Origin of the sequence: Pseudomonas sp. Z8(2022) (assembly GCF_025837155.1) — a bacterium.
In the GTDB taxonomy this organism is placed as follows: Bacteria; Pseudomonadota; Gammaproteobacteria; order Pseudomonadales; family Pseudomonadaceae; genus Aquipseudomonas.
On record NZ_CP107549.1, the window covers coordinates 4,293,856 to 4,407,150 of the forward strand.

The following is a 113,295-nucleotide window of genomic DNA, read 5'->3' on the forward strand; positions in this document are numbered from 1 at the left end:
AGGCTGCGAATCTGCCGCTCGTCGCGGGCGACCATCTCCCGCAGCTTGTCGGCGGTGAAGGCGTCCATGCGCCCCTGTTCCAGGCGCAGCCGGCGCAGTTGCACATCGAGGATCAGGCCGTTGAGCGGCGTACGCAGCTCGTGCGAGGCGATGGACATGAACACGTCGCGCATCTCCACCGCCTTCTGCAGCTCGGCCTGTGTCTCACGCAACTCGGCAAGCAACGCCTCCTGCTCGCGGCGCGCGGCCTCGACCACCTCCAGCTGCATGCTCAGCGCCTTGCGGTGGCGGTAGAGGTCGACGAACATCGCCACCTTGCTGCGCACCTCGAAGGGCGACAGCGGCTTGTGCAGGAAGTCCACCGCGCCGCTCTCGTAACCACGAAAGGCGTAGTCCATATCGCGCCCGACGGCGCTGACGAAGATGATCGGAATGTGCTTGGTCTTCTCCGTTCCGCGCATCAGCTCGGCCAGCTCGAAGCCGTTCATGCCCGGCATCTTCACGTCGAGAATGGCCAGGGCGAACTCATGCTCGAGCAGCAGCGACAGCGCCTCATCGGCACCGCTGGCCTCGAACACGGTGCGGTCCTCACTCTGGATCAGTGAGCGCAGTGCCAGCAGATTTTCCGGCAGATCGTCGACGATCAGTACCTTGGCTTCAATCTTCCTTAACATGGCGGAGCATCCAGTTCGGCCAGCAACAGGCGCATGGCATTGATAGACAGGAGAAAGTCCGGTTTGAACAGCGCCAGCGCGGCATTCGGCATGGTGGGCACCTGCGCGTCGGCCGGCTCCTGCACCAGCGTAAGACCACCGGCCTTGTGAATGGCCAGCAGGCCGGCGGCGCCATCCTCGTTGGCGCCGGTGAGCAGCGCAGCCGCCAGCTGATCACCGTAGGCATCGGCCGCGGACTCGAAAAGAATGTCGATGGACGGCCGCGAGAAATGTCGCGGCTCCTCACGGCTGAGGGAGAAGCAGCGCTCGGTTTCGATGGACAGGTGGTAACCCGCCGGCGCCACGTAGACCATGCCGGGGCGCAGGTATTCCTTGTCCTCGGCCTCCTTGGCCGGCAATTTCAGGCGCCGCGCCAGCAGATCGGCGAGCAGACTGTCGCTGCGATCCGGCTGATGCAGCAGGCACACCACCGGCAGTCGGTAGTCCGGCGGCAGGTCTTCGAGCAGCCCCAGCAGCGCTTCCACCCCGCCGGCCGAGGCGCCAATCAGCAGTGCCCGCAGCGGTGCACGAACCTGGCCGCGCAGCTTGATTCGTTGGCCGTTCATCGTTTGCGGAAAATCCGCTCGGGCCGCGATACCGCCTCGAACTGCTGGGCATAGGCGGAGAAGTCCAGGCTTTCCTTGCTGCCCAGGCCGAGAAAGCCACGGTGACAGAGGGACTCGTGGAACAGGCCGAGCGCGCGGTCCTGCAGGTCGCGGTTGAAATAGATCAGCACGTTGCGGCACGAGACCAGATGGGTTTCGGCGAACACGCTGTCGGTGGCCAGGCTGTGGTCGGCGAAGGTCACGTTGGCCCGCAGCGACTTGTCGAACAGCACGCGGTCATAGGCTTCCGAGTAGTAGTCGGAGAACGCCCGCTTGCCGCCGGAGAGTTGGTAGTTCTGGGTGTAGGTGCGCAGATTGTCGAGGGCAAAGATGCCCTGTTCGGCCTTTTCCAGCGAATGTGGATTGATGTCGGTGGCGTAGATCATGGTGCGCTCCAGCAGGCCTTCCTCATGCAGCAGGATGGCCAGGGAGTACACCTCCTCGCCGGTGCTGCAGCCGGCCACCCAGACCTTCAGTGAGGGGTAGGTGTGCAGCAGCGGCACCACCTGCTGGCGCAGGGCGAGAAAGTAGCCGGGGTCGCGGAACATCTCGCTGACCGGGATGGTGAGGTACTGCAACAGCTGCATGAAGGCCTGCGGCTCGTGCAGGATGCGTTCCTGCAACGCCGAGATGGTCGGGCAGTCGAGCTGCACCTGTGCCTGGCGCACGCGGCGCTTGAGCGAGGCTTTCGAGTAATCGCGAAAGTCGTAGCTGTATCGCAGGTAGATCGCCTCGATCAGCAGGCGCAGCTCTATTTCATCAGGCATCACAGACGCTCCAGCTTGGGCATCCACACGCGGATCAGAGAGAACAGGCGATCCAGGTCGATGGGTTTGGCCAGGTAATCGTTGGCGCCGGCCTCACGGCAGCGCTCCTGATCATCCTTCATCGCCTTGGCCGTCACCGCAATGATCGGCAGGTTCTTCCAGCGCTCTTCCTGACGAATCTGCCGGGTGGCCTCGTAGCCGTCCATCTCCGGCATCATTACGTCCATCAGCACCAGGTCGATGTCGTCGCGCTCGCGCAGCTTGGCCAGTGCCTCATGACCGTTGCGCGCCACCTCGACCGCGGCACCCTTCTGCTCCAGCGCACTGGAAAGGGCGAAGATGTTGCGCACATCGTCGTCCACCAGTAGCAGGCGCCGTCCCTCGAACAGCTTGTCGCGGCTGCGTGCGGTCTTGAGCATGCGCTGACGCTCGCTGGACAGCTCGGCCTCGACCTTGTGCAGAAACAGGGTGACCTCGTCGAGCAGGCGCTCCGGCGAACGCGCGCCCTTGATGATGATCGAGCGCGAATACTTGAGCAGCTCGGCTTCCTCGTCGCGGGTCAGGTTGCGCCCGGTGTAGACGATCACCGGCGGGAAGGAGCAGATGTCCTCCTCGGCCATGCGCCGCAACAGCTCGTTGCCGAGCATGTCGGGCAACTTGAGGTCGATGATCATGCAGTCGAACACGGTCTCGCGCAGCTTCTCCAAGGCTTCGCCAGCCAGGGCGACGGCGGTGATCTCGATGTCTTCGTCGCCGATCAGGCGGGCAACGCTGTCGCGTTGCAGCGGGTCGTCCTCCACCAGCAACACACGTTTGACCTGCTGGTTGAGCTTGGCCTCCAGCTTGCCGAACACCTCCTTGAGCTGCTCACGGCTGGTGGGCTTGAGCGCGTAGCCGACAGCGCCCAGGTGCAGGGCCGCCTCGGTCTGGTCCTCGACCGAAACCACGTGAACCGGAATATGGCGGGTCTGCGCGTCGTCCTTCAGGCGCTGCAGCACGCTGAGGCCGGAGCCATCGGGCAGGCGCATATCGAGCAGGATCGCGTCGGGGCGGTACTGCTGCGCCAGCTCCAGGCCCTCATCCGCGCTGGTAGCGACCAGACAGGCATAGCCCAGTTCGTGAGCCAGGTCGAAGAGGATGCGGGCGAAGCGCACTTCATCCTCCACCACCAGCACGCGGCGACCGCCACGCTCTTCGAGCTGCTCACGGTCATCGGCGAAAGGCGCCGGTGTACGCGGCATCGCCGAAGCTGAAGCGGGGATCTCGGGAGTGGCCGGCACAGGTTGCGGTGCCATCACCTGAAGCGTCTCCATCGGTTTGCTTTGGGCCACGCCTTCGACCATCCGCTCGGGCAGCAGCAGGGTGAAGGTACTGCCCTCACCGGGCGCGCTGCTGACGGAGATGGAGCCGCCCAGCAGCCCAGCCAGGTCACGCGAGATGGACAGACCCAGACCGGTGCCGCCATAACGCCGGTTGGTGGTGCCGTCGGCCTGGCGGAACGCCTCGAAGATCGCCTGTTGCTGGTCCGCCGCGATGCCGATGCCGGTATCGCGTACGGCGAAGGCCAGGTAATGATCGTCCTGGCGCGACACGCTGAGGGTCACGCCGCCACGGTCGGTGAACTTGAAGGCATTGGACAGCAGGTTGCGCAGAATCTGCTCGGCGCGCTGGCGATCGGTGAACAGCACCTGTGGCAGCTCGCCCTGCTGCTCGATGCGGAAATCCAGACCACGTTCGCCGGCCATCGGTACGAACACGTCGCGCAGGCTTTCCAGCATGCTCGCCAGCTGGGTGCGCTCCGGGCGCACTTCGAGCTTGCCGGCCTCGACCTTGGCGATGTCGAGGATGTCGTTGATCAGATTGAGCAGATCGTTGCCGGCCGAATAGATCGATTCGGCGAATTTGACCTGTTCGTCGTCGAGGTTGCCGTTGCCGTTTTCCGCCAGCAGCTTGGCCAGGATCAGCGAGCTGTTGAGCGGCGTGCGTAGCTCATGGCTCATGTTGGCGAGGAACTCGGACTTGTAGCGGCTGGCGCGCTGCAGTTCCTCGGCGCGCTCTTCGAGCTGGGCCTGGATGCGGCCCAGCGTGGTATTGCGCTGGTCCAGCTCGTCGCGCTGGTCGGCCAGCACCTGAGCCTGCTCGGAGAGCTTCTCGTTGGTCTGTTCCAGCTCGGCCTGCTGGGTTTCCAGGTGCGCCTGGGACTCCTTGAGCACCCGCGCCTGCTGCTCCAGCTCCTCGTTGGCGGCGCGCAGTTCTTCCTGCTGAGTCTGCAGCTCCTCGTTGAGTTGCTGGGTCTGATCGAGCACCTCCTGCAGGCGCTGGCGATAACGCGCGGCCTCCAGGGTCGTGCCAACGCTGCCGGAAATGGCTTCGAGGAACTCGCGCTCACGCAGATCGAGCTTGCGCATGAAAGCCAGCTCGATCACGCCGTTGACGCGATCTTCGGACTGCAGCGGCACCAGAACAACGCTGACCGGCTGCCCTTCGCCGAGGCTCGAAGCGACCTTGATGTAGTCGACCGGCAATTCGTCCAGACAGATCAGACGACGCCGGCGGGCAGCCTGCCCGACCAGCCCCTCGCCCTTGTAGAAATGCTCCTTGAGGCTGGCGTCTTCGCTGAAGCCGTAGCCGGAAACACGCGTCAGATCGCCGCTGTGCTCATTGCGCAAATACAGCGCCGCGACCACGCAGTTGAGATATTCGGCCAGAAATTCGAGAGAACGGTCGGCAAGCTCCTGCACCTGTGGCTGGCCGAGCAGGCGCTCCGCCAACAGCGTCTGGCCACCGCCCAGCCAGGCGCGGCGTCTCTGCTCCTCGGCATAGTCAGCCTGCTTGGCCAGGGTCTTGGAGTAGGTCTGCGAGAGGTTCATCAGTTCACGACGGCCGAACAGGGCCAGCATGGCGCTGAACAGAATGCTGACCACTAGGTAGATGCCGGCGCCCCAGAGCGTGGTGCTGCTGACATCGGCATTGCGCTGCCGGCGCAACTCGCGCTCGCTGTTGATGAAGGTATCGAGCTCGCGGCGCATGCCGTCAGTGAGGTTCTTGCCGCGCCCCCGGGCAATTTCCTGCAGGTAGTTGCCACCATCGCGACGCCTGTCTATGACGTCCCGGGCGAACTGGTCCCACTGCTCCTGCAATGCCAGCAGGCGCTCGAGCCGCTGCACCTGCGCCGGGTTGTCCCCGACCATGTCGATGACCTGTTCGGTCAGCGGACGAAACTTGCCACGCGCCTGTTCGTAAGGCGCGAGGTAGTCATCGTCGCCACTGAGCAGAAAGCCGCGCATACCGGTTTCCAGATCCAGGGTCAGCTTGTATACCTCGCTGGCCCGGTTGAGCACCTGGTCGGTGTGTTCGACCCAACGGATCACGTTGAGCAGGTAACCGATCAATACCGCAAAGAACAGGGCACCAATCAGGCCCAGGCCGAGCGGTAGCCCGACGTTACGATTGAGAATTCGGCGAAAACCTTTCTCGTCCATTGCGGACTCATTCGACATTGGGACGTCCATTCGATGATTGTCTCGCTTCTTCTTATCTGTCGGGGGGAGGCGTGTGGCACACTGACCGCGCGCGGCCCCCGAAGTTTGCCAAACATTTGCACATTCTGCGCGCCGAAACAGGGAGCTTCATGAGCGAAACCGATTACGTCACTGCCAAGACCGTTCTGCTGGTCGAAGATGACGATGTAGTACGCGAACTCACCACTGAGGTACTCGGTGAGCTCGGTTATCGCGTGCATGCCCTGAGCGATGGCCCCAGTGCCCTGAATCTGCTGCGCAGCGACCAGCAGGTCGATCTGCTGATGAGCGATATCGGCATGCCCGGCATGGACGGGCGCGAACTGGTGAAAGCCGCGCGCCAGCTGCGGCCGACCCTGCCGGTGCTGTTCGCCAGTGGCTACGATGAGCGCGAACTGCTCGAAGAAGTGCGCGCCCGCGACAGCGCGGCCGCCACCAACAGCATCGTCAAACCCTACGACCTGGGACTGCTGGCACAACGGCTGGACGACCTGGCGGGCGCCTGACACGGTCGACATCCCACGCTGTCCAGATGATCGCCTATCAGGCAGATCGATAGCACTTGCCGTACTCGGCTGCAGACGGGACGCTCGGCAAAACGTCCAGCCGAGGAAAGTGCATGCCCAGCATCAACCCTAGCCAAGCGGATCTACTGGCGTTCGCCGAGCGCATGCCCGGCGACACACCGATCCTGATGCTCAACCTGCTTCGTTTCAACGAGCAGGCCGCGTATGGTGCAGACAACCCCCATGCGCCATGCAGCGGGCGCGAAGCCTACGCGCGCTACAGCCGTACCGCGCTGAGCAAGGTCCGTGCGGTAGGTGGCGAAGTGCAGGTGATGGCTGACGTTCACCTGTCGCCGATCGCACCGAAGGACGAGCAGTGGGACCTGCTTCTGCTGGTGCGCTATCCCTCGGCAGCGGCCTTTCTGAGCATGCTCTCTGACCCGGAGTACAAGGCCGCCACCGTTCACCGTAGCGCCGCGCTGAGCGACTCCCGGCTGATCGGCACGACCCCTGCCTGAGCCCTATCCCGCCGCCTGCAGGTTGAGCACCAGCAGGCGCGCTGCGGTTTCCGCATCCGGCTCACCGTCATAGTTGACCGGCCGGTACTTCATCTGGAAGGCGGCGATGACGTTGCGCGTCGCCTCGTCCAGCTCGCCATGCTGCGGCACCGTGTACCCCTGCTGCGCCAGCTGCTCCTGGAACCACTGCACACTGGGCAGGCTGGTGCTGAACAGCGCCTGCTGGCGCGCCACCTCATCCTCGTTCGGCCAGGGCACCAGGCCTTCGTCGGCCAGGCGCTTCCAGGGAAACAGCGGCCCCGGATCGACCTTGCGCTGAGGCGCCACGTCGCCGTGCGCGATGATCGAGCCCAACGGCAGCTGGTGACGATTGACGATGTCCTTGAGCAGCACGATCAGGGTATCGATCTGCTGCGGCGCGAAAGGCTGCCAGTAGCGACCGCTCGGAGTCTGGTAATAGCCCTGGTTGACCAGCTCGATGCCGATGGTGGTGCTGTTGAGCCAGGTACGCCCCTTCCACTCGCTGACGCCGACGTGCCAGGCGCGGCGATTCTCGTCCACCAGGCGGTAGACGGTCGGCGGCGCGTCACCGATCAGGTAGTGGCTGCTCACCTCCGTCTGCGTCAGCAAATCGAGCGAGCGCTGCAGGTCGGCGGAGGTGTAGTGCAGCACGACGTACTGCACGCGGCTGTTCTGGCCAGTGGCGGTATGACTGTCGTCGATCCGCAGACCGCCGCTACAGCCAGCTAGCAGAACAAGCGCGAGAGCAAGACAAAGAGACTTCATGCGTGACCGAATACGCTCTGCAGGTTGTCCAGCAGCATGTCGACGCTGAGCATGATCAGCAGCATGCCCATCAGACGTTCCACTGCCATCAACCCGCGATTACCAAGGAACCGCTGCAGGAACGACGCCTGCAACAGGATGAATGCCGTCACCGCCCAGGCCAGGATCAGGGCCAGATAAAGCTCCCAGAGCGGCCCGGTGTGTGTGTTGCGCAGGGTCATCAGCACCGCCAGGGCCGAAGGTCCGGCCACCGCAGGTGTCGCCAACGGCACCAGCATCGGTTCGCCGTCCGGCACATCGCCGAGCAGCCCCTGCGGGCTGGGGAAAATCAGGCGCATGGCGATGACGAACAGGATGATACCGCCGGCAATGGCGGTTGCCTCGCGCGACAACCCGAGGCTGGTGAGGAATTTGTCACCAAAGGTGAGGAACAGCAGCAGCAGGCCGAGGGCGAACAGCAGTTCGCGCGCGGCGATCCACAGGCGCCGGCGCGGCTCGACGTTCTTCAGGGCAGCGATGTAGATGGCAATGTTGCCGAAAGGGTCTGTGACCAAAAAGATCAGCACGGCGATGCTGAAAATGTCCATGGGTATCTCCGCTGACAGGTGCGCATAGTCTAGGGCCTGCCCGGGCCACCCCGCGAGCCCGCGTGTGGGTCGGATATGCAATTTTTTCGGCAGGTGCGGATTTTTCATGACCGGAAACGCGGCAACGTTCGCGGCAACGACCGCTCGTAAGAATGTATACAAAGCAGTAGCCAAGATGGCTACAAAATGTCTAAATTGACCGCACAAGAACAACAGCGAGAAGTTTTCCAATGACCTCCACCGCTCAGCGCCCCGAGGACGAGAACCTCGGCCTTGGCTCCAACCTGCTCTACGGTCTGCAGCACGTGCTGACCATGTATGGCGGCATCGTCGCCGTGCCGCTGATAGTTGGCCAGGCCGCGGGCCTGTCGCCTGCCGATATAGGCCTGCTGATTGCCGCCTCGCTGTTCGTCGGTGGCGCCGCTACCCTGCTGCAGACCATTGGCATACCCTTCTTCGGCTGCCAGCTGCCACTGGTACAGGGTGTGTCTTTCGCAAGCGTCGCCACCATCGTGGCGATAGTGGGTACCAGCAATGGCGAAGGCGGGTTGCCGGTAGTGTTCGGTGCGGTGATAGGCGCAGCGGTGATCGGCCTGCTGATCACCCCCATCTTCTCCAAGATCACCAAGTTCTTCCCGCCTCTCGTCACCGGCATCGTCATCACCACCATCGGCCTTACCCTGATGCCGGTAGCCGCCCGCTGGGCCATGGGCGGCAACAGCGAGGCCGCCGACTTCGGCAGCATGGCCAATATCGGCCTGGCCGCCTTTACCCTGGCCACCGTGCTTCTGTTGAGCAAGGTGGGTAGCGCCACCATCTAGCGACTGTCGATTCTGCTGGCCATGGTGATCGGCACGCTGGTCGCCCTGGCGTTCGGCATGGCCGACTTTTCCAGGGTCAGCGAAGGTCCGGTGCTGGCGCTTCCGGCGCCATTGCACTTCGGCATGCCGGTATTCGAGGTAGCGGCGATCATCTCGATGCTTATCGTGGTGATGGTGATCCTGGTGGAAACCTCGGCCGACATCCTCGCCGTGGGCGACATCATCGATACCAGGATCGACTCCAAACGCCTCGGTAACGGTCTGCGCGCCGACATGATCGCCAGCATCATCGCGCCGCTGTTCGGCTCCTTCACCCAGAGCGCATTCGCCCAGAACGTCGGCCTGGTGGCCGTCACCGGCGTGAAGAGCCGCTATGTCGTGGCCACCGGCGGCCTGATTCTCGTCACGCTCGGCCTGCTGCCGATCATCGGCCGGGTCATCGCCGCAGTACCGACCTCGGTACTCGGCGGCGCCGGCATCGTGCTGTTCGGCACGGTCGCGGCCAGCGGCATCCGCACCCTGGCCAAGGTGGACTACCGCAACAACATGAATCTGGTGATCGTCGCCACGTCCATCGGCTTCGGCATGATCCCCATCGCCATGCCCAGCTTCTATCATCACTTCCCGGCCTGGTTCGAAACCATCTTCCATTCGGGCATCAGTTCGGCGGCGATCATGGCGATCCTGCTCAATCTGCTGTTCAACCACTTCACCACGGGCAACTCGGACCAGCAGTCGGTGTTCGTCGCCGGCACCGAACGCAGCCTGCGCTATCAGGACATCGCCGCACTGCACGAGGGCGATCATTTCATCGGTGGCAAGCTGTACGACGCACAGGGCAATGAAGTACCGCTACAGGATGACGATGACCATGCTCCGCGGGCCCGCACCGCCACCGCGACCGGCAAGGAGCGCGAAGAGCTTACGCACTGAAGGGGCAGGCCAATGGCGATGCCGAGCAGGGCTTGTCGGAGCCGGGTCTATACCGGCTCAGGCCTGTTCGACGCGGTTTCGGCCAGAACCCTTGGCGCGGTATAGCGCCTGATCCGCACGCTCGAAGGTGGCCTCGGTGGCCTCGTCATTGCGGAATTCGGCAATACCGCCGGAAAGAGTGATGGTCACCGGCTCACCCCTGAAGTGAAACGGGCAGGCTTCCACAGCGGCCCGCAGGGTTTCCAGCAATTGCACGCCCCCTTCGAGGGGCGTACCCGGAATAAGCAGAACGAACTCCTCACCACCAAAGCGGGCAATGAAATCGGTCTTGCGCAGACGCTTTTGCAGCTCTCCGGCAATGATCTTCAGAACCCGGTCGCCTGCCAGATGGCCGTAACCATCGTTGATCCGCTTGAAGTGGTCGATATCCAGCACCGCCATCAGCAACTGACCGCCATAGCGCTGATGCCGGGCAATCTCCAGGTCGAGGCGCTCGCTCCAGGCCGCCCGGTTGGGCAGGCCGGTCAGGGGATCGGTCAGCGATTTCTGTCGCTGCTCCTCGATATGCTGGCGAAACTGCTGCGCTTCCAGTTCCATTTCAGCAACGCGCCGAACCAGGCCCTGCAGCCGCTCGGCCACCGCATCCTCGCCGCTGTCGCGCTGGCGCTGATGATTGCTGACGCTTTGCAGCAGGCCCTCCAGGCGTTGCTCCAGTGCCAGCTTGAGCGCGTCCAGATCGGCCGCTTCCTGCACGCTGTTCTGCAAGTCGCTGACCTGATCGCGCAACTGCTGGTTGAAGTTGCGCGTGCTTTCCACCGAGGCGGTATAGCCTTCGTGCGCTTCACTGAGGGTGCCGATAAAGGCAGCCAGACGCTCATTGAGTTGCTTGAGATAGCCGGCAAACTCACGCTGGCCGCTGTCGGTGACGGCCAGTACCAGCACAGCCAGGTCATCCAGTACCGGCACCAGCTCGTACCAGTTGAGATTGCCTTCCAGACGCCGGCGCAATGCCTCGCCTTGCGGCAGGTGGCGTGCCGGTAACTCCAGCTCATCGAGCAGGTGGCGCAGGCTGCTGGCGATATGCGGGGCTACCGTGCTGTATCCCGGCTCACTGCCGGGCAGAGAGAATCGGCTGTCGCTGATATCTTGCTGCGGCACCAGGCCAGGCGGCAGCGGCAGGCTGTCCAGCATCGGCGCCGCCGCACTGACCTGAGGATGGGCCGGCTGCGCGGGAACGGCAGGCGATGACTCGCGTGCGGGCGCAGCCTCAGCCGGAGTCGAATCTTCGGACTCAGGGACAAGGGCAGGAGTAGTACTGTTCGCGGCCTCGTCGCCACTCTCACTGCGAGAGCCGAACAGACGCTGCAGCAATCCCGGCTGCTCCTGGATCGGGGCTTGCAGAACGGTCAGCGCCTGCCCCTGCAGATTGCTCAACTGACTGAGCAGCGCGGGGAGCAGGTAATGGTGGCTGGTGGCGTCCTGCAACTGCTTGCCGAGTGACTTGAGCGCCTTGCGCACCTCACGCGGTGGCTGCAGGCGTTGCAGCTGCTCGATCAGGGCTGCCAGGGCCGCGGCGGCCTGCTCGGCACGCTGCTGGCGGCGCTGCTCGGAATCCAGCACGGCCTTTTCCAGGCGAGGAAGCAGACCATCCAGCGCCGCGTCGATATCATCGCGGCGGAGAATCTCGCGCATCTCCTGCATGCATTGATCGACCGCCTTGTCCGTACCCTCGGCAGCCAGACTGCTGCGCACCAGACCACGACGCAACAGGTCGAGACGCGACTCCCAGCGACGCTCTAGCCTTTCCTGCTGTTCCAGGCTGCCGAGGTACTTGTCTTTCCAGCGTTGCGCGTCATCGCTCATACGGCTTACTCGGAAGATGGCGTCTTCAGCATAGGCATTTGCGGGCCACTTCGTGCATCCGGCAAGCGGATTTCCACGGCGACGGGAAGGTGATCCGAGATCGGCTGACTGAGTACGTCCACTCGCCCCAACTCCAGCTCGGAGCTGAGCAGGATATGGTCGAGACAGCGCTGTGGACGCCAACTGGGAAAGGTCGCCTCGACCTGCGGGGCGAGCAGGCCGAGATCACGCAAGGGAGAGTTTTCCAGCAGGTCGACGGCGTGGGTGTTCATATCCCCCATCAGCACCAGATGGCGAAACTCGCTGACCCGCTCGCGGATATAAGCCAGTTGCCGGGTACGGGTACGGGCGCCCAGGGCCAGATGCATCATCACCACGCACAGAGCGCCCTCACCTTCGCCAATGCGCATGAAGATCGCACCCCGTCCGGGCGGTCCGGGCAACGGATGATCCTCCAGCAGGGTAGGTCGCAGGCGACTGAGCACGCCGTTGCTGTGCTGGGCGAAACGCCCGAGATTGCGGTTGAGCTGCTGATACCAGTAGGGAAACGCGCCCTGCTGGGCCAGGTATTCGACCTGATTGACGTAGCCCGAGCGCAGGCTGCCGCCATCGACTTCCTGCAATGCCACGAGATCGAAGTCGGCAAGCAGATCACCAATGCGCTGCAGGTTGCCGGCACGCCCGGCATGGGGCAGCAGATGCTGCCAACTGCGCGTCAGGTAGTGGTGATAACGCTCGGTGTTGATGCCGACCTGGACATTGAAACTGAGCAGACGCAAAAGTCCGTCGGCTGGCCAGTCAGTCTCGGCCGGGCAATGCGGGTTGATCTGCGGGTCGCACAGACCAACCGCACGTGTCTTTCGCCAGCGGCGCAGCATGCCTTGCTGTGCGCAGCCGCTTAGAGAGCGGCGCGTTCCTTGGCGATCAGGTGGTCAGCCACTTCCAGGGTCTGCTGCGGACCACCGGCCGAACCCAGGTCGAAACGATACTTGCCGCCGACGATCATCACCGGTACGCCAGTGATCTGATAGGCCATGGCCAGTTTCTTGGCCTTTTCCATCTGGCCTTTGACGGCGAAGGAGTTGAAGGTCTTGAGGAAGGCATCGCGATCCACGCCCTGAGTGGCGACGAAATCGGCGAACTCTTCAGCCGAGGCCAGCTTCTGCTTCTCCTGATGGATGGCGTTGAACACCGCGTCATGAACCTTGTGCTCGACCTTCATCATTTCCAGGGTGATGAACGCCTGACCATGCACGTTCCAGATGCCACCGAACAATGCCGGCACGCGAACGAAGTTGACGTCTTCCGGCAGTTGCTCGACCCAGGGGTTGAGCGTCGCCTCGAACTGATAGCAGTGCGGGCAGCCGTACCAGAACAGCTCAACGACCTCGACCTTGCCGGGCTTGGACACCGGCACCGGGCTTTTCAGCTCGACATACTGCTGGCCGGCGACCGGTTCGGCATGAGCAGTAAGGCCGAACAGGCTGCTGATCGCCAGAGCGGCGCCGAGAATCAGGTTACGCATGAGGGTACTCCTTGGCTGGACAAGCTCGCCCTGATGGCGATTCGAGACTATGACTCGCTACCGCTGGGCTGGTTCCGCCCATTGTAGCCATGGCGCATATGAAAAAGGGTGGCCGAAGCCACCCTTTGTCTTGCCAAAAGCAACAGTGGTCTATCAGTGCAGACCCTGGATGAAGCTGGATACGGCTTCGATATCCTTGTTGCTCAGCTTGGCGGCGATGGCGCGCATGATCATCGCGTCGCCGTCGTTGGTGCGGTTGCCTTCACGGAAATCGGTCAGCTGCTTGGCTACGTACTGAGCGTGCTGGCCACCCAGTTTCGGGAAGCTGGCAGCTGCCAGGCCAGCGCCGTCAGGCGAATGGCAACCGGTGCAGGCCGGCATGCCTTCTTCCAGCTTGCCGCCGCGGAACAGCGCTTCACCACGCTCGACCAGCTTGGGATCGGCAGCACCGACACTCATCTTCTGGCTGGAGAAGTAGGCGGCGATATCGGCCAGATCCTGATCGCTGAGGTTGTCCAGCATGCCGGTCATTTCAACAACCTGGCGATTGCCGGACTTGATGTCGTGCAGCTGCTTGAGCAAGTAGCGCTCGCCCTGACCGGCCAGCTTGGGGAAGTTTGGCGCGGGGCTGTTGCCATCGGCGCCATGGCAGGCACCACAGACAGCGACCTTGCCCTGACCGGCTTCGGCATCGCCAGCAGCCTGAGCCACTCCGGTGAGGCCCAGGGTCAACAGCAGACTCACGAGTACTTTGTTCATCAGCTAATCCAATTACGGCTAAGAGAGAAAGGGTTATCGGTCAGGCTTACTCATTCGGTCATCAGCTTGATGACCGCCTGGTAATCCTCGGCCGTACAGTCCATGCACAGGCCGCGCGGCGGCATGGCATTCAAACCATTGGTGACGCTCTGCACCAGTGTATCCATGCCCTTGGTCAGGCGTGGTTCCCATGCAGCCTTGTCGCCCTTCTGGGGCGCCGTGGGGATCTGGCCGTTGTGGCATACACCACAGGCGCGGTCATACACAGCTTGCGGATCCTGAGCAGCATAGCCGTTGAACGACAGCGTCATGACGGCAGCTGCAAGCAGCATTTTCTTCATCAGATCAACCTCATCAGGGTGGGAAGCGTCCTGCTTTCTATCGAGCAGAGATGTAATCGCTCCCGGCAATCGGGTTCCTGCGGGTGGGACAAAGCGCACACAAAATCTGCGGCATTATATACTGGCAACGCTGAAACGGAAACGACGCCGCTTGCCACGCCCCCTGGCGTGCAGCAGGTGCGCGGAAATGTCGCAAGCCCTCGATTCGCCAGAGGGTATCTACAAAGCAGCGAGCGAAGGTCAGGCAAGGCGGAGGCAGCCGAGAAAGCGGAATGTACGAGTAGTACATGAGCATTTTGAGGCTGGCTCCAACGCAGCATGGTCGAGCGCAGCAATTTGTAGGCACCCTCTCATGGAATCGAGGCAACCACCGGATACCCCTCCATGCTCCCGAAGAATCCCATCATCGGTCTGTGCCAGCAGGCCAGCTTCCTCATCAGTGCCGCCAAGGTCGACCAGTGCCCCGAGGACAGCGGCCTGGAAGTCGCCTTCGCCGGCCGTTCCAACGCGGGCAAGTCGAGCGCACTGAACACCCTGACCCACGCCAGCCTGGCACGCACCTCGAAGACGCCGGGGCGCACGCAGCTGCTCAACTTCTTCCGCCTGGATGACGAACGCCGCCTGGTGGACCTGCCCGGCTACGGCTACGCCAAGGTGCCGATCCCGCTCAAGCAGCACTGGCAGAAGCACCTGGAGGCCTATCTGGGCAGCCGTGAGAGCCTGTGCGGACTGGTGCTGATGATGGACATCCGTCACCCGCTGACCGAATTCGACTGCATGATGCTGGACTGGTCGGTGGCCAGCGGCATGCCGCTGCACATCCTGCTGACCAAGGCCGACAAGCTGGCCTTCGGCGCAGCGAAGAACGCCCTGCTCAAGGTACGCCAGGACATTCGCAAGCAATGGGGTGAGGGCATCACCATCCAGCTGTTCTCGGCGCCCAAGCGCATGGGCGTGGAAGAGGCACAGATGGTACTGGCCGGCTGGCTGGATCTGTTGCCGGAAGAGGATGGTGAGAACGCCGAGCAGGCGTAAGGCGCAACCCGACTCTACGGCCTACCACCTCTCTCCTGAATGGGGGAGGGAGGGTCATCAGAATGCTGCAGGCAGCACTTTTCTCCGGGCAAAAAAAACCCCGAGCTTCGTATGGGGAGGGAGAAGTTCGGGGTTTAAGGTCTGAACCGCTAGGGCGGGGTTCAGATGTCTGCCAACACTTAACACAACAAAGGAGCATTGAAGGGCTTAACGGCCATTCATGAACTCTGACCGGGCGGGTTTGCGGAAAGTTCATCGCCCTTTTAAAAACCATTTGCCATAAGCAAATGACTTTTGATTCCGCAGAACCCCAAAGCTGGAGCGGCCGCGGCTTTGCGCCGCGGCAAGGGGTGATCAGTGGGCTTCATCCCAATTGGCCCCGACGCCCACCTCGACCAGTAGCGGCACGTCCAGATCGGCGGCACCGCTCATCAGGCTCTTGAGTTTGGCACTGACCTCCTCGACCAGTTCCTCACGCACCTCCAGCACCAGTTCGTCGTGCACCTGCAGGATGATGCGCGCATCGATGCCGCTGTCCTGCAGCCAGGCATCCACGGCGATCATGGCGCGCTTGATGATGTCCGCAGCGGTGCCCTGCATCGGCGCGTTGATCGCGGCGCGTTCGGCGCCCTTGCGCATGGCCTGGTTCTGCGCGTGGATCTCAGGCAGATACAGGCGACGGCCATAGACCGTTTCCACGTAACCCTGCTCGGCGGCCTGGGCACGGGTACGCTCCATGTATGCGAGCACGCCGGGATAACGGGCGAAGTAGCGCTCGATATAGGCCTGCGCTTCCCTGCGTTCGACGTCGATCTGCTTGGCCAGGCCGAAGGCGCTCATGCCGTAGATCAGGCCGAAGTTGATCGCCTTGGCCTTGCGCCGCTGATCACTGCTGACCTCTTCCAGCGGCACACCGAACACCTCGGCCGCCGTGGCCTTGTGCACGTCCAGGTCATGACGGAAGGCATCCAGCAGACCTTCATCCTTGGCCAGATGCGCCATGATGCGCAGCTCGATCTGCGAGTAGTCGGCCGCCATCATCCGGTAACCCTTGGGCGCGACGAAGGCCTGACGGATGCGTCGTCCTTCGGCGGTGCGGATCGGGATGTTCTGCAGGTTCGGGTCGCTCGACGACAGCCGGCCGGTGGCGGCCACGGCCTGGTGATAACTGGTGTGAATCCGCCCGGTACGCGGGTTGATCTGCTCCGGCAGCTTGTCGGTGTAGGTGCTCTTGAGTTTGCTCAGGCTGCGGTACTGCATCAGCACCTTGGGCAGCTCGAAGTCCTGTTCGGCCAGTTCGGCGAGCACCGCCTCGGCGGTGGAAGGCTGACCTTTGGCGGTCTTGCTGATCACCGGATAGCCAAGCTTCTCGTAGAGGATCACACCAAGCTGCTTGGGCGATGCCAGGTTGAATTCCTCGCCGGCGATCTCGAACGCCTTGCGCTCCAGCTCCACCAGCTTTTCGCCCAGTTCGACGCTCTGCTCGCCGAGCAGCCTGGCGTCGACCAGTGCACCGTTGCGCTCGATGCGCGCCAGCACCGGCACCAGCGGGATCTCGATTTCACGCAGCACCCTGGCCAGCGATGGCACGGCCTGGAGACGGCCCCACAACTCCTGATGCAGGCGCAGGGTCACGTCGGCGTCTTCGGCTGCGTAGGGGCCGGCCTGCTCCAGAGCGATCTGGTCGAAGGTCAGCTGCTTGGCACCCTTGCCGGCAATGTCCTCGAAACGGATGGTGCTGTGGTTCAGATACTTCAGCGCCAGACTGTCCATGTCGTGACGGGTGGCGGTGGAATCCAGCACGTAGGATTCGAGCATGGTATCGAAGGCCACCCCTTGCACCATGATCGGCGTACTGGCATTGGCCAGGACATTGATGTCGTACTTGGCGTTCTGGCCGACCTTGGCCTTGGCCGGGTCTTCGAGGATCGGCTTGAGCGCCTTTAGCACCGTGTCGCGATCGAGCTGATGCGGCACGCCCATGTAGCTGTGCGCCAGCGGCACGTATGCGGCCTCGCCGGCCTTGACAGCGAAGGACAGACCGACCAATTGCGCCTGCTGGGCATCGATGCTGGTGGTCTCGCTGTCGAAGGCGATCAGCTCGGCCTCCTCCAGCTTCTTCAGCCAGGCATCGAACTGCGCCTGCTCCAGCACCAGCTGGTAGTCGCCGGCGCTGTCCGACGCCGGCTCGGCGGCCTCCTCAACGACCTCTCCAGTCGGCTCGGCGAACAGATCACCGGCCGGCGCAGCAGCCCTGGCCACCAGCGCCTTGTTCTGACGCAGCAGCTCGTCCAGCCAGTTCTTGAACTCCAGCTGGCCGTACAGCTCGACCAGAGCAGCCTGATCCGGCTCGCCCGGATGCAGCGAGTCGATCTCGATATTCAGTGGCACATCGGTCTTGATGGTCGCCAGCTGATAGGACAGGTAGGCCATCTCGCGATGTTCCACGAGCTTCGCGGGCAGCCCCTTGGCGCCACGAATCGGCAGGCCCGGCACCTTGTCGAGGTTGGCGTAGATCACATCGAGACCGCCACCGACACCGACCAGCAGGCCGAGCGCGGTCTTTTCCCCCACGCCGGGCACACCCGGAATGTTGTCGACCTTGTCACCCATCAGCGCCAGGTAGTCGATGATCAGCTCAGGGCCGACACCGAACTTCTCCTTTACGCCACCTTCGTCGTAGACACTTCCGGTCATGGTGTTGACCAGCGTAACGTGCGGGCAGACCAGTTGCGCCATGTCCTTGTCGCCGGTGGAGATCACCACGTCGCGCTTTTCTCCGGCTGCCTGGCGCGCCAGGGTGCCGATGACGTCGTCGGCCTCGACGCCTTCGACGCACAGCAGCGGCAGACCGAGGGCACGCACGCTGGCATGCAACGGCTCGACCTGCACGCGCAACTCGTCCGGCATGGACGGGCGGTTGGCCTTGTACTCGGCGAACAGCTCGTCGCGGAAGGTGCCGCCCTTGGCATCGAAGACCACGGCGAAGGGGCTGTCCGGGTACTGCTTGCGCAGGCTCTTGAGCATGTTCAGCACGCCCTTAACCGCTCCGGTGGGCATGCCCCTGGAAGTCGTCAGCGGCGGCAGGGCATGGAAGGCGCGGTACAGGTACGAGGAACCGTCGACCAGAACGAGGGGAGCTTGGCTCATGCGCGGGATCAACCTTTTCGGCGGGTGCAGCGGTAGAATGGCTGCATCGGTGAAAAACAAAGGAGCAAGATTATCATGGGTACGCTGAATCGCCTGTTGCTGGTCGGCCTGATGACCTGCCTTCCGCTTGCCGCGCATGCCGAGGATCCGGTTTCGGGCGATCCGGACGTGACCATCCGCCAGGACGGCGACCGCACCATTCAGGAATACCGGGTCAATGGCTTCCTCTATGCCATCAAGGTGATTCCGAAGAACGGTAAACCCTACTTTCTCGTTCGCGCCGATGGCAGCGACGGCAATTTCGTACGTTCGGACGATCCGGACATGCTGATCCCCTCCTGGGAAATCTTTAGCTGGTAAGCGATTAAGGTCTGATATGTCGGTATTCACCCCTCTGGAGCGTCATGAGCTCGAAGTCTTCCTGGCGCCCTACGGGCTTGGTCGGTTGCGTGACTTCCAGGGTATTGCTGCAGGCAGCGAAAACAGCAACTTCTTCGTCAGTCTGGAGCAGGGCGAATACGTTCTGACCCTGGTCGAACGCGGCCCGGTGGCCGATCTGCCGTTCTTCATCGAATTGCTCGACGTACTCCATGAGGCCGGCCTACCGGTGCCCTATGCCCTGCGCACGCAGGATGGCGAAGCACTGCGCACCCTGGCGGAAAAGCCGGCGCTGCTGCAGCCCCGGCTTTCCGGCAAGCACGTGCACGAGGCCAACGCCCATCACTGCCAGGAAGTGGGGAGCCTGCTGGCGCGCATTCACCTGGCCACCCGCGACGCACCCATCGAGCGCCGCAGTGACCGCGGGCTGGACTGGATGCTCGCCGAAGGGCCGAGCCAGGCGCTGAAACTCGACGAGCAGGCCTTGCCGCTGCTGCGCGATGCGCTGGCCGAGATCGCAAACCTGAAGTCGCGCATCCTCGCCCTGCCGCGTGCCAATCTGCATGCCGACCTGTTCCGCGACAACGTGCTGTTCGACGGCAACCACCTCACCGGGGTGATCGACTTCTACAACGCCTGTTCCGGGCCGATGCTCTACGATCTGGCGATCACGTTGAACGACTGGTGTTCACACGAAGACGGTAGCCTCGATGGGGCCCGCGCCCGTGCGCTGCTGGGCGCCTATGCGGCGTTGCGCCCATTCAGCGCTGCCGAAGCGGAGCTGTGGCCGGCCATGCTGCGTGTGGCCTGCGTGCGCTTCTGGCTGTCGCGGCTGATCGCCGCCGAATCGTTCGCCGGGCAGGAGGTGCTGATTCATGATCCGGCTGAATTCCAGCGACGCCTGGCGCAACGGCAACAGGTCGATCTGCCGCTGCCATTCGCGCTGTAGACCCGCCAGGGTGCGCGTTGCGCACCAATGACCTTAACTAGACGGCGCGCCTTACGAGCCCGAAACCAGTCGCGGCAACTGCTCGGCCAGCTTGGCATTGTTGATCGGCGCGCGAATGAAGCCGCGCTGGGTGCCATCCGGGCCGATGATCACCAGATTGCCGCTGTGATCGACGGTGTAGTTTTCCTTGCTGGTATCGGCCGGGATGTAGGGGATGCTCACCGCATTGGCGAACTTCTGCAGGGTTTCCTCTTCGCCGGTCAGCCCCCTGAAGCCTGCATTGAAGAAGCCCAGGTACTTGCTCAACTGCTCCGGTGTGTCGCGGTGCGGGTCGACGCTGACCATCACCACCTCGAGCCGCGCGCGGGTTTCTTCGGGTAGTTGCCCCTGCAGCTGGCGCAGCTGGGCCAGGGTGGCCGGGCAGATATCCGGGCAGAAGGTGTAGCCGAAGAACAGCAGCTTCCAGTTGCCCTTGAGCTGATCCACCACGACTTCCCTGCCGTCCTGATCGACCAGGCTCAGCGCCGGCAGGCTGCGGTTCTGCGGCAGCAGGACGATACCAGCATCGAGCAATGCCGCCGGGTCGCCCTGACTCCTGCTGCTGAGCACCTTGTTGACGGTAAGCCCCAGCACCAGGGCCACGATTGCAACAAGAACGAAAACCGTTGTGTGGGTACGCGTCATGAAAGGCCTTAGATGTTCAGCAGCAGGTAGTGGTCCGCAAGCAGCGCGATAAACAGCAGGAACAGGTACCAGATACTGTACTTGAAGGTGCTGATCGCGGCGTGCGGTTTGCTGTCACGGTACAGCACCCAGGCCCAGTGCAGGAAACGGCCGCCCAGCAGCACGGCGCAGGCCAGGTACAGCAGCCCGCTCATGTGGATGGCGTAAGGCAGTAGCGTCACCGCGAACATCACCAGGGTATAGAGCAGGATATGCACCTTGGTGTAGTGCTCGCCGTGGGTCACCGGCAGCATGGGGATGTCGGCCTTGGCGTATTCCTCCTTGCGATGGATGGCCAGGGCCCAGAAGTGCGGCGGTGTCCAGGCGAAGATGATCAGCACCAGCAGCAGCGGTTCGGCACTGAGGTGGCCGGTTACTGCGACCCAGCCCAGCAGCGGCGGCGCGGCGCCAGCCAGGCCGCCGATAACGATGTTCTGCGGCGTGGCGCGCTTGAGAAAGCCGGTGTAGATCACTGCATAACCGAGCAACGATGCCAGGGTCAGCCAGGCGGCCAGCTCGTTGGTGAACACCATCAGCAGGCTCATGCCGGCGATCGCCAGAAGCAGCGCGAAGGTCAGCGCGGCCACCGGCGTGACGCGGCCGGCAGTGACAGGTCGCTTGTGCGTACGCGCCATGATCGAGTCGATGCGCCGGTCCACCACGTGATTGACCGCAGCCGCCGCGCCGGCGCACAGGCCGATACCGAGGTTGCCGAACAGCAGCACTGTCCAGGGCACACCCGCCCGCGTGGCGAGGAACATGCCGACCAGCGAGGTGATCAGCATCAGCATCACCACCCGCGGCTTGGTCAACTCCAGATAATCGCGCCAGGTGGCGCGTTCGGAGTGAGTGCGCAGCATTGTCGCCATGGCATTTCTCCTTGATTCGTTATTTATCGGCCTTGAACCAGACCGCTGGAAACCGGCGTGGTGCAATTGCCCACCAGATCGGATGTTGTACGCGGCGCCGCAGAAGCAGCTCTCAGGCGATAGTTGATCAGCACCATGGTCAGCAGCAGGGCGGCGCCGCCGGCGTTGTGCGCCACCGCCACCAGCAGTGGCAGGTGAAAAACCACGTTGCTGATACCCAGACTGACCTGCACGGCCAGCGCCAGCACCAGCAGGCCAGCCAGGCGCGACAGCCGGGCCGCGTACAGTCGCCAGGCCAGTACCAGCAACGCCAGTGTCACCAGCGCCGCGCCAATACGATGGCTCATGTGAATGGCGGTACGCGCATCGCTGTCGAGCTGCCCGCCCAGGTAGTTGGGACCGATATGCTGGGTCAGATGAAAGCCCTTGCCGAAGTCCATCGCCGGCCACCATTCGCCATGGCAGGTGGGCAGGTCGACGCAGGCGACCGCGGCGTAGTTGGAACTGACCCAGCCGCCCAGGGCGATCTGCCCGATCACCAGCAGCAGGCAGGCAGCCGCCAGCGCACGCAGGCGGCCTGGCAGCTGCAACGGAGCGAAACGTCCGGACAGACGCAAGGTGAGCAGGGTCAGCAGACTGAGGGTGGCGAAGCCGCCGAGCAGATGGGCGGTGACCACCTGCGGCCATAGCTGCAGAGTGACCGTCCACATGCCGAACGCGCCCTGCAGAATCACCAGCGCGAGAATTGCCAGCGGCAGCTTCACCGGCTGCATCGGTTCCTCGCGTCGGCGTACGGCCTGGGTGGCGATGAACAGAATCACCAGCCCGAGCGAGCCTGCGAAATAGCGGTGGATCATCTCGTACCAGCCCTTGGCGACCTCCACTGGCGCTTCGGGAAAACGTGCCTCGGCGATGGCCTGCTTGTGCTCGCTCATCGGCACGCCGAGAAAACCGTAGCACCCCGGCCAGTCCGGACAGCCCAGGCCGGCATGGGTCAGACGGGTGTAGGCACCCAGCAGCACCACCACCACGGCCAGGAAAGTAGCGAACAGTGCCAGACGGTAACCGGGCTTGTGCATGTCGACTCCTTGGACAGGGGGCTTGGCGCTCTGTCGATATGGACAGAGCGCAGCGTCAACCGATCAGGGAAATTTTCAGCAGATAACGCAGATCATCGAGAATCGCCTTGCCGTTGCTGCCGGCCGGATAGCGCAACACCAGATTGCCGTGCGGATCGACCAGCCAAAGCTGCGCCCCCGGCACGGCCTCGGCGGCCTTTTCATAGGCCTGCAGATCGAGCTGATAGCGGCCGAGCTGTGGATACTCGCGCTTGAGGGTGGCGTCATAGTCGGCTGGCAGCGGCTCGGCCAGAGCCAGGCCATGACTGGCGCGCGAGGTCTCACGGTTGAGACCGATCTGGATCTGCCGGGCCAGGTAAACCAGTTGCTGGCAGTCGGCCTCGCACGCCCCCGGCGCCGTCACCAGGATCTGCCAGCGCGGCTCGACCGCCGCCTGCACGCCCAGGTCGGCCAGGGTGCGGCCGTCACCGATCAGCACACCGTGATAGCTGCGCGTCTCCGGCACCCAGAAACGCCACTGATACATGGCACTGGCGAGAAACATCGGGCCGACGACGATGGCCAGGATCAGCAGCAACTGCAGGCGGCCACGGCCTTTGCGTGGCGCCTCAGGCATGGCGATGGCTGGGTTCATGACGACTCTCCCGTGCGTTGTGTATTCCGAGATAGATGAACAGACCGATCAGCGCGGCGGCCAGGGCGAACCATTGCACTGCGTAGCCAAGATGCTTGCCCGGGCTCATGGCAACGACCGGCCAGTCGACGCGGTAGCTGGCCGGCCCCGCCTCCAGGCGCGCCTCGAAGGGCAGGCCGCCACGCCCGAGCTGCTGCCACAGGCTTTCGGCCTCGACCTGAGTGACCAGTCGCGGCCAGCCTTCGGTCGCCGCGCCGGATCGCAGATTCAGCCCTCCGGAAGGCGCCACGTAGATCCACGCCGTAAGCTGCAGCACGCCCTCAGGGGTATCGAACCGCGGCGGCGTGCGCCGGTCCGGCCAGGGCAGCCAGCCGCGGTTGAGCAATACCCAGAGGCCGCTGGACTGGTCGTAGAAGGGTTGCAGCAACTCGACACCGGCATGGCCATCGCGAATGCGGCTATCGAGCAGGAGACTGTGTTTACCGTCGAAGTGTCCGCGTAGCTGGACGCGACGGTAGGCGGGATCACGCATGGGCTCGAGCTGCTCGAGGCTGACCGGTGCGGCCTGACGGCGGGTCTCGAAACTGGCCAGCAGCTCGCGCTTCTCATCGCCGCGCTGAAGCTGCCAGCAACCCAGCCAGAGCAGGCCCGGCAGCAGCAGGGCGACCAGCAGGCTGGGCAGCCAGCCAGGACGGAAGGAGCTCATTGGCCCCTGCCATTGCGGTCGAGGTTGCTGGCTATACTGCATTGCATCACTCGAATCCCCCGGAGTCCCGCATGCTCAAGGCCGCGATCATCCTCATGCTGCTGGCCACTCTCGCCAGTCTGTTCAGCGGCCTGTTCTTCCTGGTCAAGGACGAAGGCCATGGTTCCCGCGTGGTAGGCGCTCTGACTATCCGTGTCGGCCTGACCGCCATAACCGTTGCCCTGATCGCCTGGGGCTTCTATTCAGGGCAGCTGGTTTCTCAAGTTACCTGGTGAGGCTCGCTACAAGACGTAGACGAAGATGAACAGGCCGAGCCAGACCACGTCGACGAAGTGCCAGTACCAGGACGCGGCCTCGAAGCCGAAGTGTTTCTCGGAGTCGAAGTGTCCGCGCATGATGCGCACCAGCATCACCGTCAGGATCAGCGCCCCCATGGTCACGTGCGCCCCGTGAAAGCCGGTGAGCATGAAGAAGGTGGCGCCGTAGATGCCTGAGCCCAGGGTCAGGCCCAGTTCGGTATAGGCCTCGATGTATTCCTCGACCTGGAAGAACAGGAACGCCGCCCCCAGCAGGATGGTGGCCGTCAGCCAGGCCTTGAGCGGGCCGCGCTTGTTCTTCTTCAGAGCGTGGTGGGCAAAGGTGATGGTGAAGCTGGAGGACACCAGCAAGATGGTGTTGACCAGTGGCAGGTGCCAGGGGTCGATCACACCGCTGGGCGGCGGAAACAGCTTGGAATCGGGGTTCTGCAGCATAGGCCAGCTGTATTCGAAACCTTCCCAGAGCATATTGGCCACGCCCTTGTCACCCTCACCACCGAGCCAGGGGCCGGCCCACATGCGGATGTAGAAAAGGGCGCCGAAGAAAGCGGCGAAGAACATTACCTCGGAGAAGATGAACCAGCTCATGCCCCAGCGGAACGAGCGATCCATCTGCGCACTGTACAAACCACTGCGGCTCTCCCTGATGACGTTGCCGAACCAGCCGAACAGCATGTAGGCGAGGATCAGGCCGCCGACGAAGAAGATCATCGGGCCATTGGAGTCCGCGCGATTGGCCGACAGATCGTTGAACCAGGTACCGACCCCGAAGACGCTGGTCAGCAGGCCCAGGGTGGCAATGATCGGCCATTTGCTTTGCGCCGGTACGTAATAGTTTTCGTGACTCGACATTGTTGTTCTCCTTATGGAGTCGCCCGAGCAAGAGTCGCCTGTGCCACTGGCGGTTTGCGTTCGGTGATATCGAACAGGGTGTAGCCCAGTGTCAGGTGTTTAACGTCCTGTGGCAGGTCGCGGTCGACGATGAAGCGCACCGGCATCTCGATGCGTTCGCCCGGTTGCAGCACCTGCTGGGTAAAGCAGAAGCACTCGGTCTTGTGAAAGAAAGCTGCCGCCTGCGAAGGCGAAACGCTGGGAATCGCCTGCGCACTCATCGCGTGATCGCTGGGGTTGTAGGCGACGAACAGCATGTCCCGCGTCTCCCCCGGATGGACCAGGATCTCGTCGGCCTGCGGGCCGAATTCCCAGACCATGCCGGCGGCGTTGGTGGCGAGAAACTGCACGCGCACCTGGCGCTGCTCGTCCACCAACCGCTCCCCCTGATAGGCCCCGGCCGTCTTGCCGTTGATGCCGAACACCCGGCACATGGCATCGTAGAACGGCGGCAGGACGAAAATGCCGAAGCAGAACATCACCACCACCACGACCAGCAGGCGGCTGACCAGGCGACGAGTCGCGATCACCTCGCTCACGGCCGACCTCCTATTTCACTTCCGGTGGCGTACTGAAGGTGTGGTAGGGCGCCGGTGACGGTACCGTCCACTCCAGGCCGTCGGCACCGTCCCAAGGTTTGGCCGGGGCCGGTTTGCCGCCGCGGATGCACTTGATGACGATGAACAGGAACAGCAACTGAGTCGCCCCGAACATGAAGGCGCCGATGCTGGAGACCATGTTGAAGTTGGCGAACATCATGTTGTAGTCGGGAATGCGCCGCGGCATGCCGGCCAGGCCAACGAAGTGCATCGGGAAGAACGCCAGGTTCATGCCGATGAAGCTCATCCAGAAATGCAGCTTGGCCAGGGTTTCGTCATACATGTAGCCGGTCCACTTCGGCAGCCAGTAATAGGCCGAGGCGAAGATGCCGAAGATCGCCCCCGGTACCAGCACGTAGTGGAAGTGCGCCACCACGAAATAGGTGTCGTGGTACTGGAAGTCCGAAGGTGCGATGGCCAACATCAACCCGGAAAAGCCACCGATGGTGAAGAGGATGACGAAGGCCACCGAGAACAGCATCGGCGCCTCGAAGGTCATCGAGCCCTGCCACATGGTGCTGGCCCAGTTGAACACCTTCACCCCGGTAGGCACGGCAATCAGCATGGTGGCGTACATGAAGAACAGCTCGCCGGTCAGCGGGATGCCGACGGTAAACATGTGGTGCGCCCAGACGACGAACGAGAGGAAGGCGATCGCTCCGGTGGCGTAAACCATGGAGGTGTAGCCGAACAACGGCTTGCGCGCGAAAGCCGGGATGATCGAACTGACCGCGCCGAAGGCCGGCAGGATCATGATGTACACCTCGGGGTGACCGAAGAACCAGAACACATGCTGGAACAGCACCGGATCACCGCCACCGGCCGCATTGAAGAAGCTGGTACCGAAGTGAATGTCCATCAGCATCATGGTCACGCAGCCGGCCAGCACCGGCATCACCGCGATCAGCAGGAAGGCGGTGATCAGCCAGGTCCAGACGAACAGCGGCATCTTCATCAGGGTCATGCCCGGGGCACGCAGGTTGAGGATGGTGGCGACCACGTTGATCGCCCCCATGATCGAACTGATGCCCATCAGGTGGATGGCGAAGATGAAGAAGGTCGTGCTCTCCGGCCCGTAGGTGGTTGACAGTGGCGCGTAGAAGGTCCAACCGAAGTTCGGCCCGCCGCCCTCCATGAACAAGGTGCTGACCAGCAGGCCGAAGGCCGCCGGCAGCAGCCAGAAGCTGAAGTTGTTCATCCGTGGCAGGGCCATGTCCGGCGCGCCGATCATCAGCGGGATCATCCAGTTGGCGAGGCCGACGAAAGCCGGCATCACCGCACCGAAGACCATGATCAGGCCGTGCATGGTGGTCATCTGATTGAAGAATTCAGGCTGCACGATCTGCAGGCCCGGCTGGAACAGCTCGGCGCGAATGACCATCGCCATCGAGCCGCCCAGCAGGAACATGCAGAAACTGAACCACAGGTACATCGTGCCGATGTCCTTGTGATTGGTGGTGAGCACCCAGCGCATCAGGCCCTTGGCAGGGCCATGGTGGTGGTCAGTATGACCGTGGTCGATCACTGCACTCATGTCCTTACTCCTGAGCCTTGGAGAAATCGAGAATGTCCTTGGGCGTGACCATGTCACCGACATTGTTGCCCCAGGCATTGCGCTCGTAGGTGATGATGGCGGCGAGGTCGACCGGCGACAGTTGCTTGCCGAAGGCCGCCATCGAGGTGCCCGGCTTGCCGTTGTAGACGATGTCGATATGGCCCTCGGTGGGGCCCTTGACGATAGGCCCGCCCTTGAGCGCCGGGAACATCGGCGGCAGGCCTTCACCCGTGGGTTGGTGGCAGGCGGCGCAGGTGGTGTTGTAGGCCTTCTCGCCGCGCGCCATCAGCTCTTCCATGGTCCATTCCTTGCTGGTCAACTCGCGCTCGGCGGCAGCGGCCTCCTTGCGCTCGGCCAGCCAGGCGGCGAAGTCTTCCTTGGATTTGGCCTCGACCACCACCGGCATGAAGCCGTGATCCTTGCCGCACAGCTCGGTGCATTGCCCGCGGTAGATGCCCGGTTCCTCGATACGGGTCCAGGATTCGTTGATGAAACCGGGGATGGCGTCCTTCTTCACCGCCAGCGCCGGCACCCACCAGGAATGGATGACATCGGCAGCAGTGATCAGGAAGCGCACCTTGGTACCAACCGGCACCACCAGCGGCTCGTCGACTTCCAGCAGGTAGTGTTCGCCCTTGGCTTCGCGATTGTTGATCTGCGAGCGTGGCGTGGTCAGGTTGCTGAAGAACTCGACGTCCTGACCCAGATATTTGTAGTGCCACTTCCACTGGTAGCCGGTGATCTGGATGTCCAGTTCGGATTCGGAGGAGTCGTAGATCTCGATCAGCGTCCTGGTCGCCGGAATCGCCATTACCACCAGAATCGCCAGTGGCACGACGGTCCAGAGAATCTCGACGGTGGTGCTTTCGTGAAAGTGCGCGGGCTCCTGACCGGTGGAGCGGCGGTGCATGATCATCGACCAGAACATGGCGCCGAATACCAGTATGCCGATCACCACACAGATCCAGAAAATGGTCATGTGCAGGTCGAACACGGAGCGGCTGACGTCGGTGACACCGGGCGTCATGTTGACCGTCCACTGGGCGTGCGCCGAGCCTAATGCCAGCCACAGCAGGAGGCCCATCCAGACTCGTGGATGTCGCATCATTGCGGGTTCCCCTTGATTGTTCTTGTTATCCCGCCGGCTGAGCCTGCGGCTAAGGGATCGACTGCCGTATTGAAGTGGACTGCCGGCGCACGCTGCCGACGCGACCACTCCTGACTGCTGGCGACTACTGTCGAACCTTTCCGTGCCAAAAGCTCGTCCGGTTCCATCAGGTACTGCCTTTCGAAATCGAGTATAGACGGCGACTTTCACCTCGCAACGTGAGCCGGGCAAAGGCCGAAGCCACGCAGCCCTCACCCTAAACGTCGCGGCTGACGCGGGCTGTAGCCATTCTGATACAGGTGGATATAGCGCACTCGCATAAGCACGAGAAAGTTATGACAATCGCGTCTTAGCCGACCATCCGAGCCGACCAAGGTTCACGTCCATGTCCTGAAATGTAGGAGCAGTCATGAACACCGCCGCCCTTCGCCAATTGATCGCCCAGGCCCGTGAGCAGGAAAGCGATAGCCAGGCACTCGCGCACTACCTGCAGGCTCAACTGGAGAGTCTGCACCCGTCCATTCGCCTGCCCGAGGACGATGCACGGGGCGCGTTGACTACCTTCGTCATCGCCTATATCGAGGAAGTGCCGGACGTACTGGAGGCCGCAGCCGAGGTGGCGCGCGAAGCCGGAATCGAGGCCGCGGTGAAACCCGTGCTGAAGATCGCCGAGCATTTCTTTCTGCAGCCTCCGGCGCTGATGGAAGGCCATGAAGGCCTGGAAGGCCTGCTCGACGAGGCCTATCTGGCCCACCGCCTGGTAGAGGAGGTCAATGACCGTTATATCACCCACCTCGGCCAGCCACTTATCCCGCTGGACACAACGCGCGCCAACCTGGTCGCTCACCAGCTGATCGGCGAGCCGTTCGCCAATCAGCTCGATGAGGCCGTACATCACGCTCTGAGCGGCATGCTCGATGAGGCCAGCTTCGATCAGCCCTCGGTGCAGGCCTACCGCGAACGCCTGGCGGCGCCGGACATCGTATCGGCCTGGCGGCGCTGGCCGTGCCTGTCTCAACAGCTGGGCGTGGAGCTGCAGCTCAAGAACTGATCGCCAGCAGGATCAGCGACAGGGTCAGCAGCGAGCCCAGGGTGGAAAACAGGATCGCCCGCGACACCAGCGCTGCCTGGCGCTGGTAGTACTCGGCGAGCATGAATGGCCCGGTACCGGTGGGTAGCGCGCTGAGTAGCAACGCGGCGTGCGCCCAGAACGGCGGCAGATCGAGCAGCACGAAGGCGATGAACCAGGTCACCAGTGGCTGCAGAACCAGCTTCAATGCCACCAGCGACCACGCACCTCCACTCGGCCCACTCTGCCGCTGGGCCAGGAACAACCCCAGCGAAACCAGCGCGCAGGGTACGGTAGCGGCGCCAAGCAGACGCAGGAACTCGTCCAGCGCCGCAGGCATCTGCACACCGCCCAAGGCCCAGGCCGCTCCGAGCAGGGGCGCCACCACCAATGGATTTTTCAGGAGCGCGGTGACCACCTGAACGATGGCGCCGCCCAGGCCCTTGTCAGTCTGCAGGCCCACTTCGATACACACCACTGCCAGGCCGAACAACACGCAGACCACCAGCAGCGAGGCGATCAACGCCGGCGCCATGCCATCCTCGCCCAGCACCAGCACGCACAGCGGAATGCCGATGTAGCCGGTATTGGCATAACCGGCGCTGAGCCCGTCGATGCTGGCGTCGACCAGGCTGCCGGTGGTTTTCCAGCGATACACCAGGGTGACCAGGAAAACCGCGAGCATGCCGCCGGTGAAGGCGAGGAGGAAGCCGGGCTGCCAGATGTGCGCCCAGTCGGCCTTGGCGGTGAGGCTGAACAGCAACGCCGGCAGCCCCAGCCAGACCACGAAGCGGTTCATTTCCGACGCGGCGGTTGGCCCCAGGCGATTGGTTCGCTGACAGACGAATCCGACCAGGATCAGGCCGAAGATCGGCAGCAGCACATTGAGAACGGTGGACATCGGGCTACGTCTTCAACGAGGGAGGGCCGAGACTAGGCGGCCGCGTCGCTCAGGGCAAGCGTCTGCCTGTGATTCCGCAGCGTCCGCAGGCGTCTAGCACTGACCTGCCGGGACGTTCCCCGGCCTACTTGCGAGCCCGAACATGCAAGCGCTGTTGAACGAAATTCTCGATGAAGTCCGCCCACTGATCGGCCAGGGCAAGGTGGCCGACTACATCCCCGCGCTGGCCAGCGTGGTGCCCGATCAACTGGGCATCGCCGTCTATGGCAACGATGGCCAGCTGCATGTCGCAGGCGATGCGCACATGCCCTTTTCCATCCAGAGCATTTCCAAGGTGTTCAGCCTGGTACAGGCCATCGGCCACAGTGGCGAGGCGATCTGGCAGCGCCTGGGCCACGAGCCGTCCGGCCAGCCGTTCAACTCGCTGGTGCAGCTCGAGTTCGAGCGCGGCAAGCCGCGCAATCCGTTCATCAATGCCGGCGCCCTGGTGATCTGCGACATCAACCAGTCGCGCTATGCCGCGCCGGCGCTGTCGATGCGCGACTTCGTCCGGCGCCTGTCGGGCAATCCGGACGTGACAGTGGACAACCACGTCGCCGAATCGGAATACCAGCACCGCGCGCGCAATGCCGCAGCGGCCTACCTGATGCAGTCGTTCGGTAATTTTCATAACGAAGTCGAGGCGGTATTGCGCAGCTATTTCAGTTGCTGCGCGCTGCGCATGAGCTGCGTCGACCTGGCGCGCGCCTTTGGCTTTCTGGCCAACCAGGGGTTCTGCCAGCACAGCGGCGAGCAGGTGCTGTCGCCGCGGCAGAGCAAGCAGATCAACGCCATCATGGCCACCAGCGGGTTGTATGACGAAGCGGGTAACTTCGCCTACCGTGTTGGCCTGCCGGGCAAGAGCGGTGTGGGCGGCGGCATCGTCGCGGTCGTCCCCGGGCAGTTCAGTGTGTGCGTATGGTCACCGGAGTTGAACTCCGCGGGTAATTCCCTGGCCGGGATCAAGGCGCTGGAGCTGCTCAGCGAGCGCATCGGCTGGTCGGTGTTTTGAGCCGCGCATGAGTGCTGCTGCGCATGGCGCGCCCTGTCGGGCGGCCAGCGCGGCCAATCGCCGCCCGCACGTGATGCGAGGCCTTACAACAGCTTGCGGTATTGCACGAAGCCCGAGCGCTCACCGATGCGCTCGTACAAGAGCTTGGCCTGGCTGTTGCTCTCGTGTGTCAGCCAGTGCACCCGCGAGCAGCCGGCGGCGCGGGCATGGTCGTAGACGTGCTGGATCAGCTTACGGCCGATACCGCCACTGCGCTCACCCTTGGCGACGAACAGGTCCTGCAGGTAGCAGTAGTCGCCGCTGGTCCAGGTCGAGCGGTGGATGACCCAGTGCACCAGGCCGACGGCCTGGCCATCACGCCAGGCCAGTGCAGCGCCCATAGGCTCGGCGGGGTCGAGAAAGCGCTGCCAGGTGAGGGCGCCGGTCTCGGCCGGTATTTCGGTCATGTAGAAGCGCTGGTAACCCTGCCACAAGGGCAACCAGGCTTCATGATCGGCAGCGACTACAGGGCGAATTTCGATGCTCATCGTCCTTCCTCTGTTCGGGCAGGTGGATCAGTCGCTCATCTCACCACAGAGATCGCGCGCCAGCCAGTGCTCGACCTCGGCCTGTGTCAATCCGGCGCCGAGCAGGGCGAACAGCTTGCCCAATGCGGCCTCGCGGGTCATGCCACCGCAGGAGACCAGACCCACCTCGGCCAGACGGCTGCCGGCAGCGTACACGCCGAACTGCACATGACCCTGCGGGCATTGGCTGATCGCCGCCAACACCACACCGCGCGCATGCGCATCGCGCAGCACCGCCATCAGCTCGGCATCACCGGCCGGGCCGGTGCCGCTGCCGTAGCACTCCAGCAGCACACCCTTCACGCCGCTGTCGATCAATGAGCTGAGATGGCTCGCCTGCAGCGCCGGATGCAGCGGCAGCACGGCCAGGTTCACCCGCTCTCGCGCCTGACGGTAGTCGATGAGGGCACTGATCCCGACGTGCTCGGCCTGACGCTGACGCGGCAGCACCTGGAAGGCATCGAAGGCATCGCTGCGCAGCTTCGAACAGCGCGCGCCATGCAGCAGTTGGCCGTTGAAGTACAGGTGCACGCCTGGCGCCACACCGCGATGCAGCGCGCGCATGGCGCCGAACAGGTTGGGCCAGGCATCGCCACCGGCCACGCCGGCCGGCTGCATGGCGCCGGTCAGCACCACCGGCACGTCGAGGCCGAGGAGCAAAAAGCTCAGCGCCGCGGCGCTGTAGGCCAGGGTGTCGGTGCCGTGCAGCACCAGCACGGCATCGTGGCCGTGGCGCTGCACGGCACTGACGATTTCGTCGCGCAGCGTCAGCCAGTGGCCGGTGTTCATGTTGGCGCTGTCGATCAGCGGCAGCAGCTCGCGAAAGCTCCACTGCGGCAGCTCGCTGGCGTTCTCGCTGGCTTGCTGAGTGCGCATGCGCGCCTCGAAACCCGAGGCGGGTGCCAGGCCATCTGCGCTCATTTGCATGCCGATGGTGCCGCCGGTGTACAGCACCAGGAGTTTTTCTGGGGTCGCCATGGGCTCTCCTCGGGAAATGCGGGCGATAAAAAAGGGGGCGGCGCCCCCTTCTTCGAGCAGGGGCTATCAGCGCTGGTAAACGCGATCACCCAGTTCGGCGTGGGTTACCGGAGCATCTGCCGGAGCCTGCCAGGCCTTGGGATCGAGATCCAGTTCGGCGAACTTCTGCGGATCAAACACCGGCGACTCGACCCCGGCCTTGATCTGAGCATCGTAGTCGCGCATCAGGCGCAGGCCCACCTTGAACAGCAGTGCCAGGGCAATCAGGTTGCAGATCGCCAGCAGGCCCATGGTCACGTCGGCGAAGGCGAACACGGTGCCCAGATCCTGCACCGAGCCCCACAGCACCAGAGCCACCACCAGCACGCGGTAGATCACCACCGGGCCACGCTTCTGGCTGAAGAAGCCCAGGGCGTTTTCACCCAGGTAGTAGTTGTAGATCAGGGTGGTGAAGACGAACAGCAGCAGGGCGATGCTGACGAACACCCGGCCCCACTCACCGACTTCGGCGGCCAGGGCAGTCTGGGTCAGGACGACACCGGCCATTTCGCTGCCCGGCTGGTAAACGCCAGAGAGCAGGATGATCAGCGCGGTGCTGGTGCACACCAGCAGGGTGTCGATAAACACGCTCAGCGACTGCACGATGCCCTGCGCCGCCGGGTGCTTGACCTCGGCCACCGCCGCCACGTTCGGCGCGCTGCCCAGACCGGCTTCGTTGGAGAATAGGCCGCGCTTGACGCCCATCATGATGGCTGCGCCGATGCCGCCGGCAAAGGCCGGCTCCAGGCCGAAGGCCGCTTTGAAGATCATGGCGAAGGTGGCCGGCACCTCACTGAGGTTCATGCCGATCACCACCAGCGCCATACCGATGTAGGAGAACGCCATGATCGGCACCAGCACGTCGGCCATGCTGGCGATGCGCTTGATGCCGCCGAAGATGATCACGCCGATCACCCCGGTCAGGATCAGGCCGCTGACGATGGTCGGCAGGCCGAAGGTGTCATGCAGCGAGCTGGCCACGGTGAAGGACTGCACGGCGTTGAAGCCGAAGCCGAAGGTCACCAGCAGCAGGATCGACACGACGATACCCAGCCAGCGCTGGCCGAGGCCGTGCTGGATGTAGAAGGCCGGGCCGCCACGGTAGGTGCCATCGGGCTCACGACGCTTGTACAGCTGCGCCAGCGAGCACTCGAAGTAGCTGGTGGCCATGCCGACCAGGGCCACGACCCACATCCAGAAGATGGCACCCGGGCCACCGAGCATGATCGCCACGGATACACCGGCGATGTTGCCGGCGCCGACGCGGCCTGCCACCGACAGCATCAGTGCCTGGAACGAGCTGAGCTGACCCGGCTGGCGTTTGAACGCCTCACCGAAGATGCGGAACATGCTGCTGAAGTAGCGAAACTGGACGAAACGCGAGGCGACGGTGAAGTACAGACCAAGGCCGATCAGCATCACGATCAGCAGCTTGCTCCAGATGAAGTCATTGAGAAGATCGAGCATGGAGGCTTTCTCTCTTGTTGTTCTGAATGGGAATACGCCGCTGTGGGCGGATTGCGGAATGGTTCGTGATAGAGGCCTCGCCGGGCAATTTCGCAGGTCGCGGCAAGCTGATGCGAGTTGATGCTAGAATCGCGTCATTCGCATCATCCGGAGCGGTCATATGTCCGATTCCCTCGGCAGCAACCTGAAACTGCTCTGCAGCCACTACCGCTCGATTGCCGAGGTGTGTCGCAAGCTGTCGATCAACCGTGCGCAGTTCAACCGCTACCTGGCCGGGCAGAGTCGGCCGACCACGCACAACCTCAAGCGCATCTGCGATTTCTTCGGCGTCGAGCCCTTCGAGCTGGCCATGCCGGCCGAGCAGTTCACCCGCCTGATCGGTGCACGCAGCGGCGCCGCGCAACCGCACGGCGGCAGCGACCCGTTGCTGGAGCTGTTCGCCCCGTTGCGCCGTCAGGCCAGCCCGATGGAGCGCTATTGCGGCTACTACTTCGAGTACTCCAACTGCATGTCGGTACCGGGGCATGTGTTGCTGTCACTGGTGCACCTGCGCGAAGAGCGCGGCAACTACCTGTTCGAGCGCCAGGAACGCCAGGAGCGCCAGGAACCCACGCGTGGCGGCAGTGAGGACTGGGTGCGTTGTCGCTATCTGGGCACGGCTTTCTTCCTGCAGGATCGCCTGTTTCTGGTGGACTACGAGTCGCTCACCGGCAACGAGATGAGCCAGACCATCCTCATCCCCAGCTTCAAGAGCCGCATCATCCGCCTCAACGGCATCAAGACCGGCGTCTCCAGCGGCGACCGGCGCACGCCGGCCTGCACCCGCGTGGTCTGGCAGTACCTGGGCAACGAGATCAACCGGGTCAACGCCTATCGCCAGCTGATGCTCTACGCGCCGGACGACGCACGCATCGACGACGACATCCGCCAGCGCCTTGGCGGTGCGCAGTTGCGTGACGGGCTGTTCGAGATGGAGTGAAGGCGGCTCGTCGAGCAGACAGCAAATGATCCCCCGGAAAGCCCCGGACCGAGCCAGCAGGTGTCCGTCTCCCCGACTCACGCAGCGCTGACCGCAACCACGCCGAGTCCAGACCCGAAATAAAAAAGGGATGGCCGAGGCCATCCCTGAAGGTTGAGGCTGGTGAAGGCCTCCTATGAAAGGGGTTCAGCTGCGTTTGCGCGCTGGCGCCTGGCTCGCGCCGCTGTAGAAACCAGCCAGGCCCGGCCAGAAGCGGCGCGGCGGATGCAGGGTACGGAACAGGAACTTGACGGTCGGGGTCGATGACGGCTGCATGGTCGTTCTCCGTTACTGCTGCAGGGGGACGAGGCGTGGGGCGATCATGTTTTCAGGGCGCAGGATGTCGGCCAGGGTGACCTCGTCCAGCAACTGCTCCTCGCGCACCAGCTCCAGCACGCCGCGTCCGCTTTCCAGCGCGACCTTGGCGATGCGCGTGGCATTCTCGTAGCCGATGTAGGGGTTGAGCGCGGTGATCAGGCCGATGGAGCTTTCCATCAGCTCGCGGCAGCGCGCCTCGTTGGCGGTGATGCCGTCGATGCACAGCTCGCGCAGCATGTCCATGGCACGGGTCAGCAGACGGATCGAGTCGAAGATCTTGTAGGCGATCAGCGGCTCCATCACGTTCAACTGCAGCTGGCCACCCTCGGCAGCCAGGGTCAGTGCCAGATCGTTGCCGATCACTTCGAAGGCCACCTGGTTGACCGCTTCCGGAATCACCGGATTGACCTTGCCCGGCATGATCGAGCTGCCCGGCTGACGCGGCGGCAGGTTGATCTCGTTGATGCCGGTGCGCGGGCCGCTGGAAAGCAGGCGCAGGTCGTTGCAGATCTTCGACAGCTTGACCGCGGTGCGCTTGAGCATGCCGGAGAACAGCACGAAGGCGCCCATGTCACTGGTGGCTTCGATCAGGTCGGCAGCCGGCTTGACCGGATGGCCGCTGATGACGCCCAGGCGCTTGACCGCCAGGGCCTGGTATTTGGGGTCGGCGTTGATGCCGGTACCGATGGCTGTACCGCCGAGGTTGACCTCGGTGAGCAGCGCCGGGGCAAGCATCTTCAGGTGTTGCAGGTCTTCGCCGAGGGTGGTGGCGAAGGCGTGAAATTCCTGGCCGAGGGTCATCGGCACGGCGTCCTGCAGCTGGGTGCGGCCCATCTTCAGCACGTGGCCGAACTCCAGGCCCTTGGCGGCGAAGGACTGAATCAGCTTCTCCAGCGCGTTGAGCAGGCTGTCGTGGCCGAGCAGCAGGCCGAGGCGAATGGCGGTCGGGTAGGCGTCGTTGGTCGACTGCGCCATGTTCACATCGTTGTTCGGGTGCAGGTACTGGTACTCGCCCTTCTCGTGACCCATGGCCTCAAGCGCAATATTCGCGATGACTTCATTCGCGTTCATATTGGTCGAGGTGCCGGCGCCGCCCTGGATCATATCGACCACGAACTGATCGTGAAACTCGCCCTGGATGATGCGCGCGCAGGCGGTGCTGATCGCCGTGTGTTTGGCGGCAGACAGATGACCCAGCTCGCGGTTGGCGTCAGCCGAGGCCTGCTTGACCATCGCAAGGCCGATCACCAGCTTCGGGTAGTGCGACAGCGGCACGCCGGACAGGCGGAAGTTCTGCACGGCGCGCAGGGTCTGGATGCCGTAATAGGCATCGGCGGGGACTTCGAGGGTGCCGAGCAGGTCTTTTTCGACGCGAACAGATGCAGCAGGGGACATGATCGAGATGACTCTTGGGGAATACGGCGAGCGCCGCGATACCTATAGATTAAGGGCTTCGCTTATCTGCAGGCCAATGCTGTTACTTGCTGTCCTATGCACAATCGGCATAATGCAGATGTGACCGCAATGATGCACCAAACGTGTGCATGAGCCGATATTGAGCGAAGGACGCACTCGTGAACCTGGAAACCAAATGGCTGGAAGACTTCGTCACCCTCGCCGCTACCCGCAGCTTCTCCCAGGCGGCGCAGAAACGCTTCGTTACCCAGCCAGCGTTCAGTCGACGTATCCGTAGCCTCGAGTCGGCGCTGGGGCTGACGCTGGTCAACCGCTCGCGCACGCCGGTGGAGCTGACCGAGTCCGGCCAGCTGTTCCTGCTCACTGCGCGCAGCATGGTCGAGCAACTGGGCGAGGTGGTGCGCCACCTGCACCACCTCGAAGGTCAGCAGGGTGAAGCCCTGCAGATCGCGGCAGCGCACTCGCTGGTGTTCAGTTTCTTTCCGGAATGGATCGCGCGCCTGCGCCGGGACGGCCTGCCCCTGAGCACGCGACTGGTCGCCACAAACGTCGGCGAGGCGGTGCATTCATTGCGCGAGGGTACCTGCGACCTGATCCTCGCCTATCACGACCAGGACGCCGCAGTGCAGCTGGCACCGGACATGTTCCCGTCCCTGCATCTGGGATACAGCGAGATGCTGCCGGTATGCGCGGCGGATGAAACCGGTGCGCCGCTGTTCGACCTCGACTCGGGGCAGAGCGTGCCGCTACTGGCTTACAGCGCCGGCACCTTTCTCGGTCGCTCGGTGAACCTGCTGCTACGCCAGCGCGCGCTGCGCTCGACTACCGTGCATGAAACCGCCATGGCCGACAGCCTCAAGGCCATGGCCCTGCAAGGCCTCGGCGTGGCCTGGGTGCCGCGGCTGTCGATGGCAGCCGAGCTGGCACGTGGCGAACTGATGATATGCGGCAAGGAGCACTGGTACATCCCGCTGGAGATCCGCCTGTATCGCTGGAGCATGTCGCGCAAGGCGGCCGTGCGCCTGCTGTGGCGCAAACTGGAAACAGGGGCGGTGGGCGGCTGAGTGAACCGGGTAGGGTGCGCTATGCGCGCCGGCATTCACGCGGTGCACGCGGCATAGGCTACGGGTTAGCGCATTCGCGGCTGAAGCCGCTCCTACAGAGAATCACATACCCCGCAGGAGCGGCTTCAGCCGCGAGATTTTATGGTCGAGCCAAGCGGCTGAGCCTTACTTGCCCGACTTGATCGACGTCCACGCCCGCGTACGTATGCGCTCGATCTTCTGCGGCAGCGGCTGCACCACGTACAGCGACTGCTGCAATTCCGGGGTCGGCGTCAGGTCCTGGTCGCCGGCGATTTCCTTGCCCACCAGCTGCATGCCCGGCACGTTGGGGTTGGGGTAGCCGAGGAAGTCGCTGATCGGCGCGATGACCTTGGGTTCGAGCAGATGGTTGATGAAAGCGTGGGCTTCGTCGACGTTCTGCGCGCTCTTGGGGATGGCCCAGGTGTCGAACCAGATCGGCGCGCCTTCCTTGGGCAGACGCCAGTTGATCGTCACCCCGTTGCCGGCTTCCTTGGCGCGGTTGGCGAACTGGTAGAAGCTGCCCGAATAACCGACGGCCACGCAGATGTCACCGTTGGCGATGTCGGTCATGTACTTGGCAGAGTGGAAGTAGGTCACGTACGGACGCACCTTGAGCAGCAGCTCGGTGACCTCGTCGTAGTCGGCCGGGTTGGTGCTGTTGGGATCAAGGCCCAGGTAGTGCAGGGCGATGGGGATGATCTCGGTAGGCGAGTCGAGCATGGCCACGCCGCAGGACTTCAGTTTTTCCATGTACTCGGGCTTGAACACCAGATCCCAGCTGTTGACCGGAGCATCGTCGCCGAGTGCCGCCTTGGCCTTGTCCGGGTTGTAGCCGATCAGTACGGTGCCGTACATGTAGGGCACGCCGTACTGGTTGCCCGGGTCGTTCTTCTCCAGCAGGCCAAGCAGCACGGGATCGAGGTTCTTCCAGTTTGGTATTTTTGACTTGTCCAGAGGGGCAAACACGCCGGCCTTGATCTGGGTTTCGAGGAACTGGTTGGAAGGGATCACCAGGTCATAGCCGGAGTTGCCGGTGAGCAGCTTGGCCTCCAGCGCCTCGTTGGTCTCGAAGGTGTCCCAGGTGATCTGGATGCCGGACTCCTTCTGAAACTCCTTGGGCACGGACGGCAGGATGTAGTCCGCCCAGTTGTATACACGCAGCTCCTTGGCCTGCACCGCGCCGCTGAGCAGGGTAGCGCCGCACAGGGCGGCGCCAAGCATCTGTTTGATGGCTTTCATCGTTCTAGCACCCCTGAAATGTTGCTCTTGTTTGGCAGATTTCTGATTGCTGACGAGGCGCCGTTCAGGCGCCCTCGAACCCTTCCAGTACGTTGACCGCGTTGACCCCGATGGCCTCCACCGCGTAGCCGCCTTCCATGATGAACAGCGTCGGCAGGCCCAGCGCGGCAATACGCCGGCCCATGGCCAGGTAGTCCGGGCTGTCGAGCTTGAACTGCGAAATCGGGTCTTCCATGTAGGTGTCCACGCCCAGCGACACCACCAGCACCTCGGCGCCGTACTCGGCGATGCGCTGGCAGGCCTGCTCCAGCGCCGCGCTCCAGGTTTCCCAGGAGCTGCCCATCGGCAACGGGTAATTGAAGTTGTAGCCCTCGCCGGCGCCCTCGCCCAGTTCGTCGGCGTAACCGAGGAAGAACGGAAATTCCTCGGCCGGGTCGCCGTGGATGGAAGCGAACAGCACGTCGCTGCGCTGGTAGAAGATGTCCTGAGTGCCGTTGCCGTGGTGGTAGTCGACATCGAGGATGGCCACCTTCTTGCGGCCCTGATCGAGGAAGGCCTGGGCGGCGATGGCGGCGTTGTTCAGATAGCAGTAACCGCCCATCACATCGCCGGCAGCATGGTGGCCTGGCGGACGGCACAGGGCGAAGGCGCTGTGGGCGCCGTTGGCGATCTCCTGCTGGGCGCTGAGCGCCACCTGTGCGGCGCTGTAAGCGGCCTGCCAGGTACCGGCAGTGATCGGTGCACCGCCATCGAAGCTGTAGTAGCCGAGCTGGCCGTGCAGGTCATTGGGGATCATCCGCCGCAGGGTGCGCGCAGGCCAGGTGAACGGCAGCAGGTCGCCCTTGCCGCCCTGCTCCTGCCAGCGCGCCCAGGCACCCTGAAAGAACTCCAGGTAGGCCTTACTGTGGATGCGCTCGATGGGCCCCAGACCGAAGTCCTTGGGCGCACGAATCTCGCCGAGCTGGCGATTCTTCACGCGGGCGAGGATGTGATCGGCACGCTGCGGCTTCTCGAAACAGGGCATCAGTTGCCCGTCGATCAGCTCGCATTTGCCATGGTGCAGGTGATGGTCGTCGCTGTAGTAGGTGAGCATGCATGGCGCTCCAGATTCCTTGTTGTGCCTGCATTGTTCGCTCACCGCACATTGCGGGAAAACGCTGACAATGGCCAAAAGGGGATCGAAATGGCCAAATTCCACGACCGCTGACCCCACCCACTATTCGGCACATAGTCACGCTTGAAAGCCAAACCGTGACGGACTTTCACCTGAGTCGATAGAGACGGCTCACTGAGGAGGCAGCAGTCAGGCGCGGAAACGACTCGGCGGCACGCCGCTCCAGCGCTGAAAGGCGTGACGAAAGCTGGCGGTCTCGCTGAAGCCAAGTACCTCAGCGATGCGGTACACCGGCCATTGCTCCTCATTGAGCAGTGCCTTGGCACGCTCGAAACGCAATTCGTCGAGCAGGCTCTGGTAGCTCGTGCCCAGCTCCTGCAGGTGGCGACGCAGCGTGCGCGGCGAGCAATGCATCTGCTGCGCCAGATTCTCCAACCCGGGCGGCTCGGCCAGTTGCGCGGCGAGCAACTGACGCACTCGCTCCAGCCAGGCCTGGCGGCTGCTGAACTCGGCATTCAGGCGACGACAGCGCTCCACCATATCGCCATGGGTAACGCTGTCAGCCAGTGGCAGGCGGCGCTCCAGCAGGGCAGCGGGAAAAGCGAAGGCATTGCGTTGTGCGGAAAAACGCAATGGACAGGGGAACCTATGCACATAGCGTTTCACGTAGCGCGGCCGGGCATGAGTGAACTCGGCACCTGCCAACGGCAACGGCTGGCGCAGCAGTTCATCGCCGATCAGCTTCAGCGAAGCCAGGCACATCTCGACGTTGAACACTTCGAGCGCGGCGGCGTGGCGGTAACCGCTGGCGCTGATCCAGGCCAGCTCACCTTCTACCTGCATATCGAGGCGAAAATAAGTGCCAAGCAGAGCCGGGTACTGCAGCAGCAAGCGCCAGGCGTCACCAAAGGTGGCAGCCGACAGGGCGGCGTAACCGACCAGTCCATAGGAGGAAACATGCAGGCTGCCCCCCCAACTCCAGCCCCAGGTCGGCACGCAAGGCTAGCGCATTGGCGCATACCCGCAGTTCCTGCACCCGGGTGATGCGCGCATCGGCATTGTCCAGATCGGCCGCACCAATCCCGCTCCCGGCCAACAACTGCGGGCGCAGCTCGGGCTGATCGGCGAAGAGTTGCAGAATCAGGGAAACCACATGCAGAGTCGTCAGAGAGGCGTGGAGCATGATGCGTTCCGTCGATGCAGATGGACAAAAGAACGCAAAAAGCATGCCTTGCAGTTAGTCACTACTGCGATGTACTCACGTACTCGCGTACGGCCGAACGCGGGTTGCGCGTGCTGGAGTCCGCTACCGTTTCAAGGATGAATCTAATGCGATCCGGAGCTGCAAAAGGCCGTGGACGAACGACAGCTAGAGGTGCTCATCGACAACGACGACCATCTGACAAGCCCCATCAAGAAACTGGTGTTCGAAATCGGCAGCCTGGGTAGTGGGATCGATCGACTGAGGTCATTCGAACTGCTCGACAACGAAGGCTGATACCCGCCCGAAGACGGGGATCGCTGTCAGCGGTTACGCAGGACGGCGTTGATGAAGTCGCCCTGATTGGCCTCATCCGGGTGGGTGGTGAACTGCAGCTGACCGTCCTTCTCGTGCAGTTTCAGCGTCTCGCCGAAGCGGCAGTCGACGCCCTTGAAGGTCTTGGCTTCGGCCTTGTAGCGATCATCTTTGCCGCACAGGTAAGCCATCTGGTTGACCACCTCGCCACAGAAACTCGGCACGCTGAGGGCGATCAGTTGCTCGTCGCTGATTGCGCTCCAGTCGACCCTGGTCGTAAGCGACGTGCCGCAGGCCTTGGAGGCTTCGCCATCCATTTCCTGCAGGCGGGCGATGTAGTCGGCCAGGCGCTGCTTGCGGTCGAAGGCCGCCAGGCGCGCCTGAACACCGTCCTTCTCCTGCTTTTCATAGAGCGCCAGGAGGTCCGTCAGCTTGAGCGCCTCGGTCTTGTCCTCGCTATAGCTGAGTTCGAAGCCCTGAGTATTCGGCAGGTTGAGCAGAAAGCTTTCACCGCTCCAGGCGCGGCGCTTGTTCAACAGGTTGTAGTCGCGGCCGTCGAGACGGATGGCGTAGTCGCGCTGCTCGTTACCCAGCTCGCGAATGTCGGTAAGAAATACCACTTCATCGAGCGGATGGTTGATGCCGCGTACCTGCACCAGCGCCTGCCTGCCATCGGCAGAGGGCGCCAGCGCCAGGCTAACGCCCTGACCGGCATCGAACACCTGAGGATGCCTGGCCAGCTCGATGGCCGACGCCTGCAGGGAGAACAGGGGAAGCGCGAATAACGCAAGACAGGGTTTCATTGAGCACGTCCTTGTACAGATGAAAGGCGCTCAGTATAGCCAGCCACCTGGCGGCAATCTGTGCGCCCTTCCGCGTCCGCTCTGTAGGCAAATCGCCCCTCCCTGACAACCTGGCGGCTCCGAACTTGAGCACTACCGCCGTTGATTGAACAGCCGGTGTCCTACTGAGTATCGCAGAGGGTTTCCCAGCCGCTCTTGCAGTGCGCACAGCCTGCACCGGCATTGCTTCAGAGCGAGATTCGGGCGGTTTTGCCATATGGTCATGGCCGGCATGACAAACGGTCGTGGCCACTGCCCGCCAGCCACGGCTTTGCGTTATACTGCGCGGCCTTCGGCCGGCAGCACCCGGCCAACGAATCATGACAAGCCACGCTGGCCCGCCCGCGTGGCTTGTTGGTTTTTGACGCGCCGCGAGGCGCACGAGAGAAGAGGCACGACGATGAGCGCACTGGTTGGCGTGATCATGGGCTCCAAGTCCGATTGGTCCACCCTTAGCCACACCGCCGAGATGCTGGACAAGCTGGGCATTCCCCACGAGGTCAAGGTGGTCTCTGCCCACCGCACCCCGGATCTGCTGTTCCAGTACGCCGATGAGGCCGAGGCCCGCGGCATCCAGGTGATCATCGCCGGTGCCGGTGGCGCCGCGCACCTGCCGGGCATGTGCGCGGCCAAGACCCACCTGCCGGTGCTCGGTGTACCGGTGCAGTCGTCCATGCTCTCGGGCGTCGACTCGCTGCTGTCGATCGTGCAGATGCCGGCCGGCGTTCCGGTAGCCACCCTGGCCATCGGCAAGGCCGGCGCAGTCAATGCGGCGCTGCTGGCGGCCAGCATCCTCGGTCACCAGCACCCGCAGTTCCACGCGGCGCTCAAGCAGTTCCGTGAGGAACAGACCGAAACCGTGCTGAACAACCCCGACCCGCGCGAGGCCTGATGCAATGAAGATCGGTGTGATCGGTGGCGGCCAGCTGGGCCGCATGATGGCGCTGGCGGGTACTCCGCTGGGCATGCAGTTCGCCTTCCTCGACCCTGCTCCGGACGCCTGCGCCCAGGCGCTCGGCGAGCATATCCGCGCCGATTACGGCGATCAGGATCACCTGCGCCAGCTGGCCGACGAGGTCGATCTGGTGACCTTCGAGTTCGAGAGCGTGCCAGCCGAAACCGTGGCCTTCCTCTCCCAGTTCGTCCCGGTCTACCCGAGTGCCGAGGCGCTGCGCATCGCCCGTGACCGCTGGTTCGAGAAATCCATGTTCCGCGAGCTGGGCATTCCCACTCCCGAGTTCGCCGACATCCAGTCGCAGGCCGACCTCGAAGCTGCTGTGGCCAGCATCGGCCTGCCGGCGGTGATGAAGACCCGCACCCTGGGCTACGACGGCAAGGGCCAGAAGGTCCTGCGCAAGGCGGAAGATGTGGCCGGCGCCTTCGCCGAGCTGGGCAGCGTGCCGTGCATTCTCGAAGGCTTCGTGCCGTTCAGCGGCGAGGTATCGCTGATCGCCGTGCGTGCCCGCGATGGTGAAACCCGTTTCTACCCGCTGGTGCACAACACCCACGACAGCGGCATCCTGGCGCTGTCCGTGGCCAGCACCGATCACCCGCTGCAGGCGCTGGCCGAAGACTACGTCGGTCGCGTGCTGGACAGGCTCAATTACGTCGGTGTGCTGGCCTTCGAGTTCTTCGAGGTGGATGGCGGCCTCAAGGCCAACGAGATCGCCCCGCGCGTGCACAACTCCGGCCACTGGACCATCGAAGGCGCCGAGTGCAGCCAGTTCGAGAACCACCTGCGCGCCGTCGCCGGCCTGCCGCTGGGCTCCACTGCCAAGCTGGGCGAGAGCGCGATGCTCAACTTCATCGGCGAAGTACCGCCGGTGGACGAGGTGATCGCCATCGCCGACTGCCATCTGCATCACTACGGCAAGGCCTTCAAGACCGGGCGCAAGGTCGGTCACGCCACCCTGCGCTGCGCTGATCGTACCGGCCTCGAGGCCGGCATCACCGCCGTCCAGGCTCTGATCGCCAAAGGCTGACTCGCTGATTCGCAGCTAAACTCTTGGACGACGGCCGTCGTCCAAGAGCCCCCATGAAACACCTCTTTACCTTACTGCCCCTGCTTTTTGTCCTGACCTACGCCAGCGCAGACGACGTGCTGCGCGTCGATTTTCGCGAGCGCCCCCCGGAAATGGGCGCAGTTGACGGACGTCCCAGCGGCCCGCTGGTGAGCGTGCTGAAAACCGCCGCACAACGTGCTGGGGTGCGTCTGCAGTGGCGTCAAGCCCCCTTCCTGCGCAGCCTGGAAGACCTTCGCGCCGGACGAGTCGATCTGGTACCGCGCGTGCTGCTCACCGAGCAACGCCTCGACTACATCCATTTCCTGCCCAGTATCGGCAACCAGCAACTGAACGTCCGCTTCGTCGTCCATCCCGGCCAAGAGCAGGCCTTGCAGCAATATGGCGATCTTTATGGTCTGTCCGTCGGTGTCAAACGTGGCACGATCTATTTCGAGCCATTCGACAGCGACCCCCGGCTGCAACGCGTATATGCCAGCGACGACGCCCAGCTGGCCGCCATGTTCCGCGCCGGGCGTCTCGACAGCATTGCCGTCATCGACCTGATACCGCTGCAAGCTCAATTCGCCGCCCTGGGCTTCCAGGGCTACAGTTTCAGCGATTACGTACACCAGCAGGCACTGGGCAATCACTTCGGCGCTTCGCTCAAGCGCTATAACAGCGACCGACGCGCCCTCTATGACCGCCTGGGCAACGAACTCGAGCAGATGCGCATCCGCGGAGAGATCGGCCGGATTTACCGACGCCACGGCGTCGCGCCGCCAGACGAAGCGAACTGACAGCGCCCGGGCCTGTCCCATACATGGCCCGCCGCCCCTGCGGCACTTATCAAGGAGATACGCCAATGAGCATTATCGGAACCATTTTGATCGGCCTGATCGTCGGCCTCATCGCGCGCTTTCTCAAACCGGGTGATGACAGCATGGGCTGGATCATGACCATCCTGCTCGGCATCGGCGGCTCGCTTGCAGCCACCTACGGCGGTCAGGCGCTGGGCATCTACGATGCCGGCGAAGCAGCCGGTTTCATTGGCGCGGTGATCGGCGCCATCGTTCTGCTGATAATCTATGGGCTGATCAAGAAGAACTGATCCTTCCTCTATCGGAACGGCCTTGCCGGCGACCCGAGCGCAAGCGACGGTCGCCGGTGTTGCACTCGCCGTTCGCACTCCTCGAACGAGCTGCTGCCCCCATGCGCCATCTGTTGCTTACCCTGCTGTTGTTGTGCGGCCTGGCCCAGGCCGAATTACCAGAAACCGACTGGCTCGACCTGATGCCCCCCGAGGACCGCCAGGCTCTCGAGGATATGCCCGACATCAGCCACGACAGCCCCGAGGGTGACAGCACCTTCTACAGCGAAGGCGGCCTGCGCCAGCAGGATCGTGACCTGCCCGCAGTGATGTACTCGACCAGGACCGTGCCCGCACTGAACGGCAAGGCCATCCGCCTGGGCGGCTATCCGGTACCACTGGAAAGCGACGCGAAAGGCAACAGCACCCTGTTCTTCCTAGTCCCCTACCCCGGCGCCTGCATCCATGTGCCGCCACCGCCGCCCAACCAGCTGGTGCTTGTGCGCTATCCAAAGGGCATCCCGCTCGAGGACATCTACTCACCGCTGTGGGTCAGCGGCACGCTCAAGGTGGAAAGCATCAGCAACGAACTGGCCGATGCGGCCTACGCCATGGACGCCGGCGAAGTACGCTTGGTGACTGACGAAGACCTCTGAGCACCTGCTGTCCCCTGTCAAAGAGTTACACAGCATGAAAGCTGCCGCCCTGATGTGCTCTGCCTGCCGTCCGCCGCTGCAGCGGCTGTCTGCAATAAGGACGGCGCCAAGCTGGTCAAGCTCCGAGTAGCTCCAGGCGGTCTTTCTTGCCGATATCAGCCGTATACCGGGCGTCATCGCTACCTCGAGATGTCCAGCCAGAACAGCATGTAGGCCCAAAGCGCGCAGACGCGATTTCAAAGGCACGGACCAAGGGAGGGCATCATGGCCTCGAGGCTGCCTTTATCTGGGCGGCAATACCCGGAAGTGGGCGGAAGCTCTTGAGTATTTCCTTGAACTCGGCTTCGGCCTGCTCGAAACGCGGGATGCCCTCGGCTTGTTGGGAGTCAAGGTTCAGCGATAACGAAGGCAGGTGTTCGGTAGCTGAAACATCGGCAACCATCCGGTAGGTTTCCGGGGGCTGCCAGTCTGGGTTGCCAGGATCACGGGCTTGATAGCGCGCTCCGATCAGACTGCCTTCGCGCCCTGCGAATGGCACTGTAGTGGTCAACAATTCCCGGACACAGAATTGAGTTTTTCTTCCGCAACCGCCGGCGGTACGAAGCCGTTGTGCTGATGCGGCCTTATCCAGTTGTACCGCTGCATGAGGTAGCGGCCGATGTCCTGCTCGGCCAACGCTGTCGTCATGTAACCCACTGTCGGCACCCACTCCGTTTTCAGGCTACGAAACAGCCGCTCCATGGGCGAATTGTCGTAACAATTTCCCCTTCGGCTCATGCTCTGAATCATCCGATAGCGCCAGAGCCGTTGGCGGAAACCCCGGCTGCCATATTGGCTGCCCTGGTCGCTGTGAAACAGCACGCCTTGTGGTCTGCCACGCATCTCGTAAGCCCTGTCGAGCGCTTTGACGACCAGTTCCGCATCAGGCTTGGCGGACATCGCCCAACCCACCACTCTGCGGCTGTACAAGTCCAAGACCGCCGCCAGATAGCTCCATCGACCCTCTGCCCAGATATACGTGATGTCGCCACACCAGACCTTGTTTGGCGCAGCCACGGTGAACTTGCGATCAAGCACATTGGGAATGTCGGGGCGCTCGACCGTGGCCTTCTTGTACGCATGAGAACCGGGCTGTTTGCTGATCAGTCCTTGTTCCTTCATCAATCTTCTGACTCTGAAACGCCCGACGTTAACGCCTTCATCCCGCAGCATGGCAACCAGACTGCGACTGCCCGCTGAGCCACGACTTTGGTTGAACAGCTCGTTGACACGACTGCGTAGGTTCACTCGGCGGACATCGATATGACGCCGCCGGGCCAAGTGGGCGTAATAACAAGACCGGGGTAGCTCGAAGACTGAACACAACAGTTGAACAGGGTAGTGCTTTACCAACTGCCGAATCGACTTCAACGTCTGCGCCCGTGTTCCTCGGCCATCAAGAGCGCAGTGGCCTCCTTTAATATTTTCTTCTCAAGCTCCAGCCGGTTGATACGGGCCTGAAGCTCCTGAATGGTCTGCTGCTCCGGTGTGAGCGCCTTGGCAGTGGGCGTAACGCCCCCGCGCTCCAGCTGCAACTGGGTAACCCAGCGGCGCAATAAGCTCTCACCTACATCGAGAGATCTGGCGGCCTCGGGACAGCTGTAGCCTTGGTCGAGCACCAGGCTGGCAGCCTCTCGCTTGAAAGTCGGGGTGAAGGTACGTCGTTGTCTGCTCATCGAACACCTCTGTATGGCGAGCATTCTCGCCCTAAATGGGTGTCTGGGGTTAGTAGACCACTACAGTTTGCGCAGCGCGGTCAGTGGTGTGCCGCGACAGTAGCGAGCCAGCCGAATTTCCAGGGTGGCGAGCAGGAGAAGAGAGAGGATCAATCGGTTATTCATGAAACATCCTTGTTGAATCAGTTGTCCGTTTAGCCTAGGCAGGCCCGTCAGGACGTATCTCAAAGCGCTATACGAACATATCTCACGCAAGGCATGCGGCCCAAACTCAGGTCACGACTATGCGAATCTCGTCATATCAGAGCTCAAGCGGGGCCCTGACCGAATGCATGCAGACTAGTGCTACGCTTGTTGAACCATCTTGCGGCCATGCGGAATCAACAACATCAAAACCAGCATCCCCAACACTCCCGCCCCAACGAACAACCCCTCATACCCCAACGCCTTGGCCAGCACCCCGCTGCTGGCCCCAACGAAACCGGACAGCAGCAACTGCGCCGAGGCCTGCAGGGTGAAGTCAGCGCCTTCATGTTCCGGGCGGCACATGCGCATCATGGCGGCGAACAGGGCGACAGTGGACATGCCATCGGCCACCTGTTCGAACAGGGTCACGGCATAGACCAGGCCGGTGTTGGCGCCCTGCTCCACCAGCAAGGCAAGGGCCGCGATGCCGATTGCCTGCAGGGCGCCGAACAGGATCAAGGCACGCAGCACGCCGATACGTGCGTAGAGCAGGCCACCGAGCAAGGCGCCGCCGATGCCGGCCAGGCTGCTGATCAGGGTCAGTTGGCCTAGCGCTGCGGTACTCCAACCCTGATCCACCAGCATCGGTTTGATCATCGGTGAGCCCAACGAGTCGCCCAGCTTGAAGGTCAGGACCACCGCCAGCCACAGCAGCATGCCGGGTTGCGCCAACAGGCCACGGTAGTGATCCAGTAGCAGGCGCGGGCCGAAGGCACGCTCCGCCAAGGCGGGCTGGAAGGGCAGCACGCGGCGCTCGGGGAACAGCCAGATCGGCACGGTCATCAAAAGGATCAGGCCAGCGAGCAGGCCAAGCGCCAGGTTCCAGCCCAGCGGGTCGATTACCAGCAGCAGGCCGCTGCCACTGACGATCATGCCGACCTTGTAACCGCCCACCTGCAGGCTGTTGCCCAGACCGCGCCAGCGCTCGGGCAGCAGGCGCACGGTGAGGCCATCGGTGGCCACGTCCTGCGTCGAGGCCAACAGGTTGATCAGCAGCAACAGGCCGAGCAGCCACCATAGGCTGGTACCGAACAGGGTCTGCGGTGCCAGCAGCGCCAGCACGGCGACACAGCCAATCACCCCGCTCTGCAGCGGCAGGATCCAGCCACGGTGATGGCCGAGGCGGGGCGAGGCCAGACGGTCGATCCAGGGCGCCCACAACACTTTCAACAGCCAGGGTAGCGCCAGCAGTTTGAGCAGGCCGATCAGCGCCAGATCGACACCATGCTGGCGCAGCAACACCGGCAACGAGTGGGCGATCAGCCCCGAGGGCAGGCCCTGGGCGCAATAGAGCGAGGCCAGCAGCACCAGCGTGGCGTTGGACGGGCGAGAGGCGGTGGGCGACATGGCGGGCGCTCGCGGCAAAAGCGCAAGCCTAGTGGTTTGCGCCTGCGGGCGGCAACGAGGCGGTGGTTACAGTTCGTAGCTCGACTCGTCGCGGCTGAAGCCCCTCACACGAGGCAAGACGTTCGATCAGTTGCAGCCTGGATGCAATCCGGGGCCGTTGCCATCGCTCCCGGATTGCATCCAGGCTACGTGAAAAACGTTCACGACGCCAAAGGTCTTACAGGCTATTCAGGCACTCGGTCAGGCCGCCTGCCAGGTTTTCCAGCAGTTGTTCATAGCCGTTGGCACTGACTGGCAGGGCGCCGCCGAGGGCATCGAGTTCCGCCAGTTTCACCGGCAAGCCGGCACTGAGGGTTTCGGCCAGGCGCGGGCGCAGCGGCGGCTCGCTGAATACGCAGCTCGGGCCGGTCTGTTGCAGCGTCTTGCGCATGGCAGCGACATGGCGCGCACCGGGCTGTACTTCGGTCAGCACGCTGAACACGCCGGCGTGCTTGAGGCCGTAGGCAGCCTCGAAATAGTCGAATGCTTCGTGGAAGACGAAATACGGCTTGCCCTGCAAAGCGGCCAGTTGCGGGCGAATGCGGCCATCGAGCGCATCCAGGCGCGCTTCGAAGGCTTGCAGATTGGCGGCGTAACGCGCGGCGTTGGCGGCATCCAGCTTGGCCAGGTCGGCGGCCATGCGGGCGGCGATCACCTTGGCGTTGTCGGCGGCCAACCACAGGTGGGCATCCAGGCTGCCCGGACGGTGATCATGGTCATGACCAAGCTCATCGCTGGCATGTCCGTGACCATGATCATGCTCGTCTTGGTCATGATCGTGTTCGTCGTGGCTATCGCCGAAGTGGCGCAGGGTCATGCCGGGCAGATCCTGCACCGCCACCTGGGGCTTGTCGCGGCTGCTCAGTACACGCGGTAGAAAACCCTCCATGTCCGGACCGATCCAGTACAGCAGGTCGGCATCACGCACTCTCCGTACATCGGATGGGCGCAACGCATAGTGGTGCGGCGAGGCACCGGGCGGCAGCAGCACCTCGGGTTCGCCGATGCCGTCCTGCACTGCCGCGGCGATCAGTTGCAGCGGTTTGATACTGGTCAGAACACGCACCTCGGCCTGGGCGCAGGCGACGAAAAGCAGGGGTAAGAGACAGAAAAGACGTAACACAGGGCATACCCGAAAGGAATTGAGCGGGTAATATAATAACGTCTCTCTCTAGCGCCGTCCCTGCCCATGACCGACACGCCTCTGGCTTCACGCCCACATGACCATTCCCGCTGCGTCAGCCATGCGCTGGCCGAAGCCGAAACCATCTGCGCTCGCCAGGGCCTGCGCCTGACCGCCCTGCGCAAACGCGTGCTGGAACTGGTCTGGGCCAGCCACAAGCCGCTCGGCGCCTACGACATCCTCGGTGTACTGAGCGAGGAAGACGGTCGCCGCGCAGCGCCGCCCACCGTCTACCGGGCACTGGATTTTCTGCTGGAAAACGGCCTGGTGCACCGCATCGCCTCACTCAATGCCTTCATCGGCTGCAGCCACCCCGAGCACCCGCATCAGGGCCAGTTCCTGATCTGCCGGGCGTGCCATGCTGCGACCGAGCTGGAGCAGCCCGCCATCAGCCGGGCCATCATCGATGGTGCGGCCGGCGTCGGTTTCGTCGTCGAAGGCCAGACTGTGGAAGTCGTCGGCCTCTGCGCGGGCTGCAAGGACGCAGCATGAGCGAAGCGCTGATCCGCCTCGACGGCGTCGCTGTCAGCTTTAACGGCCAGCCGGTGCTGGACGATGTGCAACTCAGCGTACAGCCCGGCGAAATCGTCACCCTGATCGGCCCCAACGGCGCCGGCAAAACCACCCTGGTGCGCGTGGTACTCGGCCTGCTGCAGCCTGAGCGCGGCAGCGTGCAGCGCACGCCGCGCCTGCGCATCGGCTACATGCCGCAGAAACTGCATGTCGACGCTACCCTGCCACTGTCCGTGCTGCGCTTTCTGCGCCTGGTGCCGGGAGTGGATCGCGCTCGCGCGCTGGCGGCACTGGCCGAGGTCGGTGCCGAGCAGGTGATCGACAGCCCGCTGCAAAGCATTTCCGGGGGCGAGCTACAACGCGTGCTGCTGGCCCGTGCGCTGCTGCGCGAACCGCAGCTGCTGGTGCTCGACGAACCGGTGCAGGGCGTCGACGTGGCCGGTCAGGCAGAGTTGTACCGGCTCATCTCCCGCCTGCGCGAGCGCCATGGCTGCGGCGTGCTGATGGTCTCCCACGACCTGCATCTGGTGATGAGCGCCACCGACCAGGTGGTCTGCCTCAACCGCCATGTATGCTGCTCCGGCCACCCCGAGCAGGTCAGCGGCGATCCGGCCTTCATCGAGCTGTTCGGTCAGGACGCCCGCAGCCTGGCGATCTACCACCACCATCACGACCACGATCACGACCTGCATGGCGGCGTGGTCAAACCCGGCCTGACCATCCATGGTCCGGCCCACGTTCACGGCCCAGGTTGCAAACACTGATGCCCGACTTTCTTCTCAACGCCCTGCTCGCCGGCCTGGCGCTGGCCCTGGTGGCCGGCCCGCTCGGCTCCTTCGTGGTGTGGCGACGCATGGCCTACTTTGGCGACACCCTGTCCCACGCCGCCCTGCTCGGCGTGGCGCTCGGTCTGCTTCTCGACGTCAGCCCGACGCTCACCGTGACCGTCGGCTGCGTGCTGCTCGCCGTGCTGCTGGTTACCCTGCAGCAACGCCAGCCGCTGGCCTCCGATACCCTGCTGGGCATCCTCGCCCACAGCACCCTGTCGCTGGGCCTGGTGGCGCTGAGCTTCATGCATGACGTGCGCATCGATCTGATGAGCTACCTGTTCGGTGACCTGCTCGCCGTCAGCCCCATCGATCTGGCCTGGATCATCGGCGGCAGCGCGTTGGTGCTGGCACTGCTGGCGTGGCTGTGGCGTCCGTTGCTGGCGATCACCGTGCACGAGGAACTGGCACGGGTAGAAGGCCTGCCGGTAGCGGCGATCCGCCTGGCGCTGATGCTGCTGATCGCCGTGGTCATTGCCGTGGCGATGAAGATCGTCGGCGTGCTGCTGATCACCTCCCTGCTGATCATCCCCGCCGCCGCGGCCCAGCGCCACGCGCGTACGCCGGAGCAGATGGCCGTGGGCGCCAGCCTGCTCGGGTTGCTGGCGGTGTGCTGCGGCCTGGCGCTGTCCTGGTATCAGGACACTCCGGCCGGCCCCTCCATCGTGGTCAGCGCTGCCGCACTGTTCCTGGCCAGCTTCGCCTTGCCCAAGCGCAACGGATGATATTTCCGCCCTATTTCTCCCTATCGCTCTCCCATGAATGGGAGAGTGGAACCCTAACGGCGTGAAATCAGCGGTACGAAGCTGTATGATTGCGCGTTTTTTGCACAATTCGAGACGCGTTGTCATGAAGTCGTTCGCTTTTCGTGGTCTTCCGCTTTTTCTGGTTCTGCTGCTGGCCGGCTGCCAGAACACGCAACAGCCCAGCTTGCCGCCGGTCGATGATCTGGTCCTTGCCTTCCGTCAGCTCGACCTGAGCCTGGCCGAAGAGCGTCTCGACGACGCGCGCAACCAGATCAACGCGTTGCAACAGCGCGCCGGCCGCGACACACGCCTGGAGCAATACCAGCGCCAGCTCGCCGAGGCCTACATGGAGCAGAGCCGGGAGGCACTGCAGCAGGGCGATCTGGATCGCGCCGCGCAGGCCCTGGGTCAGGCCCGCAGCCTGATGCCACAGGCGCCAGCATTGAGTCACGACCTCAACCAGGCCATCGACAGTGCCCGCGCCGCCCGCCAGGCGGCAGCCGAACAGCAGGCGCGCGAGGCCAGCGCCAAGCTCGATGCCGAGCGCCAGGAACAACTGCGCCAGCAACGCCTGGCCAGCGAGCGCCAGGCCAGGGCAGCGATCGTGGCAACACCGGAGAACGAGGCGAAACCGCTGGTCGAGAGCAAGCCCTCAGCACGGCTGATCAACCCCGACGCGGCCACCAGCAGTGTGGCCTTGCCCATGCTCGACACCCAGGACAATGAAAATCTGCGCCGCCTGCTCGACAACGTGGCGGCGGATGTCGTGACCTTTCGCTGCGCCGTACGCATCGAAGTACGCGAGACCAAGGACTATCCCTGGGTCGCGGCGCTGCTCTCGGCACGCATCAAGAAGCTCGACCCGGGTTTCCGTCCGCAGTTGAGCCAGAAGATCGCGCCGCAGCAGGTACCGCGTCTGCTATTGAGTCCGCAGCGCCAGTGAAGCGAGGGCGCTGCCCAGCGCCGATCACTAATGCTGTTTTGTAATAATCATAGGCCAATAAAGATTTTCTCGGCCTAAGCACCGCCGGGTAGACTAGCGCCCTTTTGCGCCCACCCGGCGCCCGATGACCGGCCCCTTCTATCTCGAGGCCCGCCACTGAACATACCCAAAAGGTCGTTCGCGTGATCCAGTTTCAATCCGTCCACAAGGCCTACCGCGTCGCGGGCCGCGAGATTCCGGCGCTGCAGCCGACCACGCTGCAGGTCGGCAGCGGTCAGGTATTCGGCATCATCGGCCACTCCGGCGCCGGCAAGAGCACCCTGCTGCGCCTGATCAACCGCCTGGAAGAACCCTCCGGCGGGCGCATCGAGATCGACGGTGTCGACGTCACCGCCCTCGATGCCAATGGCCTGCGCCGCTTCCGTCAGCAGGTCGGGATGATCTTCCAGCACTTCAACCTGCTGTCGTCGAAGACCGTCGCCGACAACATCGCCATGCCGCTGCGCCTGGCCGGCGAACTGAGCCGCGCCGAGATCGATGCACGCGTCGCCGAGCTGCTGGCGCGCGTCGGCCTGCAGGATCACGCCAACAAGTACCCGGCGCAGCTCTCCGGCGGGCAGAAGCAGCGCGTCGGCATCGCCCGTGCACTCAGCACCCGACCGAAGATCCTGCTCTGCGACGAGGCCACCAGTGCCCTCGATCCGCAGACCACAACCGCCGTATTGCAGCTGCTGGCGGAGATCAACCGCGAACTGGGCCTGACCATCGTGCTGATCACCCACGAGATGGACGTGATCCGCCGCGTCTGCGACCGCGTTGCAGTGATGGATGCCGGCGTCATCGTCGAGGAAGGCCCGGTGGCCGAGGTGTTCCTGCACCCGCAGCATTCGACCACGCGACGCTTCGTGCAGGAGTCCGAGCACGTCGATGAAGCCGAGCAGCATGATGACTTCGCCCACGTTTCCGGCCGCATCCTGCGCCTGACCTTCCAGGGCGAAGCCACCTATGCTCCGCTGCTGGGCACCGTGGCCCGTGAGACCGGGGTCGACTACAGCATCCTCGCCGGTCGTATCGACCGCATCAAGGACACCCCCTACGGCCAGCTCACCCTGGCCCTGACCGGTGGCGACATCGACGCCGCGCTGGCGCGCTTCGGCGCCGCCGACGTGCATCTGGAGGTACTGCGCTGATGCTCGAACAACTGCTGCCCAACGTCTTCTGGCCGGAAATCTGGCAGGCCAGCCTCGACACCCTGAACATGCTGCTCGGCTCGATGCTGTTCACCGTGCTGCTCGGTCTGCCGCTCGGCGTACTGCTGTTTCTCACCGGGCCGCGCCAGCTGTTCGAGCAGAAGGCCCTGTACGGTGCGCTGTCTCTGGTGGTGAACATCCTGCGCTCGGTGCCCTTCGTCATCCTGCTGATCCTGATGATTCCCTTCACCGAGCTGCTGGTCGGCACCTCGCTGGGCGTTGCCGGTGCCATCCCGCCACTGGTGGTAGGCGCCACGCCGTTCTTCGCGCGCCTGGTGGAAACCGCCCTGCGCGAAGTGGAGCGCGGCATCATCGAGGCGACCCAGGCCATGGGCGCCACCACCTGGCAGATCATCACCCGCGCGCTGTTGCCCGAGGCGTTGCCCGGCCTGCTCGCAGCCACCACCGTCACCGCAATCACCCTGGTGTCGTACACCGCCATGAGCGGCCTGATCGGCGGCGGCGGCCTTGGCGACCTGGCCGTGCGCTACGGCTACCAGCGCTACCAGCCGGACGTGATGGCGGTGACCGTGGTCCTGCTGCTGATTCTGGTGCAGGTGCTGCAGATGGTCGGTGACCGATTGGTTGTACATTTTTCCCGTAAATGATGATGGGTACCTCTGAAAACTACCTGCGTTGTCATCACCTCGTTGAAAACAAGCTCAAAATGCTCATTTACAGTTCGTAAACTCCGCTTTTTCGCTTGTTTTCGCCTTGTGCTGACTACCTCGCTGACGTTTTTAGAGGTACCCAACAAGCGGCACTCGCCACCCCGCGAGACCCGCGCCACCTTCCCGAAAGGAACCTTGAAATGAAGAAGCTGCTGACTGCCATCGCCGCCTGCGCGGCCTTCTCGGCCCAGGCCGAAACCCTCAACGTCGCCGCCACTCCGGTGCCGCACGCGGAGATCCTCGAGTTCGTCAAACCGGCTCTGGCCAAAGAAGGTGTGGAGCTGAAGGTGCGCGTGTTCACCGACTACGTGCAGCCCAACCTGCAGGTACAGCAGAAGAACCTCGACGCCAACTTCTTCCAGCACCAGCCGTACCTGGACGAGTTCAATGCCAGCCGCAAGACCGAGCTGGTCAGCGTTGCCGGTGTGCACGTCGAGCCCTTCGGCGCGTACTCCAGCAAGATCAAGGACCTGAGCGAGCTGGCGCAAGGCGCCACCGTGGCCATCCCCAACGACGCCACCAACGGCGGCCGCGCCCTGCTGCTGCTGCAGAAGGCCGGCGTGATCAAGCTCAAGCCGGAAGCCGGCATCCTCGCCACGCCGAAGGACATCGTCGAGAACCCCAAGGCGATCAAGGTGCGTGAACTGGAAGCGGCCACCCTGCCGCGCGTGCTGAGCCAGGTCGACCTCGCCCTGATCAACACCAACTACGCCCTGGAAGCCAAGCTGAACCCGACCAAGGACGCCCTGGCCATCGAAGGCAGCGACTCGCCATACGTCAACACCCTGGTGACCCGCGCCGACAACAAGGACAGCGAAGCCGTGCAGAAGCTGGTCAAGGCCCTGCACAGTGCCGAGGTGAAGCAGTTCATCGAAGAGAAATACCAGGGCGCCGTCGTTCCGGCTTTCTGAGCCGCAACGCCTGCGCGAAGAGCCCCGCCCTGTGCGGGGCTTTTTCATGCCTGCGCGGGCTCCGCGCCCAGACACTGCAACAGGCAATCCAGCGCCGGCTGACGCTGCGCACGGCGCAACAGGGCGACCAGTTCGCGATGGAAGGCCAGCTCACCCAGTTCGATCACCCGCAGACGGGTCGGCCGCTGCAGCCACAGGCCGGCGCGCGGCACCAGCGACACACCCATACCGTTCTCCACCAGGCGCACGATGGCCTCCACCTCGTCCAGCTCCAGCGCCTCGCGCACCGTCAGCCGCTGCTCGCGAAGGAAGCGGCTGACCTGGCGGCCACCGAACGAGCTGCGGTCATAACGCACGAATGGCTGCTCGGCGAGCAGCTGCAGCGGATCATCCCCGGCCACCTCCAGTGGCGCGATCAGCACGAAGGGCTCACGCGCCAGCGGCACCTCGAGAATTTCCTTGGGCAGTGCGAACGGCGGCTTGATCAGCAAGGCCAGATCCAGCTCGCCGGCATCCAGCTGGCTGAACAGCTGCAGGGAAACCCCCGGCACCAGCTTCAGCTCGACCCGGGGCGCGAGCTGACGAAAGCGCGGCAGTGCCTCGGCCAACAGGCCCGTTTGCAGGGTGGCGATGGCGCCGACACGCAACTCGCCCTGCCACTTGTCGGCAGCCTGCGGCAGCGCCATCTGCGCATACAGCGCCAGCATCTGCTCGGCCAACGGCAGGGCATGACGGCCGGCGGCGTTGAGCACGGCGGCGCGGCCGCTGCGGTCGAACAGACGCACACCAAGGTGCTGTTCGAGCGCGCGCATCTGCGCGCTCACCGCCGACTGGGTCAGGCCGACTCGCTGGCCGGCAGCGGCGAAGGTGCCCAGGCGGGCAACGGTGATGAAGGTTTTCAGCTCGCGCAGCATTGACGCCCCGATTGATCAAAATTATTTGAGCTTGCGAGCAAGGATATTCGCTTTCAATCAATTTGGCTGTTGCTAGGCTAGCCCGACAGACAATTACCCGAGGTACTGCGTGATGGCCCTTGCTCCCTTTCACCTGGCGATTCCCGTCTACGACCTGGCCGCAGCGCGGCATTTCTATGGCGAAGTGTTCGGCTGCGCCGAAGGTCGCAGCAGCGATCACTGGGTCGATTTCGATTTCTTCGGGCACCAGCTGGTCATCCACGAAGCGCCGAAAATGGCCTATCAGGAGTCGGCCGTGAGCAACCCGGTGGATGGCCACGACGTGCCGGTGCCGCACTTCGGCGTGGTGCTCGGCTGGGACGACTGGGAAGCGCTGGCCGAGCGCCTGCGCAGTCGCGAGACGAAGTTCGTCATCGAACCCTACGTACGCTTCAAGGGCCAGGTTGGCGAGCAGGCGACCATGTTCCTTCTCGACCCCTGCGGCAATGCGCTGGAGTTCAAGGCGTTCAAGGATATCGGTCAGCTGTTCGCCAAGTAGTCTCTGAGCCCGGCGCCGGAGCCGAGGGAAAGGCCACTCAGTCCAGCGGGTTGTCGATCTGCGCGCGCAGCAGTTCGGCGAAGGCGCTCGCCTCCACCGGGCGGCTGATCAGGAAGCCCTGGATCTCGTCGCAGTTCTGGCTCTTGAGAAAATCCATCTGCGCCTGGGTTTCCACGCCTTCGGCGACCACTTTCAGCTCCAGGCTGTGGGCCATGGCGATGATCGCGCGGGTGATGGCCGCGTCCTCGCCGCCTGGCGACAGATCGCGGATGAAGGTCTGGTCGATCTTCACGTAGTGCACCGGGAAACGCTTGAGGTAGCTCAGCGAGCTGTAGCCGGTGCCGAAGTCGTCGATCGCCAGCTTGACCCCCAGCGCGCGCAGTTGCTGGAAGGTGGCGATGACGCTTTCGACGTTGTCGAGCAGCTCGCTCTCGGTCAGTTCCAGCTCCAGGTATTGCGGCGCCAGGCCGGTTTCCTCGAGCACCTGACGCACCAGGCTGGTGAGATTGCCCTGCCGCAGCTGGTGCACCGACAGGTTTACCGACACCCGTATCTTGGTCAGCCCCTGGCGCTGCCATTCGCATACCTGCTGGCAGGCCTGACGCAGCACGAATTCGCCAATCGGCGCGATCAGCCCGGTTTCCTCGGCCAGGCCGATGAACTCGCCGGGCGCGACCATGCCCTGCTGCGGATGGCGCCAGCGCACCAGAGCTTCGGCGGCATTGAGCTGGTCGTCGGCAAGATTCAGCTTGGGCTGGTAGAACACCTCCAGCTGGCCTTCGGCGATGGCCTTCCGCAGCTGGTTCTCCAGTTGCAGACGCTCCAGGGTGCAGGCCTGCAGGTTGTCGGTAAAGAACTGGAAGGTATTGCCGCCCAGGTGCTTGGCATGCTGCACGGCCATGTTGGCCTGGCTGATCAGCGCGCTGATCTCACGGGCGTAGTCCGGCAGCAGGCTGATGCCCAGCGAGGCGCTGACCACCAGTTCGTGACCACCGACGGTCATCGGCACACGCAGCTTGACCAGCAGCCGGCTGGCCACCCGCGCCAGGCTGGACAGGCTGCCATAGGCATCGAGGATGACGGCGAACTCATCGCCCGACAGCCGCGCGATGCAGTCGGCTTCCGGCACGGCCTGGGTCAGGCGACGGCTCATCTGACGCAGCAACTGGTCCGCCACTTCGTGGCCGAGGCTGTCGTTGAGCAGCTTGAAGCGGTCCAGATCGATATGCACCAGGGCGATGCTGCGACCGCTCTGCCGTGCGCGCTGGCTGGCTTCGTGCAGGCGCTCCTTGAATAGACTGCGGTTGGCCAGGCCGGTAAGTTCGTCGTAGTGCGACAGGTAACGCAGACGCTCCTCGGCCTCGCGTCGCGCGGTCAGGTCGGCGAAGAAGCCGACGATATGACTGGCGCGCCCACTGGCGTCGCGCACCAGGTTGAGCTGCAACCATTGCGGGTAGAGTTCGCCGCTCTTGCGCGTCTCGATCAGTTCGCCCTGCCAGGTGCCGCCGTTATCCAGTTCCTGGCGGATCAGCTGGTACTGCCTGCGCATCTCGCGACTGCCGAACAGGCTGGTCACCGTGCGCCCGACCACTTCCTCGCTGCTGTAGCCGGTCACTGCACTGAAAGCGCGATTGACCGCCAGCACGCGGTAGTCGGGGTCGAGAATGAAGATGCCTTCGCTGGCCGCCTCGAACACCATGGCGGCCAGGCGCTGCTGCTGCTCCTGCTGACGCCGTGCGCTGACGTCGCGGCGCGTGCCGAGCATGCGCCGCACACGACCGGAAGCATCGCGCTCGACCGCCCGGCCACGGTCTTCGATCCAGACCCAGTGACCATCGACATGGCGCACGCGGTACTCGATCTGATAATCCTCGCTGCGCCCCTTGAGGTGCCGGACCAGCGCCCGGCGCAGCTGTGGCAGATCGTCCGGATGCAGGCGCGGCGTCAGATCGCGCAGCATCACCTGAACCTGCTCCGGCTCCAGGCCGAACAGCTCGCGCAGGTGCGAGTGATGCACCTGATCGCTCTCCAGATCCCAGTCCCACAGCCCCAGCTCACTGGCCTCCAGCGCCAGGGCCAGACGTGCCTGGCTCTTGCCCAGGGCGTGGGTCGCCTCGTCCAGTTCCAGGGTGCGTTCGGCCACACGCATTTCCAGCTCGTCGTGGGCGCCGCGCAATTCGCGTTCGGCCCTACGGCGTTGCTCCACTTCGCGCGCCAGCTCCTCGTTGAGCCCCTCGGCACGCAGCTTGGCGTGCTCCAGATTGTTGATCAGCGCCAGGTTGTGAAAACGCTGCAACAGGCTGCGCTGGACCAGACGATTGACCTGCCAGGCCACCACCAGCAGCGCGAGAAACAGAATCACCCCGAGCAGCCCCCAGCCGCGCTGCATGGTGTTATCGGCCAGCAGCAGGAAGACCGCCGAAGGCACCAGGCAGGGCAAGGCGAAACTCAGAAAGGCGGACAGACTGACGGCATAGGCCACGCTGGCCGACAGGATCGCCGCGGCGATCAGGCCGTAGACCAGCGCCTGCTGATAGAACACATCGGCCGGCACCAGCACGATCACGGCGAAGGCGAGGGTCAGGCCGGAGGCCCCGGCACCGAAGAGGAAGATGCGCCGCCAGTAGGGTTCGGCCTGGCGGCTGGGCAGCGCATCGTTGAAGGCATTCACCTGGGTCAGGCGCAGCAGCACCAGCAACACCACCCAGCCCAGCCACGCCACGAGCAATGGCGCGCTCTGCTGGTTCCACAGCAACAGACTGCAGGCCAGGCCGACCAGCAGCATGAGCAGGGTAGGCAGACGCGAGCCCAGAAACAACAGACGGGTACGCTCGACGGCTATATCCGTAGCGAACTGCCGTTCAGCCTGATGCGGGTCCAGCGTCACCTCTTGAATTACGGCGCTAGTCGTGGCGGTCATAGGCGCTGTTCTTGTCATGGTTGCCTAAGGGTCTGGGGCGAGGCGATCGGCGCCATCAACCCTGACGTCGCGGGAGAATACCCGAGACAGACGCTGTGCCCAACAAAGTTGTGGCCAATTTCACAGCCTGGCGGCCAACTTTTCCCGGGCGCCGCGACCATGCCGGCTCTTGATCGCCCGCCTACACCCTTCCGTGCCCTGACCTACCGGTCGTCGGTTGCACCGCGCCGCTTTCGCTTCACCTGGCCGACGGTTTGCCCTCCCCTGTCCGGCCCCCTAGAATGCCGCGATGCAAAACGACCCCGAACTCCTCCTCGCTTCGCTCAACGACGCTCAGGTCCAGGCCGTGGCCGCTCCGCTCGGCCGCCAGCTGGTGCTGGCCGGCGCCGGCTCGGGCAAGACCCGCGTACTGGTGCACCGCATCGCCTTCCTGATCCAGGCAATGGGCGCTTCGCCGCATTCGATCCTGTCGGTGACCTTCACCAACAAGGCGGCCGCCGAGATGCGCCATCGCATCGAGCAGATGCTTGGCCACAATCCCGCCGGCATGTGGGTCGGCACCTTCCACGGCCTGGCCCATCGCCTGCTTCGCGCGCACTGGCAGGAGGCAGGGCTGGCCGAGAACTTCCAGATCCTCGACTCCGACGATCAGCAGCGCCTGATCAAGCGGGTGATCCGCGAGCTGGGCCTGGATGAACAGCGCTGGCCGGCGAAGCAGGCGCAGTGGTTCATCAACGGGCAGAAGGACGAGGGCTTCCGCCCACAGCACATCCAGGCCGGCGGCGACCTGTTCCTGGCCACCATGCGCGGTATCTACGAGGCCTACGAAGCGGCCTGCGCGCGCACCGGGGTGATCGACTTCTCCGAACTGCTGCTGCGCGGGCTCGACCTGTGGCGCGACAAGCCGGGCCTGCTCGAGCATTACCAGCGGCGCTTCCGCCATATCCTGGTCGACGAGTTCCAGGACACCAACGCCGTGCAGTACGCATGGCTGCGTCTGCTGGCCAAGGGCGGCGACAGCCTGATGGTGGTCGGCGATGACGACCAGTCGATCTACGGCTGGCGTGGCGCGCGCATCGAGAACATCCAGCAGTTCTCCAGCGACTTCCCCGATACCCAGGTGATCCGTCTGGAGCAGAATTACCGCTCCACCGCCGGCATCCTCAAGGCCGCCAACGCGCTGATCGCCAACAACAACGGGCGCCTCGGCAAGGAGCTGTGGACCGATGGCGGTGACGGCGAACCACTGGCCCTGTACGCCGCCTTCAACGAGCACGACGAAGCACGCTACGTGGTCGAGACCATCGAGGACGCCCTGCGCAAGGACGGCCTCAAGCGCAGCGAGATTGCCATCCTCTACCGCTCCAATGCCCAGTCGCGGGTGCTGGAAGAAGCGCTGCTGCGCGAGAAGATCCCCTACCGCATCTACGGCGGCCAGCGCTTCTTCGAGCGCGCCGAGATCAAGAACGCCATGGCCTACCTGCGCCTGCTCGACGGACGTGGCAACGACGCGGCGCTGGAGCGCATCGTCAACGTGCCGGCACGCGGCATCGGCGAGAAGACCATCGAGAGCATCCGCGAGTACGCCCGTGCCCACGACGTGCACATGTGGGAAGCGATCCGCCTGATGCTCGCCAACAAGGCCTTGCCAGGTCGCGCCTCGAGTGCCCTGGCCGGCTTTATCGAACTGATCGAGGGCCTGGCCGAGAAGGTTCTGGCCATGCCTCTGCACCAGATGACCCAGGTGGTCATCGAGCAGAGCGGCCTGCTCGCCTATCACGAGGCGGAAAAGGGCGAGAAGGGCCAGGCCCGGGTGGAGAACCTCGAGGAACTGGTCAGCGCCGCGCGCGCCTTCGAGAACGAGGAAGACGACGAGCTGACGCCGCTGCAGGCGTTCCTCACTCACGCCTCGCTGGAGGCCGGGGACACCCAGGCCGCCGAGAACGAGGACAGCATTCAACTGATGACCCTGCACAGCGCCAAGGGCCTGGAATTCCCGCTGGTATTCCTGGTTGGCATGGAGGAGGGTCTGTTCCCGCACAAGATGAGCCTGGAAGAACCGGGCCGACTGGAAGAAGAACGCCGCCTGGCCTATGTAGGCATTACCCGTGCCATGCAGAAGCTGGTGATCAGCTACGCCGAAACCCGGCGTCTCTACGGTAGCGAGACCTATAACAAGGTGTCGCGCTTCGTCCGCGAAATCCCCGCACCGCTGATTCAGGAAGTGCGTCTGTCCAACAGCGTCAGCCGCCCGGTGAGCACCAGCTCGATGAGTGGTGGCAGCCTGTTCGCCGGCAGCGCCGTGCCACAGACGCCCTTCAATCTGGGTCAGCGGGTACGCCACAGCCTGTTCGGCGAAGGCACCATCCTCAATTTCGAGGGTGCCGGCGCGCAGGCACGGGTGCAGGTGAATTTTGAAAACGAAGGCAGTAAGTGGCTGATGCTGGCGTATGCCAAGCTTGAAGCCTGTTAGCACACCGTATCTGGAGATAATCGATGAATCGCCGCAATCTGTTCGGCGCCACACTGGCACTGATCGCCGCCATCGGCCTGGTTGGCTGCAAAGAAGACAAGGCTGCCAGCGAGACCGCCGCTGCCACGCCGGCAGAAACCTTCCAATGGAAGATGGTCACCTCCTGGCCGAAGAACTTCCCCGGCCTGGGCACCTCTGCCGAGCGTCTGGCCGAGCGTATCAACGCCATGAGCGCCGGGCGTCTGACCGTCAAGGTCTACGCCGCAGGCGAGCTGGTACCGGCGCTGGAAGTGTTCGACGCAGTGTCCCGCGGCACCGCCGAAATGGGCCACGGCACCCCCTACTACTGGAAGGGCAAGGTCCCGGCCGCGCAGTTCTTCAGCAGCGTACCCTTCGGTCTCTCCACACTGGAAATGAACGCCTGGCTCAGCCACGGCGGTGGCCAGGCGCTGTGGGACGAAACCTATGCACCGTTCGGCGTGAAACCGCTGTCGGCCGGCAACACCACCATGCAGATGGCTGGCTGGTTCAACAAGGAAATCAACAGCCTGGATGACATCAAGGGCCTGAAGATCCGCATGCCGGGCCTCGGCGGCGAAGTCTGGAGCAAGCTCGGTGCGATCACCATCAACCTGCCCGGCGGTGAAATCTTCACCTCCCTGCAGACCGGTGCCATCGATGCCACCGACTGGGTCGGCCCCTACAACGACCTGGCCTTCGGCCTGCACAAGGCGGCCAAGTACTACTACTTCCCGGGCTGGCAGGAGCCGCAGGCAGTGGTCGAATCCATGGTCAACCAGAAGGCCTTCGACGCACTGCCGGCCGACCTGCAGGCCATCGTCGTCGAAGCTGCGCGTGCCGCAACCCTGGACATGATGGACGACTACGTGTTCAACAATGCCAAGGCGCTGCAGACCCTCAAGAGCGAAGGTGTGCAGATCAAGCGCCTGCCGGACGAGGTGCTGGACGCCATGCGCGAGCAGTCCGGCCTGGTGCTCGAAGCCCTGGCCGCGGAAAGCGACCTCAACGGCCGCATCTGGGCCTCGCAGAAGGCCTTCCTCGAAGAGGCCAGCGCGATGCAGGCACTGACCGAGAAAGAGCTGTACAACTGGCGTTGAGCCAACTGAACGGGGCCTGCTGAAGGCCCCGTTTTTTCTTGGGGATTCTACCGATGCGTCTTCGTACTCTGCTTCTACTGCCTCTGCTCACCCTCGGTCTGATCGGCTGCAAGGACGACTCCGTACCTGCCGAGCAGGCCGTCGCACCTGCCCAGACGTTCACCTGGAAGATGGTCACCACCTGGCCGAAAAACGCGCCCGGCACCGGCACCGCTGCCGAGCGCCTGGCCGAGCGCATCAATACCATGAGTGGCGGACGCCTGAGCATCAGGGTCTACGCGGCTGGCGAGCTCGTGCCGGCGCTGGAAGTGTTCGACGCGGTGTCCCGCGGCACCGCCGAACTGGGCCACGGCACACCCTATTACTGGAAGGGCAAGGTGCCGGCTGCACAGTTCTTCGGCGCCGTGCCCTTCGGGCTGTCCACCCTGGAAATGAACGCCTGGCTCAGCAAGGGTGGTGGTCAGGCGCTGTGGGACGAAGCCTATGCACCGTTCGGCCTCAAGCCGCTGACGGCGGGCAACAGCACCATGCAGATGGGCGGCTGGTTCAACAAGGAAATCAACAGCCTGGCTGATATCAGGGGTCTGAAAATCCGCATGCCGGGCCTCGGCGGCGAAGTCTGGAGCCGCCTGGGTGCGACCACCGTGGTGATGCCGGGCGGCGAAATCTTCACCTCGCTGCAAAGCGGCGCCATCGACGCCACCGACTGGGTCAGCCCTTACAACGACCTGGCCTTCGGCCTGCACAAGGCAGCCAGGTATTACTACTACCCCGGCTGGCAGGAGCCGCAGTCGGTGCTGGAGCTACTGATCAACCAGAAGGCCTTCGACGCCCTGCCGGCCGACCTGCAGGCTATCGTTACCGAAGCGGCGCGCGCAGCCACCCAGGACATGATGGACGACTACGTCTTCCACAACGCCCTGGCGCTGGACGAGCTGAAGAAGAGCGGCACGCTGCTCAAGCGCTTCCCGGACGAAGTGCTGCAGGCCATGCAACGCGAAAGCGAACAGGTGCTCGGCGAGCTTGCTGCGCAGAGCGAACTCAATGGCCGCATCTGGACCTCGATGCAGGCCTTCCAGGCGCTGGCGACCTCGATGCATGCGCTGTCGGAAAAGGAGCTGTACGACTGGCGCTGAGCCTGGCACGGGCAAAAGCCGGAAACATTCTGTCACTGGTCATCGCCAGCCATGGCGGGCAAGATGCCGACCAAGCTTTTCCACAAGAGAGAAAACCGTAATGCAGCGTTTCCTCAGTATCGCCATGGTTCTGTGCCTGGCGCTGACCTTCAGCTTCGAAGCCCACGCCAAGCGTTTTGGCGGTGGCAAATCCTTCGGCTCCGCTCCCAGCCACCAGACCCGCCAGGCCACCCCGCCGGCTCAACAGAGCGCAGCGACTCCCGGTCGTCAGCAACCTGCCGCTGCCGCCAGCGGTGCCTCGCGCTGGCTCGGCCCGCTGGCCGGTCTGGCCGCCGGCGGCCTGCTGGCCTCGATGTTCATGGGCGACGGTTTCGAAGGCCTGCAGATCATGGACTTTCTGATCTTCGGCCTGATCGCCTTCCTGATCTTCCGCTTCCTCGCCGCCCGTCGTGCTCGCCAACAGCCGCAAATGGCAGCTGCCGGTGCGCCCTACCAGCGTGAAATGCCACATGCCGCCAACGCTCCGGCCGCCGGCAGCAATATCTTTGGCGCTCGCCTGGCCCCGGCCGCACCGGTGATCAACGCCCCGGCCTGGTTCAACGAGCAAAGCTTCCTGGCCGCCGGCCGCGAGCACTTCATGAACCTGCAACAGCATTGGGATGCGAACGAGATGGACAAGATCGCCGAGTTCGTCACCCCGCAGCTGCTGGACTTTCTCAAGCGTGAGCGCGCCGAGCTGGGTGATGGCTTCCAGTCCACCTATATCGACGACCTCGACGTGCAGCTCGATGGCGTCGATGACAACGCCGAGAAGACCATCGCCACCCTGACCTTCAGCGGCGTGTCGAAGACCTCGCGCTTCGACCAGGGCGAACCGTTCAGCGAAAGCTGGCGCCTGGAGCGTGCCCAGGGCGACAACCAGCCCTGGCTGATCGCCGGCATTCGCCAGAACTGATCGCTGCGACGCACAAAAAACCCGGGCTTGCCCGGGTTTTTTCATTTCGGCATTGGCTCGCTATCGCGGCTGAAGCCGCTCCTACACCGGTTCCATAGCGGCCCGGCGCATACCGATATGCGGGATGTCATCCTCCAGATACACCTCGGTTACCGCCTCGAAGCCATAACGCCCGTAGTAACCCTGCAGATGCGCCTGCGCAGACAGGTAGACCGGCACGCCCGTCCAGCGTTGGCTGCATTCGGCCAGTGCCTGCTCCATCAGCCTGTGTCCCAGACCTGTACCACGCGCCGGCTCGGCGATCAGCACACGGCCAATCACCACCTCGCCGCCCATGCGCTGCGGGTCGAGCAGACGCAGATAGCCAACCAGCACCTCGCCATCACGCGCCAGCAGGTGGCAGGTATCGCCAACCAGATCCTGGCCATCGGTTTCCAGGTAGGGGCAGTTCTGCTCCACCACGAACACCCGGGTGCGCAGTGCCAGCAGCTCATACAGCGTGGCGGTATCGAGTTCACGGTGATGCAGGCAATGCCAGGTAATGGACGACATGGGAGGGCTCCGCAAAAGCGCCATTATGAGATCACGGCGCCATGTTTTCATTCTGACCGCCAGCTACTGTATAAAGCCGACCCACATGATGAGGAGCCGACACCGTGGAAGAAGTCATCGAACAGCTGCGCGAACTCAACGAGCCGGTCCCGGTACCGCTGGAGCTGCCGGACGAGGAAACCCTGGTGGAGATTCAGGAGCAGATCCTCATCCACCTGCCCTTCGAACTGCGCGAATTTCTGCTCAAGGTCAGCGACGTGGTCTATGGCCGTCTGGAGCCGGTGACCGCCGCCGACCCGCATTCGCATACCTACCTGCCGGAAGTGGCGTCAGTGGCCTGGGATCTTGGCCTGCCGCGCGACCTGGTGCCGCTGTGCCAGGACGGTCGCGACTATTACGCCGTGGATGTCGAGGGCCAGGTCTGGCTGTGGGACGGCGACGAAGGCGAGCTGACTGACGAGAGCTGGGATTCCGTCTGGCATTGGTGTCGCGACGTCTGGCTGGAAAGCTGAGCGGACCGACACCCCAGCCACAGACAGTGGCCGGAGCGGATCGCGGCCCGCTACGCCCTCCGGCCCTTCACACCTCACCCTGCTCCAGCGCCAGCAGGTTCAGCAGAAAGCGCGCGAAATACTGCAGATCCTGCTCCACGGCCTGACGTGCCGCCCTGGCATCACCGGCCTCGATGGCGGCGAAGGCATCTTCATGAAAGTCATTGAGCCGTAGCGACAGATCGGCCCCCGTGAACAGCCGATTGAAGAAGGGTCCGATCTGCAGCCACAGCGACTCGATCGAACGCAGCAGCACGGGGTTGCCGCAGGCACCATACAGGTACAGGTGGAACTGGCTGTTGGCGTCGAGATAGTCCTGCACCTGACGCCGCTCGATGGCCACCTCCATGCGCCGCAGGCAATCTCGCAGCAGCGCCAGGTCATCGCTGCTCAGGCGCGGCGTGGCCAATTCCACCGCCAGCCCTTCCAGCGCCAGGCGCACCTGGAAGATGTTTTCGTAGCGTTCCCGGGTCATCGACGGCACGCGCACCGATCGCTGCTGCTCGCCTTCCAGCGCCCCCTCGGCCACCAGCCGCTGCAGTGCGGCGCGCACCGGCATCGGGCTGGTACCCCACTCGGCCGCCAGATCACGGATCTTCAATGCCTGCCCGGGCTGGAAACGGCCAGCCAGCAGGCCCTCGCGAATACGCTGGTACAACTGCTCCTGCAGATTGTCGCTCATGGTTTCAAAGGCCCTTCGGCGGCGCAGGAAGCTGGGACAGGGTAAGCAGACAGTCGCGCATAAGATTCTCCATACATCGGGCTGAAGGACTGACAGCTCAGCCTTTGATTTGTGATCACATAATTAAATAAATACTAACTCAGAACGGTTATTGCGAGACATATTGTGATTTTTGTGATCACAAAATATGATGTTCGGAAATTCGAACGAGGTGTTCAGCATGACTGCCAGTGGTATCAGCCAAGCCGCCGTGGAAACCTTCGCCGCTCGCGAGCGCGAGCGTTTCCTCGCTCGCAACCCGAAGTCCGTGGCCCTTGCCGAGCGCGCCCGCCACTCGCTGTACGGCGGCGTGCCAATGCACTGGATGGCCGACTGGTCGACACCGGTGCCACTGTTCGTCGAGCGCGCCAAGGGTGCGCGCTTCTATGACGTGGACGGTCACGAATACATCGACTTCTGCCTGGGCGACACCGGCACCATGTTCGGCCACTCGCCGGACCCGATCGCCAAGGCCATCGCCGAACAGGGCAACAACGGCCTGACCACCATGCTGCCGGGCGAAGACGCCGTGGTCTGCGGCGAGCTGCTGGCCGAGCGCTTCGGCCTGCCCTACTGGCAGGTGACGGCCACCGCCACCGACTCCAACCGCTACGTGCTGCGCTGGGCCCGGGCGATCACCGGGCGCAAGACCCTGCTGGTGTTCGACGGCTGCTACCACGGCACCGTGGATGACGTGATGGTGCGCCATCGCGATGGCCAGACCGTGGCCCGCTCCGGGCTGATCGGCCAGGCCTACGACCTGACCCAGTACAGCCGCTCGATCCCCTTCAACGACCTCGAGGCGCTGGAAGCCGCGCTGGCGAAAGGCGACGTCTGCGCCCTGCTCTGCGAGCCGGCGATGACCAACATCGGCATGGTCCTGCCCGACCCGGGCTTCTTGCAGAAGTGCCGCGAGCTGACCCGCAAGTACGGGGCGCTGCTGATCATCGACGAGACCCACACCATCTCCACCGATATCGGCGGCTGCACCAAACTGTGGAACCTCGACCCGGACTTCTTCGTGGTCGGCAAGCCGATTGCCGGCGGCGTGCCCTGCGGCATCTTCGGCTGCAGCGCGGCGATGGCCGAAGCCATGACCGCGGCGCGTCAGCGGGCCAGCGAGAACAGCCATGGCCACGGCCACAGCGGCATGGGCACCACGCTGTCGGCCAATGCCCTGGCCATGCACTGCATGCGCGCCAACCTGGAACAGGTGATGACCCCGGCCGCCTACGCGCACATGCTGCCGCTGGCCAGGCGCCTGGCCGACGGCTTCCGCTCTCTGATCGCCAAGTACGAGCTGAAGTGGTCGGTGACCGAGCTGGGCGCGCGCAGCGAGTTCCAGTTCTGCCCGGTATCGCCGAAGACCGGCGCCGAGGCCGAGGCCGCCTTCCACGACGAGCTGCAGATGGCCCTGCACCTGTACCTGATCAACCGCGGCATTCTGATCACCCCGTTCCACAACATGACCCTGTGCTGCCCGAGCACCACGGCGGAGGATGTGGACAGGCTGATCGCCACGCTGGACGAAGCACTGGGCGAGCTGCTGGCCATTCCCGGCGCGCGCGAGTAATTCGCGCCCGTCGTAGCCCGGATGCAATCCGGGTTGGGCCCTCCCGGATTGCATCCGGGCTACAGATCACGCGTCACCGAACGCAACGAGGTATGCATGCAATTCGCCAATCCCCAGGAAGCCCGTGACTTCCTCGCCGCCCACCCGGAAGTGCGCAGCATCGAGCTGATGCTGATCGACGCCAACGGCATCCCGCGCGGCAAGCTGCTGCACCGCGACGAGCTGCTGGCCATCTACGAGAACGGCCGGCCGCTGCCCAGTTCGATCCTCTCGCTGACCATCCAGGGTGAGGACGTGGAAGAAAGCGGCCTGGTCTGGGAAGTGGCCGACGCCGACTGCTGGACCTACCCCATCCCCGGCAGCCTGACCCTGCAGCCCTGGCGTACGGTGCCCACCGGCCAGCTACAGGTCAGCATGCATCCGACCAAGGGCCTGCCAGCCACCCCGGGCGACCCGCGCCACGTGCTGGCGCGCACCGTCGAGGCGCTGAACGCCGACGGCTACCACCCGGTGATGGCGGTGGAGCTGGAGTTCTACCTGCTGGACAAGCAGCGCGATGCCAGCGGCCGCCCGCAGCCGGCGCTGCAAATGAACGGCGTGCGCCCCCAGGCGCCGCAGGTGTACGGCGTGTACGAGCTGGAGCAGCTGCAGCCGTTCCTCGACGATCTCTACGCGGCCTGCGAGGTGCAGGGCCTGCCGGTGCGCACGGCGATCTCCGAATACGCCCCCGGCCAGCTGGAGCTGACCCTGGAACACCGTTTCGACGCCCTGCAGGCGGTAGATGAAGGCGTGCGCTACAAGCGCCTGGTCAAGGGCGTGGCCAACAAGCACGGACTGCAGGCCTGTTTCATGGCCAAACCGTTCGGCGACCTGGCCGGCAGCGGCCTGCACATGCACGTGTCGCTGGCCGATGCCGAGGGCAACAACCTGATGGCCTCAGAAGACCCGCACGGTACGCCGCTGCTGCGCCATGCCATCGGCGGCATGATGGCCACGCTCAACGACGCCCTGGCGATCTTCTGCCCCAACGCCAACTCCTTCCGCCGCTTCCAGGCCAACAGCTACGCGCCGCTGGCCAAGAGCTGGGGGGTGAACAACCGCACCGTATCGTTCCGCGTACCGGGCGGCCCGGCCAACAGCCGCCACGTCGAACACCGCATCTGCGGCGCCGATGCCAACCCATACCTGGCGGCCGCGGCGATCCTCGCCGGCATCCACCACGGCATCCGCAACCAGATCGACCCAGGCGAGGCCATTGTCGGCAACGGCTATGAACAGGCCCGCGAAACCCTGCCCACCGACTGGCTGACCGCCCTGCGCGCTCTGGAAAACTCCAGCTGGGCCAAGCAGGCGCTGGGTGAGGACTTCCTCAAGGTGTTCCTGGCGATCAAGTGGGCCGAGTTCCGTCAGTTCATGGGCGAAGTCGGCGAGCAGGACTGGCGCTGGTACCTCCATCACGCCTGACGGCATGTCCCGGTAGCGCAAGCTATCGGGGCGGACTCAGCGTACCTTGATGTAATCCCCCGCCACACTGATGCCCATGCCGCCGTATTCCTGGCAGCCATCGGTGAACACTTCCAGTACCTGCACGGCGATGCCTTCGCGCAGCAGCTGCACCGCACACTGGGCGCCCAGACCGGCATTCTCCAGACGCATCTGCACGCCGTCGCCAACCAGCTTGCCGTCCAGCTCACCGATGGCCGCGGGGCCGTACTCCTCAACCCGCGCCCCTGCGCGCAACGGCGCGAAGCTGGCCTGATAACCACCTTCAGGAATCTCGCTGATCCGCAGTTCGCTCCACACCGCCTGGCCGCTGTAGCGCAGGTAGCGGCCCACCGGGCCGGCACTCAGCGCCCGATAATCCAGCGCCTGGGTGACCTTGGCCAGGTTGTGGCGAGTCGCCGAACCGGAAAGGTTGCGATCCAGCGCCACCTGCAACCAGGCGCGCGCCATGCCGGCGTCGCCAGCGCGCAGGTTGGCCAGCATGAGGTTGTTCAGGGCCAGCTCGAAACCGCTTTCATCCTCACCCTCGACACGGCGCAACTGGCGTTCAAAGGACTCGATGGCCGCCTCGAAACGTCCGGCCTTGTAGGCGGCCGTGCCCTCCTGGTTGCACTGCGCCGGCGTCTCGCATGACGATTCGGCCAGCGCCGGGAGGGTGAGCAGGCCGAGCAGAAGGAGGGGAATGTGGCGCATAGGCATCATTGGGCATCCTAACCAGGCAAAACCTCATCTTAGCCGGGCTAAACTCAGCACTGCAGCGCCCCAGCCCGCAATTCTCGGAGCAACGATGGAAGCCGGAACCTCGCAACTGACGATGACCGTACTGATGACTCCGGACATGGCCAACTTCTCCGGCAACGTCCACGGCGGCACGCTGCTCAAGTACCTCGACGAAGTGGCCTACGCCTGTGCCAGCCGCTACGCCGGCTGCTACGTGGTGACGCTGTCGGTGGATCAGGTGATGTTCCGCGAGCCGGTTCACGTCGGTGAGCTGGTCACCTTCCTCGCCTCGGTCAACCACACCGGGCGCACCTCGATGGAAATCGGCATCAAGGTGATCACCGAGAACATTCGCGAGCGCTCGGTACGCCATACCAACAGCTGCTTCTTCACCATGGTCGCGGTCGACGGGCAGGGCCGCCCGGCGCCCGTTCCGCCGCTGCAGCCGGATACGCCCGACGGTCTGCGCCGCCAGCGCCAGGCCAGGCAGCGCCGGCAGATTCGCGAGGAGCTGCAGCAGCGCTACCAGGCGCTGAGCGAGGAAAAAGACGCGTAATAAAAAGGGCAGCCGAAGCTACCCTGGGTTTTGGGGGCGCCATCCATGGCGCCCGAACCTGTGGTTCAGAAGTTCCACTGCGCCTTGAGCGAAGCGCTGTGCTCGCGCAGACCACTGGCGTAGCGGCCTTCGTAGTCCAGCGACACGGCGGCGTTGGCGCTGACGTTGAGCTGCGTGCCCAGGCCCAGCACTGCGGTGTCGCGCTCCAGCGACACGCCACGCACGTTGAAGTCATGGCTGCCGTCGACGAAACGCATGGTGGCGTCCATGTGCTCGTCGCCGAAAGCATGCTGCCAGGCCAGTGAGCCACGCAGCGTGGCGCCGAAGTTGCCGAACTCGTAGGGCAGCTGGCCGCGTACACCGAGGCTGGACACCACCTGGGTGTCGTCATCGCTGTCACCCTTGAGCGCCGCGCTGCCGCCCTTCTCCTTGAACGAACCCACTTCCAGGTGGCTGACGGTCAGACCGGCGAACGGCTCGACGTAGCGACCGTCCGGCTTGCCGATCAGATAGCCCACTTCGCCGAACACCTGGGTGGTGTGGGCGTCGTAGCCTGCGGTGAGCTTTTGGTCCAGGGCGCGCACTTTGCGCTCGCTGTCGATGTCGTGATAGGTGTACGACAGGCCACCTAGGACGTTCAGCTGACGCTGGACATCCAGGGCGAAAGCCTTGCCGCCGTACAGCGTTGCGCTGTAGCTGTGAATGTCGGCTTCGCTGTCGCGGCTGCCGACATCGGCGTCGGTCTGGGTGTAGCCCAGGGCGCCGCCCAGGTACCAACCATTGCCGATATCGTTGTCGTAGCCGGCGAACACGCCCACGCTGTTCTGATCCAGCGAACCGGCGTTGCTGTCGCCGTCGACGTTCTGCCAGTTACCCACCAGCTCGACCCAGGCCGGCTTGTCGCCAAATGCCGGCAGGCCGCTGGAGCCCTGGGTGCCGCCCACTTGCGCGGTGACCGCCGCCGGGTTCAGGCCGGCATTGAGGCTGTTGCGCAGGTTGGCCAGCGGCAGGCGGTAGGCATGGCTGGTGATGTTCGGCAGACCCGCTAGGAAGCTGGCGTGGGCTTCGCCGGACAGGCTGTTGAAGGCCGCAGGCGGAGCGCCGGCCGGCAGGGTCTCGACGTAGTTGTAGACCGCGTGGCCGGAGGGCAGCGCCTCGACGGCGTTGGCTACGGCACGCTGGTTCGGCGTCTGGGCCTGGCTGGCGAAGGTGCCGGAGCTATTGCTGTTGCGGACCAGTTTCAGCTCAAGCTTTTTGCTGCTGCCGTGCTCAATCACGGTCGGGGTCAGGTAGGCGAAGTTGGCGGTTACGTTGCTGTTGCTGAAGTACGCGCCGGTCTTGCTGCTCCAGGTGATGATGTCGTACGACTGCTCGGTACTCCAGGCGCCGGATTGAGCGTCAACATGAATGGTCAGCGGGACCTGCAGCTCGAGCTGCCCACGCACCTCCAGCTTGCTGGCGGTACCGTCATCGCGGGCCGACACCACATAGCGAGCTCCGTCTTCAAAATCCAGGTTATTGACGCTCAGCGTATTGAAGCCCGGCGCGATGGTAGAGCCCGCCAGAGCGCTCATGGAACCGTGGGTGCCGTAGCCGGTGAACTGAGCCTTGTCCTCGAGGATCAGTGTCGTGGTGTCGTTGGAACCGCCGGTAAAGTTCCAGATACCTCGCTTGAACATCACCGTCATTTCCAGAGCGTTGCCATCGAAGGTACCGGCCCAGGAGTAGGTTCTGTCGGTTCCGTCGCCGAGCAGGCTGAGACCTGCACGGGTGGAGTTGTCGGCGTTCACGATGCTGCCGCCGTTGCCGGTCAGGCTCGTTGCCGTATAGGTCCCGGCGTTGCCATGCAGATACAGGGTAGAGCTGTCATTCAGTTCAAGGAGGTTGGCCTTCAGGCTCTTTTCGGCTTCGATGACGGAGCTGTCATTGAGCGTGAAGCTGCTGTTGGCGATGGCGTCGTTTGCCTTGATGTAGACCTTGGAGGTGTCCGCCAGGCTAAAAATGGTGTTGTTGATCGCAGACGGATCGGTGGTGGCTTGCAGCTCAGCTGTGCCAGACAGGTTGAGTACGGCTCCATCGATGGCTCCGCCTTGGGTGGCTGTACTTCTGGAGTTGCCACCCAGATTGAAGGTGCCGCCCCCGATGGCGCCGCTCAGATCGGCATTCAGCTTGGTCGAATCCACAAAGTTGAATGTCCCGCCGGCGATGGCTGGATTGCTGGGGGTGATCGACGGAACGGCCGACTGGCGAAAGTTCAGCTCGGCACTGTTGGACAGGCTGACGGTCGCGCCCGTGATTGCGTGGTCGTGTCCTACTACCAGCTTGACCGAGTCTTGAACAAGGTGATGCTCGCCGCTGCGCAGCTCGCTGGTGTCGGTCAGGAGCACTTCCATGGTTCCCTTGAAGGTGTGATCGCCGCTCAAGGGAGCGATGATGGCGTAGGAATCCGTTGGGTCGGTGCCGGTACATACGGTGCCTGCGCAAGTGGCGGCCCCCTGAGCGGTTGTGGCCGCCAGCAGGGCGGGGCTTAGCACCAGCGCACCCATGACTTTCCGATTGCCCTTGCTCCTGCTCCGCGCGGTTTCCGGCGCCGCCACCCAGGTGCCGGTTGCCGTGTTCCAGATACTCCTAAACACCTTGTTCACGTTCTTCTCCCCTTGAGTTTGACCTGCTCGTGCCTGGCGGAAATCTCCCCCTGAGCCGGCGGCAGGCATAAGAAAGCCGCCATGCTAGGTGGCCGGTCAGACAGCCCGGCAGCCCGCAAAAAGGGTGGGGTTGATGCTGCTTGTGCCCACCTATGGGGGTGCGCATGGGACGGGGCGTCGCAGCATCCACGGCTGGTACCACGCGCTGCGGGAATCAGCCGTGAGCGAGGCGGGAGGGGGTGCTAAAGGTGGGCATAGAGGTTGCCAGATGCTCTGTTAGGCTCTTCACCGTTAATATCCAAATTCCACGAGTTGCACTCCCGTTTCAGCAGGCAGTCGTAAAGGAGAAGTTCAGTGCACACTGTCCAACGGGGCGCCGGCAGTTCCGCCACCGAGGCAGCGTCACGCGGCAGTCGCTTCAGGCCGCCAAGGCTGATGCAGGCTCTGCTGCCTCGCCCGCATCTGGTTCAGCAGATCATCGACAATCTGGGCTCGGTCAGCGTGCTGATAGGCCCGCCGGGTGGCGGCCGCACGGTATTGATGAACGAGTGCTACCAGGAGCTGGCGGCCGCCGGCGAGCCGGTGTGCTGGGTCAACCTGTCCTATGCCGACAACGACCCTGCGACCCTGCACCAGCACCTGAGTCACGCCTTCGCCCTGCCGGACAGTTCCTCGCAGGACCTGCTGCCGGAGATGCCGGCCGGCGTCAGCGGCTTTATCGACGGTGTTCACTGGCTGGAGAACCGCGAGGCCCTGGACCGGCTGCAGAACTTCGTGCTCAGCGTGGCCGCCAATGGCCGCATCGTTCTCGCCGCCAGCCAGCTCAAGGCCCATAACCTGCGCCGCGCCGAGCTGGGCGGGGTGATCCGGGTCATCGGCCCCAGCCAGCTGCGCATGCGTGACGATGAAGCAGCGGCCCTGATCGGTGGCCAGTACAGCCGGGAGCAGATCGGCCAGCTCAACACCCTGGTCGATGGCTGGCCGGCCGGTCTGCGCTTCCTGCAACGGGCGCCGCAGTTCTGCGCGCAGTACCTGGCAAATCCGCAGTCGCCGCCGGCTTTGCCGGAGGAGCTGGCCGACTATTTCGAAACCCACATCTGTCAGGGCATGTCCCCCGCGCGCCTGGATGCGCTGATGGAGCTGAGCGTGCTGCAGCGCTTCATCCCCGAACTGGTGGCAGCCCTGCCCGGAGCGGTGAGCCACTGGGGGCTGATCGACGAACTGCTACGCGAAGGCTGGATGATTCGCTATGCCGATTCCCGGCAGCGCTGGGCCTGCGTCAGTCCGGCGCTGGGTCTGTACCTGGCGACCCGGCTCAGCCGCTTCAATCCGCAGCGTTATCGCGAGCTGAAGTATTTCGTCGCCCGGTGGCTGGGCGAGCAGGGCTATGCCAAGGAGGCCGTGCTGCATGCCGTGGCCCTGGACCAGCCACCGGTGGCGGCGCGGCTGATTGAGGACGCGGGTGCCGTGGCCCTCGACCTCGGCCGCGGTCCCAATATCCAGCTGAGCGAGCTGTTGCCGGTGGAGCAGGCCGGCGAGTTTCCACTGCTGTTCATCAGTCAGGTGTACCAGCGCGTGCGGGCCGGCCGGCTGCGCGAGGCGCGCTCGCTGTTCGAGCAGGCCTGGCAGCAGACCGAAGGATTCACCCGGGTCAGCAGCAGTGCCGCGGGCCAGGAGGTGCAGAGCTGGGCGCAGCTGTACCGCGTGGTGTTCCTGTGCATCGTCGATAGCCCGATCACGCCGGCGATGCTGGACGAGATGCAGGCGGAGGTGGATCGCCTGCTGGTCACCGAGCCGGTGCTCGCCGCCAGTTGGGGGTCGGTGCTGGCCTACGGTTACCTGGACCAGCGCCGTTTCGAAGAGGCGGTGGCCGCCGCCGACGTCGGGCTGAACCTGGCGCCACAGGATGACCGCCCGCGCATCAGCATCTTCCTGCATATTCACAAGGCCCATGCCCTGCTGGCCCTGGGTCGACTGGAAAGTGCCTGCGCCTGCGCTCAGGCGGCCTTCGCGGATGCTCTCACCGATGCCGGCCCGAATACCTACGAATGGCTCGCTGCCAGCCTGACTCGCGGCCTGCTGCATCACCTGTGTGGCGAGGATCAGCAGGCCCTCGACCTGCTGCTGCCCGCCCTGGCCCAGGTGCGCAATACCAGCGGCTGGGTCCCGTTGTACGCCGAGGCCTATGCCGCCGCCGTCGCCAGCCTGGCCCGGCAGGGCGGTCTGGCGGCTGCCCAGCCGCTGCTGGACCAGGCCGAGGTCTTCGCCCACGAACGTGGTCTGGTCCGGCTGATCGCCCTGCTGAAGATCGTCCGTCTGCTGGAACGTATCCGCGCCGGACACTGGCGCGAGGCGCTGCTGCTGCAGCAATCCGACGGCGTGGAGAATCTGCTGCACAGCCAGCCGGTCAGCGCCTACGAGCTGAGCATCCATGTGCCGGCGGTGCTGGCCTCGGCCTATCTGATGCTGGAGATCAACCGGCCTGCGGCTGCGGCCGACTACCTGGCGCGGCTGGACGAAGAGATGATGCGCGGGGAGAGCTGCCGTTGGCAGCTGAGCTACCACCTGCTGCTGGCACGCGCTCATTTCATGACGCGGCGCTATAGCCTGGCGCTCGAACACACCTTCGCCACCTACCGGCTCTCGGCCCGCAGCGGCCTGCGCCGGACCCTCGGGCCGGGCTTTGCCGGCCTGGTGGAAATCGCCGGCTGGGCGGTCGCCCGCGGGCGGGAGTTGCCCGAAGGCATGCAGCAGTGGCTAGAACAGGTCGCCCCGGCGTCAGCCACCAGCACGCCGGCCATCGCCGGCCAGCAGTTGCTCAGCCCGCGCGAAAGCGAAGTCATGCTGCTGGTGGCGGAAGGCCTGACCAACAAGGAGATCGCTGCCCGCCTGGCCATTTCCGAAGGCACGGTCAAGGGCCATCGCAAGCGCATCCACGAGAAGTTCGGCGTCAGCAGCCGCTCGCAGGCCATCAGCCGGGCCCGTGAGTTGCTGCTGATCTGATCCACCGCATGCGGGCATGAAAAAGGGCAGCCGAAGCTGCCCTGGGTTTTGGGGGCGCCATCCATGGCGCCCGAACCTGTGGATCAGAAGTTCCACTGCGCCTTGAGCGACGCGCTGTGCTCGCGCAGACCGCTGGCGTAGCGGCCTTCGTAGTCCAGCGAGATCGCCGCGTTGGGGCTGACGTTGAGCTGCGTGCCTAGGCCCAGCACTGCGGTGTCGCGCTCCAGCGACACGCCACGCACGTTGAAGTCATGGCCGCCGTCGACGAAACGCATGGTGGCGTCCATGTGCTCGTCGCCGAAAGCATGCTGCCAGGCCAGCGAGCCACGCAGCGTGGCGCCGAAGTTGCCGAACTCGTAGGGCAGCTGGCCGCGTACACCGAGGCTGGACACCACCTGGGTGTCGTCATCGCTGTCACCCTTGAGCGCCGCGCTGCCGCCCTTCTCCTTGAACGAACCCACTTCCAGGTGGCTGACGGTCAGACCGGCGAACGGCTCGACGTAGCGACCGTCCGGCTTGCCGATCAGGTAGCCCACTTCGCCGAACACCTGGGTGGTGTGGGCGTCGTAGCCAGCGGTGAGCTTCTGGCCCAGGGCGCGGACTTTGCGCTCGCTGTCGATGTCGTGATAGGTGTACGACAGGCCGCCTAGGACGTTCAGCTGACGCTGGACATCCAGGGCGAAAGCCTTGCCGCCGTACAGCGTTGCGCTGTAGCTGTGAATGTCGGCTTCGCTGTCGCGGCTGCTGACATCGGCATCGGTCTGCGTGTAGCCCAGGGCGCCGCCCAGGTACCAGCCATTGCCGATATCGTTGTCGTAGCCGGCGAACACGCCCACGCTGTTCTGATCCAGCGAACCGGCGTTGCTGTCGCCATCGACGTTCTGCCAGTTACCCACCAGCTCGACCCAGGCCGGCTTGTCGCCAAATGCCGGCAGGCCGCTGGAGCCCTGGGTGCCGCCCACTTGCGCGGTGACCGCCGCCGGATTCAGGCCGGCATTGAGGCTGTTGCGCAGGTTGGCCAGCGGCAGGCGATAGGCATGGCTGGTGATGTTCGGCAGGCCCGCCAGGAAACTGGCGTGGGCTTCGCCGGAGAGGCTGTCAAAAGCTGCAGCAGGCTCGCCAACCGGCAAGGTGAGCACATAGTTATAGATCGGGTGATTTGGTTCCAGGTTGTCGATGCTGTTGGCAACAGCGTACTGATTGCGTGTTTGTGCGTCCTCGCTGAACAGTGCGCCACCAGGCCCGTTGCGTTCCAGCGTCAGCACCCAGTACGCGGCGGTACCGGTGGTATGTTTGGTCAGGGTGGGCGTCAGGTAGGCAAAGTTGGCCGTTACGCCGGCGAAGTCACCGTCGGTGAGGCTGCTGACGTTATGGGTCTCGAGTATCCGGTAGGTACGCAGGGCATTCCATGCACCGCGCTGCGCCTCCACATGAACGGTGGAGTTGGTGATGCCAAGCATGTAGTTGACCGAGATGAAGCTGGCGTCGCTGGCGGCTGCCCCGTCACGGGCGGTCACCACAAGGGTGCCTCCATTGAGCCAGAAGTCCGTCATCGTGACCGAATTCAGACCGGGCGAATAGGTGCCCGAGAGGTTCAGCTGATCGTAGCTGGATGCACTGCCGTTGAGAGTAGCGCCCGACTCGACGGTTACATTCTTCAGCGCAGTGGTGGCCGTCAGGGTAGCGCCACTTTTGACGGTGGTGTTCTGATGCCCGTAGATGCCGTTGAGAATCAGCCGGCCAGAATTCAGTTGCAGGTTGGCGCCACCGATCACTGTGTTGCCGTTGAAGGTCGACAGACTGCCGGCACCACCGTCCAGAATCAGCAGCGGTAAGCTTCCTCCCGAGGAAAAACCGAGAACTGTGCCGCTGCCATTGAGCGACGCGAAAGTACCGGTATAGCTGTTCAGATCCAGGTAGCCGCCCGAGCCAAGGTTGATATTCACGCCGTTGGTAACGGCGTTGCTGCTCATCACCTCGAAGTAGGCCCCGTTGGAAATGTTGAAGGTGCCTCCGCTAATGCTGCTGTTGGCATTGGCCCAGACCTTGGCGTTGTTGGTGATGGTGAAGCTGCCGCCGGTGACCGGGTCGGAGGACCAGGCGTGCAGGTCGGAGCCGTTACCGCTGAAGGTCCAGTTGCCTCCGGAAATGCCGCCATCGGTATTGGTGCGGTGAGTGTCTCCCCCCGTACAGTTTCGCGCTGTGCCGCAGGCGGCCATGGCCTGGTGCGTGCTGAGCAGCGCGCCGCCGAGCAGCAGGGCGCAGGCCAGACGGGCACTGCCCTTGCTCTGACGACGCGCAGTTTCCGGAGCTGCGACCCAGGTGCCCGTTGAGGCATTCCAAACGCTGCAATAAACCTTGTTCATACTTCCCCCTGAAATATCACCACTGGCGGATGCGGCTTGAACAGGTGCTCAAGCCGGCCCGAATCGGAAAAATCAGCGGAAGGTTAAGGTGGCCCCGGATCTCCCCCCACTCCTCGAAAAGAAGGGGACAGCGCGCTTTCAGCGCTTTGCCTGGTGCAGCGGCCGCAGCGACGGGGAGGCACGTCACTCGGCGCATGCCGGATACACGCCCGGCGTACTGCCAATCGGCAGTACCTCCTCCAAACGGGGGAGGTGGACAGCTCATACCAAGTGTTACGATCCGTCCTGAGCCCATTTACCAACAGGTACGTGATGCCATCTGGGCGCTACCGCCCGCTGTCTACCTTCGACTCCAGGTAGGGTCCTCCGGGATCGCTATCACGCAGTGGATAAGAATCAGGTAAGGGATAATGGTCACGCCCACCACTCAGGCATCGCCCGCTGGCCGGCAGCCGACCGTCTCCAGTCGCTACAGCCCGCCGCGTATGCTCGAAGCGCTGATCGAGCGACCGGCCCTGCTGACCGCGCTGCTGGACGACGCCAGCGGCAAGATCACTGTTCTGGCCGGACCACACGGTTTCAGTAAAACCGCCCTGCTGCAGACGCTGTATCACTACCATCAACAGCGTCAGCAGCGCGTTCACTGGCTCAGCCTGACCCCCGAGGACAATGACCCGCAGCGTCTGCGCAAGCACCTGAGCGAAGCCTTTGAACTGCCCATGGGTGACGGTACGGAGAGCCTGGAGGACATCCCCGAACACTGCCTGGCGTTCATCGACGGCCTGGAACAGCTGCATAACCCCATCGCCCATGCCCTGGCCGAATGGTTCATGCTCAGCCTGCCGGCCAGCAGCACTCTGTACACCAGCGCCACCCGCGTACGCGGCACCCTGCTGCACAACGCGCGGCTGCGCGGTCTGGTCAACGTGGTCGGGCCACGGCAGCTGCGCATGAACAGCGCAGAGGCGCAGCAGATCCTCGGAGACAGCTACAGCGCCTACGAAGCCGACTACCTCAACAACTTTGTCGATGGCTGGCCGGCAGGTCTGCGCCTGCTGCAACGCAACCCCGATTGCTGCCGGCGCTTGCTTAGCAGCCGCTCGGAAAACACCATCCCGGTGGAGATGCAGGAGTACTTCGACGATCAGTTCGCCGCCAAGCTGCCGGCGCAGACCCTGCAGGCCCTCATGCAACTGAGCGTGTTCGAGCGCTTCACCCCCGCCCTGCTCGCCGCCATGCCGGAACCACCGTGCACCTGGCAACTGGTGGACGAGCAGATCGAAAACGGTTTGTTTCTCGCCTACGCCGACGAGCGCCGTGAATGGGTGGCCTTTCACCCGGTCTTTTCCAAGTACCTGAGCGAGCGCCTGCGCCGTGAAGACCCGGCACGTTATGAAGCGCTGAAACTGTTTGCGGCGCAGCGCCTGTTGGCCGGGGGACACCATGCGGAAGCGGTGCATCATGCCACCGGGCTCAGTTGCACGCCGGTGGCTGCGCGCATCATCGAAGAAGCCGGTGGCATCACCGTGCAGGTCGGCCCCGGACGCAACATTACCCTGGAGCAACAGATCACCCCGCAGCAGGCAGGCGAACTGCCTCTGCTGTTTATCAGCCAGTTGTATCAGCGCATCCGTTGTGGCCGCTTCCATGAAGCGCGCACGGGGCTGGAACAGGCCTGGAGCTACACCCATGGCTTCAGCGAGATCGCCGCCGGCAGCGACCCGCATGTGGTGCAGGCCTGGGCCCTGCTGATACGTGTGGTGCTGCATGTCTCGTTTGATGAACCCTGCCAGCTCGAATACACCCAGCGTCTGGATCAGTACATGCACCAGCTGCTGGCCAGCGAACCGCTGCTGGCCGCCAGCATTGCCTCGGTGCTGGCCTTCTACCATGTCGAGCTGTGCGATTACGTACGCGTCGCGCAGGTCTGCCGCCTGGGCATGCAGGCCATGCAGCAGCCCCAGGAAAACCGCATCACGGTCTTTATCCTGCTGCACCGTATCAGCGCGGAACTGGCCACACAGTCGCTGGATCAGGCGCGCCTGAGCAGTGAAGAAGCCTTGCGCCAGGCCTGCAGCGACGGCGTCAATGACTCCTACGAAGTGCTCGCGGCGCAGATGGTGCGGGCCCTGGTGCACTACGAACAGAATGAGCTCAATGAAGCCTGGGAACTGTTGGCACCGGCACTGCAGCAGGTGCATTCGATCAATGGCTGGATGCGCCTGTACGCCTTGTCGTTCAGTGCGGCGGCGGAAATCGCCGGCCGCCGTGATGGCCTGGATGCAGCACTGGAGGTCATCCGCCAGGGCGAACGCTTTGCCTGCGAACGCCAGTACCCGCGCCTGAGCCAGTTCATGGCGATCGCCCGGCTGCGCGAGTACGCCCGCGCGCAGCAATGGGCGCAGGCCATACAGATGATCGAGGGCGAAACGCTGCAACACGTGCTCAACGGTACGGAGAATGACGCCTACCACTGGTTACCCCGCCTGCAGGCCATGCTCGCCTGCGCGGAGCTGCATCTGGACATGGGCCGCCCGCACGACTGCCTGAGCATGCTCGACAAACTCAAGCTCAACTACCCGCTGACCCTGGATAACCGCGCCCAGGTCAGCATCGAGTTGCTGAGCATGCGTGCGCGCTTTGCCCTGCGCCGGTTCAATGCCGCCTTCGAACATTTTCACCGCGCGGCGGCGCTGCTGCGCCAGGGCAACTACAGCTACCGCATACAGCAGGCGCGCCCTTACCTGCTGGAGCTGCTGAACTGGTCACGGCGGCAGAACCGGCTGCTCTCCGGCAATCTGGAGGAGTGGCTGCGCAGCGTTCTGCAAACCACTGCCGACGACAAGCCGTTCGCCGAGCGCAACGCGCGCGTGGCGGCCAATTTCCGTCTGAGTCCACGGGAAACCGAGATCATCAGCCTGGTCGCGGCGGGCTATATCAACAAGGAAATCGCCGCGCTGCTGGGCATCTCCGAAGGCACGGTAAAAAGCCACCGCAAGAGCGTGCACGAGAAGCTCGGCGTCAACAGCCGCTCACAGGCCATCAGTCGTGCTCGTGAACTGTTGCTGATCTGAGCCCCGCGCCGGAGGAACGGGTCTCAGCAACGCCGGCCAGATGGGGTAAGCTGGCAGCTCCTGTGCCGGAGTCCTCATGATCGATCTGTTCGATGTCTTTCTGCTGATGCTGTTCGCCGCTGCCTGCGCCTGGCTGTGGCGCGGCCATGGCATTCGCGAACGCGCGCTGGCCTTCGCCAAGCAGCATTGCGCCAGACTCGACGTGGAACTGCTCGACGGCGCCGTGGCGCTGCGCCGCCTGGCCATTCAGCGTGACGGCAATGGGCAGCGTCGCCTGGCGCGGCTGTACGACTTCGAATTCACCGTCACCGGTGAGCAGCGTCTGCGCGGGCATATCAGCATGTTCGGCCCGCATCTCGGGCGCATCGAGCTGGAGCCGCACCCGGTGCTGGAACCGCAGCCCGAGCCGGTCGCGGTGCAGCATGCAGATCCGGGTAACGTCATCCGCCTTGAAGACTGGCGGCGCAAGGCCCAGTAGTACTAGCCTGACTCAGCCTCGCTGCAGCAGAAAATCGGCGACACGCTCGGCGCTGTCGCGCGGCTGCTCCTGCATGAAGCAGTGCCCGCCCGGCACCACCTGGCTGCGCACATGGCCATTGCCCGCGCACCAGCGCGCCACGGAGCGCGCCACGAAGGGGTAAGTGCTGACGCCGTGAATCACTTCGGTGGGGGTCGTCACCTTGGCCAGCGACGGCCACAGACGACGAGGATAGGAGCCGAATATCTCGGCCTCGCGGCTCGGCCGGCATTTCAGTTCGACAGCACCATCCACGTCTTTCAGCGCATGCTCGATATAGGCAGCGAAAGCCTCCTCGTCCCAGCCACGAAACATGCCGCGACCATGCAGCGCGGCATATGCACTGGCGCGATCCGGCCACTGCCGGCGACGCTTGCGCGCCTTCTTCGCCATGCCGCTGCGCTGCGCCAGGCCGACGACGTCGGACAACGCCATCACCCCGATCATTGCCGGGCTGAACAGCACCGGATCAAGCAGCACCGCGCGTTGGAACAGTTCGGGATGACGCGCCAGGATCAAACTGCTCAGCACGCCGCCAAAGCTGTGGCCGAGGGCGAAGCGCGGCACCTCTTCGAATGGTGCGCGCAATGCCTCGAACGCCTCTACCGCCAGTTCGGCGTTACGATTCCAGCCATGGAAGCGCCCGCCATGATCGCTGTCGCCATGGCCCTGCACATCGCACAGCCAGAGATCGAAGTCCTCGGCCAACGCGGCCAGCATCGGTGTGTAGACGCGCCCGCAGTAGCCATTGCCATGCAGAAAATGCAGCAGCGGCTTGCCCGATGGCGGCGTATGCCAGCCGCGCAGGGTGAAACCGGCAGAGGTGTCATGAGACCAGGGCAGCAGGTGCATGAAGGTTATCCACAGCAACAGGGGCGCGGCGAGTTTACCAGTTGGCCGAGACGAACCGCAGATGGGCAGCAGCGTCGGATCGGGTAAGCTGGTCACCCCAACGTCGCGAGTGCCCGTCGTCATGCTGACCCCCGGCAATATGTTCCTCACCCTACTGCCCACAACTGTGGCGGCAGCCTGAAATCAAGACGCGACCGCCGACTTATGCACACCCGCCTCCTGCGTCCCTTTGCACTGATCGCCCTGCTGCTCTGCGGCCTGTTGCTGTCGGTATACCTGGCCGAACGACAGGCCGAACGCCTTCGCTTGCAAGATGCGGGGCAGCAGGCACAGGAGCAACTGGCCGCCTACGCCGGCACCCTGCAGACCCTGATCGACCGCTACCGCGCGCTGCCTGCCGTGCTGGCGCTCGACCCGGAACTCGAAGCCGCCTTGCAGCAGCCGCTGACGCCCGTGCTGCAACACCGCCTGAACCTCAAGCTGGAGGCCATCAACGCCTCTGCCCATTCCTCGACCCTGCAACTGATGAATGCCGAAGGGCTGGACATCGCTGCCAGCAACTGGCGGCTGCCGACCAGCTACGTCGGTCATGATTACAGCTTCCGTCCCTACTTCCTCGAGGCGCAGCGCCAGGACACCGGACGCTTCTACGCGGTCGGCGTGACCAGCGGCATCCCCGGCTATTTCCTCTCGCACGCGGTGCGTGATGGCAGCGGTCGCTTTCTCGGTGCGGTGGTGGTGAAACTGGAATTCCCCGGCATCGAGCAGGCCTGGAGCCAGAGCCCGCACGTGCTGCTGGTCAGTGATCCCCACGGCATCACCTTTATCGCCAACCGCAGTGCCTGGCGTTATCGCGAGCTGCAACCGATCAGCGCCGAGGTGCGCGAGACGCTGGCCAGCACCCGCCAGTACGACAAGAAACCGCTGGCGCCCCTGCATTACCAGCAGCGCCCGGCCCAGGCCGACAGTGGCCGCCTGGTACGCGTGGACAGCCCGGAACTGGCCGGCGACTACCTGTGGGAAACCCGTGAGCTGACCAGCGAAGGCTGGACGCTGCACCTGCTGCGCGATACCCGCAGCATCGCCGACAATACCCACGCGGCCGGCTTGGCCGCCGGCGGCGCCTGGGTAGCGGTGTTTCTACTCGGCCTGGTGCTGCAACAGCGCTGGCGCATCGCCCGCCTGCGCCAGCGTACCCGCGAGGAGCTGCAAGCGCTGGTCGAGCAGCGCACCGCTGACCTGCGCACCGCCCAGGAAAGTCTGGTTCAGGCCGCCAAGCTGGCCGCGCTGGGTCAGATGTCGGCGGCGCTGGCCCACGAGATCAACCAGCCGCTGACGGCCCTGCAAGTGCACCTGACCACCCTGCGCATGATTCTCGACGACGGCGAGCTGGAAGAAGCACGCCAGTCCCTGCCCCGTCATGAAGAACTGCTGCAACGCATGGCCGCCCTGGCCGGCCACCTGAAGACCTACGCCCGCAAGAGCCCCGGCGGGCTGCGCGAGACCCTGGAGCTGGGCGAGGTGCTGGACAAGGCCATGCAGTTGCTGGAACCGCGCCTGCGCGACGTGCCGGTGTCGATACACCGCGATCCGGCGCAGGGCGTCTGGGTCAGCGGCGACGCCATCCGTCTGGAGCAGGTCCTGGTGAATCTGCTGCGCAACGCACTGGATGCGATGCAGGGCTGCGCTTCGCCACAGCTGCGTATCGACCTGACCCTGCGCGATGGGTATTGGTCGTTAAGCATCGCCGATAACGGCACCGGCATCGAACCCGAAGCCCTACCGCAGCTATTCGATCCGTTCTTCACCACCAAGCCGGTAGGCGATGGCCTGGGCCTCGGCCTGGCGGTGTCCTACGCCATCGTCCGTGAACTGGACGGCGACCTGCAGGCTGCTAACCGCGCCGAGGGTGGTGCCTGTTTCACCCTGCGCCTGCCCGCCACTGACGCCCCAGAGGAGCCCGCATGAAACCCAGCGTGATTTTCGTCGATGACGAGGCCCCCATCCGCGAGGCCGTACGCCAATGGCTGGAGCGCTCCGGCTTCGCCGTGCAGTTGTGCGCGAGCGCCAAGGAATGCCTGACGCTGCTGCCGGAAGACTTCCCCGGCGTGGTGATCAGCGATCTGCGTATGCCCGGCATGGATGGCATGGCCCTGCTGGAGGAAGTACTGGCGCGCGACCCCGAACTGCCCTTCCTGCTGGTGACCGCCCACGGTGACGTGCCCCAGGCGGTGGAAGCGATGCGCCTGGGCGCCTATGACTTCATCGAGAAACCCTTCACCCCCGAGCGCCTGCTCGGCAGCCTGCGCAGGGCCCTGGAAAAGCGCCAGCTGACCCGCGAGAACCGCCAGCTGCGCCAGCAGGTCGAGCACAAGGACGAACTGGCCGGGCGCCTGCTCGGGTCTTCCGCCAGCATGGTGCAACTGCGCCGCCAGGTGCTGGAGTTGGCACAGACCCCGGCCAACGTGCTGATGCGTGGCGAGACCGGCAGCGGCAAGGAGCTGGTCGCCCGCTGCCTGCACGACTTCGGGCCGCGCGCGCAGAGTGCCTTCGTCGCGGTCAATTGCGCCGCCATCCCCGAGCACCTGTTCGAGAGCGAGCTGTTCGGCCACGAGAGCGGCGCCTTCACCGGTGCCCAGGGCAAGCGCATCGGCAAGATCGAGCACGCCAACGGCGGCACCCTGTTTCTCGACGAGATCGAGAGCATGCCCATGAGCCAGCAGGTCAAGCTGCTGCGCGTGCTGCAAGAGCGCCAGCTCGAGCGCCTCGGCTCCAACCAGGTGATCGACCTGGATCTGCGGGTGGTCGCCGCGACCAAACCGGATCTGCATGAGCGGGTACGCGAGGGGACGTTCCGCCAGGATCTGCTGTATCGCCTGCATGTTGCCGAACTGCAACTGCCGGCGCTGCGCGAGCGACGCGAGGACGTGCCAGCGCTGTTCGAGTACCACGCGCGGCAGATCGCCGAGCGCTTCGGCCGTCCGCTGCCGCCAATTCCGCCCACGCTGCTGGCTCACCTGCTGGCCCACGACTGGCCGGGCAACGTGCGTGAGCTGGTCAACGCCGCCGAACGCCATGTGCTGGCGCTACCCGGCGCCGGTGGCGACAGTGCCACGGCCGACAACTCGCTCAGCGCACGCATGGAGGCTTACGAGGCCCAGTGCCTGCGCGAAGCCCTGGCCAGCTGCCACGGCGATATGAAGCTGGTCACCGAGCTGCTGCAACTGCCGCGCCGCACCCTCAACGAAAAGATGCAGCGCCACGGCCTGCAACGCACCGACTTCCTCGACGACAACGCGCCGAGCTGCCCCCCGCCGCCTGGCAAGAATCCGCTAGGCCACACCATCAGCTAGCAGAAATCCGCTAGATCCGTTCCCCTGAATCTCGCTGCAAGGCCCGTGGCACGGGCCTCTCGATCCATGGCACAGCTTCTGCAATGAGGCCTGCCAGCGCATGTTCATGCGTACAAGAACAATGACGAGATCGAGGATCCCCTGATGGAAAGCACCAGCACGCTGCCTGCCTCCGCGCCTACGCGCACCACGTCCCAACGCATCAAATCGATTTTCAGCGGCTCGGTCGGCAACCTGGTCGAGTGGTACGACTGGTATGTCTATGCCGCCTTCTCGCTGTACTTCGCCAAGGCCTTCTTCCCGCAAGGCGACCTGACCGCCCAGCTTCTGAACACCGCCGCGATCTTCGCCGTTGGCTTTCTGATGCGCCCGATAGGCGGCTGGCTGATGGGCATCTACGCCGACCGCAAGGGGCGCAAGGCCGCCCTGCTGGCTTCGGTGCTGCTGATGTGCTTCGGCTCGCTGATCATCGCCCTGACCCCCAGCTACGAGACCATCGGCGTCGCCGCGCCCATCCTGCTGGTGATCGCGCGCCTGTTGCAGGGCCTGTCGGTAGGCGGCGAGTACGGCACCTCGGCCACCTACCTGTCGGAAATGGCGACCAAGGAGAACCGCGGTTTCTTCTCCAGTTTCCAGTACGTGACGCTGATCTCAGGTCAGCTCATCGCCCTGGCCGTGCTGATCGTCCTGCAGCAGACCCTGACCGTCGAACAGCTGGAAACCTGGGGCTGGCGTGTGCCCTTCGTGATCGGTGCACTGTGCGCCGTGGTGGCCATGTACCTGCGTCGCGGCATGGAGGAAACCGACTCGTTCAAGAAGACCGAGGCACCGAAGGAAAACATCATGCGCACCCTGCTGCGCCATCCCAAGGAACTGCTCACCGTGGTCGGTCTGACCATGGGCGGTACCCTGGCCTTCTACACCTACACCACCTACATGCAGAAGTACCTGGTCAATACCGTGGGCATGAGCAAGAACGACTCGACCATGATCTCGGCCGCCACGTTGTTCCTGTTCATGCTGTTGCAGCCGCTGGTCGGCGCGCTGTCGGACAAGATCGGTCGGCGGCCGATCCTGATCGCCTTCGGCGTGCTGGGCACGCTGTTCACCTACCCGATCCTGACCACCCTGCACACCGTGCAGACCTGGTGGGGCGCGTTCTTCCTGATCATGGCGGCGCTGATCATCGTCAGCGGCTACACCTCGATCAACGCCGTGGTGAAGGCCGAGCTGTTCCCCACCGAGATCCGCGCCCTGGGCGTCGGTCTGCCGTACGCGCTGACCGTGTCGATCTTCGGCGGCACCGCCGAGTACGTGGCGCTGTGGTTCAAGAGCGTCGGCCTGGAAAGCGGCTTCTACTGGTACGTGACCGGCTGCATCGCCTGCTCGCTGCTGGTGTACGTCACCATGAAGGACACCCGCACCCACTCGCGGATTACCACCGACTGAGCGCTGGCGGGCGCCACCCCGGCGCCCGCTTACAGCCGACAGGCCGCCATATCGGCGCGCAGGGCCGCTTCGTCCTGCGCTACGGCGAAGATCAGCTCCAGCCTTGAATCCTTGCGCCATTCGCTCGGACTCCAGGCCTGCAGCGCCTGCCCCTGCAAGGCATTCAGCGAGCGCCAGCCTTCGGCGCCATGCAGCACGGCCTTGGCCCTGCGCCAATCCATGCGCTGCAGCCACTGGCTGATCTGCGCGAGATCGAAACGCTGGCTCGGGTGCCAGCGCCAGCCAATGCTCCAGCCCTCGGCTTGATCCTGCACCTGGCAGACCGGCTCGCCGGCGTTGCGCCAGATCTGCGCCAGAGCGGGCGCGGCTGTGGGTAACGCGGTACTCACGTCGTTTGGCGAAGCCCGCGCCGACAGGCCCGGCAACAGTGCCAGGTCGAGCTGCCCCTGCGCACTCCAATACAGCGGCACGGGCGGCAGGTTCGCGGCAATCCGTGCCCGGCTCGCATCGTCCAGCCCTTCGCTCTTGTTCAGCAGCAGCAGACCGGCATCATCCAGCGCCTGACGCTGCACATCAGGCAGCGACTGACCGCTGGCCAGCGCGGCAGCATCCAGCACCAGCAGCGCCGGCTGCACGGCCAGTACGCCGAGCCAGGGCGGCTGACGCAATTGCGCCAGCAACTGCGCCGGATGGCCCAGGCCTGACGGCTCGATCAGCAGACGATGAGGCCTGGCCTTGCGCAGCAGACGGCCGAGGCCGACCTGAAACGGCGCGCCGTTGACGCAACACAGACAACCACCGGCCACTTCGGCCAGGGCGATACCATCGTCGCCCTGTTCGAGCAGGGCTGCGTCCAGGCCGATCTGGCCGAATTCGTTGATCAGCACCGCCCAGCGCTCACCCGCCGGCTTCTGCGCCAGCAGGTGGCGGATCAGGCTGGTCTTGCCGGCACCCAGCGGGCCGGCAATGAGGTGAGTGGGGATTTGACTAAGCATGGGTTTATGGTCGGTGGTTCGCCAGACAAGTGCCAGCACAGACTGCACGGAAACAGCATGTTAGATTCGCCGGCAGTTTTTCGGGAGTCGAAACGATGCGTGTATGGCTGTTGCTGTTTTCCCTGCTACCGGGCCTGGCCCTGGCCGAAGCCTGCGTGGTGCATAGCCAGGCCGAGCGCCTGGACGTGAAGGTCTGTCAGGAGAATCGCAACATTCCCGCCACGCTGTTTCGCGACGGCTTCTGCCAGCCGCAGTTGCAGGGGCAGACGGTCGAGGTGGAATTCGTCGAGCAGTGCCCGCAGGGCGCCTATGGCGTCTGCAAAAATGCACGCGCCGGCAGCGACCTGTACCTGCAGGACATCCACTACTACGGCGTGGCCAGCGACGCGCTGTACCTGGAGCCGGCCTGCACCAGCCAGTATCAGGGCACGTGGATCAAACCCTGAGCCGAGTGTTGTAGGGCGGGTGCAACCCGCCACTCCCTGCTTGGCGGGTTGCACCCGCCCTACGCGGAACGCTGACATCAAACTGTCACCCAACAGGCGCCTAATGACCTCGGGTACCTCACATGACCCGCATGTCGAATCACGCCTCGACATGATCTGTTGGTGCTTAAGGCCGGGGCAGTCGCTCCGGCCTATTTTTTAAGGGCTTGCCGCTATCCGTAGGGGGTCGCGGGGTCGCGGGGCCGCCTAGGCCGTGCGCACCGACAAACACCGCGGTATTCGCGGTGCGCACGGCGCACCCTACGGAGAACCACCAACCAACGCTCTCGCTCAGGCCAACCAATCCAGGGTCAGCAGCAAGCGTCGCTGTCCGGCCGGCGGCTGCGGTGAGCGGTGGATCAACCCGCGCCCCTCATTGCCGTGCCATTTCTCGCCCTTGGCCAACGCCACATGCCCGGCCTCCAGGCGCTGGATCAACGCCTCGTCCTGCGGCTCTGCCCCGGGTTGGCCGAGCCGGCTGCGCGGCATGACGCCCTCCTCCAGCCAGTCGCTGCCCACGCCGGCATAGCTGGTAATCAGCCGCAACGGCACATGGTCGACGTGAAAGCGCGGGCACATGGCCTTGTCCAGCGCACGCAAGCGCAGGCCGATGCGCCGGGCATCGAGCAAGCAGGCATAGGCACGCACCAGCCAGTCCACGTCGGCGAGAAAGGCCGCCTGGCCCGGCAGGTCGGCGTACTGTGCCACCAGGCCGGCGAGGTTCGGCTCACTGTCTGGCTGCGCCAGCTCCAGGGTCATGGATTGCGCCAGCGGCTCGCCCTGGGCCAGCAGCGTCTCGGCGAAGTCGGCGATCTGCGCCGGCAGGCGGCGCTGCCAGACCGCCAGGTTGACGCCGTCGTGCAGCACCTCGCCCAGCACGCCGATATCTTCGTCCAGCACCTGCCGGGACGCTTTCGGCAACTGCAGGGCGAACATCAGGCCGCCTCCTGTTGCCAGGGGCCAAACGGGTCGGGCAGCAGGCGCCAGGCCTCGGGGCCGCCGGCCATTTCCACGTCGGTCAACAGGCAGTCGTCCAGCTCGCGGGTGAGGCGCTCGAAATCAATGTTCTGGCCGATGAACACCAGCTCCTGGCGGCAGTCGCCGACCTCGGCGCTCCAGTGTTTCATGATCGCCTGCAGACCTTCTTCGTCCTGCGGCCAGTGCTGCTTGGGCACGAAGCGCCACCAGCGCCCGGCCAGGCCGTGGCGCATCAGACCGCCAGCCTGCGACCAGCTGCCGGCTTCCTGGTACTTGCTGGCCAGCCAGAAGAAGCCCTTGGAGCGTAGCAGGCGGCCGTTGTGCCATTCCTGCGAGAGGAAGTTGAAGAAACGCTGCGGATGAAACGGCCGGCGCGCGCGGTAGGCGCTGGAGGCGATGCCGTACTCCTCGGTTTCCGGCACGTGCTCGCCGCGCAGTTCCTTGAGCCAGCCCGGCGCCTGCGAAGCGCGGTCGAAGTCGAAACGGCCGGTGTCGAGGATCTTCTCCAGGGCGATCTGGCCCATGCTCATGGCCTGGATGTCGGCATGGGTGTTGAGCCCACGAAGGATGGCCATCAGCTCTTCGCGCTCGGCCTGGCTGATCAGGTCGATCTTGCTGATGAGGATGACGTCGGCGAACTCCACCTGTTCGATCAGCAGGTCGGTGATCGAGCGCTCGTCCTCCTCACCGAGGGTTTCGCCACGGCTGGCCAGGCTTTCCGCAGCGTGGAAGTCACGCAGGAAATTCACCCCGTCGACCACCGTGACCATGGTGTCGAGCCGCGCCAGGTCGGACAGGCTGCGGCCCTGCTCGTCGCGGAAGGTGAAGGTTTCGGCCACCGGCAATGGCTCGCTGATCCCGGTGGATTCGATCAGCAGGTAGTCGAAGCGCCCGTCGCTGGCCAGGCGGGCGACCTCTTCGAGCAGGTCTTCGCGCAGGGTGCAGCAGATGCAGCCGTTGCTCATCTCCACCAGCTTTTCTTCGGCACGATTGAGGCTGACGTCGCGCTGCACTTCGCTGCCGTCGATGTTGATTTCGCTCATGTCGTTGACGATCACCGCGACCTTCAGGCCGTCGCGGTTCTTCAACACATGGTTGAGCAGAGTGCTCTTGCCGGCGCCGAGAAAGCCGGACAGCACGGTAACGGGTAGACGCGGGTTCATGGGGTGCTCCTCGTTCAGTCACGGTCACGCTGATGTTTTTCGCGCTGTTCCTGACGCTCCTTGGCTTCGATGCACAGGGTCGCGGTCGGGCGCAGCAGCAGGCGCTTGAGGCCGATGGGCTCGCCGGTCTCGGCGCACCAGCCGTATTCGCCACGCGCCAGGCGTTCGAGCGCCTGGTCGATCTTGTCCAGCAGCTTCTTTTCCCGCTCCAGCAGGCGCAGCTGCCATTGCCGCTGTTCCTCGGCGGCGCCGATGTCGGCCACGTCGCTGCTGGTATCGGGTTGGCGCAGCTCGGTGAATTCCTCGTCGATGCGCACCTGCAACTCGGCACGCTGGGCCAGCAGCAGCTCGCGGAAGAACTGCTGCTGGACATCGTTCATGTAGGCATCGGCTGGCTGGGCCAGCAGCTCGGCTTCGGTGGTCGCGGTCAGGGTCATGGCAAATCGGCTAGCTTGTTTTAATTGTTATAACATAACATTTATTTCTGACAGCTACCCACGGATTTACGATGAACGACCAGCCCCTGCCGGATATTGCCGCCCAAGCCACTCATCACGACCTGCCGCTGGACTGGGTCGGCATGGCCGGCATCGCCCTGCCCATTCGCCTGGCGGACGCCGCCGTGACAGCCACTGCCGACATCGGCGTGAGCCTCGATGATGCCGGCGCACGCGGCATCCACATGTCGCGTCTGTACCTGGCCGCGCAGCGCCTGGTGCATCAGGAATTGAACGTGCCAGCGGTGTTGCAGGTGCTGGACGACTGCCTGGGCAGCCACCAGGCACTGTCCGACAGCGCCACCCTGACCCTGCGCGGCGAGGTACCGCTCAAACGCCCGGCGCTGGTCAGCCCGCTGCACGGCTGGAAGACCTACCCCTTCGAACTGCACGCCAGACAGGATGGCCGTGGCGTGACCATCGAGCTGCAGGTCGAGGTCGCCTACTCGTCCACCTGCCCCTGCTCGGCAGCGCTGGCGCGGCAGCTGATCCAGCAGCGCTTCGCCGAAACCTTCGCGACGCAGCCCATGGATTACCTGGAGGTGCTCGACTGGCTCGGCTCGACCCAGGGCATCGTCGCCACGCCGCACAGCCAGCGCAGCACGGCGATCCTGCAATTGCGCCTGGCGCCAGGCTGCGTCGACCTGCCCGTGCTTGCGTTGATCGACAGCGCCGAGCAGGCCCTTGGCACAGCCGTGCAGACGGCGGTGAAACGCGCCGACGAACAGGCCTTCGCCCTGGCCAACGGGCAGAACCTGATGTTCTGCGAAGACGCCGCGCGACGCCTGCACCGCGCGCTGCGCCAACTACCGCAGGCCAGCGCCTTCCGCCTCAAGGTGGTGCATGCGGAAAGCCTTCACGCCCACGACGCGGTAGCGGAGAGCCATTGGAACTGGGGCTGAGGTCGGCGCAGCGCCAACGACCTACCAGCCCCCACCGCCGCCTCCTCCACCGCCACCGCCCGAAGAGCCACCACCGGACGAACCACCGCCGCTCGACGAACTGCTCGCCGGCGGTGACGAAGCCAGTGCTGTGGCGCTGCTCAGGCCCGCGGCCAGGGCGCTGCTCAAGGCCTGTGGAGAGCTGTAGCTGCTGCGGCTGTGATACCAGGCCGGCTGATAATCACGCTGCGCCGGATCAATCAGGCCGCTGGCCAGGGCGGCGCTGAAGCGCGCACTCCACTTGTCCTCCATGCCGAGCGCCATGGCATAGGGAAGGTAACGTTCGTACAGGGCAATGCTCATCGCCGGAGCATCGGCCGCCAGCGCCAGGGCATCCTGCTCGGCCAGTTGCAGGTAGTTGCGATAACCCTCAAGCGTATCGAGCAGGCGTCGCCCTTCCAGCGTAGGGGCCGGCATCAGGTAATAGAAAACCACCACCAACACGAAGTACAGCACGCTCAGCAGCAGGACCGGCAGGGACGCTGCCTCGGCGATCATCAGCAAACCAATCGGCACCGGCCAGACGAACATCAGCGCCATCACAACCGAGACGATCTTGCGGAAAAAGCCGGCCTGGCGCCGGGCCTTGTTGATAAGCATCAGCGAAGGCAAGCCGAACCCAAGGGTAAACACCAGACCGGCCACCCCGGTGGCCAGCTCGTCGCCATGGGCGCTCATCGCCAGCATCGTCACACAGGCGATCACCGCCCAGATCAGACCAAAGCTCCAGAGGCCGCGGTTATTGCTGAACCAGGCCTTGCCCTGCTGCTGCAGCTGGCTTTGCAGGGCGCTCAGCGTATCTGCCAGGCGAGGCTCGTATTTCTTGCCGATGGTGATCGAATCGCCCTGCTTGCCTGTCTTGAACAGGCGATCAGTCAACTCGCGGTCCGCCGCGCCGAGGTCATCTCGCCCCCCCTTGCGCGACAGAATGAAACCATTGCGCGGTCTGTCCGCGATCTGCAGGTGCTTGCCGATGGCCATGTCGGTCAGCCAGACGCTGAACGCGCGCGAAGACGAAAACCCACCACGCAGTCCGCGATGCCAGAGATAGCCAGCCTGCACCGCGCTCATGCCCTGCGGCCCCTCGAACAGCGGGATGATCACACCCTTCTGCGGGTCGCGGCCGACGCGATTCCAGGCACTTAGGTAGAACAGCAGCAGGCCGATCAGCGCCAGCGCGCCGATGCCCAGGCCGAGGTTGTCCAGCAAGGCGCGCCTGGCGTTTTCCGCGGCGCCTGGCCGCGGCACCAGCCCGGCCGGCCAGTCCAGGGCAACCGTAAGGCCATGATGGGCGGGCAACTCTCTGGTAGTGGCCAGGCGCAGGTAGTCATCGCGGCGTTCGAGTATCCGGAAATCCCGCCCCTGATCACCTTCTGCACCGGTATAGGCCGTCGCCTGGCCGATGCGCGCTCCCGCAGGCAGATGCACCTCGACCGAAGCCTGGCGGATGGGAAATACCCAGCCATTGCCGGTCACGTTCCAGTACAGCTCGTCGGTCTCGGCGTGATGCAGGAGGATGCGCTCGACACGGTAACGCAGCTCGTAGCGATAGCGACCCGGGTCGAGCAGCCTGTCCGCCGAGCCGAGGTAATAACGCACCCAGGCGCCTTTGCGCTCGCTGTGCACGGCCTCTTCACGCCCGTCGCGGGTCACGCCCAGCAGGGTGATCGGGCTGCTCTGCTCCAGCCCCGACGGCAGCGCGTAGCTGACCGGCAGATCGCGATAGATACCGCGGCGAATATCGCGACCTTCGGCCCGCACGGTAATCCGTTCCGTCACCAGCAGGTTGCCGTCTGCCTCGACCTGCAGGCTGACGGCGAAATTCTCGATCACCTCCTGCGCCGACACCAGGCCGGGCAACAGGCAGCAGATCAGCAACAGACCACGCAGCCATCCTTGCATGCTCAGAACTCCATCCTCGGGGATTGACCGTCACGCGGATCATCCAGCGCGAAGTACTCTGCCTGGGTGAAGGCGAACAGACGCGCCACCAGGTTGCTCGGCACCGACTCGACCAGCACGTTCAGCTCGCGCACGGCACCGTTGTAGTAACGCCGGGCCATCTGGATATGGTTCTCGACCTCGCTGATGTTGCCCTGCAGTTCGCGAAACTGGCTGTCGGCCTTGAGTTCGGGATAAGCCTCGACCAGGGCGAACAGCTGACGCAACTGGCTGCTCAGCTGCGCCTCGACCGGCGCGCGCTGGCCCAGCGGCGAATCGGCCAGTTGCACGGCACGCGTGCGCTCCTGCACCAAGGCTTCCAGCGTTCTCTGTTCGTAACCCATGTACTGGCGCACGCATTCCACCAGCGCCGGAATCAGGCTGGAGCGGCGCTTGAGCTGCACATCGATGCCGCTCCAGGCCTCGGCCACGCGATGACGGTTGAACACCAGGCGGTTGTAGTAGAAGACCGTCACGCCCGCGAGCACGAGCAGGAGCAGGATGCCCACGCTCCACCATAAAGCCGAATGCTGCATACCTTCTCCTTGCTTGGTCTGTTGTCACAGACAACGTCCTCATCGGGACAGCCCGGGAGGACATCCCGGGGTTATGCCCGTATTCTCTAGTTCCAGCCTGCCAGCGAGGTTCCAGATGCAGATCGAGCTGATCGAGATCCGCGATCACCTGAATCGCTTCGCCCCCTTCGACAACCTGCCGGAGCAGACACTCGACGAAATCGCCCGCCAGGTGCAGGTCGGCTATTTCAAGGCCGGCAGCGAGATCCTCGCTACCGGCGCGCCGATCCACGAGTTGCACTATGTTCGCAGCGGCGCGGTGGAAATCCACCGCCGCGGAGGCGAACTGCACAACCGCCTGACCGAAGGCGACATCTTCGGCCAGGCCGGTCTGCTGCGTGGCAACAAGGTACGCCTGGCGGCCAGGGCACTGGAAGACAGCCTGATCTATTTCATCCCTGGCACCCTGTTTCAGCAGCTCTGCGATCAGTTCGACAGCTTCGCCGATTTCGTCGAGGCCGAAGGCCAGTCGCGGCTCAAGTCTGCCCTTGAGGATAGTCACGGCAAAGCCAGCGAGCTGATGAAGATCAAGGTGCGCAAGCTGATCAGCCGCTCGCCGGTCAGCGTCCCGCTGGACATGCCGGTGCAGCAGGTGGCCAGGGTGATGAGCGAGCAGAGCGTGTCCTCGGTGATCATCGTCAACCCCGGCAGGCTCTGGCCCAACCCCGCCCAGGTTCAGGTCGCCGATCAGCAGAATCAGGTGATGGCCGGCATCCTTACCGATCGCGACCTGCGCACCCGCGTGCTGGCCGAAGGGCTGCCAGGCGAAACACCGGTCAGCCAGGTGATGACCCCCGCCCCGGTTACCGTGCAGGCCGACGAGTCGGTGTTCGAGGCCATGCTGTGCATGCTGCGCAACAACATCCACCACCTGCCCGTGCTGCAACGGCGGCGCCCGGTGGGCATGATCTCGCTGGCCGACGTCATCCGCTACGAGTCGCGCAGCAGCCTGTATCTGGTCAACAGCATCTTCAACAGAAACTCGGTGGAAGACCTCAGAAGTCTGCTGCCGGATCTGCACGCCACCTTCGTGCGCATGGTTGCCGACGATGCCAGCGCGCATATGGTCGGCCGCGCCATGAGCAGCATCGGCCGCGCCTTCACTCGGCGTCTGCTGGTGCTTGCCGAGGAGAAACTCGGACCGCCGCCGGTGCCCTACTGCTTCATGATCGCCGGCTCGATGGCCCGTGACGAACAGCTGCTGCTGACCGACCAGGACAATGCCCTGGTGCTCGACGACAGCTTCGACCCGGACCAGCACGACGCCTACTTCGCCGAACTGGCGCAGTTCGTCAGCGACGGCCTGGCCGCCTGCGGCTATGCCTACTGCAAGGGCGGGATCATGGCCAGCAACCCCAAATGGCGCCAGCCGCTGAAGGTGTGGCGTGGTTACTTCAGCCAGTGGATCGAACGCCCCAACCCGGAAACCCTGCTCAACAGCAGCATCTTCTTCGACCTCGATGGCGTGTACGGCAAGACCGCGCTGGTGGAAAACCTCAAGGACCTGCTGGCGGAGAAGGCCAGCGCCAGCCCGGCCTTCCTCGCCGCGCTGGCGCGCAATGCGCTCAATCGCACGCCGCCGCTGGGCTTCTTCCGTACCTTCGTCATGGAAACCGACGGCCGCCAGAAGAACATCATCAACCTCAAGGGCCGCGGCACGGCGCCGCTGACCGACCTGATCCGCGTGCACGCCCTGGCTTGCGGCTCCAAGGCGCAGAACTCGCTGGAACGCCTCGACGCCATCGCCGCCACCAGGCTGCTTCCGCAGGAAGCGCTGGAACATCTGCGCTACGCCTTCGAGTTCCTCAGCCTGGTGCGCATCCGCCACCAGGCCCGTGAGGTGGAGGCCGGCAACCCGCCCGACAATTACGTCGAGCCGGAGCAATTCAGCTCCAGCGAACGCCATCACCTCAAGGAAGCCTTCCAGGTGGTGAGCAACGCGCAGAAGTTCCTGCGCTTCCGCTACCCGGCACAAGCGGCGTCCCGCCCACAATGAATCCGGATCAGAATCAGGACTGGCCGCAGCTCTTTGCCGAACGTGCCGCCAACAGCCGCGACAAACGCCTGCAGGCCTATTACGGTACCGGCTGCATCGCCGCCGATACGCCACTGGCCGACGCGCCGCTGGTGGCACTGGACGTGGAAACCACCGGCCTCGATCCACGCCAGCACGCCATCGTCAGCCTCGGCCTGGTACCGATGAACCTGCAGCGCATTCGCTGCAGTGATGCCCGTTACTGGGTGGTCAAACCCACCAGCGAACTGAGCGCGGAGTCGGTGACCTTTCACCACATCACCCACTCCGACATCCGCCATGCGCCGCGCCTGGCACACGTGCTGGACGAACTGCTCGAAGCGCTGGCCGGCAAGGTGGTGGTGGCGCACTACCGCAACATCGAGCGCAATTTTCTCGACCAGGCGCTGCGCCAGTATCTGGGCGAAGGGCTGGCCTTCCCCATCATCGACACCATGGAGCTGGAAGCCCGGTTGCATCCCAGGCGCACGGTCAGCTGGTGGGAGCGCCTGCGCGGCCGCCGCCCCGTCTCCATTCGCCTGGCCGACAGCCGCCTGCGCTACGGCCTGCCGCTGTACTCGGCCCATCAAGCACTGACCGACGCCCTGGCCTGCGCTGAACTGCTGCAGGCGCAGGTGGCCACGCACTATCCGGCGCATACGCCTGTGGGCGCGCTCTGGAGCTAAACTCCAGCCGCATTCGTGGAAGCGGCTTCAGCCGCGAAGCGTTTGGCCTTCCAGCCACTCCGCGCAGGAAGGCAACCAGCGACGTTTACGAATAATCCGACACGGGCCGACGCAGCGCGTGGCGTCCATCAGCATTCAACAGCGCAAGAACACGCCCATGAACCGCCGTAAAAAGATCAAGCAACTACTCGAAGCCCACGCCAAAAAGGCCAACGCCAAACTCGCGCCCAGAAGCAACAAGCCCAAGTACATCAGCAAGGCTGACAGGGCAAAGCTGGAGGCTGAAGCGGCTCAAGGGCTCGTCACACCCACGGAGCAGAAACCGTAAAAACAGGCTCCTCCTACAGAGCTGCGTGGCGCTAGCCCAGCACCCTGTCCGCGGTATAGATCGCCTCGTCGAGAAACACGTTGACCGCCGGATGGTCGCGCTCGCCCTTGCGATAGGCCAGGAACACGCCGCGCTGAATATCCGGCAACAAGGGCACGGCGGTGATGCCCGGCAGCGCGCGCACCAGGCGCAGGCCGGAAACGATGGAGATGGAATTGCCCGAGGCGACCATGGCCGCAACCATTTCGAAGCCGGCGCAATGAGCGTTGATGCGCGGCGCAAAACCCGAGCGACGACACAGGTTGGTGATGAACTCGCCGAACGAGCTGCCGGTGGAATCCAGTGCCCAGGCTTCGTCACGCAGATCGGCGATCGTCAGGCTGTCGCGTCTGGCCAGCGCGTGGTCGATGGGCAGCAACACGTGCAGCAGATCCTGGGTCAGGGGAATCAGCGCGTAGTGCTCGCGGCTCTCGTCGGGCGTCACCGCCAGGTCGTCGATCACCGCCACGTCGATCTGCCAGGAGCCGAGCGCGCTGAGGCTTTCCTGCGGTTCCAGGTCCAGCACCACCACATTCAGGCGCGGATAGGCGATGCGCAGGCTGCGCACGGTATCCGCTATCACTGCCACGGCGATGGAGGGGAAGGCTGCCACGCGTAACTCACCGGCAATTTCGCCACGCAGCAGTGCCAGCTCCGAGCGCGCCTCATCGAGCACCGTAAGAATGCGCTCGGCATGCGCGACCAGCCGCTCGCCCGCCGGCGTCAGTACCACGCCGCGCCCTCGCCGCTCGATCAGTGCCACGTCGACTTCGCGTTCGAGTTGGGACACCTGTTGCGACACGGCCGACGGCGTCAGGTGCAGCGACTCGGCAGCGGCCGCCATGGTACGGCAGCGGGCCAGTTCACGCAGGGTTCGCAGGCGGTTGATGTCCATGGCGCGATCTCAATAGTTAAGCGTCGCTAACGAATACATTAAAAATAAATCAGTATACATAATGAAATAGCCGGCCTTAGATAGAGGTATCCGCACGCGTGTAAACGGACACGCGCCCGTTCAATCGACACGAAGAATTCCGCCATGGCTATCAGCGTTTTCGACCTGTTCAAAGTGGGTATCGGCCCGTCCAGCTCTCACACCGTCGGCCCGATGCGCGCCGCTGCGTTGTTTACCCACGCCCTGGAAAATCACGGTCACATGCCCAAGGTGAGTCGTGTGGTAGCCGAGCTGTACGGTTCGCTGGGCGCCACCGGCAAGGGCCACGGCAGTGACAAGGCGGTGCTGCTCGGCCTCAGTGGCCATGAGCCGGATACCGTCAACGTCGACCTGGTCCCCCAGTACATCGAGACCATCCGCCGCGACAGGCGCATCGCCCTGAACGGCAAGCACGCCGTGGCCTTCGACGAGAAAGCCGACCTGAAGATGTTCCGCAAGGCGCTTCCCCTGCATGCCAACGGCCTGCGCTTCGCCGCCTTCGATGCTGCCGGCATCCAGCTGCACGAGGCCACCTACTACTCGGTCGGTGGCGGCTTCGTGGTCAGCGAGGCGGTGCTGGCCGATGGCACCAAGCAGAAGATCATCGCGCCGGATGCCACCACCCTGCCGCTGCCCTTCCGCAGCGGCGCCGACCTGCTCAGGCTGACCCGCGAGCACGGTATCGGCATCGCCGAAGTGATGCGCCGCAACGAGCGCCACTGGCGCAATGACGAAGAAACCGACGCCGGCCTGCTGGAAATCTGGAGGGTGATGCAGGCCTGTGTGGAGCGTGGTTGCCGCACCGAAGGCATCCTCGCTGGCGGCTTCAAGGTACGCCGTCGCGCTGCCATCCTGGCGCGCAAGCTGGGCGGCTTCCAGCGCAGCTACATGGAAGACCCGCTGCGCATGCTCGACTGGGTCAACCTCTGGGCCCTGGCGGTGAACGAGGAGAACGCCGCCGGTGGCCGCGTGGTGACGGCACCGACCAACGGTGCCGCCGGCATCATCCCGGCGGTGCTGCACTACTACGCCAACGCCATTTCCGGCGCCAGCGAGCGCGGCATCATCGATTTCCTGCTGACCGCCGGCGCCATCGGCATCCTCTACAAGGAAAACGCCTCGATCAGCGGCGCCGAAGTCGGCTGCCAGGGTGAAGTCGGCGTGGCCTGTTCGATGGCGGCCGGCGCGCTGTGCGCGGTACTCGGCGGCACCCCGGAGCAGGTCGAGAACGCCGCCGAGATCGGCATGGAACACCACCTGGGCCTGACCTGCGACCCGGTCGGCGGCCTGGTGCAGATCCCCTGCATCGAGCGCAACGCCATCGCCTCGGTGAAAGCGATCAACGCCGCGCGCATGGCGCTGTACGGCGATGGCTCGCACTACGTAAGCCTGGACAAGGTGATCAAGACCATGCGCGAAACCGGCGCCGACATGCTGACCAAATACAAGGAAACCGCCCGTGGCGGCCTGGCGGTGAATATCATCGAGTGCTGATGCACGACCACCAGATACAAAAACGCCGCGAACCCTGACAGGTTCGCGGCGTTTTTGTGTGTGGCAGGGGGCGATGATCGAGCGTTGAAAGCCCCCTCTCACCCTGATGCCAGTCAGTTGAGCGTCGACGCTGCGAATGCGTAGGAGCGGCGCCCCGCCGCGAACCAGGGCGATGCGCAATTGAAAAGCTTCGCCCCGGGGCGAGGCTCCTACGAAAGGCCACTTTGGCGGCCTTATCTGATCGGCAACCCTGTCCCTCTCCCATAAATGGGAGAGGGACACAGCGACGCTCTCCTCGATGCCCTTCTCCCTTGGGAGAAGGTGGCGCCAAGCGCCGGATGCGGGGGTAGCCCGCCTAACGCGGCTCGCTCATCAGGCCTTTGACGATGGAAATGCAACCCACCAGCAGCACGATGGTGAACGGCAGGCCCGTCGACACGGCCATCGCCTGCAGCGCCACCAGACCACCGCCGAGCAGCAGGGCGATGGCGATCACGCCTTCGATGCTGGCCCAGAACACACGCTGAACCACCGGTGCGTTGACCTTGCCGCCGGCGGTGATGGTGTCGATCACCAGGGATCCCGAGTCCGACGAGGTGATGAAGAACATGATCACCAGGACGATGGCGATGAACGACATGATGCCACTCAACGGCAACTCGGCGAGCAGGGCGAACAGCTTCAGCTCCAGCGCCGCGTCAGCGACCCCATTCAGGCCTGCGCCGATCTGCTCGAAAGCGCTACCGCCGAAGGTGGTCATCCACAGCACCGATACCAGCGACGGCACCAGCAGTACGGCGATGAGGAACTCGCGCACGCTACGACCACGGCTGATGCGGGCGATGAACATGCCCACGAACGGCGACCAGCTGATCCACCAGGCCCAGTAGAAGGCCGTCCAGCCCTGAGTGAAGTTGACGTCTTCACGACCAACCGGGTTGGACAAGGCAGGCAGGTGCGTCAGGTAGGCGCCCAGGTTCTCGAAGAAGCCCAAGGCGATGGCCGCCGTCGGCCCGGCGATGATGACGAAAGCGAGCAGCAGGAAAGCCAGGACGATGTTGATCTCCGACAGCCGACGCACGCCCTTCTCCAACCCGGACACCACCGAGCACAGCGCCACCAGGGTGATGGCGATGATCAGCAGGACCTTGCTGGCGTTGGTCGCCTCGATACCGAACAGGTGCTCAATACCACCTGCCGCCTGCTCTGCGCCGATGCCCAACGAAGTGACCAGGCCGAACAGGGTGGCGAACACCGCGAGGATGTCGATCACGTGGCCCGGCCAGCCCCAGACCCGCTCACCGAGGATCGGGTAGAAGATCGAACGGACCGCCAGCGGTAGGCCCTTGTTGAATGAGAAGATCGCCAGCGCCAGAGCGACGATGGCGTAGATTGCCCAGGGGTGCAGGCCCCAGTGGAAGATGGTCGCAGCCATGGCCAGGCTCTGTGCCTCGGCGGCATTGCCGGCGGCCCCGCCAAGCGGCGCCCAATCGGTACGCACGCCGTTCTCCACGGTCACTCCGCCCATCGCGGCATCGAAGTGCGACACCGGCTCGGCGACGCCGTAGAACATCAGGCCGATGCCCATACCAGCGGCGAACAGCATGGAGAACCAGGTCAGGTAGGAAAAGTCGGGGGTCGCTTCACGGCCGCCGATGCGAACCCGGCCCAGCGGCGAGACAATCAGGCCCAGGCAAAGCAGGACGAAGATATTCGCCGCGCCGATGAAGAACCAGGCCATGTGGTGCGTCAGCCAGTCACGCAGGGCGGTGAACAGTGGCTCGACATCAGTCTGTAGCGCGAGGGTGAGGACCACGAAAATCACCGCGACCAGCGCGGAGATGGTGAAGACCTTGCCGTGAATGTCGAGGACGAAGACGAACTGCCCTTTGATGTTGTCCTGACCGATGACGTAATCGGTGTCGATCAGATTGGCCGCGCCCGTTGGGGCCGGGATGCCTTCGTTGGCTTCCGCTGCAGTTGGCGGGGTCGTGTCATGCGAAGGGACGTTTCCCATACTTGGCGTTCTCCTTGATGCGTTTGACTCGCTAACAGGACGTTGAAAAGCTTCTACGTTGCCTTTGCCGCGTCAGACAGGGATTGCAACAGCCCGATCGAACACCGCTTGCGATTGATACGCTGCAGAACAGCTTCAGTACCGCTCATTCACAACTCGCAGACTCCGCGCTCGCGCCGTGTTTGTTCGGCACTGGCGGCATCGCCTGCGTTTTCAACAACCTGCCAGACGAACGTGAACAGGACGTTTTGCCCTCCTCCAAATTAAAGACGACCAGAGACAGGTCGCGGCGGGAGGGTAACACATGAATTCCGCTCACTCGGATTTCAGGACACATGAAAGCCCTGAATAATTCCCCTGACGCTGGCAATCTGCCCGGCTCTGCCATTCGCGTACCGGGCGTGGCAGGATGGCGACGAACGCTGCGCAAACCCCATGGTCAGCTGCACACAGCCCGTGCAAAGGAAGACCTCGCATGCCTGCCGACTTCGGCATTCCCCACCTGTTCGCCTACCTGATCGCCACCATCCACGCCCTCGGCGTCCTGGCCGCGATACATGCCGTGCTCACCGTACGCACGGCCCAGGGCGCGCTGGCCTGGGGCCTGTCGCTGTTCTTCATGCCCTACCTGACGCTGCTGCCTTACCTGGTTTTCGGTCGCAGCCGCTTCGACGCCTACGTCAAGGCGCGACGCCAGGCCGACAGCGAAATGCGCCAGGCCATGGCCGAACAGGACTGGCGCCCCTGGGTCGAGGAAGCCAAGGCCGCGCACCTGTCACCGGCCTATGACCGCCTGCGCGCGCTGCCGCGTCTGTCGCATCTGCCGGGCCTGACCGGCAATCGCGTCGAACTGCTGATCGACGGCGACGCCACCTTCGAGGCGATCTTCAGCGCGCTGGCCAGCGCCCAGCACACGATCCTCCTGCAGTTCTTCATCATTCGTGACGATGCCCTCGGCCAGCGCCTGCGCGACGTGCTGCTGGAACGCGCCGCCGCCGGCGTGCAGGTCCATGTGCTGTATGACGGCGTCGGCAGTCATGCGCTGCCTCGCGCCTATATCGACAGCCTGCGCCAGGGCGGTGCACAGGTGCATGCCTTTCCCACCCGCGCCGGGCTGTTCAATCGCTTCCAGCTGAATTTCCGCAACCACCGCAAGATCGTCGTGGTCGATGGCGAGATAGGTTTTCTCGGTGGGCTCAATGTCGGCATCGAATACCTCGGGCAGAAACCGCCGCTGGCGCCCTGGCGCGACACCCATGTGGAAGTGCGCGGGCCGGTGGTGGCGAGCCTGCAGGAAGCCTTCGCCGAGGACTGGTACTGGGCCTGCCAGAAGCTGCCGCCACTGCTGATGCCGAGCAAGCAGGACGAACCCGGGCAACTCTGCCAGGTGATCGCCAGCGGCCCCGCGGACCCGCAGGAAACCTGCTCGCTGCTGTTCGTCGAGGCGATCCACGCGGCGCGCGAACGGGTCTGGCTGAGCAGCCCCTACTTCGTGCCCGATGAGGCACTGTCCGCCGCTCTGCGCCTGGCGGTGATGCGCGGCGTGGACGTACGCCTGCTGCTGCCGGCGCGAGCGGACCACCGTATCGTCTACGCGGCCTCCAGCCTGTATGCCTTCGAAGCGCTGCGCGCCGGCGTACGCATCTTCCGCTACCAGCCGGGGTTCCTCCACCAGAAGGCCCTGCTGATCGATCACGATGCCTGCGTGCTGGGCAGCGCCAATCTGGACAACCGCTCCTTCCGCCTGAATTTCGAAGCCAGCCTGCTGACCTTCGATGAAGCCTTCAACGCCCAGGTGGCGCACATGCTGGAAGAGGATTTCAGTCGCTCGCGCGAACTGGCCAACGCCGACCGGCGCAATCTGCATCGCCTGCAGCAACTGGGCATGCGCGTGGCGCGGCTGATCTCGCCGATTCTCTGACCTCAGGCTACGGCCTGTGAATCGGCGCGCTGGCGCTGTTCGGCGAGCATGCGCGAGCGGCGTTTCCTGGCCCAGATCACCACGCCGGTCAGTGACAGACCGGCAACGGCCAGGCCGAGCAACGACACCAGAATGCGCCCCGGCAAGCCGATGATGCGCCCGGAGTGCAGCGGGAACTGCGCCTGCAGGAAGATATCACCGGCACTGCCCGTGCCCGGCACATGCGCACCGGCCAGCTCACCACTGCGACTGTCGACATAGATCCAGGGATTGCCCAGCCCGGCATCGCCATGATCTTCGCCCAGCTCGTAGAAGCCGACGCCGTAGACGCCGAACTCAGCCGAGTGGAAAAGCCCGGCGGCCGGAGCCTGCCAGCCCAGCCGCCGCGCTTCCGCGTCGGCAATGGCGATAGCCTCGCTGCGGTCGATCAGCGGCACGATCTGTTCGTCCAGCGTGACCGGCGTGCGGCTGGCGAAGGGGCTCGGCGTCAGCGGCGAGAACAGCTCCACCAGCGGGCGCACCACCTGGCGTTCGAGGTTCATCGATACCGAGGTGACGGCAAGGACCAACAGCAGCAGCCAGATCCACACGCCACCTGAACGGTGCAGGTCGAAGTTGAGCTTGTAACCGCCCTGGCGCCAGCGAAAGGCGAACGACTTGCGCCAGCTGCGCAGGTTGGGGAACGACAGCCACAGCGCTACCAGGCAGTCGAGGCACCAGACGATGGCGACGATGCCGAAGAACAACATGCCCAACTCGATGCCGAAGCCATCCGGGATATGCAGGCTGTAATGCAGCTTGTAGAGAAACGGCAGCAGGTTCTCCCGGCTCAGGGAGATCGCGCCCCATTCGCGCTGGCCCTGGATCTCGCCGTTAACCGGGTCGATGCCCAGCTGATTGAAGCCCAGCTTGTAGGCCTTGCCGGTGGCCGGATCGATCCGCGGGTCGACGAAGATCCCAAGCGCATGGCCGGGCTCCAGCGCCAGCGGCATGAAGCTCACCTGCAGACGCGGGTCGCGCGCCTCCAGGGCATCGACCAGCTGCAGCGGGTCCTGCGCCGGCCCTGCGCTTTGCGCATCGAACAGGTGCGGGTTGAGCCATTCGTCCAGTTCGTGATCCCAGGAAATGACAGCGCCGGTCAGGCCGGCGGTGAACAGAAACAGGGCAATGAACAGGCCGCACCAGCGGTGCAGCAATACCAGAATCGGGCGCATCGAATTCTCTCGTCAACCAGCAGGGCCGCCCTTCCGGGCGGCCCGGGCTGTCAGTATTTCCAGGTCAGGGTGGCACTGAGGTTACGTGGGGCCCCGTAGAAGCCCTGCTCCCAATAGAGGCTGGAGATGTATTTTTCGTTGGTCAGGTTGTTGAGGTTGGCCGACACGCTCCAGTTCGGGTCGATGTCGTAGCTGGCCATCAGACCGATCAGGGCGTAGTCGTCCTGCTCGATGCGGGCAGTGCTGCCGTTGGCGAGCGTTACCGGGCGATAGATATCGTCCTGCCAGCTCAGGTTGGCTCCGACCTTCAGCTGCGGCAGCTGCGGAACGCGGTAGACGGTGGAAGCGCGCAGCATGTGCTTGGGCGCGTAGGTGCGGCCGTGGCTGTGGTCGGCGTTCTGGATGTCGACGTAGGTGTAGCCACCCATGACCTGCAACCCCGGCAACACCTCCCCGGAAACTTCGAGTTCGTAACCTTCGCTCAGGTAGTCAACGCCGTCGTAGATCTGCTTGCCGCTGCCGGCATCGAAACCGATGGACTCGGCAACATTCGATTGCTTGGTTCTGAACACCGCAGCGGAAACGTTGAGCTTGCCATCCAGAAGCTCACCCTTGATCCCCAGCTCGTAGTTATCCCCCATGATCGGATCCAGCCGGCGAAGGTCCGCACCCTCTTCCTTCTGTGGATTGAATATCTCGGTGTAGCTGGCATACAGGGAATACTGATCGCTCAGGTCGTAGACCAGACCGGCATAGGGCAGGACGGTGTCGTCCTTGCGCTTGCGCTCCTGGCCGTAGGAGAAGCCCTCGGTCTTCAGTTCGACGGCACGGGCGCCGGCAATGAACGTCAGGTCATCCGTTAGGCTGAAGCGCGCGGCCGAATAGAAGCTTTGCTGCTTGTCCTCGTAGCTGCCGCCATCGCTTCGATCCCAGCCGCCGGGCTTGGGAAAGTTGCCGTTGTAGATGTCATCCGTCGGCACCGGCACGGAGTTGCCCGGGATGTACAGAGACAGCTCGTCGACCTCTGACTTGTACCAGTTGGCCCCCAGCACCAGCTCGTGCTCGCGCCCGGCCAGGCTGAACGGGCCGCCCAGGGAAATGTCTCCGATCCACTGGCGGATATCGCCCGAATACTGCGACGGATAGCCGAACAACCCCTGCCCTGTGGCCGCATCTGGCGTGCCGAAAACATAGAAAAGCTCGGAGTCGCTCTTCTTCTTCACATGCGTGACGCTGCCCTTGGCCTGCCAGCCGTTGGCAAAGGTATGGGTCAGCTCGGAGAAGATTCGCTGCTCCTGGTTGTCCCACCAGGACCAGTCGGCAGCGGTGCTGGTCGAGCGCGACAGCCGCGTCGGATTGCCTGCCGAATCGAACAATGGCAACGCCCCCCAGAGCGGGCTGTTTGCCGCAGACTTATCCAGGGTGTAGCCGACGGAGAGCAGCGTGTCGTCGCGCAGATCGGCTTCCACCACGCCATGGAATACGTGTTTTTCCCGTGAGTAACGGTCGAGGTAGGAGTTCTTTTTCTCGTGGGCATACACCGCGCGGCCACGAATATTGCCGCTGTCGGTCAGCGCGCCCGATACGTCGGCCTCGATGCGGCGCTTGTCCCAGGAACCTGCGGTCAGGTCCACCCGCGCCTGCGGCGCACTGGTGGGACGCTTGCGCACGAAGTTGACCGTCGCCGACGGATTGCCCGTGCCGCTCATCAGTCCGTTGGCACCGCGCAGTACTTCCACCCGCTCGAACGGTGCGAGATCCACTGCCCCTTCCTGGCCACCCGAAGAAAACGGAATACCGACACCGTCGTACTGGAAGTTGGTGATATCGAAGCCACGGGCCGTGTAGTAGGTACGGTCGGTTTCGATCTCTTCGACGGAGATGCCCGGCGTGAACTTGAGCGCGTCGTTGATCGAGTTGAGCTGAAAATCCTCGATCTGCGCGCGGTTGACGCTGGATATCGACTGAGGCGTCTGCCGTGGGGTCAGGTCGAGTCTGGTCGCAGCGCTACTGGGCGTGGATCGGTAGCTGTCGATCTCGATCGCCGCACTGCTGCCGACGACGGTCTGGGCGTCGAGCTCGATCTGCTCCTGCTCGGCGGCCAAGGCATGACTGAGACTGCAGGCGGCCGCGACGGCCACGGCCAGATGAGATTTTCTGCTGAACAAGGGCTTACTCCTGATGCGCTGTCGATAGCTGCCGACATTCCATTCGCAGCTGATTGCCTCACTGGCAGGCATTCATCAATCGCGAATGCAAACAATTATCGACAAAATTCTCGCAGCAGAGTTCTCCTCGGTCAATACGAATTATTTACATATACGTATGCACTCAATTTGCTTTCAGCGCAGCGCAATCCGCACCGAGCCATCGGGCGCGGCTTTCCATACTGCTCGGCTGGCCCTTGTAGGTGCCCTTGACCTGCGTGGTGAATTCCTTGTCGCTGACGAAGTGCGTCTCCCCTTCACCCTGAGCGTCCGGGCAGCTGAAACGAAATTTCCACAGCGTCGCACTGCGTTCGAGAATCTCGTTGCTGCAACCGGAGTCGGGATCGTGCAGAGGAATTTCCTGAGCCTTGATCTGCTCTGCAGTCAGGCACATCTGTACGCCACCGGCCCCGAGCCTGACGCCGTGCTCGGCCATCATTCCTTCCATCATCTGCCGCTGCTCGGCCGGCAGGTTCTGCATCTGCGCAAGCATTTCCTGCATGCCGGGCATGGCCCGGCCGCCCACCTGCATGTTGTGCGAGCTGACCTCCCAGACGCCGGGCTGGAGATCCAGAGCGCTGGCCAAGGCTGGCGACAGGCAGAAGGCTATAGGCAGAATGGAACGAGAAAGGATGCGCATGGCGGTTCTCCTGAGCGGATAGAGGGCAAGCCGATGGCACCTTGAGGCACCACGACCTCGGGCCGCCGCTCCGGCAGGAAGCGCGCCCCGCGACGAGTTGGACAGCGCATCGGCGCATAAGATTCGCCCCGCGCCTGGCCTTCACACCGAGCGGCCCGCGCGGATTCTGAACGTGCAGGCCGCAGACGAACAAAACCCCCACAGGCTTGCACCATATGGGGGTTTCCTTCTTTTGGTCCGGCACTTGTGGCGCCGGGAGCATGGGTCAGCGCTGCCGACCTAGCCCGCGTCAGATGCGGGGGAGCTCAGCTCGCAGCTCCAGAGGTCCAACGCCGGCTGACTCGCTTGTGGCGGGCCGAGCCAGTCGCTCATCGGGCGACAACGCTGGTCAATACACAGTTGGTAATCCCCCGCTTCGGGCATACGCCCGACTCGCAGGGGTTGCAAAGGCGGTAGCTGACGCTGGTAGTGCCAGCTGCCATTGCGCAGTTCGGCGCCGTCGGGAATTTCCATTCCGGCGCCGGAACCCTTGACCCGCGCTTCACCGAGGACCAGGCCCTCGGCGGTAACGCGGTAATCCTCTTCCCAGCGAATCTTTTCGATGGTGTGCGTCCAGGTCAGGGTGAAGGCCGGCACGGGCAGTTCTGCCCATACCGCGCCAGCCAACCCCAGGCACAGACCAATCATGCAGCGGCCAGTTGCGCACGACGGCGCGCACGCCAGATGTGCTGAGCCAGCAGCACGGCACCCACAACAAAGCCGATTTCATCGCTGATCGGCATCGCCAGCACCAGCGCGAAACCCGCACCGACGGCGACCAGACGCTCGATCCAGGACAGCGGCAAGCGGTAGTAGCCCACCACGGCGATGCCCCACAGACCGATGGCGAACATCGTCTTGATCACCATGTAGACGGTCGCACCCCAGTCATCGCCCTGCATCATCAACGCCGGGTCATAGACCGCCATGAACGGCACGATGAAGCCGGCAATGGCCACCTTGACCGCTACCAGGCTGATCTTCAGGCCGTTCTCCTTGGCGATCGGTGCTGCAGCGAAGCAGGCCAGCGCCACCGGCGGCGTCAGGTCCGCCATCAGGCCGAAGTAGAAGACGAACATGTGCGAGACGATCAGCGGCACACCCAGTTCCAGCAGCGCAGGTGCGGCGATGGAGCTGGTGATGATGTAGTTGGGGATGGTCGGAATGCCCATGCCCAGCACCAGGCAGGTGAGCATGGTCAGCACCAGCGACAGCAGCAGGTTGTCCTGGCCGATGGCGAGAATGTAACCGGCGAAGGTCGAGGCGATGCCGGTCAGCGACACGATACCGATGATCACCCCGACCAGGGCGCAGGCGATCCCGACCGGTACCGCGTGACGGGCACCCTCTACCATCGCATGTACGCATGCGCGCAGGGTCTCGCGACCACCCTTGATGAACCAGCAGGCGGCTACGAGCAGGGCGATGACACCGAACACCACGCCGATGCCGAGCTGGAAGAAGCCGGCACAGAGCACGCCCAGCGCCACCCAGAAGGCCATGCGCAGCCAGAACGAGTTGAAGCGCAGGATGATCGCCGAGCCGAGGATGACGATGGCGGTCAGTGCCAGGCCCACGGTACCGGAGAACATCGGTGTGTAGCCGGAGAACAGCAGGTACACCAGCACGCCCAGCGGAATCAGCAGGAACCAGCGTTCCTTGACCGCAGCCCAGGCGCTCGGGCACTCGTCCTTCGGCAGGCCC

At 64.0% G+C, this 113,295-nt stretch carries 100 protein-coding genes and 2 pseudogenes (2 of these 102 cut by a window edge); 46 read left to right on the forward strand and 56 right to left on the reverse strand.

Annotation, left to right across the window (positions count from 1 at the left end; genetic code table 11):
• The 4 genes in view from OEG79_RS20360 to OEG79_RS20375 are tightly spaced (each overlapping or abutting the next) and all read right to left on the reverse strand, a layout consistent with a single transcriptional unit that may run on beyond the window.
• Nucleotides 1-674 carry the 5' portion of a hybrid sensor histidine kinase/response regulator gene (locus OEG79_RS20360; RefSeq protein ID WP_264146747.1) on the reverse strand. Its footprint begins 514 nt before the window's first position, so the window shows 674 of its 1,188 coding nt (coding positions 1-674); the start codon lies at nt 672-674; its stop codon lies off the left edge, out of view.
• On the reverse strand, nt 668-1,279 hold the full coding sequence (locus OEG79_RS20365; RefSeq protein ID WP_264146748.1) for a chemotaxis protein CheB: 612 nt from the start codon (nt 1,277-1,279) through the stop codon (nt 668-670). The genes OEG79_RS20360 and OEG79_RS20365 overlap by 7 nt, the downstream gene beginning before the upstream one ends.
• Nucleotides 1,276-2,085 (reverse strand): CheR family methyltransferase, encoded by an 810-nt coding sequence (locus OEG79_RS20370; protein WP_264146749.1) that lies wholly within the window; start codon nt 2,083-2,085, stop codon nt 1,276-1,278. Before OEG79_RS20370 ends, OEG79_RS20365 begins: the two co-directional genes overlap by 4 nt.
• Nucleotides 2,085-5,567 carry a response regulator gene (locus OEG79_RS20375; protein ID WP_264146750.1) on the reverse strand — a complete coding sequence of 1,161 codons (3,483 nt, stop codon included), beginning with the start codon at nt 5,565-5,567 and terminating at the stop codon, nt 2,085-2,087. Before OEG79_RS20375 ends, OEG79_RS20370 begins: the two co-directional genes overlap by 1 nt.
• A gap of 149 nt (nt 5,568-5,716) precedes the next feature.
• Between OEG79_RS20375 and OEG79_RS20380 the strand changes: the two genes are divergently transcribed.
• Together OEG79_RS20380 and OEG79_RS20385 are read left to right on the forward strand one after the other, a co-directional pair.
• On the forward strand, nt 5,717-6,112 hold the full coding sequence (locus OEG79_RS20380) for a response regulator (protein ID WP_264146751.1): 396 nt from the start codon (nt 5,717-5,719) through the stop codon (nt 6,110-6,112).
• A 113-nt stretch (nt 6,113-6,225) separates the two neighbouring features.
• Nucleotides 6,226-6,630 (forward strand): DUF1330 domain-containing protein, encoded by a 405-nt coding sequence (locus tag OEG79_RS20385; protein WP_264146752.1) that lies wholly within the window; start codon nt 6,226-6,228, stop codon nt 6,628-6,630.
• A gap of 3 nt (nt 6,631-6,633) precedes the next feature.
• On the opposite strand, the gene OEG79_RS20390 is transcribed toward OEG79_RS20385, so the two are convergent.
• Nucleotides 6,634-7,416 (reverse strand): N-acetylmuramoyl-L-alanine amidase, encoded by a 783-nt coding sequence (locus OEG79_RS20390; protein WP_264146753.1) that lies wholly within the window; start codon nt 7,414-7,416, stop codon nt 6,634-6,636.
• Nucleotides 7,413-8,003: a MarC family protein gene (locus OEG79_RS20395; protein ID WP_264146754.1), complete on the reverse strand. Its 591-nt coding sequence runs from the start codon at nt 8,001-8,003 to the stop codon at nt 7,413-7,415. The genes OEG79_RS20390 and OEG79_RS20395 overlap by 4 nt, the downstream gene beginning before the upstream one ends.
• 230 nt (nt 8,004-8,233) lie before the next feature.
• Between OEG79_RS20395 and OEG79_RS20400 the strand changes: the two are divergent.
• Nucleotides 8,234-9,757: pseudogene (locus OEG79_RS20400) on the forward strand (nucleobase:cation symporter-2 family protein).
• A gap of 57 nt (nt 9,758-9,814) precedes the next feature.
• On the opposite strand, the gene OEG79_RS20405 reads toward OEG79_RS20400, so the two are convergent.
• The 5 genes from OEG79_RS20405 to OEG79_RS20425 all read right to left on the reverse strand — a co-directional run bounded on the left by OEG79_RS20405 (nt 9,815) and on the right by OEG79_RS20425 (nt 14,245).
• Nucleotides 9,815-11,620 carry a GGDEF domain-containing protein gene (locus tag OEG79_RS20405; RefSeq protein ID WP_264146755.1) on the reverse strand — a complete coding sequence of 602 codons (1,806 nt, stop codon included), beginning with the start codon at nt 11,618-11,620 and terminating at the stop codon, nt 9,815-9,817.
• Nucleotides 11,621-11,625: 5 nt separating this feature from the next.
• Nucleotides 11,626-12,498, reverse strand: a complete 873-nt coding sequence (locus OEG79_RS20410; RefSeq protein ID WP_264146756.1) for an endonuclease/exonuclease/phosphatase family protein — start codon at nt 12,496-12,498, stop codon at nt 11,626-11,628.
• Between the two features lie 20 nt (nt 12,499-12,518).
• A complete protein-coding gene (locus OEG79_RS20415; protein ID WP_264146757.1) occupies nt 12,519-13,145 on the reverse strand; it encodes a thiol:disulfide interchange protein DsbA/DsbL in 627 nt (208 codons plus the stop codon).
• 153 nt (nt 13,146-13,298) lie between these two features.
• On the reverse strand, nt 13,299-13,904 hold the full coding sequence (locus tag OEG79_RS20420) for a c-type cytochrome (protein ID WP_264146758.1): 606 nt from the start codon (nt 13,902-13,904) through the stop codon (nt 13,299-13,301).
• A 50-nt stretch (nt 13,905-13,954) separates the two neighbouring features.
• Nucleotides 13,955-14,245, reverse strand: a complete 291-nt coding sequence (locus tag OEG79_RS20425; protein WP_264146759.1) for a c-type cytochrome — start codon at nt 14,243-14,245, stop codon at nt 13,955-13,957.
• Between the two features lie 384 nt (nt 14,246-14,629).
• Here OEG79_RS20425 and yihA point away from each other — a divergent pair, with 384 nt between their 5' ends.
• Nucleotides 14,630-15,280: a ribosome biogenesis GTP-binding protein YihA/YsxC gene (yihA, locus tag OEG79_RS20430; protein ID WP_264146760.1), complete on the forward strand. Its 651-nt coding sequence runs from the start codon at nt 14,630-14,632 to the stop codon at nt 15,278-15,280.
• 354 nt (nt 15,281-15,634) lie between these two features.
• Here the strand turns inward: yihA and polA are convergent, their stop codons facing one another.
• Nucleotides 15,635-18,430 carry a DNA polymerase I gene (gene polA / locus OEG79_RS20435; RefSeq protein ID WP_264146761.1) on the reverse strand — a complete coding sequence of 932 codons (2,796 nt, stop codon included), beginning with the start codon at nt 18,428-18,430 and terminating at the stop codon, nt 15,635-15,637.
• Between the two features lie 75 nt (nt 18,431-18,505).
• Here polA and OEG79_RS20440 point away from each other — a divergent pair, with 75 nt between their 5' ends.
• Both OEG79_RS20440 and OEG79_RS20445 read left to right on the forward strand, forming a co-directional pair.
• Nucleotides 18,506-18,790 carry a DUF2782 domain-containing protein gene (locus tag OEG79_RS20440; protein WP_264146762.1) on the forward strand — a complete coding sequence of 95 codons (285 nt, stop codon included), beginning with the start codon at nt 18,506-18,508 and terminating at the stop codon, nt 18,788-18,790.
• Between the two features lie 16 nt (nt 18,791-18,806).
• Nucleotides 18,807-19,757, forward strand: a complete 951-nt coding sequence (locus tag OEG79_RS20445; RefSeq protein ID WP_264146763.1) for a homoserine kinase — start codon at nt 18,807-18,809, stop codon at nt 19,755-19,757.
• Nucleotides 19,758-19,808: 51 nt separating this feature from the next.
• Here OEG79_RS20445 and OEG79_RS20450 read toward each other — a convergent pair whose 3' ends face one another.
• The 5 genes from OEG79_RS20450 to OEG79_RS20470 are packed head-to-tail and all read right to left on the reverse strand — an operon-like array spanning nt 19,809 to nt 23,768.
• Nucleotides 19,809-20,441 carry an SCO family protein gene (locus OEG79_RS20450; RefSeq protein ID WP_264146764.1) on the reverse strand — a complete coding sequence of 211 codons (633 nt, stop codon included), beginning with the start codon at nt 20,439-20,441 and terminating at the stop codon, nt 19,809-19,811.
• 8 nt (nt 20,442-20,449) lie between these two features.
• Complete coding sequence (gene cyoE, locus OEG79_RS20455; protein ID WP_264146765.1) at nt 20,450-21,349, reverse strand: heme o synthase; 900 nt, start codon at nt 21,347-21,349, stop codon at nt 20,450-20,452.
• A 23-nt stretch (nt 21,350-21,372) separates the two neighbouring features.
• Nucleotides 21,373-22,428: a COX15/CtaA family protein gene (locus tag OEG79_RS20460; RefSeq protein ID WP_264146766.1), complete on the reverse strand. Its 1,056-nt coding sequence runs from the start codon at nt 22,426-22,428 to the stop codon at nt 21,373-21,375.
• A gap of 55 nt (nt 22,429-22,483) precedes the next feature.
• Entirely contained in the window at nt 22,484-23,062 is a 579-nt protein-coding gene (locus tag OEG79_RS20465; protein WP_264146767.1) for a hypothetical protein, read from the reverse strand.
• A complete protein-coding gene (locus OEG79_RS20470) occupies nt 23,037-23,768 on the reverse strand; it encodes an SURF1 family protein (RefSeq protein ID WP_264146768.1) in 732 nt (243 codons plus the stop codon). The genes OEG79_RS20465 and OEG79_RS20470 overlap by 26 nt, the downstream gene beginning before the upstream one ends.
• A 71-nt stretch (nt 23,769-23,839) precedes the next feature.
• Here OEG79_RS20470 and OEG79_RS20475 point away from each other — a divergent pair, with 71 nt between their 5' ends.
• Nucleotides 23,840-24,043 carry a twin transmembrane helix small protein gene (locus OEG79_RS20475; protein WP_264146769.1) on the forward strand — a complete coding sequence of 68 codons (204 nt, stop codon included), beginning with the start codon at nt 23,840-23,842 and terminating at the stop codon, nt 24,041-24,043.
• A gap of 6 nt (nt 24,044-24,049) precedes the next feature.
• Here OEG79_RS20475 and OEG79_RS20480 read toward each other — a convergent pair whose 3' ends face one another.
• Genes OEG79_RS20480 through coxB form a run of 4 tightly spaced genes read right to left on the reverse strand, consistent with a single transcriptional unit; the run spans nt 24,050 to nt 28,238 of the window.
• Nucleotides 24,050-24,937: a cytochrome c oxidase subunit 3 gene (locus OEG79_RS20480; RefSeq protein WP_264146770.1), complete on the reverse strand. Its 888-nt coding sequence runs from the start codon at nt 24,935-24,937 to the stop codon at nt 24,050-24,052.
• Between the two features lie 11 nt (nt 24,938-24,948).
• Nucleotides 24,949-25,515 carry a cytochrome c oxidase assembly protein gene (locus OEG79_RS20485; protein ID WP_264146771.1) on the reverse strand — a complete coding sequence of 189 codons (567 nt, stop codon included), beginning with the start codon at nt 25,513-25,515 and terminating at the stop codon, nt 24,949-24,951.
• A 10-nt stretch (nt 25,516-25,525) separates the two neighbouring features.
• Complete coding sequence (gene ctaD / locus OEG79_RS20490) at nt 25,526-27,109, reverse strand: cytochrome c oxidase subunit I (protein WP_264146772.1); 1,584 nt, start codon at nt 27,107-27,109, stop codon at nt 25,526-25,528.
• 4 nt (nt 27,110-27,113) lie between these two features.
• On the reverse strand, nt 27,114-28,238 hold the full coding sequence (gene coxB / locus OEG79_RS20495) for a cytochrome c oxidase subunit II (protein WP_264146773.1): 1,125 nt from the start codon (nt 28,236-28,238) through the stop codon (nt 27,114-27,116).
• Nucleotides 28,239-28,647: 409 nt separating this feature from the next.
• On the opposite strand from coxB, the gene OEG79_RS20500 reads away from it, so the two are divergent.
• A complete protein-coding gene (locus OEG79_RS20500) occupies nt 28,648-29,289 on the forward strand; it encodes a hypothetical protein (RefSeq protein WP_264146774.1) in 642 nt (213 codons plus the stop codon).
• Here the strand turns inward: OEG79_RS20500 and OEG79_RS20505 are convergent.
• Nucleotides 29,279-30,208 (reverse strand): AEC family transporter, encoded by a 930-nt coding sequence (locus tag OEG79_RS20505; protein WP_264146775.1) that lies wholly within the window; start codon nt 30,206-30,208, stop codon nt 29,279-29,281. The genes OEG79_RS20500 and OEG79_RS20505 overlap by 11 nt on opposite strands.
• 142 nt (nt 30,209-30,350) lie before the next feature.
• Between OEG79_RS20505 and glsB the strand changes: the two genes are divergently transcribed.
• Nucleotides 30,351-31,259 (forward strand): glutaminase B, encoded by a 909-nt coding sequence (gene glsB, locus OEG79_RS20510; protein ID WP_264146776.1) that lies wholly within the window; start codon nt 30,351-30,353, stop codon nt 31,257-31,259.
• An 83-nt stretch (nt 31,260-31,342) separates the two neighbouring features.
• Here glsB and OEG79_RS20515 read toward each other — a convergent pair whose 3' ends face one another.
• The 3 genes from OEG79_RS20515 to OEG79_RS20525 all read right to left on the reverse strand — a co-directional run bounded on the left by OEG79_RS20515 (nt 31,343) and on the right by OEG79_RS20525 (nt 34,309).
• Nucleotides 31,343-31,786 carry a GNAT family N-acetyltransferase gene (locus tag OEG79_RS20515; protein ID WP_264146777.1) on the reverse strand — a complete coding sequence of 148 codons (444 nt, stop codon included), beginning with the start codon at nt 31,784-31,786 and terminating at the stop codon, nt 31,343-31,345.
• 27 nt (nt 31,787-31,813) lie between these two features.
• The gene (locus OEG79_RS20520; RefSeq protein ID WP_264146778.1) at nt 31,814-32,803 is read right to left on the reverse strand and encodes an asparaginase; all 990 of its coding nucleotides are present in this window, start codon (nt 32,801-32,803) and stop codon (nt 31,814-31,816) included.
• Nucleotides 32,804-32,869: 66 nt separating this feature from the next.
• On the reverse strand, nt 32,870-34,309 hold the full coding sequence (locus tag OEG79_RS20525; RefSeq protein ID WP_264146779.1) for an alanine/glycine:cation symporter family protein: 1,440 nt from the start codon (nt 34,307-34,309) through the stop codon (nt 32,870-32,872).
• Nucleotides 34,310-34,469: 160 nt separating this feature from the next.
• On the opposite strand from OEG79_RS20525, the gene OEG79_RS20530 reads away from it, so the two are divergent.
• The gene (locus OEG79_RS20530; protein ID WP_264146780.1) at nt 34,470-35,288 is read left to right on the forward strand and encodes a helix-turn-helix domain-containing protein; all 819 of its coding nucleotides are present in this window, start codon (nt 34,470-34,472) and stop codon (nt 35,286-35,288) included.
• A gap of 186 nt (nt 35,289-35,474) precedes the next feature.
• Here OEG79_RS20530 and OEG79_RS20535 read toward each other — a convergent pair whose 3' ends face one another.
• Both OEG79_RS20535 and OEG79_RS20540 read right to left on the reverse strand, forming a co-directional pair.
• On the reverse strand, nt 35,475-35,603 hold the full coding sequence (locus OEG79_RS20535) for a hypothetical protein (RefSeq protein ID WP_264146781.1): 129 nt from the start codon (nt 35,601-35,603) through the stop codon (nt 35,475-35,477).
• A gap of 12 nt (nt 35,604-35,615) precedes the next feature.
• Entirely contained in the window at nt 35,616-37,040 is a 1,425-nt protein-coding gene (locus OEG79_RS20540) for an aspartate ammonia-lyase (protein ID WP_264146782.1), read from the reverse strand.
• A 179-nt stretch (nt 37,041-37,219) separates the two neighbouring features.
• Here OEG79_RS20540 and OEG79_RS20545 point away from each other — a divergent pair, with 179 nt between their 5' ends.
• Nucleotides 37,220-38,125, forward strand: coding sequence for a LysR substrate-binding domain-containing protein (locus OEG79_RS20545; RefSeq protein ID WP_264146783.1), 906 nt, complete (start codon nt 37,220-37,222; stop codon nt 38,123-38,125).
• 165 nt (nt 38,126-38,290) lie between these two features.
• Here the strand turns inward: OEG79_RS20545 and OEG79_RS20550 are convergent, their stop codons facing one another.
• The 3 genes and pseudogenes from OEG79_RS20550 to OEG79_RS20560 form a co-directional block, all read right to left on the reverse strand.
• A complete protein-coding gene (locus OEG79_RS20550; RefSeq protein WP_264146784.1) occupies nt 38,291-39,385 on the reverse strand; it encodes a polyamine ABC transporter substrate-binding protein in 1,095 nt (364 codons plus the stop codon).
• A 64-nt stretch (nt 39,386-39,449) separates the two neighbouring features.
• Complete coding sequence (locus OEG79_RS20555; protein ID WP_264146785.1) at nt 39,450-40,478, reverse strand: histone deacetylase family protein; 1,029 nt, start codon at nt 40,476-40,478, stop codon at nt 39,450-39,452.
• A 210-nt stretch (nt 40,479-40,688) separates the two neighbouring features.
• Nucleotides 40,689-41,682 (reverse strand): annotated as a pseudogene (locus tag OEG79_RS20560) (AraC family transcriptional regulator).
• Nucleotides 41,683-41,874: 192 nt separating this feature from the next.
• Between OEG79_RS20560 and OEG79_RS20565 the strand changes: the two are divergent.
• On the forward strand, nt 41,875-41,997 hold the full coding sequence (locus OEG79_RS20565) for a hypothetical protein (protein WP_264146786.1): 123 nt from the start codon (nt 41,875-41,877) through the stop codon (nt 41,995-41,997).
• A gap of 26 nt (nt 41,998-42,023) precedes the next feature.
• Here the strand turns inward: OEG79_RS20565 and OEG79_RS20570 are convergent, their stop codons facing one another.
• A complete protein-coding gene (locus tag OEG79_RS20570) occupies nt 42,024-42,818 on the reverse strand; it encodes a hypothetical protein (protein ID WP_264146787.1) in 795 nt (264 codons plus the stop codon).
• A 439-nt stretch (nt 42,819-43,257) separates the two neighbouring features.
• On the opposite strand from OEG79_RS20570, the gene purE reads away from it, so the two are divergent.
• From purE to OEG79_RS20595, 5 genes are all read left to right on the forward strand, one after another.
• Nucleotides 43,258-43,749, forward strand: coding sequence for a 5-(carboxyamino)imidazole ribonucleotide mutase (gene purE / locus OEG79_RS20575; RefSeq protein ID WP_264146788.1), 492 nt, complete (start codon nt 43,258-43,260; stop codon nt 43,747-43,749).
• 4 nt (nt 43,750-43,753) lie between these two features.
• A complete protein-coding gene (locus OEG79_RS20580; protein ID WP_264146789.1) occupies nt 43,754-44,839 on the forward strand; it encodes a 5-(carboxyamino)imidazole ribonucleotide synthase in 1,086 nt (361 codons plus the stop codon).
• Between the two features lie 53 nt (nt 44,840-44,892).
• Nucleotides 44,893-45,657: a substrate-binding periplasmic protein gene (locus OEG79_RS20585; protein ID WP_264146790.1), complete on the forward strand. Its 765-nt coding sequence runs from the start codon at nt 44,893-44,895 to the stop codon at nt 45,655-45,657.
• Between the two features lie 65 nt (nt 45,658-45,722).
• On the forward strand, nt 45,723-45,968 hold the full coding sequence (locus OEG79_RS20590; RefSeq protein ID WP_264146791.1) for a GlsB/YeaQ/YmgE family stress response membrane protein: 246 nt from the start codon (nt 45,723-45,725) through the stop codon (nt 45,966-45,968).
• Between the two features lie 101 nt (nt 45,969-46,069).
• Nucleotides 46,070-46,603 carry a DUF3299 domain-containing protein gene (locus tag OEG79_RS20595; protein WP_264146792.1) on the forward strand — a complete coding sequence of 178 codons (534 nt, stop codon included), beginning with the start codon at nt 46,070-46,072 and terminating at the stop codon, nt 46,601-46,603.
• A gap of 262 nt (nt 46,604-46,865) precedes the next feature.
• On the opposite strand, the gene OEG79_RS20600 is transcribed toward OEG79_RS20595, so the two are convergent.
• The 4 genes from OEG79_RS20600 to znuA all read right to left on the reverse strand — a co-directional run bounded on the left by OEG79_RS20600 (nt 46,866) and on the right by znuA (nt 51,073).
• Entirely contained in the window at nt 46,866-47,045 is a 180-nt protein-coding gene (locus OEG79_RS20600) for a hypothetical protein (protein WP_264146793.1), read from the reverse strand.
• Nucleotides 47,046-47,149: 104 nt separating this feature from the next.
• A protein-coding gene (locus OEG79_RS20605; protein ID WP_264145293.1) for an IS3 family transposase occupies nt 47,150-48,318 on the reverse strand; the annotation gives its coding sequence in 2 pieces (ribosomal slippage) (nt 47,150-48,057 and nt 48,057-48,318; 1,170 coding nt in all).
• 345 nt (nt 48,319-48,663) lie between these two features.
• The gene (locus OEG79_RS20610; RefSeq protein WP_264146794.1) at nt 48,664-49,911 is read right to left on the reverse strand and encodes an MFS transporter; all 1,248 of its coding nucleotides are present in this window, start codon (nt 49,909-49,911) and stop codon (nt 48,664-48,666) included.
• Nucleotides 49,912-50,128: 217 nt separating this feature from the next.
• Complete coding sequence (gene znuA / locus OEG79_RS20615; protein ID WP_264146795.1) at nt 50,129-51,073, reverse strand: zinc ABC transporter substrate-binding protein ZnuA; 945 nt, start codon at nt 51,071-51,073, stop codon at nt 50,129-50,131.
• Nucleotides 51,074-51,139: 66 nt separating this feature from the next.
• Between znuA and zur the strand changes: the two genes are divergently transcribed.
• From zur to OEG79_RS20650, 7 genes are all read left to right on the forward strand, one after another.
• Nucleotides 51,140-51,625, forward strand: a complete 486-nt coding sequence (zur, locus tag OEG79_RS20620) for a zinc uptake transcriptional repressor Zur (RefSeq protein ID WP_143501344.1) — start codon at nt 51,140-51,142, stop codon at nt 51,623-51,625.
• Nucleotides 51,622-52,410, forward strand: a complete 789-nt coding sequence (gene znuC / locus OEG79_RS20625) for a zinc ABC transporter ATP-binding protein ZnuC (RefSeq protein WP_264146796.1) — start codon at nt 51,622-51,624, stop codon at nt 52,408-52,410. Before zur ends, znuC begins: the two co-directional genes overlap by 4 nt.
• Nucleotides 52,410-53,198 (forward strand): zinc ABC transporter permease subunit ZnuB, encoded by a 789-nt coding sequence (znuB, locus tag OEG79_RS20630; protein ID WP_264146797.1) that lies wholly within the window; start codon nt 52,410-52,412, stop codon nt 53,196-53,198. The genes znuC and znuB overlap by 1 nt, the downstream gene beginning before the upstream one ends.
• A 124-nt stretch (nt 53,199-53,322) precedes the next feature.
• Entirely contained in the window at nt 53,323-54,162 is an 840-nt protein-coding gene (locus OEG79_RS20635) for a PA5502 family lipoprotein (RefSeq protein ID WP_264146798.1), read from the forward strand.
• A 182-nt stretch (nt 54,163-54,344) separates the two neighbouring features.
• Nucleotides 54,345-55,352: a methionine ABC transporter ATP-binding protein gene (locus tag OEG79_RS20640; protein WP_264146799.1), complete on the forward strand. Its 1,008-nt coding sequence runs from the start codon at nt 54,345-54,347 to the stop codon at nt 55,350-55,352.
• Nucleotides 55,352-56,020, forward strand: a complete 669-nt coding sequence (locus OEG79_RS20645; RefSeq protein ID WP_264146800.1) for a methionine ABC transporter permease — start codon at nt 55,352-55,354, stop codon at nt 56,018-56,020. Before OEG79_RS20640 ends, OEG79_RS20645 begins: the two co-directional genes overlap by 1 nt.
• Nucleotides 56,021-56,223: 203 nt before the next feature.
• A complete protein-coding gene (locus OEG79_RS20650; protein ID WP_264146801.1) occupies nt 56,224-56,994 on the forward strand; it encodes a MetQ/NlpA family ABC transporter substrate-binding protein in 771 nt (256 codons plus the stop codon).
• 44 nt (nt 56,995-57,038) lie between these two features.
• Here the strand turns inward: OEG79_RS20650 and OEG79_RS20655 are convergent, their stop codons facing one another.
• The gene (locus OEG79_RS20655; RefSeq protein WP_264146802.1) at nt 57,039-57,908 is read right to left on the reverse strand and encodes a LysR substrate-binding domain-containing protein; all 870 of its coding nucleotides are present in this window, start codon (nt 57,906-57,908) and stop codon (nt 57,039-57,041) included.
• A gap of 112 nt (nt 57,909-58,020) precedes the next feature.
• Here OEG79_RS20655 and OEG79_RS20660 point away from each other — a divergent pair, with 112 nt between their 5' ends.
• Nucleotides 58,021-58,446: a VOC family protein gene (locus OEG79_RS20660; RefSeq protein ID WP_264146803.1), complete on the forward strand. Its 426-nt coding sequence runs from the start codon at nt 58,021-58,023 to the stop codon at nt 58,444-58,446.
• 37 nt (nt 58,447-58,483) lie between these two features.
• Here the strand turns inward: OEG79_RS20660 and OEG79_RS20665 are convergent, their stop codons facing one another.
• Nucleotides 58,484-61,366 (reverse strand): EAL domain-containing protein, encoded by a 2,883-nt coding sequence (locus tag OEG79_RS20665; RefSeq protein ID WP_264146804.1) that lies wholly within the window; start codon nt 61,364-61,366, stop codon nt 58,484-58,486.
• 289 nt (nt 61,367-61,655) lie between these two features.
• Here OEG79_RS20665 and uvrD point away from each other — a divergent pair, with 289 nt between their 5' ends.
• The 4 genes from uvrD to OEG79_RS20685 all read left to right on the forward strand — a co-directional run bounded on the left by uvrD (nt 61,656) and on the right by OEG79_RS20685 (nt 67,048).
• Nucleotides 61,656-63,839: a DNA helicase II gene (gene uvrD / locus OEG79_RS20670; RefSeq protein ID WP_264146805.1), complete on the forward strand. Its 2,184-nt coding sequence runs from the start codon at nt 61,656-61,658 to the stop codon at nt 63,837-63,839.
• A 23-nt stretch (nt 63,840-63,862) separates the two neighbouring features.
• Nucleotides 63,863-64,957 (forward strand): TRAP transporter substrate-binding protein, encoded by a 1,095-nt coding sequence (locus OEG79_RS20675; RefSeq protein ID WP_264146806.1) that lies wholly within the window; start codon nt 63,863-63,865, stop codon nt 64,955-64,957.
• Between the two features lie 53 nt (nt 64,958-65,010).
• Nucleotides 65,011-66,093, forward strand: coding sequence for a TRAP transporter substrate-binding protein (locus OEG79_RS20680; RefSeq protein WP_264146807.1), 1,083 nt, complete (start codon nt 65,011-65,013; stop codon nt 66,091-66,093).
• Between the two features lie 100 nt (nt 66,094-66,193).
• Nucleotides 66,194-67,048, forward strand: a complete 855-nt coding sequence (locus OEG79_RS20685; protein WP_264146808.1) for a Tim44 domain-containing protein — start codon at nt 66,194-66,196, stop codon at nt 67,046-67,048.
• Nucleotides 67,049-67,129: 81 nt separating this feature from the next.
• Here the strand turns inward: OEG79_RS20685 and OEG79_RS20690 are convergent, their stop codons facing one another.
• Nucleotides 67,130-67,600 (reverse strand): GNAT family N-acetyltransferase, encoded by a 471-nt coding sequence (locus tag OEG79_RS20690; protein ID WP_264146809.1) that lies wholly within the window; start codon nt 67,598-67,600, stop codon nt 67,130-67,132.
• A gap of 104 nt (nt 67,601-67,704) precedes the next feature.
• Between OEG79_RS20690 and OEG79_RS20695 the strand changes: the two genes are divergently transcribed.
• A complete protein-coding gene (locus OEG79_RS20695) occupies nt 67,705-68,112 on the forward strand; it encodes an SMI1/KNR4 family protein (protein WP_264146810.1) in 408 nt (135 codons plus the stop codon).
• Between the two features lie 67 nt (nt 68,113-68,179).
• On the opposite strand, the gene OEG79_RS20700 is transcribed toward OEG79_RS20695, so the two are convergent.
• The gene (locus OEG79_RS20700) at nt 68,180-68,833 is read right to left on the reverse strand and encodes a GntR family transcriptional regulator (RefSeq protein WP_264146811.1); all 654 of its coding nucleotides are present in this window, start codon (nt 68,831-68,833) and stop codon (nt 68,180-68,182) included.
• 220 nt (nt 68,834-69,053) lie between these two features.
• On the opposite strand from OEG79_RS20700, the gene OEG79_RS20705 reads away from it, so the two are divergent.
• Together OEG79_RS20705 and OEG79_RS20710 are read left to right on the forward strand one after the other, a co-directional pair.
• A complete protein-coding gene (locus OEG79_RS20705; RefSeq protein WP_264146812.1) occupies nt 69,054-70,445 on the forward strand; it encodes an aspartate aminotransferase family protein in 1,392 nt (463 codons plus the stop codon).
• Between the two features lie 96 nt (nt 70,446-70,541).
• The gene (locus OEG79_RS20710; RefSeq protein WP_264146813.1) at nt 70,542-71,909 is read left to right on the forward strand and encodes a glutamine synthetase family protein; all 1,368 of its coding nucleotides are present in this window, start codon (nt 70,542-70,544) and stop codon (nt 71,907-71,909) included.
• A 36-nt stretch (nt 71,910-71,945) separates the two neighbouring features.
• On the opposite strand, the gene OEG79_RS20715 is transcribed toward OEG79_RS20710, so the two are convergent.
• Nucleotides 71,946-72,650: a tetratricopeptide repeat protein gene (locus OEG79_RS20715; protein WP_318840825.1), complete on the reverse strand. Its 705-nt coding sequence runs from the start codon at nt 72,648-72,650 to the stop codon at nt 71,946-71,948.
• 85 nt (nt 72,651-72,735) lie between these two features.
• Between OEG79_RS20715 and OEG79_RS20720 the strand changes: the two genes are divergently transcribed.
• The gene (locus OEG79_RS20720) at nt 72,736-73,224 is read left to right on the forward strand and encodes an acyl-CoA thioesterase (RefSeq protein ID WP_264146815.1); all 489 of its coding nucleotides are present in this window, start codon (nt 72,736-72,738) and stop codon (nt 73,222-73,224) included.
• Nucleotides 73,225-73,289: 65 nt separating this feature from the next.
• On the opposite strand, the gene OEG79_RS20725 is transcribed toward OEG79_RS20720, so the two are convergent.
• Nucleotides 73,290-75,869: an autotransporter domain-containing protein gene (locus OEG79_RS20725; RefSeq protein WP_264146816.1), complete on the reverse strand. Its 2,580-nt coding sequence runs from the start codon at nt 75,867-75,869 to the stop codon at nt 73,290-73,292.
• Between the two features lie 354 nt (nt 75,870-76,223).
• Between OEG79_RS20725 and OEG79_RS20730 the strand changes: the two genes are divergently transcribed.
• Complete coding sequence (locus tag OEG79_RS20730) at nt 76,224-78,872, forward strand: LuxR C-terminal-related transcriptional regulator (RefSeq protein ID WP_264146817.1); 2,649 nt, start codon at nt 76,224-76,226, stop codon at nt 78,870-78,872.
• Nucleotides 78,873-78,955: 83 nt separating this feature from the next.
• On the opposite strand, the gene OEG79_RS20735 is transcribed toward OEG79_RS20730, so the two are convergent.
• Nucleotides 78,956-81,238: an autotransporter domain-containing protein gene (locus OEG79_RS20735; protein WP_264146818.1), complete on the reverse strand. Its 2,283-nt coding sequence runs from the start codon at nt 81,236-81,238 to the stop codon at nt 78,956-78,958.
• Between the two features lie 410 nt (nt 81,239-81,648).
• Here OEG79_RS20735 and OEG79_RS20740 point away from each other — a divergent pair, with 410 nt between their 5' ends.
• Both OEG79_RS20740 and OEG79_RS20745 read left to right on the forward strand, forming a co-directional pair.
• Complete coding sequence (locus OEG79_RS20740; protein ID WP_264146819.1) at nt 81,649-84,312, forward strand: LuxR C-terminal-related transcriptional regulator; 2,664 nt, start codon at nt 81,649-81,651, stop codon at nt 84,310-84,312.
• Between the two features lie 76 nt (nt 84,313-84,388).
• On the forward strand, nt 84,389-84,790 hold the full coding sequence (locus OEG79_RS20745; protein ID WP_264146820.1) for a DUF3301 domain-containing protein: 402 nt from the start codon (nt 84,389-84,391) through the stop codon (nt 84,788-84,790).
• 12 nt (nt 84,791-84,802) lie between these two features.
• On the opposite strand, the gene OEG79_RS20750 is transcribed toward OEG79_RS20745, so the two are convergent.
• Nucleotides 84,803-85,681 (reverse strand): alpha/beta fold hydrolase, encoded by an 879-nt coding sequence (locus OEG79_RS20750; protein ID WP_264146821.1) that lies wholly within the window; start codon nt 85,679-85,681, stop codon nt 84,803-84,805.
• 204 nt (nt 85,682-85,885) lie between these two features.
• On the opposite strand from OEG79_RS20750, the gene OEG79_RS20755 reads away from it, so the two are divergent.
• The 3 genes from OEG79_RS20755 (at nt 85,886) to OEG79_RS20765 (ending at nt 90,483) form a co-directional block, all read left to right on the forward strand.
• Nucleotides 85,886-87,649, forward strand: a complete 1,764-nt coding sequence (locus tag OEG79_RS20755) for a sensor histidine kinase (protein WP_264146822.1) — start codon at nt 85,886-85,888, stop codon at nt 87,647-87,649.
• Nucleotides 87,646-89,034: a sigma-54-dependent transcriptional regulator gene (locus OEG79_RS20760; protein ID WP_264146823.1), complete on the forward strand. Its 1,389-nt coding sequence runs from the start codon at nt 87,646-87,648 to the stop codon at nt 89,032-89,034. Before OEG79_RS20755 ends, OEG79_RS20760 begins: the two co-directional genes overlap by 4 nt.
• A gap of 144 nt (nt 89,035-89,178) precedes the next feature.
• Nucleotides 89,179-90,483 (forward strand): MFS transporter, encoded by a 1,305-nt coding sequence (locus tag OEG79_RS20765; RefSeq protein ID WP_182369349.1) that lies wholly within the window; start codon nt 89,179-89,181, stop codon nt 90,481-90,483.
• Between the two features lie 29 nt (nt 90,484-90,512).
• Here the strand turns inward: OEG79_RS20765 and OEG79_RS20770 are convergent, their stop codons facing one another.
• Nucleotides 90,513-91,478: a CobW family GTP-binding protein gene (locus OEG79_RS20770; protein ID WP_264146824.1), complete on the reverse strand. Its 966-nt coding sequence runs from the start codon at nt 91,476-91,478 to the stop codon at nt 90,513-90,515.
• A gap of 95 nt (nt 91,479-91,573) precedes the next feature.
• On the opposite strand from OEG79_RS20770, the gene OEG79_RS20775 reads away from it, so the two are divergent.
• A complete protein-coding gene (locus tag OEG79_RS20775) occupies nt 91,574-91,924 on the forward strand; it encodes an NADH:ubiquinone oxidoreductase (RefSeq protein WP_264146825.1) in 351 nt (116 codons plus the stop codon).
• A gap of 330 nt (nt 91,925-92,254) precedes the next feature.
• On the opposite strand, the gene OEG79_RS20780 is transcribed toward OEG79_RS20775, so the two are convergent.
• The 3 genes from OEG79_RS20780 to dksA are packed head-to-tail and all read right to left on the reverse strand — an operon-like array spanning nt 92,255 to nt 94,541.
• Entirely contained in the window at nt 92,255-92,899 is a 645-nt protein-coding gene (locus OEG79_RS20780) for a DUF1826 domain-containing protein (RefSeq protein ID WP_119694949.1), read from the reverse strand.
• Complete coding sequence (gene zigA, locus OEG79_RS20785) at nt 92,899-94,104, reverse strand: zinc metallochaperone GTPase ZigA (RefSeq protein ID WP_264146826.1); 1,206 nt, start codon at nt 94,102-94,104, stop codon at nt 92,899-92,901. The genes OEG79_RS20780 and zigA overlap by 1 nt, the downstream gene beginning before the upstream one ends.
• Before the next feature lie 14 nt (nt 94,105-94,118).
• Nucleotides 94,119-94,541: an RNA polymerase-binding protein DksA gene (gene dksA / locus OEG79_RS20790; RefSeq protein ID WP_264146827.1), complete on the reverse strand. Its 423-nt coding sequence runs from the start codon at nt 94,539-94,541 to the stop codon at nt 94,119-94,121.
• 71 nt (nt 94,542-94,612) lie between these two features.
• Here dksA and folE2 point away from each other — a divergent pair, with 71 nt between their 5' ends.
• Nucleotides 94,613-95,503, forward strand: a complete 891-nt coding sequence (gene folE2 / locus OEG79_RS20795; protein ID WP_264146828.1) for a GTP cyclohydrolase FolE2 — start codon at nt 94,613-94,615, stop codon at nt 95,501-95,503.
• Between the two features lie 21 nt (nt 95,504-95,524).
• On the opposite strand, the gene OEG79_RS20800 is transcribed toward folE2, so the two are convergent.
• Together OEG79_RS20800 and OEG79_RS20805 are read right to left on the reverse strand one after the other, a co-directional pair.
• Nucleotides 95,525-97,444, reverse strand: a complete 1,920-nt coding sequence (locus tag OEG79_RS20800; protein WP_264146829.1) for a DUF2207 domain-containing protein — start codon at nt 97,442-97,444, stop codon at nt 95,525-95,527.
• 2 nt (nt 97,445-97,446) lie between these two features.
• Nucleotides 97,447-98,019, reverse strand: a complete 573-nt coding sequence (locus OEG79_RS20805) for a LemA family protein (protein ID WP_264146830.1) — start codon at nt 98,017-98,019, stop codon at nt 97,447-97,449.
• Between the two features lie 115 nt (nt 98,020-98,134).
• Here OEG79_RS20805 and OEG79_RS20810 point away from each other — a divergent pair, with 115 nt between their 5' ends.
• The 3 genes from OEG79_RS20810 (at nt 98,135) to OEG79_RS20820 (ending at nt 101,086) form a co-directional block, all read left to right on the forward strand.
• Nucleotides 98,135-100,054, forward strand: a complete 1,920-nt coding sequence (locus tag OEG79_RS20810) for a DUF294 nucleotidyltransferase-like domain-containing protein (RefSeq protein WP_264146831.1) — start codon at nt 98,135-98,137, stop codon at nt 100,052-100,054.
• A complete protein-coding gene (locus OEG79_RS20815) occupies nt 100,051-100,758 on the forward strand; it encodes a 3'-5' exonuclease (protein WP_264146832.1) in 708 nt (235 codons plus the stop codon). Before OEG79_RS20810 ends, OEG79_RS20815 begins: the two co-directional genes overlap by 4 nt.
• Before the next feature lie 157 nt (nt 100,759-100,915).
• Nucleotides 100,916-101,086, forward strand: a complete 171-nt coding sequence (locus OEG79_RS20820) for a DUF2986 domain-containing protein (RefSeq protein ID WP_264146833.1) — start codon at nt 100,916-100,918, stop codon at nt 101,084-101,086.
• Between the two features lie 31 nt (nt 101,087-101,117).
• Here OEG79_RS20820 and OEG79_RS20825 read toward each other — a convergent pair whose 3' ends face one another.
• Nucleotides 101,118-102,020, reverse strand: a complete 903-nt coding sequence (locus tag OEG79_RS20825) for a LysR family transcriptional regulator (protein WP_264146834.1) — start codon at nt 102,018-102,020, stop codon at nt 101,118-101,120.
• A 144-nt stretch (nt 102,021-102,164) separates the two neighbouring features.
• Here OEG79_RS20825 and OEG79_RS20830 point away from each other — a divergent pair, with 144 nt between their 5' ends.
• Nucleotides 102,165-103,553, forward strand: a complete 1,389-nt coding sequence (locus OEG79_RS20830) for an L-serine ammonia-lyase (protein WP_264146835.1) — start codon at nt 102,165-102,167, stop codon at nt 103,551-103,553.
• Nucleotides 103,554-103,908: 355 nt separating this feature from the next.
• Here OEG79_RS20830 and OEG79_RS20835 read toward each other — a convergent pair whose 3' ends face one another.
• A complete protein-coding gene (locus OEG79_RS20835; protein WP_264146836.1) occupies nt 103,909-105,570 on the reverse strand; it encodes a BCCT family transporter in 1,662 nt (553 codons plus the stop codon).
• A 475-nt stretch (nt 105,571-106,045) separates the two neighbouring features.
• Here OEG79_RS20835 and cls point away from each other — a divergent pair, with 475 nt between their 5' ends.
• Nucleotides 106,046-107,491: a cardiolipin synthase gene (gene cls, locus OEG79_RS20840; protein ID WP_264146837.1), complete on the forward strand. Its 1,446-nt coding sequence runs from the start codon at nt 106,046-106,048 to the stop codon at nt 107,489-107,491.
• A 2-nt stretch (nt 107,492-107,493) separates the two neighbouring features.
• Here the strand turns inward: cls and OEG79_RS20845 are convergent, their stop codons facing one another.
• From OEG79_RS20845 to OEG79_RS20865, 5 genes are all read right to left on the reverse strand, one after another.
• Complete coding sequence (locus OEG79_RS20845; protein ID WP_264146838.1) at nt 107,494-108,705, reverse strand: PepSY-associated TM helix domain-containing protein; 1,212 nt, start codon at nt 108,703-108,705, stop codon at nt 107,494-107,496.
• Nucleotides 108,706-108,755: 50 nt separating this feature from the next.
• Entirely contained in the window at nt 108,756-110,873 is a 2,118-nt protein-coding gene (locus OEG79_RS20850; RefSeq protein WP_264146839.1) for a TonB-dependent siderophore receptor, read from the reverse strand.
• Between the two features lie 163 nt (nt 110,874-111,036).
• Nucleotides 111,037-111,552, reverse strand: coding sequence for a DUF3617 domain-containing protein (locus OEG79_RS20855; protein ID WP_264146840.1), 516 nt, complete (start codon nt 111,550-111,552; stop codon nt 111,037-111,039).
• A gap of 279 nt (nt 111,553-111,831) precedes the next feature.
• Nucleotides 111,832-112,239, reverse strand: coding sequence for a DUF1850 domain-containing protein (locus tag OEG79_RS20860; protein WP_264146841.1), 408 nt, complete (start codon nt 112,237-112,239; stop codon nt 111,832-111,834).
• A protein-coding gene (locus OEG79_RS20865) for a TRAP transporter permease (RefSeq protein WP_264146842.1) crosses the window boundary here: on the reverse strand, nt 112,236-113,295 show its 3' portion. The gene runs 968 nt beyond the window's last position; the window shows 1,060 of its 2,028 coding nt (coding positions 969-2,028); its start codon lies off the right edge, out of view; its stop codon occupies nt 112,236-112,238. Before OEG79_RS20865 ends, OEG79_RS20860 begins: the two co-directional genes overlap by 4 nt.

Bases quoted from the DNA above. Each gene is read 5' to 3' on its own strand.
- OEG79_RS20580 (WP_264146789.1), top strand. From the start codon at position 43,754: ATGAAGATCGGTGTGATCGGTGGCGGCCAGCTGGGCCGCATGATGGCG.
- OEG79_RS20505 (WP_264146775.1), bottom strand. From the start codon at position 30,208: ATGTCCACCGTTCTCAATGTGCTGCTGCCGATCTTCGGCCTGATCCTG.
- folE2 (WP_264146828.1), top strand. From the start codon at position 94,613: ATGAACGACCAGCCCCTGCCGGATATTGCCGCCCAAGCCACTCATCAC.
- OEG79_RS20765 (WP_182369349.1), top strand. From the start codon at position 89,179: ATGGAAAGCACCAGCACGCTGCCTGCCTCCGCGCCTACGCGCACCACG.
- OEG79_RS20610 (WP_264146794.1), bottom strand. From the start codon at position 49,911: ATGTCGCCCACCGCCTCTCGCCCGTCCAACGCCACGCTGGTGCTGCTG.
- OEG79_RS20825 (WP_264146834.1), bottom strand. From the start codon at position 102,020: ATGGACATCAACCGCCTGCGAACCCTGCGTGAACTGGCCCGCTGCCGT.
- OEG79_RS20655 (WP_264146802.1), bottom strand. From the start codon at position 57,908: ATGCTGCGCGAGCTGAAAACCTTCATCACCGTTGCCCGCCTGGGCACC.
- OEG79_RS20370 (WP_264146749.1), bottom strand. From the start codon at position 2,085: ATGCCTGATGAAATAGAGCTGCGCCTGCTGATCGAGGCGATCTACCTG.
- OEG79_RS20590 (WP_264146791.1), top strand. From the start codon at position 45,723: ATGAGCATTATCGGAACCATTTTGATCGGCCTGATCGTCGGCCTCATC.
- OEG79_RS20450 (WP_264146764.1), bottom strand. From the start codon at position 20,441: ATGACGCGTACCCACACAACGGTTTTCGTTCTTGTTGCAATCGTGGCC.
- cls (WP_264146837.1), top strand. From the start codon at position 106,046: ATGCCTGCCGACTTCGGCATTCCCCACCTGTTCGCCTACCTGATCGCC.
- OEG79_RS20375 (WP_264146750.1), bottom strand. From the start codon at position 5,567: ATGGACGAGAAAGGTTTTCGCCGAATTCTCAATCGTAACGTCGGGCTA.
- OEG79_RS20700 (WP_264146811.1), bottom strand. From the start codon at position 68,833: ATGAGCGACAATCTGCAGGAGCAGTTGTACCAGCGTATTCGCGAGGGC.
- OEG79_RS20425 (WP_264146759.1), bottom strand. From the start codon at position 14,245: ATGAAGAAAATGCTGCTTGCAGCTGCCGTCATGACGCTGTCGTTCAAC.
- OEG79_RS20805 (WP_264146830.1), bottom strand. From the start codon at position 98,019: ATGCAGCATTCGGCTTTATGGTGGAGCGTGGGCATCCTGCTCCTGCTC.
- OEG79_RS20440 (WP_264146762.1), top strand. From the start codon at position 18,506: ATGGGTACGCTGAATCGCCTGTTGCTGGTCGGCCTGATGACCTGCCTT.
- OEG79_RS20820 (WP_264146833.1), top strand. From the start codon at position 100,916: ATGAACCGCCGTAAAAAGATCAAGCAACTACTCGAAGCCCACGCCAAA.
- OEG79_RS20775 (WP_264146825.1), top strand. From the start codon at position 91,574: ATGCGTGTATGGCTGTTGCTGTTTTCCCTGCTACCGGGCCTGGCCCTG.
- OEG79_RS20405 (WP_264146755.1), bottom strand. From the start codon at position 11,620: ATGAGCGATGACGCGCAACGCTGGAAAGACAAGTACCTCGGCAGCCTG.
- OEG79_RS20715 (WP_318840825.1), bottom strand. From the start codon at position 72,650: ATGATGCCTATGCGCCACATTCCCCTCCTTCTGCTCGGCCTGCTCACC.
- OEG79_RS20550 (WP_264146784.1), bottom strand. From the start codon at position 39,385: ATGAAAGCCATCAAACAGATGCTTGGCGCCGCCCTGTGCGGCGCTACC.
- OEG79_RS20780 (WP_119694949.1), bottom strand. From the start codon at position 92,899: ATGTTCGCCCTGCAGTTGCCGAAAGCGTCCCGGCAGGTGCTGGACGAA.
- OEG79_RS20395 (WP_264146754.1), bottom strand. From the start codon at position 8,003: ATGGACATTTTCAGCATCGCCGTGCTGATCTTTTTGGTCACAGACCCT.
- OEG79_RS20570 (WP_264146787.1), bottom strand. From the start codon at position 42,818: ATGAAACCCTGTCTTGCGTTATTCGCGCTTCCCCTGTTCTCCCTGCAG.
- polA (WP_264146761.1), bottom strand. From the start codon at position 18,430: ATGAGCCAAGCTCCCCTCGTTCTGGTCGACGGTTCCTCGTACCTGTAC.
- OEG79_RS20555 (WP_264146785.1), bottom strand. From the start codon at position 40,478: ATGCTCACCTACTACAGCGACGACCATCACCTGCACCATGGCAAATGC.
- OEG79_RS20800 (WP_264146829.1), bottom strand. From the start codon at position 97,444: ATGCAAGGATGGCTGCGTGGTCTGTTGCTGATCTGCTGCCTGTTGCCC.
- OEG79_RS20385 (WP_264146752.1), top strand. From the start codon at position 6,226: ATGCCCAGCATCAACCCTAGCCAAGCGGATCTACTGGCGTTCGCCGAG.
- znuC (WP_264146796.1), top strand. From the start codon at position 51,622: ATGAGCGAAGCGCTGATCCGCCTCGACGGCGTCGCTGTCAGCTTTAAC.
- OEG79_RS20660 (WP_264146803.1), top strand. From the start codon at position 58,021: ATGGCCCTTGCTCCCTTTCACCTGGCGATTCCCGTCTACGACCTGGCC.
- OEG79_RS20540 (WP_264146782.1), bottom strand. From the start codon at position 37,040: ATGTCCCCTGCTGCATCTGTTCGCGTCGAAAAAGACCTGCTCGGCACC.
- OEG79_RS20675 (WP_264146806.1), top strand. From the start codon at position 63,863: ATGAATCGCCGCAATCTGTTCGGCGCCACACTGGCACTGATCGCCGCC.
- OEG79_RS20720 (WP_264146815.1), top strand. From the start codon at position 72,736: ATGGAAGCCGGAACCTCGCAACTGACGATGACCGTACTGATGACTCCG.
- OEG79_RS20525 (WP_264146779.1), bottom strand. From the start codon at position 34,309: ATGCTCGATCTTCTCAATGACTTCATCTGGAGCAAGCTGCTGATCGTG.
- OEG79_RS20410 (WP_264146756.1), bottom strand. From the start codon at position 12,498: ATGCTGCGCCGCTGGCGAAAGACACGTGCGGTTGGTCTGTGCGACCCG.
- OEG79_RS20665 (WP_264146804.1), bottom strand. From the start codon at position 61,366: ATGACCGCCACGACTAGCGCCGTAATTCAAGAGGTGACGCTGGACCCG.
- OEG79_RS20760 (WP_264146823.1), top strand. From the start codon at position 87,646: ATGAAACCCAGCGTGATTTTCGTCGATGACGAGGCCCCCATCCGCGAG.
- OEG79_RS20530 (WP_264146780.1), top strand. From the start codon at position 34,470: ATGTCCGATTCCCTCGGCAGCAACCTGAAACTGCTCTGCAGCCACTAC.
- OEG79_RS20470 (WP_264146768.1), bottom strand. From the start codon at position 23,768: ATGAGCTCCTTCCGTCCTGGCTGGCTGCCCAGCCTGCTGGTCGCCCTG.
- OEG79_RS20745 (WP_264146820.1), top strand. From the start codon at position 84,389: ATGATCGATCTGTTCGATGTCTTTCTGCTGATGCTGTTCGCCGCTGCC.
- OEG79_RS20740 (WP_264146819.1), top strand. From the start codon at position 81,649: ATGGTCACGCCCACCACTCAGGCATCGCCCGCTGGCCGGCAGCCGACC.
- OEG79_RS20465 (WP_264146767.1), bottom strand. From the start codon at position 23,062: ATGAACCCAGCCATCGCCATGCCTGAGGCGCCACGCAAAGGCCGTGGC.
- OEG79_RS20770 (WP_264146824.1), bottom strand. From the start codon at position 91,478: ATGCTTAGTCAAATCCCCACTCACCTCATTGCCGGCCCGCTGGGTGCC.
- OEG79_RS20835 (WP_264146836.1), bottom strand. From the start codon at position 105,570: ATGGGAAACGTCCCTTCGCATGACACGACCCCGCCAACTGCAGCGGAA.
- OEG79_RS20585 (WP_264146790.1), top strand. From the start codon at position 44,893: ATGAAACACCTCTTTACCTTACTGCCCCTGCTTTTTGTCCTGACCTAC.
- yihA (WP_264146760.1), top strand. From the start codon at position 14,630: ATGCTCCCGAAGAATCCCATCATCGGTCTGTGCCAGCAGGCCAGCTTC.
- zur (WP_143501344.1), top strand. From the start codon at position 51,140: ATGACCGACACGCCTCTGGCTTCACGCCCACATGACCATTCCCGCTGC.
- OEG79_RS20855 (WP_264146840.1), bottom strand. From the start codon at position 111,552: ATGCGCATCCTTTCTCGTTCCATTCTGCCTATAGCCTTCTGCCTGTCG.
- OEG79_RS20735 (WP_264146818.1), bottom strand. From the start codon at position 81,238: ATGAACAAGGTTTATTGCAGCGTTTGGAATGCCTCAACGGGCACCTGG.
- OEG79_RS20515 (WP_264146777.1), bottom strand. From the start codon at position 31,786: ATGAGCATCGAAATTCGCCCTGTAGTCGCTGCCGATCATGAAGCCTGG.
- OEG79_RS20445 (WP_264146763.1), top strand. From the start codon at position 18,807: ATGTCGGTATTCACCCCTCTGGAGCGTCATGAGCTCGAAGTCTTCCTG.
- OEG79_RS20635 (WP_264146798.1), top strand. From the start codon at position 53,323: ATGAAGTCGTTCGCTTTTCGTGGTCTTCCGCTTTTTCTGGTTCTGCTG.
- OEG79_RS20705 (WP_264146812.1), top strand. From the start codon at position 69,054: ATGACTGCCAGTGGTATCAGCCAAGCCGCCGTGGAAACCTTCGCCGCT.
- OEG79_RS20755 (WP_264146822.1), top strand. From the start codon at position 85,886: ATGCACACCCGCCTCCTGCGTCCCTTTGCACTGATCGCCCTGCTGCTC.
- OEG79_RS20420 (WP_264146758.1), bottom strand. From the start codon at position 13,904: ATGAACAAAGTACTCGTGAGTCTGCTGTTGACCCTGGGCCTCACCGGA.
- OEG79_RS20390 (WP_264146753.1), bottom strand. From the start codon at position 7,416: ATGAAGTCTCTTTGTCTTGCTCTCGCGCTTGTTCTGCTAGCTGGCTGT.
- zigA (WP_264146826.1), bottom strand. From the start codon at position 94,104: ATGAACCCGCGTCTACCCGTTACCGTGCTGTCCGGCTTTCTCGGCGCC.
- OEG79_RS20810 (WP_264146831.1), top strand. From the start codon at position 98,135: ATGCAGATCGAGCTGATCGAGATCCGCGATCACCTGAATCGCTTCGCC.
- OEG79_RS20860 (WP_264146841.1), bottom strand. From the start codon at position 112,239: ATGATTGGTCTGTGCCTGGGGTTGGCTGGCGCGGTATGGGCAGAACTG.
- purE (WP_264146788.1), top strand. From the start codon at position 43,258: ATGAGCGCACTGGTTGGCGTGATCATGGGCTCCAAGTCCGATTGGTCC.
- OEG79_RS20680 (WP_264146807.1), top strand. From the start codon at position 65,011: ATGCGTCTTCGTACTCTGCTTCTACTGCCTCTGCTCACCCTCGGTCTG.
- OEG79_RS20685 (WP_264146808.1), top strand. From the start codon at position 66,194: ATGCAGCGTTTCCTCAGTATCGCCATGGTTCTGTGCCTGGCGCTGACC.
- OEG79_RS20845 (WP_264146838.1), bottom strand. From the start codon at position 108,705: ATGCGCCCGATTCTGGTATTGCTGCACCGCTGGTGCGGCCTGTTCATT.
- OEG79_RS20600 (WP_264146793.1), bottom strand. From the start codon at position 47,045: ATGGTTGCCGATGTTTCAGCTACCGAACACCTGCCTTCGTTATCGCTG.
- OEG79_RS20380 (WP_264146751.1), top strand. From the start codon at position 5,717: ATGAGCGAAACCGATTACGTCACTGCCAAGACCGTTCTGCTGGTCGAA.
- OEG79_RS20830 (WP_264146835.1), top strand. From the start codon at position 102,165: ATGGCTATCAGCGTTTTCGACCTGTTCAAAGTGGGTATCGGCCCGTCC.
- OEG79_RS20480 (WP_264146770.1), bottom strand. From the start codon at position 24,937: ATGTCGAGTCACGAAAACTATTACGTACCGGCGCAAAGCAAATGGCCG.
- OEG79_RS20815 (WP_264146832.1), top strand. From the start codon at position 100,051: ATGAATCCGGATCAGAATCAGGACTGGCCGCAGCTCTTTGCCGAACGT.
- OEG79_RS20520 (WP_264146778.1), bottom strand. From the start codon at position 32,803: ATGGCGACCCCAGAAAAACTCCTGGTGCTGTACACCGGCGGCACCATC.
- uvrD (WP_264146805.1), top strand. From the start codon at position 61,656: ATGCAAAACGACCCCGAACTCCTCCTCGCTTCGCTCAACGACGCTCAG.
- ctaD (WP_264146772.1), bottom strand. From the start codon at position 27,109: ATGAGTGCAGTGATCGACCACGGTCATACTGACCACCACCATGGCCCT.
- OEG79_RS20535 (WP_264146781.1), bottom strand. From the start codon at position 35,603: ATGCAGCCGTCATCGACCCCGACCGTCAAGTTCCTGTTCCGTACCCTG.
- OEG79_RS20595 (WP_264146792.1), top strand. From the start codon at position 46,070: ATGCGCCATCTGTTGCTTACCCTGCTGTTGTTGTGCGGCCTGGCCCAG.
- OEG79_RS20460 (WP_264146766.1), bottom strand. From the start codon at position 22,428: ATGCACAAGCCCGGTTACCGTCTGGCACTGTTCGCTACTTTCCTGGCC.
- coxB (WP_264146773.1), bottom strand. From the start codon at position 28,238: ATGATGCGACATCCACGAGTCTGGATGGGCCTCCTGCTGTGGCTGGCA.
- OEG79_RS20690 (WP_264146809.1), bottom strand. From the start codon at position 67,600: ATGTCGTCCATTACCTGGCATTGCCTGCATCACCGTGAACTCGATACC.
- OEG79_RS20750 (WP_264146821.1), bottom strand. From the start codon at position 85,681: ATGCACCTGCTGCCCTGGTCTCATGACACCTCTGCCGGTTTCACCCTG.
- OEG79_RS20650 (WP_264146801.1), top strand. From the start codon at position 56,224: ATGAAGAAGCTGCTGACTGCCATCGCCGCCTGCGCGGCCTTCTCGGCC.
- OEG79_RS20645 (WP_264146800.1), top strand. From the start codon at position 55,352: ATGCTCGAACAACTGCTGCCCAACGTCTTCTGGCCGGAAATCTGGCAG.
- glsB (WP_264146776.1), top strand. From the start codon at position 30,351: ATGCAAGCGCTGTTGAACGAAATTCTCGATGAAGTCCGCCCACTGATC.
- OEG79_RS20475 (WP_264146769.1), top strand. From the start codon at position 23,840: ATGCTCAAGGCCGCGATCATCCTCATGCTGCTGGCCACTCTCGCCAGT.
- znuB (WP_264146797.1), top strand. From the start codon at position 52,410: ATGCCCGACTTTCTTCTCAACGCCCTGCTCGCCGGCCTGGCGCTGGCC.
- cyoE (WP_264146765.1), bottom strand. From the start codon at position 21,349: ATGGCGACAATGCTGCGCACTCACTCCGAACGCGCCACCTGGCGCGAT.
- OEG79_RS20415 (WP_264146757.1), bottom strand. From the start codon at position 13,145: ATGCGTAACCTGATTCTCGGCGCCGCTCTGGCGATCAGCAGCCTGTTC.
- OEG79_RS20365 (WP_264146748.1), bottom strand. From the start codon at position 1,279: ATGAACGGCCAACGAATCAAGCTGCGCGGCCAGGTTCGTGCACCGCTG.
- OEG79_RS20710 (WP_264146813.1), top strand. From the start codon at position 70,542: ATGCAATTCGCCAATCCCCAGGAAGCCCGTGACTTCCTCGCCGCCCAC.
- OEG79_RS20500 (WP_264146774.1), top strand. From the start codon at position 28,648: ATGAACACCGCCGCCCTTCGCCAATTGATCGCCCAGGCCCGTGAGCAG.
- dksA (WP_264146827.1), bottom strand. From the start codon at position 94,541: ATGACCCTGACCGCGACCACCGAAGCCGAGCTGCTGGCCCAGCCAGCC.